Source organism: Bacillus sp. JUb11, assembly GCF_024807925.1.
GTDB lineage: Bacteria > Bacillota > Bacilli > Bacillales > Bacillaceae > Bacillus > Bacillus altitudinis.
Genome location: NZ_JANUEZ010000001.1, coordinates 403701 through 519043 on the forward strand (window position 1 = coordinate 403701; position 115343 = coordinate 519043).

131 protein-coding genes, 1 tRNA gene and 2 riboswitches (2 of these 134 cut by a window edge) are annotated in these 115343 nt (G+C 41.3%); of the genes, 106 read left to right on the forward strand and 26 right to left on the reverse strand.

Annotated elements, in window-relative coordinates; genetic code table 11:
• The 3 genes from M2369_RS02045 to M2369_RS02055 all read left to right on the forward strand — a co-directional run.
• On the forward strand, positions 1–349 hold the final stretch of the coding sequence (locus M2369_RS02045; protein ID WP_007501274.1) for a metal ABC transporter permease. 512 nt of this gene lie to the left of the window's left edge; only the last 349 of its 861 coding nucleotides appear in the window; the start codon falls outside the window, past its left edge; it ends in the stop codon at positions 347–349.
• Positions 327–755 carry a zinc uptake transcriptional repressor Zur gene (zur, locus tag M2369_RS02050; protein WP_003217433.1) on the forward strand — a complete coding sequence of 143 codons (429 nt, stop codon included), beginning with the start codon at positions 327–329 and terminating at the stop codon, positions 753–755. Before M2369_RS02045 ends, zur begins: the two co-directional genes overlap by 23 nt.
• Before the next feature lie 140 nt (positions 756–895).
• Entirely contained in the window at positions 896–1813 is a 918-nt protein-coding gene (locus M2369_RS02055; protein ID WP_259253333.1) for an ROK family protein, read from the forward strand.
• 24 nt (positions 1814–1837) lie between these two features.
• Here the strand turns inward: M2369_RS02055 and M2369_RS02060 are convergent, their stop codons facing one another.
• Positions 1838–2416 carry a 5' nucleotidase, NT5C type gene (locus tag M2369_RS02060; RefSeq protein ID WP_008342361.1) on the reverse strand — a complete coding sequence of 193 codons (579 nt, stop codon included), beginning with the start codon at positions 2414–2416 and terminating at the stop codon, positions 1838–1840.
• Positions 2417–2555: 139 nt separating this feature from the next.
• Here M2369_RS02060 and M2369_RS02065 point away from each other — a divergent pair, with 139 nt between their 5' ends.
• Entirely contained in the window at positions 2556–2918 is a 363-nt protein-coding gene (locus M2369_RS02065; protein WP_008342359.1) for a DUF308 domain-containing protein, read from the forward strand.
• A 48-nt stretch (positions 2919–2966) separates the two neighbouring features.
• Here the strand turns inward: M2369_RS02065 and ispG are convergent, their stop codons facing one another.
• Both ispG and M2369_RS02075 read right to left on the reverse strand, forming a co-directional pair.
• The gene (gene ispG / locus M2369_RS02070; protein ID WP_008342357.1) at positions 2967–4082 is read right to left on the reverse strand and encodes a flavodoxin-dependent (E)-4-hydroxy-3-methylbut-2-enyl-diphosphate synthase; all 1116 of its coding nucleotides are present in this window, start codon (positions 4080–4082) and stop codon (positions 2967–2969) included.
• Between the two features lie 106 nt (positions 4083–4188).
• Positions 4189–4491: a hypothetical protein gene (locus tag M2369_RS02075; RefSeq protein ID WP_259253334.1), complete on the reverse strand. Its 303-nt coding sequence runs from the start codon at positions 4489–4491 to the stop codon at positions 4189–4191.
• Between the two features lie 190 nt (positions 4492–4681).
• Here M2369_RS02075 and M2369_RS02080 point away from each other — a divergent pair, with 190 nt between their 5' ends.
• Positions 4682–5227 carry a GNAT family N-acetyltransferase gene (locus M2369_RS02080; protein ID WP_045034379.1) on the forward strand — a complete coding sequence of 182 codons (546 nt, stop codon included), beginning with the start codon at positions 4682–4684 and terminating at the stop codon, positions 5225–5227.
• Between the two features lie 39 nt (positions 5228–5266).
• Here the strand turns inward: M2369_RS02080 and M2369_RS02085 are convergent, their stop codons facing one another.
• Positions 5267–6019: a DUF1189 domain-containing protein gene (locus tag M2369_RS02085; RefSeq protein WP_310503953.1), complete on the reverse strand. Its 753-nt coding sequence runs from the start codon at positions 6017–6019 to the stop codon at positions 5267–5269.
• Positions 6020–6162: 143 nt separating this feature from the next.
• Between M2369_RS02085 and M2369_RS02090 the strand changes: the two genes are divergently transcribed.
• The 9 genes from M2369_RS02090 to pstB (M2369_RS02130) all read left to right on the forward strand — a co-directional run bounded on the left by M2369_RS02090 (position 6163) and on the right by pstB (M2369_RS02130) (position 15764).
• Positions 6163–6648: a DUF456 domain-containing protein gene (locus tag M2369_RS02090; RefSeq protein WP_259253336.1), complete on the forward strand. Its 486-nt coding sequence runs from the start codon at positions 6163–6165 to the stop codon at positions 6646–6648.
• Positions 6649–6831: 183 nt separating this feature from the next.
• Positions 6832–7440 carry a superoxide dismutase SodA gene (sodA, locus tag M2369_RS02095; protein ID WP_007501264.1) on the forward strand — a complete coding sequence of 203 codons (609 nt, stop codon included), beginning with the start codon at positions 6832–6834 and terminating at the stop codon, positions 7438–7440.
• Between the two features lie 123 nt (positions 7441–7563).
• Entirely contained in the window at positions 7564–8850 is a 1287-nt protein-coding gene (locus tag M2369_RS02100) for an MFS transporter (protein ID WP_008342348.1), read from the forward strand.
• Positions 8851–8972: 122 nt separating this feature from the next.
• A complete protein-coding gene (locus M2369_RS02105; protein WP_017358000.1) occupies positions 8973–11108 on the forward strand; it encodes a peptidoglycan D,D-transpeptidase FtsI family protein in 2136 nt (711 codons plus the stop codon).
• Between the two features lie 214 nt (positions 11109–11322).
• Positions 11323–12240 (forward strand): phosphate ABC transporter substrate-binding protein, encoded by a 918-nt coding sequence (locus M2369_RS02110; RefSeq protein ID WP_017367609.1) that lies wholly within the window; start codon positions 11323–11325, stop codon positions 12238–12240.
• 79 nt (positions 12241–12319) lie between these two features.
• Positions 12320–13246: a phosphate ABC transporter permease subunit PstC gene (gene pstC, locus M2369_RS02115; RefSeq protein WP_017357999.1), complete on the forward strand. Its 927-nt coding sequence runs from the start codon at positions 12320–12322 to the stop codon at positions 13244–13246.
• On the forward strand, positions 13246–14130 hold the full coding sequence (gene pstA / locus M2369_RS02120; protein WP_007501259.1) for a phosphate ABC transporter permease PstA: 885 nt from the start codon (positions 13246–13248) through the stop codon (positions 14128–14130). Before pstC ends, pstA begins: the two co-directional genes overlap by 1 nt.
• 23 nt (positions 14131–14153) lie before the next feature.
• Positions 14154–14966, forward strand: a complete 813-nt coding sequence (pstB, locus tag M2369_RS02125; protein WP_007501258.1) for a phosphate ABC transporter ATP-binding protein PstB — start codon at positions 14154–14156, stop codon at positions 14964–14966.
• A 15-nt stretch (positions 14967–14981) separates the two neighbouring features.
• Positions 14982–15764, forward strand: coding sequence for a phosphate ABC transporter ATP-binding protein PstB (gene pstB / locus M2369_RS02130; RefSeq protein WP_017367606.1), 783 nt, complete (start codon positions 14982–14984; stop codon positions 15762–15764).
• A 45-nt stretch (positions 15765–15809) separates the two neighbouring features.
• On the opposite strand, the gene M2369_RS02135 is transcribed toward pstB (M2369_RS02130), so the two are convergent.
• Positions 15810–16310 (reverse strand): endolytic transglycosylase MltG, encoded by a 501-nt coding sequence (locus tag M2369_RS02135; protein ID WP_008342335.1) that lies wholly within the window; start codon positions 16308–16310, stop codon positions 15810–15812.
• Complete coding sequence (locus tag M2369_RS02140; RefSeq protein WP_003217285.1) at positions 16307–16654, reverse strand: hypothetical protein; 348 nt, start codon at positions 16652–16654, stop codon at positions 16307–16309. The genes M2369_RS02135 and M2369_RS02140 overlap by 4 nt, the downstream gene beginning before the upstream one ends.
• Positions 16655–17105: 451 nt before the next feature.
• Between M2369_RS02140 and rpmG the strand changes: the two genes are divergently transcribed.
• From rpmG to M2369_RS02195, 11 genes are all read left to right on the forward strand, one after another.
• Positions 17106–17255, forward strand: a complete 150-nt coding sequence (gene rpmG, locus M2369_RS02145) for a 50S ribosomal protein L33 (RefSeq protein ID WP_008360061.1) — start codon at positions 17106–17108, stop codon at positions 17253–17255.
• 49 nt (positions 17256–17304) lie between these two features.
• Entirely contained in the window at positions 17305–17865 is a 561-nt protein-coding gene (locus M2369_RS02150) for a 5-formyltetrahydrofolate cyclo-ligase (protein ID WP_259253337.1), read from the forward strand.
• 85 nt (positions 17866–17950) lie between these two features.
• Positions 17951–18157, forward strand: coding sequence for a hypothetical protein (locus tag M2369_RS02155; protein WP_060781192.1), 207 nt, complete (start codon positions 17951–17953; stop codon positions 18155–18157).
• 146 nt (positions 18158–18303) lie between these two features.
• Entirely contained in the window at positions 18304–18477 is a 174-nt protein-coding gene (locus M2369_RS02160) for a hypothetical protein (RefSeq protein WP_017367602.1), read from the forward strand.
• Between the two features lie 86 nt (positions 18478–18563).
• Complete coding sequence (locus M2369_RS02165) at positions 18564–20102, forward strand: rhomboid family intramembrane serine protease (RefSeq protein WP_259253338.1); 1539 nt, start codon at positions 18564–18566, stop codon at positions 20100–20102.
• 70 nt (positions 20103–20172) lie between these two features.
• Positions 20173–20376: a YqgQ family protein gene (locus tag M2369_RS02170; RefSeq protein WP_008342322.1), complete on the forward strand. Its 204-nt coding sequence runs from the start codon at positions 20173–20175 to the stop codon at positions 20374–20376.
• A 13-nt stretch (positions 20377–20389) separates the two neighbouring features.
• Positions 20390–21343 carry an ROK family glucokinase gene (locus tag M2369_RS02175; protein WP_008342319.1) on the forward strand — a complete coding sequence of 318 codons (954 nt, stop codon included), beginning with the start codon at positions 20390–20392 and terminating at the stop codon, positions 21341–21343.
• Between the two features lie 212 nt (positions 21344–21555).
• A complete protein-coding gene (locus M2369_RS02180; RefSeq protein WP_024718835.1) occupies positions 21556–23475 on the forward strand; it encodes an LTA synthase family protein in 1920 nt (639 codons plus the stop codon).
• Between the two features lie 84 nt (positions 23476–23559).
• Positions 23560–24681 (forward strand): M14 family metallopeptidase, encoded by a 1122-nt coding sequence (locus M2369_RS02185; RefSeq protein WP_056705261.1) that lies wholly within the window; start codon positions 23560–23562, stop codon positions 24679–24681.
• A 330-nt stretch (positions 24682–25011) separates the two neighbouring features.
• Positions 25012–26265, forward strand: a complete 1254-nt coding sequence (locus M2369_RS02190) for an MFS transporter (protein ID WP_025207623.1) — start codon at positions 25012–25014, stop codon at positions 26263–26265.
• Between the two features lie 77 nt (positions 26266–26342).
• Positions 26343–26657 (forward strand): MTH1187 family thiamine-binding protein, encoded by a 315-nt coding sequence (locus tag M2369_RS02195; RefSeq protein WP_259253339.1) that lies wholly within the window; start codon positions 26343–26345, stop codon positions 26655–26657.
• 24 nt (positions 26658–26681) lie between these two features.
• Here the strand turns inward: M2369_RS02195 and M2369_RS02200 are convergent, their stop codons facing one another.
• Positions 26682–26855 (reverse strand): DUF2759 domain-containing protein, encoded by a 174-nt coding sequence (locus M2369_RS02200; RefSeq protein WP_003217333.1) that lies wholly within the window; start codon positions 26853–26855, stop codon positions 26682–26684.
• Positions 26856–27015: 160 nt separating this feature from the next.
• Between M2369_RS02200 and M2369_RS02205 the strand changes: the two genes are divergently transcribed.
• Positions 27016–27654, forward strand: a complete 639-nt coding sequence (locus M2369_RS02205) for an MBL fold metallo-hydrolase (RefSeq protein WP_017357989.1) — start codon at positions 27016–27018, stop codon at positions 27652–27654.
• A gap of 48 nt (positions 27655–27702) precedes the next feature.
• On the opposite strand, the gene M2369_RS02210 is transcribed toward M2369_RS02205, so the two are convergent.
• The gene (locus tag M2369_RS02210) at positions 27703–27945 is read right to left on the reverse strand and encodes a DUF2626 domain-containing protein (RefSeq protein ID WP_003217440.1); all 243 of its coding nucleotides are present in this window, start codon (positions 27943–27945) and stop codon (positions 27703–27705) included.
• A 212-nt stretch (positions 27946–28157) separates the two neighbouring features.
• Here M2369_RS02210 and M2369_RS02215 point away from each other — a divergent pair, with 212 nt between their 5' ends.
• Complete coding sequence (locus M2369_RS02215; protein WP_007501232.1) at positions 28158–28538, forward strand: Spx/MgsR family RNA polymerase-binding regulatory protein; 381 nt, start codon at positions 28158–28160, stop codon at positions 28536–28538.
• Between the two features lie 55 nt (positions 28539–28593).
• Here the strand turns inward: M2369_RS02215 and M2369_RS02220 are convergent.
• Positions 28594–28664, reverse strand: a tRNA-Gln gene (locus M2369_RS02220).
• 98 nt (positions 28665–28762) lie between these two features.
• Here M2369_RS02220 and M2369_RS02225 point away from each other — a divergent pair.
• From M2369_RS02225 to M2369_RS02265, 9 genes are all read left to right on the forward strand, one after another.
• Positions 28763–29635 carry an STAS domain-containing protein gene (locus tag M2369_RS02225; RefSeq protein ID WP_041506953.1) on the forward strand — a complete coding sequence of 291 codons (873 nt, stop codon included), beginning with the start codon at positions 28763–28765 and terminating at the stop codon, positions 29633–29635.
• A 458-nt stretch (positions 29636–30093) separates the two neighbouring features.
• On the forward strand, positions 30094–31164 hold the full coding sequence (comGA, locus tag M2369_RS02230) for a competence type IV pilus ATPase ComGA (RefSeq protein ID WP_024718839.1): 1071 nt from the start codon (positions 30094–30096) through the stop codon (positions 31162–31164).
• Positions 31145–32185, forward strand: coding sequence for a competence type IV pilus assembly protein ComGB (gene comGB / locus M2369_RS02235; RefSeq protein ID WP_259253340.1), 1041 nt, complete (start codon positions 31145–31147; stop codon positions 32183–32185). The genes comGA and comGB overlap by 20 nt, the downstream gene beginning before the upstream one ends.
• A 16-nt stretch (positions 32186–32201) precedes the next feature.
• Positions 32202–32495 (forward strand): competence type IV pilus major pilin ComGC, encoded by a 294-nt coding sequence (gene comGC, locus M2369_RS02240; RefSeq protein WP_008342186.1) that lies wholly within the window; start codon positions 32202–32204, stop codon positions 32493–32495.
• Positions 32488–32934, forward strand: a complete 447-nt coding sequence (gene comGD / locus M2369_RS02245) for a competence type IV pilus minor pilin ComGD (RefSeq protein ID WP_096881621.1) — start codon at positions 32488–32490, stop codon at positions 32932–32934. Before comGC ends, comGD begins: the two co-directional genes overlap by 8 nt.
• A complete protein-coding gene (comGE, locus tag M2369_RS02250; protein WP_039166034.1) occupies positions 32918–33232 on the forward strand; it encodes a competence type IV pilus minor pilin ComGE in 315 nt (104 codons plus the stop codon). Before comGD ends, comGE begins: the two co-directional genes overlap by 17 nt.
• On the forward strand, positions 33174–33671 hold the full coding sequence (gene comGF / locus M2369_RS02255) for a competence type IV pilus minor pilin ComGF (protein WP_034647459.1): 498 nt from the start codon (positions 33174–33176) through the stop codon (positions 33669–33671). Before comGE ends, comGF begins: the two co-directional genes overlap by 59 nt.
• Positions 33668–34051, forward strand: a complete 384-nt coding sequence (locus tag M2369_RS02260) for a competence type IV pilus minor pilin ComGG (RefSeq protein WP_259253341.1) — start codon at positions 33668–33670, stop codon at positions 34049–34051. Before comGF ends, M2369_RS02260 begins: the two co-directional genes overlap by 4 nt.
• A gap of 60 nt (positions 34052–34111) precedes the next feature.
• The gene (locus M2369_RS02265; protein WP_008342191.1) at positions 34112–34306 is read left to right on the forward strand and encodes a YqzE family protein; all 195 of its coding nucleotides are present in this window, start codon (positions 34112–34114) and stop codon (positions 34304–34306) included.
• Positions 34307–34340: 34 nt separating this feature from the next.
• Here M2369_RS02265 and M2369_RS02270 read toward each other — a convergent pair whose 3' ends face one another.
• Entirely contained in the window at positions 34341–34667 is a 327-nt protein-coding gene (locus tag M2369_RS02270; protein WP_259253343.1) for a YqzG/YhdC family protein, read from the reverse strand.
• Positions 34668–34919: 252 nt separating this feature from the next.
• On the opposite strand from M2369_RS02270, the gene tapA reads away from it, so the two are divergent.
• From tapA to tasA, 3 genes are read left to right on the forward strand one after another with little or no spacing between them, the layout of a single operon-like run.
• Positions 34920–35447, forward strand: coding sequence for an amyloid fiber anchoring/assembly protein TapA (tapA, locus tag M2369_RS02275; RefSeq protein WP_259253344.1), 528 nt, complete (start codon positions 34920–34922; stop codon positions 35445–35447).
• Positions 35448–35496: 49 nt separating this feature from the next.
• Positions 35497–36069, forward strand: a complete 573-nt coding sequence (sipW, locus tag M2369_RS02280; RefSeq protein WP_058336655.1) for a signal peptidase I SipW — start codon at positions 35497–35499, stop codon at positions 36067–36069.
• A gap of 58 nt (positions 36070–36127) precedes the next feature.
• The gene (tasA, locus tag M2369_RS02285; RefSeq protein ID WP_008342195.1) at positions 36128–36928 is read left to right on the forward strand and encodes a biofilm matrix protein TasA; all 801 of its coding nucleotides are present in this window, start codon (positions 36128–36130) and stop codon (positions 36926–36928) included.
• Positions 36929–36995: 67 nt separating this feature from the next.
• On the opposite strand, the gene sinR is transcribed toward tasA, so the two are convergent.
• From sinR to M2369_RS02305, 4 genes are all read right to left on the reverse strand, one after another.
• On the reverse strand, positions 36996–37331 hold the full coding sequence (gene sinR / locus M2369_RS02290; protein ID WP_017357978.1) for a transcriptional regulator SinR: 336 nt from the start codon (positions 37329–37331) through the stop codon (positions 36996–36998).
• Positions 37332–37364: 33 nt separating this feature from the next.
• Positions 37365–37529 carry an anti-repressor SinI family protein gene (locus tag M2369_RS02295; protein WP_008342197.1) on the reverse strand — a complete coding sequence of 55 codons (165 nt, stop codon included), beginning with the start codon at positions 37527–37529 and terminating at the stop codon, positions 37365–37367.
• Positions 37530–37713: 184 nt separating this feature from the next.
• Positions 37714–38511: a YqhG family protein gene (locus tag M2369_RS02300; protein WP_017367588.1), complete on the reverse strand. Its 798-nt coding sequence runs from the start codon at positions 38509–38511 to the stop codon at positions 37714–37716.
• A gap of 14 nt (positions 38512–38525) precedes the next feature.
• On the reverse strand, positions 38526–40196 hold the full coding sequence (locus M2369_RS02305) for a DEAD/DEAH box helicase (protein ID WP_024718849.1): 1671 nt from the start codon (positions 40194–40196) through the stop codon (positions 38526–38528).
• Positions 40197–40446: 250 nt separating this feature from the next.
• Positions 40447–40554, forward strand: a riboswitch (glycine riboswitch).
• A 3-nt stretch (positions 40555–40557) separates the two neighbouring features.
• Positions 40558–40653, forward strand: a riboswitch (glycine riboswitch).
• A 104-nt stretch (positions 40654–40757) separates the two neighbouring features.
• Here M2369_RS02305 and gcvT point away from each other — a divergent pair.
• The 3 genes from gcvT to gcvPB are packed head-to-tail and all read left to right on the forward strand — an operon-like array spanning position 40758 to position 44671.
• Positions 40758–41855: a glycine cleavage system aminomethyltransferase GcvT gene (gene gcvT, locus M2369_RS02310; RefSeq protein WP_019743009.1), complete on the forward strand. Its 1098-nt coding sequence runs from the start codon at positions 40758–40760 to the stop codon at positions 41853–41855.
• A 16-nt stretch (positions 41856–41871) separates the two neighbouring features.
• Positions 41872–43218: an aminomethyl-transferring glycine dehydrogenase subunit GcvPA gene (gene gcvPA / locus M2369_RS02315; protein WP_160757527.1), complete on the forward strand. Its 1347-nt coding sequence runs from the start codon at positions 41872–41874 to the stop codon at positions 43216–43218.
• Positions 43211–44671 (forward strand): aminomethyl-transferring glycine dehydrogenase subunit GcvPB, encoded by a 1461-nt coding sequence (gene gcvPB / locus M2369_RS02320; protein WP_035390797.1) that lies wholly within the window; start codon positions 43211–43213, stop codon positions 44669–44671. The genes gcvPA and gcvPB overlap by 8 nt, the downstream gene beginning before the upstream one ends.
• 39 nt (positions 44672–44710) lie before the next feature.
• On the opposite strand, the gene M2369_RS02325 is transcribed toward gcvPB, so the two are convergent.
• Positions 44711–45091, reverse strand: coding sequence for a rhodanese-like domain-containing protein (locus M2369_RS02325; protein WP_024718853.1), 381 nt, complete (start codon positions 45089–45091; stop codon positions 44711–44713).
• Between the two features lie 219 nt (positions 45092–45310).
• On the opposite strand from M2369_RS02325, the gene M2369_RS02330 reads away from it, so the two are divergent.
• From M2369_RS02330 to M2369_RS02340, 3 genes are all read left to right on the forward strand, one after another.
• Complete coding sequence (locus M2369_RS02330; protein ID WP_017357972.1) at positions 45311–46147, forward strand: lipoate--protein ligase family protein; 837 nt, start codon at positions 45311–45313, stop codon at positions 46145–46147.
• 85 nt (positions 46148–46232) lie between these two features.
• Positions 46233–46667: a transcriptional regulator MntR gene (gene mntR / locus M2369_RS02335; protein WP_003215946.1), complete on the forward strand. Its 435-nt coding sequence runs from the start codon at positions 46233–46235 to the stop codon at positions 46665–46667.
• A 305-nt stretch (positions 46668–46972) separates the two neighbouring features.
• Positions 46973–47848 carry a patatin-like phospholipase family protein gene (locus M2369_RS02340; protein ID WP_008342205.1) on the forward strand — a complete coding sequence of 292 codons (876 nt, stop codon included), beginning with the start codon at positions 46973–46975 and terminating at the stop codon, positions 47846–47848.
• Here the strand turns inward: M2369_RS02340 and M2369_RS02345 are convergent.
• Positions 47845–48240, reverse strand: a complete 396-nt coding sequence (locus M2369_RS02345; RefSeq protein WP_024422959.1) for an SA1362 family protein — start codon at positions 48238–48240, stop codon at positions 47845–47847. The two genes, M2369_RS02340 and M2369_RS02345, sit on opposite strands and share 4 nt — an antisense overlap.
• Positions 48241–48278: 38 nt before the next feature.
• The gene (locus M2369_RS02350; RefSeq protein WP_039165998.1) at positions 48279–49235 is read right to left on the reverse strand and encodes a DUF1385 domain-containing protein; all 957 of its coding nucleotides are present in this window, start codon (positions 49233–49235) and stop codon (positions 48279–48281) included.
• A 221-nt stretch (positions 49236–49456) separates the two neighbouring features.
• Here M2369_RS02350 and M2369_RS02355 point away from each other — a divergent pair, with 221 nt between their 5' ends.
• The 29 genes from M2369_RS02355 (at position 49457) to M2369_RS02495 (ending at position 74982) form a co-directional block, all read left to right on the forward strand.
• On the forward strand, positions 49457–49984 hold the full coding sequence (locus tag M2369_RS02355) for a YqhR family membrane protein (protein ID WP_057079319.1): 528 nt from the start codon (positions 49457–49459) through the stop codon (positions 49982–49984).
• A 109-nt stretch (positions 49985–50093) separates the two neighbouring features.
• Positions 50094–50537 (forward strand): type II 3-dehydroquinate dehydratase, encoded by a 444-nt coding sequence (gene aroQ / locus M2369_RS02360; protein ID WP_007501195.1) that lies wholly within the window; start codon positions 50094–50096, stop codon positions 50535–50537.
• On the forward strand, positions 50534–51595 hold the full coding sequence (locus M2369_RS02365; protein ID WP_007501193.1) for a M24 family metallopeptidase: 1062 nt from the start codon (positions 50534–50536) through the stop codon (positions 51593–51595). Before aroQ ends, M2369_RS02365 begins: the two co-directional genes overlap by 4 nt.
• 25 nt (positions 51596–51620) lie before the next feature.
• Positions 51621–52178, forward strand: a complete 558-nt coding sequence (gene efp, locus M2369_RS02370) for an elongation factor P (RefSeq protein WP_007501192.1) — start codon at positions 51621–51623, stop codon at positions 52176–52178.
• Positions 52179–52351: 173 nt separating this feature from the next.
• Complete coding sequence (locus M2369_RS02375; RefSeq protein WP_039165991.1) at positions 52352–52633, forward strand: YqhV family protein; 282 nt, start codon at positions 52352–52354, stop codon at positions 52631–52633.
• Between the two features lie 66 nt (positions 52634–52699).
• Positions 52700–53623, forward strand: coding sequence for a stage III sporulation protein AA (gene spoIIIAA, locus M2369_RS02380; RefSeq protein ID WP_019743012.1), 924 nt, complete (start codon positions 52700–52702; stop codon positions 53621–53623).
• Complete coding sequence (spoIIIAB, locus tag M2369_RS02385) at positions 53617–54132, forward strand: stage III sporulation protein SpoIIIAB (protein ID WP_259253350.1); 516 nt, start codon at positions 53617–53619, stop codon at positions 54130–54132. The genes spoIIIAA and spoIIIAB overlap by 7 nt, the downstream gene beginning before the upstream one ends.
• Before the next feature lie 19 nt (positions 54133–54151).
• Positions 54152–54358 carry a stage III sporulation protein AC gene (spoIIIAC, locus tag M2369_RS02390; RefSeq protein WP_003153142.1) on the forward strand — a complete coding sequence of 69 codons (207 nt, stop codon included), beginning with the start codon at positions 54152–54154 and terminating at the stop codon, positions 54356–54358.
• A complete protein-coding gene (gene spoIIIAD, locus M2369_RS02395; RefSeq protein WP_087978339.1) occupies positions 54355–54768 on the forward strand; it encodes a stage III sporulation protein AD in 414 nt (137 codons plus the stop codon). The genes spoIIIAC and spoIIIAD overlap by 4 nt, the downstream gene beginning before the upstream one ends.
• 19 nt (positions 54769–54787) lie before the next feature.
• On the forward strand, positions 54788–55981 hold the full coding sequence (spoIIIAE, locus tag M2369_RS02400; protein ID WP_396126094.1) for a stage III sporulation protein AE: 1194 nt from the start codon (positions 54788–54790) through the stop codon (positions 55979–55981).
• A 14-nt stretch (positions 55982–55995) separates the two neighbouring features.
• The gene (spoIIIAF, locus tag M2369_RS02405; RefSeq protein WP_024718859.1) at positions 55996–56628 is read left to right on the forward strand and encodes a stage III sporulation protein AF; all 633 of its coding nucleotides are present in this window, start codon (positions 55996–55998) and stop codon (positions 56626–56628) included.
• Positions 56629–56656: 28 nt separating this feature from the next.
• A complete protein-coding gene (gene spoIIIAG / locus M2369_RS02410) occupies positions 56657–57292 on the forward strand; it encodes a stage III sporulation protein AG (protein WP_370529232.1) in 636 nt (211 codons plus the stop codon).
• Complete coding sequence (locus M2369_RS02415; RefSeq protein ID WP_024718861.1) at positions 57292–57924, forward strand: SpoIIIAH-like family protein; 633 nt, start codon at positions 57292–57294, stop codon at positions 57922–57924. Before spoIIIAG ends, M2369_RS02415 begins: the two co-directional genes overlap by 1 nt.
• 194 nt (positions 57925–58118) lie before the next feature.
• Positions 58119–58601, forward strand: coding sequence for an acetyl-CoA carboxylase biotin carboxyl carrier protein (gene accB, locus M2369_RS02420; RefSeq protein ID WP_041506969.1), 483 nt, complete (start codon positions 58119–58121; stop codon positions 58599–58601).
• 11 nt (positions 58602–58612) lie between these two features.
• Positions 58613–59962: an acetyl-CoA carboxylase biotin carboxylase subunit gene (gene accC / locus M2369_RS02425; RefSeq protein ID WP_024718863.1), complete on the forward strand. Its 1350-nt coding sequence runs from the start codon at positions 58613–58615 to the stop codon at positions 59960–59962.
• Between the two features lie 25 nt (positions 59963–59987).
• On the forward strand, positions 59988–60395 hold the full coding sequence (locus tag M2369_RS02430; RefSeq protein ID WP_017357965.1) for an Asp23/Gls24 family envelope stress response protein: 408 nt from the start codon (positions 59988–59990) through the stop codon (positions 60393–60395).
• A 209-nt stretch (positions 60396–60604) separates the two neighbouring features.
• Positions 60605–61000 (forward strand): transcription antitermination factor NusB, encoded by a 396-nt coding sequence (nusB, locus tag M2369_RS02435; RefSeq protein ID WP_012010530.1) that lies wholly within the window; start codon positions 60605–60607, stop codon positions 60998–61000.
• An 11-nt stretch (positions 61001–61011) separates the two neighbouring features.
• Complete coding sequence (gene folD / locus M2369_RS02440; protein ID WP_007501171.1) at positions 61012–61863, forward strand: bifunctional methylenetetrahydrofolate dehydrogenase/methenyltetrahydrofolate cyclohydrolase FolD; 852 nt, start codon at positions 61012–61014, stop codon at positions 61861–61863.
• A 70-nt stretch (positions 61864–61933) separates the two neighbouring features.
• Positions 61934–63292, forward strand: coding sequence for an exodeoxyribonuclease VII large subunit (xseA, locus tag M2369_RS02445; RefSeq protein WP_024718864.1), 1359 nt, complete (start codon positions 61934–61936; stop codon positions 63290–63292).
• Positions 63276–63536 (forward strand): exodeoxyribonuclease VII small subunit, encoded by a 261-nt coding sequence (locus M2369_RS02450; RefSeq protein WP_003215880.1) that lies wholly within the window; start codon positions 63276–63278, stop codon positions 63534–63536. The genes xseA and M2369_RS02450 overlap by 17 nt, the downstream gene beginning before the upstream one ends.
• The gene (locus M2369_RS02455) at positions 63520–64416 is read left to right on the forward strand and encodes a polyprenyl synthetase family protein (protein WP_396126096.1); all 897 of its coding nucleotides are present in this window, start codon (positions 63520–63522) and stop codon (positions 64414–64416) included. Before M2369_RS02450 ends, M2369_RS02455 begins: the two co-directional genes overlap by 17 nt.
• Positions 64417–64567: 151 nt before the next feature.
• Positions 64568–66469, forward strand: coding sequence for a 1-deoxy-D-xylulose-5-phosphate synthase (gene dxs, locus M2369_RS02460; RefSeq protein WP_007501165.1), 1902 nt, complete (start codon positions 64568–64570; stop codon positions 66467–66469).
• The gene (locus M2369_RS02465; RefSeq protein ID WP_259253356.1) at positions 66466–67320 is read left to right on the forward strand and encodes a TlyA family RNA methyltransferase; all 855 of its coding nucleotides are present in this window, start codon (positions 66466–66468) and stop codon (positions 67318–67320) included. The genes dxs and M2369_RS02465 overlap by 4 nt, the downstream gene beginning before the upstream one ends.
• A gap of 367 nt (positions 67321–67687) precedes the next feature.
• Positions 67688–68137: a transcriptional regulator AhrC/ArgR gene (gene ahrC / locus M2369_RS02470; protein WP_007501163.1), complete on the forward strand. Its 450-nt coding sequence runs from the start codon at positions 67688–67690 to the stop codon at positions 68135–68137.
• Between the two features lie 34 nt (positions 68138–68171).
• Positions 68172–69905, forward strand: a complete 1734-nt coding sequence (gene recN, locus M2369_RS02475; protein ID WP_008342224.1) for a DNA repair protein RecN — start codon at positions 68172–68174, stop codon at positions 69903–69905.
• Between the two features lie 198 nt (positions 69906–70103).
• Entirely contained in the window at positions 70104–71381 is a 1278-nt protein-coding gene (gene spoIVB, locus M2369_RS02480; protein ID WP_007501161.1) for a SpoIVB peptidase, read from the forward strand.
• Positions 71382–71664: 283 nt separating this feature from the next.
• Positions 71665–72468, forward strand: coding sequence for a sporulation transcription factor Spo0A (gene spo0A / locus M2369_RS02485; RefSeq protein WP_008342226.1), 804 nt, complete (start codon positions 71665–71667; stop codon positions 72466–72468).
• A 449-nt stretch (positions 72469–72917) separates the two neighbouring features.
• Positions 72918–74018 carry a Rap family tetratricopeptide repeat protein gene (locus M2369_RS02490; RefSeq protein ID WP_019743381.1) on the forward strand — a complete coding sequence of 367 codons (1101 nt, stop codon included), beginning with the start codon at positions 72918–72920 and terminating at the stop codon, positions 74016–74018.
• A 226-nt stretch (positions 74019–74244) separates the two neighbouring features.
• Positions 74245–74982, forward strand: coding sequence for a glycerophosphodiester phosphodiesterase (locus tag M2369_RS02495; RefSeq protein ID WP_259253358.1), 738 nt, complete (start codon positions 74245–74247; stop codon positions 74980–74982).
• 33 nt (positions 74983–75015) lie between these two features.
• Here the strand turns inward: M2369_RS02495 and M2369_RS02500 are convergent, their stop codons facing one another.
• Positions 75016–75252, reverse strand: a complete 237-nt coding sequence (locus M2369_RS02500) for a DUF2627 domain-containing protein (RefSeq protein ID WP_017357960.1) — start codon at positions 75250–75252, stop codon at positions 75016–75018.
• A gap of 149 nt (positions 75253–75401) precedes the next feature.
• On the opposite strand from M2369_RS02500, the gene M2369_RS02505 reads away from it, so the two are divergent.
• The 9 genes from M2369_RS02505 (at position 75402) to M2369_RS02545 (ending at position 85826) form a co-directional block, all read left to right on the forward strand.
• Positions 75402–77474, forward strand: coding sequence for a sigma-54 interaction domain-containing protein (locus M2369_RS02505; protein ID WP_113767105.1), 2073 nt, complete (start codon positions 75402–75404; stop codon positions 77472–77474).
• A gap of 125 nt (positions 77475–77599) precedes the next feature.
• On the forward strand, positions 77600–78493 hold the full coding sequence (gene yqiS, locus M2369_RS02510; protein WP_008342231.1) for a phosphate butyryltransferase: 894 nt from the start codon (positions 77600–77602) through the stop codon (positions 78491–78493).
• A 25-nt stretch (positions 78494–78518) separates the two neighbouring features.
• Positions 78519–79613, forward strand: a complete 1095-nt coding sequence (gene bcd / locus M2369_RS02515) for a branched-chain amino acid dehydrogenase (protein ID WP_024718888.1) — start codon at positions 78519–78521, stop codon at positions 79611–79613.
• Positions 79614–79646: 33 nt separating this feature from the next.
• Positions 79647–80768 carry a butyrate kinase gene (buk, locus tag M2369_RS02520; protein ID WP_017357958.1) on the forward strand — a complete coding sequence of 374 codons (1122 nt, stop codon included), beginning with the start codon at positions 79647–79649 and terminating at the stop codon, positions 80766–80768.
• The gene (gene lpdA / locus M2369_RS02525; protein ID WP_113767104.1) at positions 80758–82182 is read left to right on the forward strand and encodes a dihydrolipoyl dehydrogenase; all 1425 of its coding nucleotides are present in this window, start codon (positions 80758–80760) and stop codon (positions 82180–82182) included. The genes buk and lpdA overlap by 11 nt, the downstream gene beginning before the upstream one ends.
• Before the next feature lie 17 nt (positions 82183–82199).
• On the forward strand, positions 82200–83192 hold the full coding sequence (locus M2369_RS02530; protein ID WP_039165916.1) for a thiamine pyrophosphate-dependent dehydrogenase E1 component subunit alpha: 993 nt from the start codon (positions 82200–82202) through the stop codon (positions 83190–83192).
• 12 nt (positions 83193–83204) lie between these two features.
• Complete coding sequence (locus M2369_RS02535; protein ID WP_007501148.1) at positions 83205–84188, forward strand: alpha-ketoacid dehydrogenase subunit beta; 984 nt, start codon at positions 83205–83207, stop codon at positions 84186–84188.
• A 19-nt stretch (positions 84189–84207) separates the two neighbouring features.
• A complete protein-coding gene (locus M2369_RS02540; protein WP_058336665.1) occupies positions 84208–85464 on the forward strand; it encodes a dihydrolipoamide acetyltransferase family protein in 1257 nt (418 codons plus the stop codon).
• A 68-nt stretch (positions 85465–85532) separates the two neighbouring features.
• Positions 85533–85826, forward strand: coding sequence for a YesK family protein (locus tag M2369_RS02545; protein ID WP_259253362.1), 294 nt, complete (start codon positions 85533–85535; stop codon positions 85824–85826).
• Between the two features lie 14 nt (positions 85827–85840).
• Here the strand turns inward: M2369_RS02545 and M2369_RS02550 are convergent, their stop codons facing one another.
• Positions 85841–86734: a YegS/Rv2252/BmrU family lipid kinase gene (locus M2369_RS02550; RefSeq protein ID WP_058336666.1), complete on the reverse strand. Its 894-nt coding sequence runs from the start codon at positions 86732–86734 to the stop codon at positions 85841–85843.
• Positions 86735–86901: 167 nt separating this feature from the next.
• Here M2369_RS02550 and M2369_RS02555 point away from each other — a divergent pair, with 167 nt between their 5' ends.
• The 6 genes from M2369_RS02555 to M2369_RS02580 all read left to right on the forward strand — a co-directional run bounded on the left by M2369_RS02555 (position 86902) and on the right by M2369_RS02580 (position 91422).
• Positions 86902–87339 carry a BrxA/BrxB family bacilliredoxin gene (locus M2369_RS02555; protein WP_007501138.1) on the forward strand — a complete coding sequence of 146 codons (438 nt, stop codon included), beginning with the start codon at positions 86902–86904 and terminating at the stop codon, positions 87337–87339.
• 197 nt (positions 87340–87536) lie between these two features.
• The gene (locus tag M2369_RS02560; RefSeq protein ID WP_008342238.1) at positions 87537–88301 is read left to right on the forward strand and encodes a transporter substrate-binding domain-containing protein; all 765 of its coding nucleotides are present in this window, start codon (positions 87537–87539) and stop codon (positions 88299–88301) included.
• Positions 88302–88426: 125 nt separating this feature from the next.
• Positions 88427–89080 (forward strand): arginine ABC transporter permease ArtQ, encoded by a 654-nt coding sequence (artQ, locus tag M2369_RS02565; protein WP_081105433.1) that lies wholly within the window; start codon positions 88427–88429, stop codon positions 89078–89080.
• On the forward strand, positions 89073–89795 hold the full coding sequence (gene artM, locus M2369_RS02570) for an arginine ABC transporter ATP-binding protein ArtM (protein ID WP_008342240.1): 723 nt from the start codon (positions 89073–89075) through the stop codon (positions 89793–89795). Before artQ ends, artM begins: the two co-directional genes overlap by 8 nt.
• 111 nt (positions 89796–89906) lie before the next feature.
• Complete coding sequence (locus tag M2369_RS02575; protein WP_007501130.1) at positions 89907–90860, forward strand: aromatic acid exporter family protein; 954 nt, start codon at positions 89907–89909, stop codon at positions 90858–90860.
• A gap of 52 nt (positions 90861–90912) precedes the next feature.
• The gene (locus M2369_RS02580) at positions 90913–91422 is read left to right on the forward strand and encodes a L,D-transpeptidase (RefSeq protein ID WP_008342241.1); all 510 of its coding nucleotides are present in this window, start codon (positions 90913–90915) and stop codon (positions 91420–91422) included.
• Between the two features lie 39 nt (positions 91423–91461).
• On the opposite strand, the gene prli42 is transcribed toward M2369_RS02580, so the two are convergent.
• Positions 91462–91554: a stressosome-associated protein Prli42 gene (gene prli42, locus M2369_RS02585; protein ID WP_017357951.1), complete on the reverse strand. Its 93-nt coding sequence runs from the start codon at positions 91552–91554 to the stop codon at positions 91462–91464.
• 101 nt (positions 91555–91655) lie between these two features.
• On the opposite strand from prli42, the gene mce reads away from it, so the two are divergent.
• Genes mce through M2369_RS02605 form a run of 4 tightly spaced genes read left to right on the forward strand, consistent with a single transcriptional unit; the run spans position 91656 to position 95151 of the window.
• A complete protein-coding gene (gene mce / locus M2369_RS02590; protein WP_135009225.1) occupies positions 91656–92078 on the forward strand; it encodes a methylmalonyl-CoA epimerase in 423 nt (140 codons plus the stop codon).
• Positions 92071–93534, forward strand: a complete 1464-nt coding sequence (locus M2369_RS02595; protein ID WP_259253365.1) for an acyl-CoA carboxylase subunit beta — start codon at positions 92071–92073, stop codon at positions 93532–93534. Before mce ends, M2369_RS02595 begins: the two co-directional genes overlap by 8 nt.
• A 16-nt stretch (positions 93535–93550) precedes the next feature.
• A complete protein-coding gene (locus M2369_RS02600) occupies positions 93551–94672 on the forward strand; it encodes a tripeptidase T (protein ID WP_035390776.1) in 1122 nt (373 codons plus the stop codon).
• 14 nt (positions 94673–94686) lie between these two features.
• Complete coding sequence (locus M2369_RS02605; RefSeq protein ID WP_024718901.1) at positions 94687–95151, forward strand: chemotaxis protein CheW; 465 nt, start codon at positions 94687–94689, stop codon at positions 95149–95151.
• Between the two features lie 126 nt (positions 95152–95277).
• On the opposite strand, the gene M2369_RS02610 is transcribed toward M2369_RS02605, so the two are convergent.
• A complete protein-coding gene (locus M2369_RS02610) occupies positions 95278–96096 on the reverse strand; it encodes a membrane protein insertase YidC (protein ID WP_396126098.1) in 819 nt (272 codons plus the stop codon).
• A gap of 25 nt (positions 96097–96121) precedes the next feature.
• On the reverse strand, positions 96122–96403 hold the full coding sequence (locus M2369_RS02615) for a hypothetical protein (RefSeq protein WP_008342247.1): 282 nt from the start codon (positions 96401–96403) through the stop codon (positions 96122–96124).
• A 120-nt stretch (positions 96404–96523) separates the two neighbouring features.
• Between M2369_RS02615 and M2369_RS02620 the strand changes: the two genes are divergently transcribed.
• From M2369_RS02620 to M2369_RS02660, 9 genes are all read left to right on the forward strand, one after another.
• The gene (locus tag M2369_RS02620) at positions 96524–97780 is read left to right on the forward strand and encodes a DNA polymerase IV (RefSeq protein ID WP_159145796.1); all 1257 of its coding nucleotides are present in this window, start codon (positions 96524–96526) and stop codon (positions 97778–97780) included.
• A 98-nt stretch (positions 97781–97878) separates the two neighbouring features.
• Entirely contained in the window at positions 97879–99288 is a 1410-nt protein-coding gene (gene gndA / locus M2369_RS02625; protein WP_025207592.1) for an NADP-dependent phosphogluconate dehydrogenase, read from the forward strand.
• Positions 99289–99603: 315 nt separating this feature from the next.
• A complete protein-coding gene (locus M2369_RS02630; protein ID WP_201297802.1) occupies positions 99604–100449 on the forward strand; it encodes a GRP family sugar transporter in 846 nt (281 codons plus the stop codon).
• Between the two features lie 13 nt (positions 100450–100462).
• Positions 100463–101248, forward strand: coding sequence for a glucose 1-dehydrogenase (locus M2369_RS02635; RefSeq protein ID WP_041091776.1), 786 nt, complete (start codon positions 100463–100465; stop codon positions 101246–101248).
• Positions 101249–101826: 578 nt separating this feature from the next.
• Positions 101827–102138 (forward strand): PTS sugar transporter subunit IIB, encoded by a 312-nt coding sequence (locus tag M2369_RS02640; protein ID WP_017367558.1) that lies wholly within the window; start codon positions 101827–101829, stop codon positions 102136–102138.
• Positions 102139–102141: 3 nt separating this feature from the next.
• Positions 102142–102474: a PTS sugar transporter subunit IIA gene (locus tag M2369_RS02645; RefSeq protein WP_017357943.1), complete on the forward strand. Its 333-nt coding sequence runs from the start codon at positions 102142–102144 to the stop codon at positions 102472–102474.
• A gap of 25 nt (positions 102475–102499) precedes the next feature.
• Entirely contained in the window at positions 102500–103846 is a 1347-nt protein-coding gene (gene celB, locus M2369_RS02650) for a PTS cellobiose transporter subunit IIC (RefSeq protein ID WP_259253368.1), read from the forward strand.
• A complete protein-coding gene (locus tag M2369_RS02655; protein WP_058336670.1) occupies positions 103830–105236 on the forward strand; it encodes a glycoside hydrolase family 1 protein in 1407 nt (468 codons plus the stop codon). The genes celB and M2369_RS02655 overlap by 17 nt, the downstream gene beginning before the upstream one ends.
• A 175-nt stretch (positions 105237–105411) precedes the next feature.
• Positions 105412–106134, forward strand: a complete 723-nt coding sequence (locus M2369_RS02660) for a GntR family transcriptional regulator (RefSeq protein ID WP_039165887.1) — start codon at positions 105412–105414, stop codon at positions 106132–106134.
• Positions 106135–106184: 50 nt separating this feature from the next.
• On the opposite strand, the gene zwf is transcribed toward M2369_RS02660, so the two are convergent.
• Complete coding sequence (gene zwf, locus M2369_RS02665; protein WP_058336671.1) at positions 106185–107660, reverse strand: glucose-6-phosphate dehydrogenase; 1476 nt, start codon at positions 107658–107660, stop codon at positions 106185–106187.
• A 222-nt stretch (positions 107661–107882) separates the two neighbouring features.
• Between zwf and rnz the strand changes: the two genes are divergently transcribed.
• Together rnz and M2369_RS02675 are read left to right on the forward strand one after the other, a co-directional pair.
• Positions 107883–108812: a ribonuclease Z gene (gene rnz / locus M2369_RS02670; RefSeq protein ID WP_039165882.1), complete on the forward strand. Its 930-nt coding sequence runs from the start codon at positions 107883–107885 to the stop codon at positions 108810–108812.
• Between the two features lie 139 nt (positions 108813–108951).
• Positions 108952–110259: an aspartate aminotransferase type Ic gene (locus M2369_RS02675; RefSeq protein WP_039165881.1), complete on the forward strand. Its 1308-nt coding sequence runs from the start codon at positions 108952–108954 to the stop codon at positions 110257–110259.
• A gap of 44 nt (positions 110260–110303) precedes the next feature.
• Here M2369_RS02675 and M2369_RS02680 read toward each other — a convergent pair whose 3' ends face one another.
• Both M2369_RS02680 and namA read right to left on the reverse strand, forming a co-directional pair.
• Positions 110304–111068, reverse strand: coding sequence for an alpha/beta fold hydrolase (locus M2369_RS02680; protein ID WP_058336673.1), 765 nt, complete (start codon positions 111066–111068; stop codon positions 110304–110306).
• Positions 111069–111187: 119 nt separating this feature from the next.
• Positions 111188–112204: an NADPH dehydrogenase NamA gene (gene namA / locus M2369_RS02685; protein ID WP_058336674.1), complete on the reverse strand. Its 1017-nt coding sequence runs from the start codon at positions 112202–112204 to the stop codon at positions 111188–111190.
• A gap of 140 nt (positions 112205–112344) precedes the next feature.
• Between namA and M2369_RS02690 the strand changes: the two genes are divergently transcribed.
• Together M2369_RS02690 and M2369_RS02695 are read left to right on the forward strand one after the other, a co-directional pair.
• A complete protein-coding gene (locus M2369_RS02690) occupies positions 112345–113958 on the forward strand; it encodes a M20/M25/M40 family metallo-hydrolase (protein ID WP_058336675.1) in 1614 nt (537 codons plus the stop codon).
• A 117-nt stretch (positions 113959–114075) separates the two neighbouring features.
• The gene (locus M2369_RS02695) at positions 114076–114567 is read left to right on the forward strand and encodes a DinB family protein (protein ID WP_039165869.1); all 492 of its coding nucleotides are present in this window, start codon (positions 114076–114078) and stop codon (positions 114565–114567) included.
• Positions 114568–114602: 35 nt separating this feature from the next.
• On the opposite strand, the gene proC is transcribed toward M2369_RS02695, so the two are convergent.
• Positions 114603–115343 carry the 3' portion of a pyrroline-5-carboxylate reductase gene (gene proC / locus M2369_RS02700; protein WP_024718913.1) on the reverse strand. Its footprint extends 87 nt past the window's final position, so the window shows 741 of its 828 coding nt (coding positions 88–828); its start codon lies beyond the right edge, outside the window — the gene reads right to left on this strand; the stop codon is at positions 114603–114605.

The window sequence follows — 115343 nt, forward strand, 5'->3', positions numbered from 1 at the left end:
TGCGAAGGCTTCTGGTATTTCAGCTAAGTGGATTCATTTTATTTTTATTTTAGTCGTTGCACTTGTCATCGCAGCATCGATGCGTATTGTCGGTACACTCCTAGTGTCCGCACTCATGACACTGCCAGTTGCGGCAAGTATTCGGATTGCCAAAGGGTTTAAACAGGCGATTTTCCTTTCCATCTTATTTGGGGAATTGTCTGTCATGGTCGGCTTGATTTTAAGTTATTATCTTGATTTAGCGCCGGGTGGAACCATTGTGATGCTGTCTATCTTGATTTTAATCGGGTGTATTAGTATTGGGAAATTCAGAAGGGGGAATCATCATGAACGTACAAGAAGCGCTTGATTTATTAAAGGAAAAAGGCTATAAATATACAAGCAAACGTGAAGATATGCTTCAATTGTTTTCTGATTCTGATAAATACTTGACCGCTAAAAATGTATTAACAGCATTAAGTGAAGATTACCCAGGGCTTAGTTTTGATACGATTTATCGAAACCTGTCTTTATATGAAGATCTTGGGATATTAGAGACAACGGAATTATCAGGGGAGAAACTGTTCCGTTTTAAATGTTCGTTTTCCCACCATCATCATCACTTTATTTGTTTGACGTGTGGTAAAACAAAGGAAATTGACGCTTGCCCTATGGACAAGCTTGATGCTGATCTAGAGGATTATCACATTAGCGGACATAAATTTGAAATTTACGGAACGTGTCCTTCTTGCGAACCGAAAGAAGTTCATTCATGAAAGAAGCCAGCCGATGGGCTGGCTTTTTGTTTTGTGATCTTGAAAACGTTTTACAAAGGATAGCTGTTTCATTAAAATGAGAACAATAGATCATCTATTGAAACATAAATGAGTCTTTTGAAATAGGGGAGTGGTCAAAGGTGGCGTATTATGTTGTTTTCGATGTAGGCGGAACAAAAACAAAGCATGGGGTCATGGATCGAAATGGTGAGCTGATCACGAGCGGCGACTACGAAACAAACTGCCGACAACTTGAGCCGTTTTTAGAGGACATGGAGAACGTGGTGAAAGAGTATCAAAGGACTTGGGATATCAAAGGGATTGCGATGAGTCTTCCGGGTTTTGTTGACAGTCAAACGGGTTATACGGAATTTGCAGGAGCGATTATTGCTTTAAATGGCCAAAATGTCAAAACGCTTTTGGAAGAAAAAACATCACTTCGTGTAGAAGTAGAAAATGATGCGAACTGTGCAGCTCTGGCTGAAAAATTTAGTGGTCATGCGAAAGAGTGTGACAGCTTTATATGTATGACACTTGGGACTGGTGTCGGCGGCGGTATTTTTGCTGGTGGCGAGCTTGTTCGCGGTGCCTCTTTTCGCGGCGGTGAATTTGGTATGATGCTGACAGAAACAGAAAATGGTCAGTTTACCACACTCAACAGCAGTGCTTCGACAGCTGGATTGATACGAAGTTACAAAGAGCAGCAGGGCATTCCACAAAGTCAGCAAATCGACGGTCAAGAAATCTTTGAAAAAGCCAAGCAAGATCCGGCCATTGAGAAGATGATCGATCAGTGGTACAAACGAATCGCAATTGGTATTTACAATGTGGCAACAGTTCTCAATCCAGAGAAAATCCTCATTGGCGGGGGCGTGAGTGCAAGGCCCGATTTGATTCCAAACATTGAGAAACATTTACATACTTTGCATGCATGGAAAAACATACAGGTGACACTGGAAACGTGCTATTACTTCAATCAGGCAGGTATGATGGGTGCACTTTATCATTTTTTAATAAAAGAAGGACATTATCGTACAATCAAAAAGCCGATACATTAAAAACGTATCGGCTTTTGATCTGTTTTAGTAAGCAGTTTGCAGTCGCTTTTCATACTGTTTGATCCATTGGGATGCTTCTTGCCAGTTATTAACGCGAATGATCCGTTCATCAATTGGCATTTGATTATACGGTGAGTTAAACAGAATCACTGGAATGTCAGCTTCTTTTGCAATCATTGTGGCATTGCCATGGTGATCTTCAAAAAACACATCGATCTTATGTTTTTGAACAGCTTCCACCTTATGATGTCCGCCAACAAGCTCGATATCGTCGTAATGGACATGATTCTCCTCAAACCATTTGTAGGTGATGTCTGAGTGATGCTGCCTTCTGGCTGTGATATAAATCAATTGATGATGATGTTTCATTTGATTGAGGATTTCTTTTGCACCCTCGGCAGGCTTTGCCTGTTTATAAATAAGAGGCTCATACTCATTCATCCAGCCCCAAAATTCTTCATTTGAAATCTTTAAAAGCTTCGTCAAATCATATTCCGTCATATCATCTAGTGTGATGTCACATTGAAACGACTCATTTAAGTAGGGGACAAAGGTGTCCTGCGCCGTGACTGTGCCATCGATATCAATTCCTAAACGTAACATGCCCACACTCCTCATATTTATCCTCTTAAAGTGTAACATAATCAATTCACAATTCCAGCAAGTTTTAGCAAACATGAAACAGACATTTTTGCTCATACTAAAAAAGCTCCTTTCTATTAACCAAAAGGGGGAATTGATCATGGAAAGAGACGAAGATTTCAGAAGAAATGATCGTGAAATCGACACACACTTTAGTAATGATGATGGCTATTTAGAGGAAACAGCTGCTGAAATAGCAGAGCCATATCAAGCATCAAGAGATCGTGAAGACAGAAGAGAACGTGACCATGTAGGTGACGATTCAGGCAGTAAGGGGATAGGCTATACAGCACTCGCGATTGCGATTATCTCATTATTTGTCTTGCCGGTGCTATTAGGCGTAGCGGCAATCGTCGTTGGTTATATTGCAAGAAGAAAAGGAGCACATGCGCTTGGCGCGTGGTCAATCGGGATCGGAATCGTTTCCGTCATCCTCGGCATCTTTATCACCCCGTTCTTTTAACAGGACAGGAACAGAAAAACGCCTGACAGTGATGTCAGGCGTTCTTTGTTATGCGTTCGCTTGTTTTGCTTTTTCAGCTTCCATTTTTGCATAATGTTCTTCAGCGATTTTATCGATTTCTTTTTTCAGTTCTTCGACCATTGTTTCTTCTGGCACTTTCCGAACGATTTCACCTTTGCGGAATAAGAGGCCTTCACCTCTAGCGCCAGCGATGCCGATATCAGCTTCACGCGCTTCACCTGGACCGTTTACAGCACATCCGAGAACAGCTACTTTGATCGGTGCTTTAATTTTAGAAATATATTCTTCGACTTCATTTGCAATGCTAATGAGGTCAATTTCAATTCGTCCACAAGTTGGACATGAGATGAGTGTTGCTGCATTTGATGCAAGGCCAAATGATTTTAATAATTCACGTGCCACTTTGACCTCTTCGACCGGGTCAGCACTTAATGAAATACGGAGTGTGTTACCAATCCCCATATTCAAGATTGCGCCAAGACCAGCTGCACTTTTGACCGTACCTGCAAATAACGTACCTGATTCTGTAATCCCAAGATGAAGAGGATAATCAAAGGCCTTTGCTGCTTTTTCGTATGCCTCAATCGCAAGGTTTACATCAGATGCTTTCATACTGACAATGATGTCATGAAAGTCTAGGTCTTCTAAAATTTTAATGTGATGCAGTGCACTTTCAACCATACCATCTGCTGTTGGATAGCCGTATTTATCAAGAATCTTTTTCTCGAGCGAACCAGCGTTTACCCCAATACGAATTGGAATGCCTTTTTCTTTTGCAGCTTTCACAACAGCTTCGACTTTTTCTCGTCTTCCGATGTTTCCTGGGTTGATACGAATTTTGTCTGCACCTGCTTCAATCGCTTTCAGTGCAAGCTTGTAGTCAAAATGAATGTCGACAACAAGGGGGATGTTGATTTGTTTTTTAATGTCCGCAATCGCATTTGCTGCACGCTCATCTGGGCATGCGACACGCACAATTTGACAGCCAGCTTCTTCTAAACGTTTAATTTCAGCTACTGTCGCTTCGACATCATGTGTTTTGGTTGTCGCCATACTTTGAATGACGACTTCATTGTTTCCACCTATAGTTAAAGGTCCCACTTTGACGGGACGCGTTTTTGTACGATGTGTGACTTCACTCACTTGTCAATCGCTCCTTAGTGTACATGCAATTCGTTTGCAGTGTACGACGTGTTTTACATCTCATATTGTAACAGTCTCTTTGTATGAATGACAAGGAATTAACGTTTTATCTCTTATAGACCGGAAACTTGTATGTGTTGCCTGCCCGAATTTCGTTCGCTTTGACGCCTTGATTCAGTGCTTCAAAGTCTTCGATCACTTCATCTAATGGCTTACTTGTATGCACGATAGAGACGACGGTTTGTCCTTGTTTAACAGTGACAGTTTTATATGCCTGTTTTTCAGCTGTTTGAAAGGCGCTGGCGGGAACAGCAGGGCCTTCCTGAACGGGGATCGTTCCATTTTTTAAATCAAAAAAGATAATAAAGAGGACAAACAAACTGACTAGTAAAAAAATAATTCGCCGCATTTTACTCACCGCTTTTAAGAGTTTACTTCAGATTATGCATGTCCCTGAGTTGATAGAACAAAAAAGAGTGGAAAAGCTAGGAAGGGTGGTTCTAGTGAGTTCTAGTATGACTTGTAAGTGAAAAAAGTTTGGAAAAAGCAATCCTAAGCCCTTTCTTTATTATGATAAAATCAAAACAGGGGGAGAGTATATGAAGAAAATCAGTCAGCATATATATGTAAGAACACTAACAGAAAGTGATGCAGAAGCACTATTAACACTTGAACGAGAAAACCGCACCTATTTTCAGCAATTTACACCTTTGGTTCAGGATGATTTTTTTACTGTACCTCGTCAAAAGGAACGGATTAACCGCAGTATGCAAAGGCGTGCAAAAGATGAAGCCTATATGCACGGTATTTTCTTAAATGAAACAGATGCATTAATTGGAACGATCTCACTCAATTCTGTTGAAAGAGGACCGATTCAAGGGGCTTTGCTTGGATATGTACTTGATGAAAAGCAAGGCGGGAAGGGGTATATGACAGAGGCGATTCGTTTGATTATCGATTATGCCTTTTATGAATTGTACCTTCACCGCATTGAGGCTGGCGTAAAACCATCTAACATTGGTTCCATTCGTGTGCTTGAGAAGACAGGATTTGAAAATGAGGGACTTCATCGTAAAAAAGTAAAGATCAATGATAAGTGGGAGGATCACTATTTGTTTGCGATCATCCATCCAGATGAGTCATAGGGTCAAAACAAATAAAAAAGCTCCCCAAAATGAGGGAGCTTATTTTTTTGCAGGTATTTCTTTAACGACAAGATATAAGAAAATAAAGTTAATCACCCAATTTAATAAAAATGAGTTTGCAACCGGCGTGTTTAATGCACTCATGATGGCGAAAAAGACGGTTGTTAATGTGAGTGAATAGGCAGAGAGCTTCCAAAGCATTTGAAAGGACAGCTCTTTTTGCTGCATTCGTATAATAAATGTGCCAAGCATGGCTAGGAATGTTGCGCTGATGAACATGAGAGCAGCAGTAGATAGGTACAGCAAGACACAAATGACAGGGATAATGATCGCTTGATTCTGGTTTGTGACGCTGGCAAGTTCATCTTTTGTGAGTGTTCCGCCAAGCAGCTGGTATGGAATATCTGTCATTTGTCCGTCAATGGCAATCACTGCTTTTTCTTTCAATAACGCAATGGCTGTTTGTTTTGATTCAAGCTCACTTGATTTTATTTTTTCAGCGGGATCAAAGATAATCGTGATGCCGTTTTCTTCTTTTTCGATCGGCGTGCTTTGATCCGCTTGAAGCGTTCCTTTTTCAATGGAAAAGTCGGGTAAATCTTTTTTAATCACATGTTGAAATCCTGACATCGCATTTGAAATCTCTTGGCTCATATGATAGCCCTGGGGGACAGCTGCGATGATCGAAAGGATAAAGATGAATAAAATGGCCTTTCCAATCCCAGTAAAACGTGCTCTGGCAATATCTTTTGGTGAATAAATTCCTTTTAACAATAAACTAAATACGTTCAACCGATTCACTTCCTACATTCTTTTCTATTTCTCACATTGTATCAATGTCTATCCATCCAGTACAAGTACGGCCTTCATTACTGGTTAAGATAGAAGGAATGAGGCATAATGTATACAGCATATAAAAAGGAGGCGGCTGCGGATTGGACGTGCTGTATTGGATTTTGATCGGCTGTGCATTTATCATTGCGTTTGTGGGACTTGTCTATCCAATCATTCCTAGTGTGGTTTTCATGGTTCTTGGGTTTATTTTATATGGGCTCTTTTTTAGCTTTGAGAATTTGACGCTCACTTTTTGGCTCATTCAAGCCATGTTTACAGCTGTGTTATTTGCCGCGGATTATGTCTCCAATTTGATTGGAGTGAAACGCTTTGGCGGCAGCCGGGCGGCCATTTGGGGAAGTACCATTGGGCTTTTAGCCGGTCCTTTTGTGATTCCGATTGCTGGAATTATCATTGGTCCATTTATCGGCAGTGTCATCGCAGAGCTGCTCGTTCATCAAAAAGATCTGAAGACAAGTGTGAAAGTTGGGCTTGGCTCATTAATTGGTTTTGTGTCAGGCGTATTTGCAAAAGGGTTGATTCAAGCACTCATGCTGGGAATCTTTTTGTTTTATGTGCTTCGCTAAATGGAAAATCGGTGTTTAACACTCTTTTTGAAGGGTTAAATACAAAATAAACACTGAAATGTTTCAGATCATGAGCAATAACGTTGAAACAAGCCGTTTCTTTTGATACTCTTTGATTAGGGTGAATTGCTTGCTTACTAAGGAAGCATTTCAGTACATACATTTCTAAGGAGGAATTTAACCATGGCTTTTAAACTTCCAGAATTACCATATGCTTACGATGCATTAGAACCACATATCGACAAGGAAACAATGACGATTCACCACACAAAACACCACAACACTTATGTAACAAACTTAAACAAAGCAATCGAAGGTGTATCAGCTCTTGAAGATCAATCAATTGAAGAGCTAGTGGCTAACTTGAACTCTGTGCCTGAAAACATTCGTACAGCTGTACGTAACAATGGCGGAGGACATGCGAACCACTCATTATTCTGGACGCTTCTTTCACCAAACGGTGGCGGCGCACCAACTGGTGAACTTGCAGATGCGATCGAAAAAGAATTAGGCGGATTTGAAAAATTCAAATCTGATTTCGCTGCAGCAGCTGCAGGACGCTTTGGTTCTGGTTGGGCATGGCTTGTTGTGAACAATGGCAAACTTGAAATCACAAGCACACCAAACCAAGATTCTCCTTTAACTGAAGGAAAAACACCAATCCTAGGACTAGACGTTTGGGAGCATGCTTACTACCTAAACTACCAAAACCGTCGTCCTGATTACATTTCAGCATTCTGGAATGTTGTGAACTGGGATGAAGTGGCTCGCCTTTACAGCGAAGCTAAATAAATGATTTGATTTGAAAAGACCTGCTTCTCTCTGAGAGCGGGTCTTTTTATATTTTCCCTCCTTTTTTTACATATCTGCCTTTTGATGAGACAGACTATTGTGTAGAAAAGGAGAATGAATGATATGAGCAGATTAAAGAAAATGTTCGGGGACATGGATGTCACAAGAGATTTATTGCTCCTCCTCACGATTGGCGGATTATACGCACTTGCGATTGCGCTTTCGAATACGTTTGTGAACGTGTATTTATGGAAACAGTCTGGGCGATTTACAGACCTTGCGATTTATAACTTGGCGATAGTTGTCCTACAGCCCATTACCTTTTTATTTGCTGGTCGGCTCGCTAAAAAAATAGATCGTGCATTTGTCCTTCGTTTCGGTGTCATCTTCTTAGCCGCTTTTTACTTAATTGTTCTCATGGCAGGAGAGCAAGCGGCAGCTCGGCTCGTGTTATTAGGCAGTGTGCTTGGAATCGGCTATGGTTTTTACTGGCTTGCCTTTAACGTGCTCACTTTTGAGATTACTGAACCTGAAACAAGGGATTTCTTTAATGGATTTTTAGGGGTGCTTACCTCTACAGCCGGTATGATTGGGCCGCTCATTGCAGGAATTGTGATTTCTCAATTAACGGATGATACAGGCTATACAGTGATTTTCACTTTATCGCTTTTTTTGTTTTCACTAGCGGTTGTGATGAGTTTTTTCCTCAAGAGGAGACAATCAAAAGGAAAATTTATCATTAAGCAAATTTGGAAAGAGCGCCATGCGGACGAGAATTGGCGTAAGATTACAACTGCTCACTTTTTTCAGGGGCTCCGTGAAGGCGTGTTTGTCTTTTTAATCAGTGTCTTTGTGTTTATTGCAACAAACAGTGAGCTTGCTTTAGGCACATTTGGTCTAGTCAATTCAGGTGTTGCCTTTTTTGCCTATTTTTTTGCTACTCGTTTGATTAAGAAAAAATGGCGTAAAAAAGCGATTATGTTTGGCGGGCTTATTTTATATGGCGCTTTATTTTTAATCGTCTTTCACTTGTCCTATGTATCACTGCTTATGTACGCAGTAGCCATTGCGATCGGCTACCCGCTTCTGCTAGTTCCGTATGTCTCTTTAACTTACGATGTCATCGGTCATGCCAGATATGCAAGAAAAGCCCGAATTGAATATATTGTCGTCAGAGAACTATTTTTAAATGCAGGGCGTATTTGTTCGATTGTCTTTTTTCTTTTATCGGTCACCTTACTGGGCGATCGGCTTGGGATTCCTGCTTCACTTGTCGTACTCGGAGCGGGGCACACCCTTATTTATTATTTTGTAAAGGACATTCATTTAAAAGAAAAAACAGCTGATATAGAAGAGGCTGACGGTCAAAAGCCTGTTTCTCAAACGAACCTTATGAAGGGAGAAAGGTAAAATTTCTTACCAATGGAACATCAAATTTCTAGATAAATGATAGAAAAACCGCTAAAATGATGATGGCACCTTTTATACACAAAAAGGGGTGCCATTTCTTTCTTGATAGAAAAGGTGATGTGATGAGAAACAAGAAAAACAAAAAAGACGCGAAGGAAGGGCGCAAAACACTTCCGATCCGGCTGAATTTATTATTTTTAGCTGCGTTCATTATTTTTACCGGTGTTGTGGTCAGACTCGGTTTTGTGCAGATTGTGAATGGAGAAGATTATAAAAAGCAGGCAGAAAAACAAGAAGACGTAAATGTCAGCTCATCTGCTCCGCGCGGAAAAATTTATGATCGAAATTATAACACGATTGTCAGCAATAAAGCGCTAAATGCCATTACATATACGAGAACCTCGACGACTTCACAAGAAGAGCGGCTCAAAGTGGCAACAAAATTAGCGGATATGATTCACGTAAGTACGAAGAAAATCACAGATCGTGATAAAAAAGATTTCTGGATCTTAACCCATCCGAATGAAGCGAAAAAGCTTGTTCAAAAAGAAGCCGATTTAAAGGGTGACGATAAGGTCTCTGATGATAAACTATACGAGCTCCAGCTGAAACGCATCACAGACAAGGAATTAAATCAACTGACGAAAAAAGATTTGCAAGTGCTTGCGATTAAAAGACAAATGGATGCAGGCTATGCACTTACGCCTCAATTCATTAAAAACGAAGATGTTAAACCAAGTGAAATTGCTTACGTCTCTGAGCATTTGGACGAGCTGCCAGGTGTAGATGTCACAACAGATTGGTCACGCAGCTATCCTTATAAAGGACTGCTCCGCAGTATGCTCGGCAGTGTGTCTTCAAGTGATGAAGGTCTTCCGTCGTCACTGCTTGAACATTATCTATCACTCGGCTACAGCCGAAATGATCGTGTAGGAAAAAGCTATCTTGAATATCAATATGAAGATGTCCTGCAAGGTCAAAAAGAAAAAGAACAAAGTACAACGGATAAAGAAGGCAATGTCACAAGCTCTAAAGTGTTAACAGAAGGAAAGAGCGGGAAAGACCTTGTGCTGACGATTGATATTCAGCTGCAAAAAGCGGTGGAAAAAATCATCGAAAAGAACTTGAAAAGTGCGAAGCAAAGAGGCGGCACAGAACTTCTTGATCGTGCGTTTGTTGTCATGATGGACCCGAGAAATGGGGAAGTGCTCTCGATTGCGGGTAAACAGATTACCAATAAGAATGGGACATACAAATTTGATGACTATGCACTAGGAACGATGACATCATCATATGCGATGGGATCAGCAGTAAAAGGGGCAACTGTACTGACAGGTTATAAAACAGGCGTCCTTCACATTGGAAGCACCCAATACGATGAACCGCTCTATATCGCTCAGTCACCGCCGAAAAAATCCTATCAAAATATGGGACTCATTAATGATTTAACCGCACTAGAACGTTCATCAAACGTGTATATGTTTAAAACAGCGATTGCAATCGGGAAAGGGGAATATCGTAAGAATCAGCCGCTCCCAATTGATACAAAGGCGTTTGATACGTTCCGTTACAATTTTAGTAAATTTGGTCTTGGAGTGGAGACAGGTATTGACCTGCCAAACGAAGCAACTGGCTATCGTGGAACGTCTACACAATCCGGTCTTTTACTTGACTATGCGATTGGACAATATGACACGTTTACACCGCTACAAATGGCGCAATACGTCTCAACGATTGCCAATGGCGGCTATCGTTTACGTCCTCAGCTCGTAAAAGAAGTGAGAGAGCCAGATCCGCAAAGAGGCATTGGGGCTGTAACGGAGTCCGTCAAGCCGGATGTACTGAATAAGCTCGATATGACAAGTGATGAGATCAAACGCGTACAGCAAGGATTCAAGCTTGTGATGCAGAACCCAAGAGGGACAGCATATTCGAACTTTGGCAACAAAAAATACAATCCAGCTGGCAAAACAGGGACCGCTCAATCATTCTATGACGGCCCGATTAAAAGCAAACGAGGCACACCGACGTATAACACAACACTTGTTGCGTATGCGCCTGCTGATAATCCAGAAGTAGCGATTTCAGTTGTCGTGCCTTGGGTGTATCAAGATTACAACCAGCGCTATCCGATTACAAATGATATTGGTGAACAAGTATTAGACAAGTACTTTGAACTGAAATCGAAACAGGAAAGCAATGATACACAAGCGAAGAACAAAAACAAAATTGAAAATGAAGCAGAAACAAATAACTAGACCTATTCTAGGTAAAAACGCTCACTTTTTGTGGGCGTTTTTTTATATTTTCTTCAAACTTTTCGATATAAATTGACAAAAATCATAAAAAACCCCGCAATTTCTCTACAAATCTTCGACATTTACAAAACCTTAACATTCCATTTAAACGAAATTAATAAAGAACCTTTAATGTATTACTCGTAGGACAAATTATTCAGGGGGTATTCTTGAAATGAAAAAGAACAAATTATGGCTGCTTACTTTCCTTACTATCGCATTGTTAGCATTCGTCACAGCATGCGGAAACAGCAGCTCAAGCGGAGATTCAAAAGACAGTAAAGGAAATGCTTCAAACAAAGATGAGGCATCAGGTTCCATTACCATCTCAGGATCATCTGCGATGCAGCCTTTAGTTCTTGCGGCAGCAGAAAAATTCATGGATAAACATCCAAAAGCCGATATTCAAGTACAAGCCGGCGGTTCAGGAACAGGACTTTCTCAAGTATCAGAAGGATCTGTACAAATTGGTAACTCAGATGTATTCGCAGAAGAGAAAGACGGAATCGACGCAAAAGCTTTAAAAGACCACAAAGTAGCAGTTGTTGGAATGGCGGCAGCTGTTAACCCTGAAGTTGGTGTCAAAGACATCACAAAGGACGAATTGAAAAAAATCTTCACTGGTAAAATCAAAAACTGGAAAGAGCTTGGCGGGAAAGACCAAAAAATCACACTTGTGAACAGACCAGACTCATCAGGAACTCGTGCAACATTTGTGAAATATGCACTTGACGGCGCGACTCCTGCAGAAGGAATCACAGAGGACTCTTCAAACACAGTGAAAAAGTTGATTGCAGAAACACCAGGTGCGATTGGGTACCTAGCATTCTCTTATTTAACAGATGACAAAATTACACCGCTTAGCATTGATGGTGTGAAACCAGAAGAAAGCAATGTAGAAAGCGGTAAATATACAATTTGGGCATATGAGCACTCTTATACAAAAGGTGAGCCAGAAGGTTTAGCAAAACAATTTTTAGATTACTTGATGAGTGACGAAGTACAAAAAGAAATTGTTAAAGACCAAGGCTACATCTCAGTCTCTAATATGAAAGTAGAAAGAGACGCAACAGGCAAACAAACAGATAAGTAAGAGGTCTTGAATTGATGATGAAGGAAAAGTGGAGCTTTTCACTTTTCCTTTTATGACATTCATAGGAGTGTAGAAAAAGATGAAACAGATAGAACATACAGAAGCGAGCGATCGACTGATCAGCTCGAAAAAAAATAGGCAAATGGATGAAGTAAGAGGAAGTATTTTGGTGAAATTTTGCGCATTCTTAATGATTGCTGTATCAATTGCCATCACGATCTTCCTTGGTATTAAGGGTTTACAATCTTTCATCGTAAATGGTGTAAGCCCAATTGAGTTCTTAACCAGTATCAATTGGAACCCTACAGCGGAAAATCCGCAATACGGCGCATTTCCATTTATCTTTGGATCAATCGCTGTCACGCTTCTATCAGCACTCATAGCAGCACCGCTAGGCATTGCAGGAGCGATCTTTATGACAGAAATTGCACCTGCATGGGGACGGAAAATTCTCCAGCCAGTGATTGAACTGCTTGTAGGGATTCCATCCGTTGTTTACGGATTCATAGGTCTTACAGTATTGGTGCCGTTTATTGGACACTTCAAGTCAAGCGGTTCAGGGCACAGTGTTTTAGCAGGAACGATTGTCCTGTCTATTATGATTCTGCCAACTGTTACATCCATTGCAACTGACGCAATGGCTTCACTTCCAAAAAGTTTACGTGAAGGATCGTATGCATTAGGCGCAACAAGATGGCAAACGATCAGACGTGTTCTTGTACCGGCAGCGCTTCCGACATTAATGACAGCGGTCGTACTTGGAATGGCAAGAGCATTTGGAGAAGCCCTTGCCGTTCAGATGGTCATTGGAAACACGCGTAATCTACCAGAAAGTATTATGGACACAGCTGGTACATTAACAACCATTATTACGTTAAACATGGGACATACAACGTATGGAAGTGTTGAAAACAATACACTTTGGTCAATGGGACTTGTCCTTCTAGTTGTATCATTTATGTTCATACTCATTATCAGATACTTGTCATCTAGGAGGAAGATTTAATGAATAGCAAAATGACCGATCGTTTTGCCACAATCGTTTTTGGATTATGTGCCGCCATTATTACGGCGATACTTGTTGGCTTGTTTTCTTATATCATCTTCAACGGTGCCAAAGAATTAAATTTTGACTTTTTGACTACCCGCTCAAGTGCGATTGGCTCTGGTGGCGGTATTAGGGATCAGCTGTTTAACTCGTTTTACATTTTATTTATTACAATGCTGTTTACCGTGCCTCTTGGCGTGGGCGGCGGGGTGTACATGGCAGAATATGCACCTCAAAACAAAGTGACTGATTTTATTCGTACATGTATTGAAGTGTTATCGTCTCTGCCTTCAATTGTCATCGGTATGTTTGGTTTGCTGATGTTTGTTAATTTAACAGGATGGGGCTATACGATCATCGGAGGAGCCCTTGCGCTAACTGTCTTTAATCTGCCAGTGATGGTCAGGGTGACAGAAGATGCACTTCGATCTGTACCGAAGGATCAAAAGGAAGCATCGCTTGCGCTCGGTGTGACAAAGTGGCATACAGTGAAGACGGTTCTGATCCCAGGTGCGATTCCATCCATTATTACCGGAGCGATTTTAGCATCGGGAAGAGTTTTCGGTGAGGCGGCTGCTCTTCTTTTCACAGCAGGTCTTTCAACACCGCGTCTTGATTTTACAAACTGGAGTCCTTTCTCCGATACGTCACCACTCAATATTTTTAGACCGGCAGAAACATTAGCCGTTCATATATGGAACGTCAATACACAGGGGATTATTCCAGATGCAGAGGCCATTGCAAATGGTGCATCAGCCGTACTTGTGCTCTCTGTATTAGTATTCAACTTAGCAGCTAGATGGCTTGGTTCATTTATTCATAAGAAGCTTACGTCAAAATAAATAGTGAGAGGTGTGAAGGGGAAATGGTTCAAATGCTAGCAGAAAAAAAAGAGATTGCAGCAAAAAAGGCTCCACTTCAAGCGGAACAGATTCTACAGGTGCAGGATTTAAGTATTTATTATGGTGAAAAAAGAGCAGTCAATCAAATTTCATTTGAAATTGAAAAAAATGCAATCACTGCATTAATCGGCCCATCGGGGTGCGGAAAATCGACTTTTTTACGCAGCATTAACCGCATGAACGACCTAATTCCAGGTGCACGAAGTGAAGGGGCGATCATGTACGAAGGATTAAATATTTTGGATGACCGTATTAATGTGGTGAATTTAAGAAGAGAAATCGGGATGGTCTTCCAAAAGCCAAATCCATTTCCTAAATCCATCTACAACAACATTACGCATGCGTTAAAATATGCGGGTGAAAAAAGGAAATCAGTGCTTGATGATGCGGTAGAAGAAAGTTTAACAAAGGCAGCGCTATGGGATGAGGTCAAAGATCGCTTGCACCGCTCTGCCTTATCATTATCAGGCGGCCAGCAGCAGCGTCTCTGTATTGCACGTACCCTTGCGATGAAACCTAGCGTGCTTTTATTAGATGAACCGGCTTCTGCCTTAGACCCGATCTCAAATGCAAAAATTGAAGAGCTATTATCGGAATTAAAACATGATTATTCGATTGTCATTGTCACACACAATATGCAGCAAGCGTTACGTGTATCTGATCATACAGCCTTTTTCCTGAACGGTGATCTAGTGGAATACGATGCGACTGAACGTATCTTTACACGTCCTGCGCAGCAAAAAACAGAAGACTATATTAATGGTCGATTTGGATAAGGCGGGTGGATTTTGATGAATGCAGTAGCAACTGAAACAGCTAAAAAAGAAGTGTTTCGTGTGAATGATATGAACCTTTGGTACGGACAGCATCACGCACTGAAGCATATTGATTTAGACATTAAAGAGCATGAGGTCACAGCGATTATCGGTCCGTCCGGCTGCGGAAAGTCAACATTTATAAAGACCTTAAATCTCATGGTCAAAACAGTGCCAGGTGTGAAAATCACCGGGGATATGATGTATAACGGTGACAATATTTTAAAAGGCCGTGTCGATCTAGTGGAACTGCGTAAAAACGTCGGGATGGTCTTTCAAAAAGGAAACCCATTCCCTCAATCTATCTTTGATAATGTCGTCTACGGGCCAAGAATTCACGGGGTGAAGAGCAAGCAGCAATTGAAAGAAATCGCTGAAAAAGCGCTTCGTGATGTTGCCCTTTGGGATGAAGTGAAAGATCGATTAAGTGCGCCTGCATTAGGTCTTTCCGGCGGTCAGCAGCAGCGTCTTTGTATCGCAAGAGCCATTGCCACAAGCCCGGATATTCTATTAATGGATGAACCAACATCTGCGCTTGATCCTGTTTCAACATTAAAGATTGAAGAATTAATCATGAAACTGAAAGAGAAATATACGATTGCCATTGTGACGCATAATATGCAGCAAGCGGCAAGGGTATCAGACCGAACAGCGTTCTTTTTGATGGGCGAGCTTGTTGAGGTCAATGATACGAATGTGATGTTCTCAGAGCCAAATGATCAAAGAACAAATGATTATATATCAGGACGATTTGGATAATCAAAAACCCCCTGGAGGTCAATGCCGCCAGGGGGTTTTTTGATGTTATTTTGTTAAGGCTTTGACAATTTGTTTAAATGTCATACCTGTTTTTAAATTGAATTTGCCGGCACGAATTTCTTTATGGTAGCCTGCGTCTATCACGTAATCATTAAAATCTTTAGACGAGTTGATGATTCCGTCCTTTTCAAGCATGTCTGAAACATCACTTGTACTCATACCATTTTTAATCACGAATTTAACCGTTTTGCCTTTTGGCTTGTCCGTTGTTTGTTTATCGTTCTGAGAATCGCCGTCTTCATTTGCTTTCAACGCTTTTTCTTTATAATCAAGAAGTTGTTGATATGTTTCACGGCTGACGGAGACTTCTTTTTTAGAGTCTAAGTAATTTTTCACGTCAGTGTCTGTCACTTTCGCTGCGAGGGTTTCTTTTGTTGTAGAATCAGCCGCCGCTTCATCTTTTCCAGTAAGGAAAAAAACGATCGCCAGAACACCAGTTGCAAGGATCATACCTGCTGCAAACGTTTGGATGCTTTTTTTCGTCATACAAGCACCCTCTCGTTGTCTTTAATGATCATGTTCACATCTTCTACAGATACATGCTCAGCGCGCGCAATCGCCTCAGGAGACATGCCATTTTGATGCTTTGAAATGATTTGTCTTGCAATAGATGGATCAATTTCTGAATGCTTGCGGACAACGATGTTTGTTTCAAGCAATTCTTCTTCAAGAACCTTCATTTTCTTTTTCAGTTTATAGATTTCTTGCATTGCAGATAGTTGAAGTGTTTCAAGTTCCTGTTCGACTTCTTTAATCGGCTCTCTTTGAAAATATGAGAATGCGATCAGTACAATACTGACAACAAGCAATCCGATAATTGCAATTTCCATGTTTCATCACCTTTTATTCATATTTTAATGCTGAAAGCCAAAAAAGGCTCTCATGATTGTTTCAGACAGTTTTCGACCCTTCTTTTTTATACCATAAAAAAGCTAGTTTCAAAAGGAATTGCTGAAAAAATCACCTTTTTTTCATCATTTTTCTTTTTATAGGGAAACCAAGTATGAAAACCTTGCCCGCTGTTAAAATAAAAGAAGACGGATCAGATGAAAAAAAGCTGTGGAACAAAGAGGGGATTCTCATGTATACAGTACGACAAAGAACGTGTTTTTATAGGGGAGAAGGCGATTTTTCATCACATGACCAGACAATATGGATCAGGATGCAGGTGGAATGCATTGAAAAATGAAATTGGTGAAAAAACATTCTAGCATTCCTTAGCTAGAAGTGGTATTATAGTTAGGTCTGAATGTGAATTGATTTTAGTTTGGAGGGAAAAACATGCGCGTAAATATTACTCTAGCTTGCACTGAATGCGGTGAGCGTAACTATATTACTAAAAAGAATAAGCGAAACAATCCAGATCGCGTTGAATTCAAAAAGTATTGCTCACGTGATAAAAAACAAACTTTACATCGTGAAACAAAGTAAGCAGCAGGGAATTTTCCTGCTGTTTTTTTATGATGGGAGATGAACCTGTATGAAAAAGGAGCTCCGCCTTCAAACATTAGCCATGCTTGATCAGATAGGCGCTGAAGAGTTCAATCGCTACGCCGCTCTAATTCATGAACACGTGCTACAGCTGTCAGAATGGAAACAGGCGAAAACGATTGCTTTGACTATGTCTAGGGGAAAAGAAATACCGACAATGCCTCTGATTGAAAAAGCGTGGGAAGAAGGAAAAACAGTTTGTATTCCCACCTGTTTTCCGAAAACAAAAGAGATGGTGTTTTATGAATATACACCTGAAACAAAGATGACATCCAGCTACTTTGGACTATTGGAGCCAGACCCTCTTGAGTCTAAAGCTGTACATAAAGAAGCCATTGATTTGATCATTGTCCCTGGGGTGTGCTTCGATCAACGTGGTTACCGGATTGGGTTTGGTGGCGGCTATTATGATCGCTACTTAGCGGACTACCACGGCCTAACCATTGCCCTTTGTTTGTCTTTACAGCAGACGAGGTATATTCCGGCTGAAGCGCACGACATACCGGTGTCTATGATTGTCAGTGAAAAAGGTACGTTATATCAAAAGTGAAAGCCCGCTCATTGTCCAAAAACGGGCTTTTTGTGTTGAGATCGTTTCATTAGCTCAGGGCATTTTAGCTAGCAGGAGGCATATATTGAAAAAATTTCGAGGAAAGAAAAGATACTTCCGTAATTTGTGGGAGGAAGTGAATACTTTTGACTTACAACTTGATCATGATTCATGGGTTTATTTTTGGCATACGCACCTTGATTTTTTTGTAGTCGGAAAAATAAGAAGAGAGCATATCAAAGCGTTCAAAGATTTAATCGCCCTTCATCAATTTGACGTTTCTTATGATTAATCTGAGTGTGAAGAGGTTTATTATATTCAATCAAAAGAACAAGGGATTAGAGTGTGAAAGTAGATCGCATGGTAAGAGATAAAAATGTTGGTTTATGCATAAACAAATCCTATTTAAGCCACGATACGAACATAGGAGGGAATATGATGAATAAAATGATTTGGAGCATTGTGTTCACACTGTTTGCATTCGTTCTTGTGCAAAATCGTTATCGGCTCATGAATTTGATCTTAGGTCAAAACCAAGTGCGTCACTTTTTTATTAAATGGCTGATGAAAATCCCATATTTTCGGACGAAATTTATTCGCCAAGCATTCTAATCCCGCAAAAGCCGGGATTTTTTTGATGAGAAATGCGTATAAGAGTAATTCTTGCTATAATAATGTAAAAAATGGAGCGCGAATGAATGAATGTCATAGATAGTCTATTTTGGCGAGTGATTGATGAACTCAGACAAAAAGGATACGAGATGATTCAAAGTCCGTACCCAGAAGATGAAATCTTTTTTGAAGCACCACGAAACTCAGGATATGATCTCATCCGTCTCTATAGAAGAGATGTGAATTTTAGACAGGAGATCGTTCGAGATATGGAAGAGCAGGCCTTTCGGATGAATCAGTTGAGAGAAGCCATGCGTAAACGTTCTCTTCATCTCCTGCAGCTACAATTTACAGCTGATCATCCAGTAGATGATTGGGAAGACATAAACGGTCAACCGCAAAAACAACAAAAGGTGACGGTGACACCTGTTTTACTGAATGAAGAAACCCTTCAAAACGATGGACACGAGCTGCAAAAATGGCTGAATACATCACTTTCGATTGATGTAGAAGAGGCGAAGGCAGATACAGCCGAAGATGTGATGCAGCTTAAAATGAACGTGCTTCAGGCATTTCAAGATCAGGAAAAGCAGCGTGAACGAGAACGGGCTGTTTTTCAAAATGGCAGACCGATTTTTACCTACTTGTTAATCGCAGTTCAAGTGGTGATGTTTCTTTTACTCGAATTATCTGGTGGAAGTACCAATACAGCCACTTTAACAGCATTTGGTGCGAAGAATAATGTGCTGATACTAGAGGGTGAATGGTGGCGTTTTGTGACACCTATGTTTTTACACATTGGTTTGACGCATTTACTCTTTAATACATTTGCTCTTTGGTCCGTTGGAGCGGCTGTTGAGAGAATTTATGGTTCAGGAAGATTTTTGCTGATTTATTTAGTTTCCGGCATCTTTGGCTCCATAGCGAGCTTTGTGTTTAATACAGCCATCGCAGCAGGAGCATCAGGTGCGATCTTTGGCTGTTTAGGCGCATTGCTATATTTAGCGATCTCTAACCGGAAGCTCTTCTTTCGTACAATGGGGACAAATATTATTGTGATTATCCTCATCAATTTAGGGATAGGTTTCACTGTATCAGGGATTGATAATGCAGGGCATCTTGGGGGGCTCGCTGGGGGATTTTTAGCCGCTTTAGCGGTCCGTCTTCCTAAACAGTTTCAGCCTGTCAAAATGCTTCTTGCTAGTTTTCTTCTCCTCCTTATTGGCGGCTTTGGATTGTATACAGGGTTTCATTCAGACGATCAAAAAGAAGCGGCGGCAACTAGCGAGGCAGCGAGTTTATTTGATGAAAAGAACTATAGCGAAGCAAGTCAGCGTCTAGAGGAATATGTAAAGCAAAAGGATGCCTCAGCTGAAGCACTTCATATATATGCGCTTTCCGAAGCGCAGCTTGGACATCTTGACGAGGCCATTGAGTATTTGCAAAAGTCGCTTGAAAAAGATCCAAATGAGCCGAATAAATTGTATCACTTATCGTTGTTGTATGTAGAAAAAGGCGAGACAGCGGAAGCAGACGACTTCATCGAAAAAGCATTAAAACAAGATCCGCAAAATGACCAATTTTTAAAGTTGAAACAATATATTGAAAACACTCAAACACGTTGAATGACTTGACTGAAAGCGTATTTATGAATACGCTTATCCTATCTGTTGATTTAGAGAAATGGTGAAAATAATGAAAACGTTATATGATGTACAGCAGCTGCTCATGAGATTTGGAAATTACGTGTATTTCGGAGATCGTGAAGTGGAATTAGAATTTATGGCAGATGAATTGAAGGAAATGTACACATCGGGCATCATCGATCGAACTGAATGGTCAAACGCAATGACCATCCTTCAAATGGAACTAGCCAAATTAAATCGAAAAACAATGTGAAGGTGGAGGACATATGACAGGGGATTGGTTTGTAGGAGTTGATCTTGGCGGTACGACAATTAAGCTTGCGTTTATTAATCTTTATGGTGAAATTCAGCATAAGTGGGAGATTCCTACGGATAAATCTGGGCAGACAATTACAGTCGACATTGCCAAGTCAATTGACCATAAACTAGTTGAGATCAGCATGCCGAAATCAGCCCTAATTGGGATCGGTATGGGGGCACCTGGACCAGTGGATAAAGTATCCGGAATTGTCTATAAAACAACGAATCTGGGCTGGACAAACTATCCCTTGAAAGACCATTTAGAGGCAGAGACAGGACTTCCATCTGTCATCGAAAATGATGCGAACATTGCTGCACTCGGTGAAATGTGGAAGGGTGCAGGTGATGGCGCCAAAAACATCCTGATGGTTACACTGGGCACAGGGGTTGGCGGCGGTATTATTGTCAATGGAGAAGTGGTTCAAGGCGAAACAGGTGCTGGTGGAGAAATTGGTCATATTTGTGCCGTTCCATTTCAAGGAGCACCATGTAACTGCGGGAGAACAGGCTGTATTGAAACCATTGCGTCTGCCACAGGTATCGTCCGAATCGCAAAAGATACATTACAAACAAAGAGCCATACATCATCACTTGGCTCACTTACTTCGCTGTCTGCAAAGGATGTATTTGAGGCAGCAGAAAACGGAGACGAACTTGGGATGCATGTCGTAGATGAAGTAACAACCCATCTTGGTCTTGTCCTTGCGAATCTAGCCAGTGCCTTAAACCCAACAAAAATCGTCATTGGCGGCGGTGTATCTAAAGCGGGCGAGCTTCTTCGCAGTAAAGTAGAGCGTGTCGTCAAACATCATGCCTTCCCGCCATGTGCTGAGGATGTTGAAGTGGTGATTGCCTCACTAGGAAACGATGCAGGCGTGATCGGCGGTGCATGGATGGCAAAAAACAAGTGGCTGTCTTGAACAAAAATGTCATAATGATGTCATTTTTATTAAAATCAGCGATAGATAGGCATGAAATTGAATGTTTAGCATATTCATAAGTTTGTCATGGGGAAAAAGACATTGATTTTCCAGCATAGACAGGATAAGATATACTTTAGTTATTTTTGAAGAAGCACCAATAATTGGGGATGTCCCTAACCTGAGTGCGTTTTTAGCATAAGGAGGTTACAATGCGAAAGAAAAGATTAAAGGCGATTTCATTTTTACTGATTGCGACTTTGTTAATGTGGGTGAAAACCTATGTTATCTATAAATCTAGTTTTAATATCAAAATTGAAAATTTCATGCAGGAATTTATCCTGTTTATTAATCCGCTTAGCTTTCTTTTGTTTATCTTCGGTATCGGTTTATTCTTTAAAGAAAAAAATCGCAATCGATATATCATCGTGACGAGTTTTGTTCTGACATTTATTTTGTTAGCTAACATTGTATTTTATCGATTCTACAGTGATTTTCTAACCATCCCCGTCCTATTTCAAACAAACAATATGGGTGACCTCGGGTCAAGTATTACCTCTTTAATTGAACCAGTTGATTTTCTGATGTTTGTTGATATCATCATTTTAATTTGGCTCTATAAAAAACAGCCTTCCTTTAGAACAGATGTAACGATTTCACGTAAGGGACGTGCAGCTTATTATTTATTTGTGGCAGCCACTTTCTTTTTTAACCTTGGTTTGGCTGAAACAGAAAGACCAGAGCTGTTAACTCGTTCATTTGACCGTGAGATGCTAGTGAAAAACATCAGCTTATATAACTTCCATATTTATGATGGGGTTCTGCAATCGAAGCAATCCGCTCAGCGAGCACTTGCCGACAGCAATAGCTTAACTGAAATTGAAAACTATGTAAGCGCAAATCAAACAGACCGTAATGAAAAGACGTTTGGTCAAGCAAAAGGACGAAATGTCATTCTAGTATCGCTTGAGTCTACCCAGAGCTTTGTGATCAATGAAAAATTGAATGGGAAAGAGATCACGCCGTTCTTAAACAAATTGATCAAGAAAAGCTACAATTTCAGTAATTTCTATCATCAAACGGGTCAAGGGAAAACATCCGACTCCGAGTTTATTGTTGATAATTCACTCTATCCGCTTGGAAGAGGAGCTGTATTTTTCACAAATCCAAGCAACGAGTTCAAAGCCGCACCTGAGTTGTTAAAAGAGGAAGGCTATCATTCTTCTGTTATTCATGCGAATAACAAAAGTTTCTGGAACCGTGACCTGATCTATGACAGCTTTGGCTACGACAAATTTTTTGATATTAAATCATTCGATGTAAATGAAGAAAATTCAGTTGGCTGGGGACTTAAAGATGGTCCGTTTTTTGAGCAGTCAGTAGATTTAATGAAAACGATCCCGCAACCGTTCTATACGAGATTGATTACATTAACGAACCATTTTCCATTTGACTTAGATGAAGAAGATAAGCTCATTGATGAATATGACTCAAAGAGCAAAACGTTGAACAAATACTTCCCTACAGTGCGTTATCAAGATGAGGCACTAAAGCTTTTCTTTAAAAAAATGAAGGAAGCAGGGTTATACGATAATTCCATTTTTGTGTTATATGGGGATCACTACGGGATTTCTGAAAACCATAACGAAGCAATGGGACAATTCTTAAACAAAGACATTACACCTTTTGAAGAAGTTCAGCTTCAAAAAGTACCATTTGTTGTACACATTCCTGGTATCACGGATAAACATCCAAAAGAGATTGATACAGTTGGCGGGCAAGTAGATATCCGTCCAACAGTCATGAACCTTCTAGGAATCGATACAAGCAAGCAAATTCAATTTGGTCATGACCTATTATCAAAAGATACAAATGACTTCACAGTGCTTCGAGATGGAAGTTTTATTACGAAGGACAGTGTTTTCACAGCTGGTGTGTGCTACAACAAAGAAACGGGTGAGCCGAGAGAAGATGAGTCTGTTTGTCAGTCTTATGAAGAAAAGGCAAAACAAGAGCTTCAATTCTCTGATCAAATTATCTATGGAGATCTCCTTAGATTTTATGACCGAAACAACTCGGACCATTCACCATCTAAAAAAGAAGATGACACTGAGCTAAAAAAGGCGTCTTAATTTAAAAGAAAACCTCTGCTATTTACATGCAGAGGTTTTCTTTTTTTACTTACTGGTTCATATAGTGTAAGAGGAGGGATGTAAATGAAAAAGTCGTTTGGCACAATTGAATGGCATCTGGATGAGGCAAGGAAGGAGGATGTGGCAAAGCAGCTTGGTATAGGAAAAGAAGCTTTCCGTTTGTCCAATCAGTCAAATACGGAGCACCTCCTTTTACCGGGGTATAGACTTCCAGAAGGGACCCATTCATTTCAATCGGTAGGTGAGGTGCAAAGCTTCATTGCGCCTTACCGGCTCCAGCAATCAGATGATTGGATCAGCGGAACATTTGAATATGATAGCGCTCACTTAGAACGGGAGCTTCAATATTTGAAAGCTGTTTTTCCTTTTCTTCAGATGAGTGTGATTGGTCAATCAGTGCTTGATACGCCCATTTATGAAATCCGTACGGAGCCTGTACAACATTTACATTCCATACATGTTAATGCCTCTTTTCATGCAAATGAATGGATCACGACCTCTGTTTTATTAAAATGGCTTAAATCACTTTGTTTAGCGGCCTCGGACCCAGTGCAAGCAAGACATCATGAAGCGGTTCGTATATTGCAGACCACTGCTTTGTCTATTGTCCCGATGGTAAATCCAGACGGTGTTGATTTGGTTCGCAATGGTCCAGAATCTTTAGGGTTGTGCCGTGAGGAGTTCGCGCCGCTAAATGGTGGATTTTCCGATTATCGAGAATGGAAGGCGAATATTCGAGGAATTGATTTAAACAATCAATTTCCTGCTTATTGGGAAATCGAATATTATCGTAATAAGCCGAAGGCACCGTCTTATAGGGATTTCCCAGGGCATCAGCCGTTAACAGAACCAGAAGCGAAAGCAATGGCACATCTCGCCTTACGAAAACGCTTTGACCGGCTGATTGCCCTTCATACACAAGGAGAAGAGATATACTGGGGTTTTCTTGGCCACGAACCGGCCATTTCAAAAGAGACGGTCGAACGGTTAGAACGGGTGAGCGGTTACAAAGCGATTCAATATCTTGATAGCTATGCAGGTTATCGTGATTGGTTTATTTATCAATGTAAAAGTGAGGGATATACGGTGGAACTTGGGCGAGGAAAGAACCCGCTTTCTATGAGTCAATTTGATTCGATCTATGAAAAAACAAAGCGGTTATTGTGGGAAGCATGTAAGTATTAAAAGCACCTAATCGGTGCTTTCAGCGTGTAGACAAACCCTCGCATTCTTTGTCAGTCCTGCGTGCCGGTGCTCACGAATGTGAAATTCGCTCCGCGCCAGTACTCGTTCTTCCTAGGGCTGCAAAGGTTTTCTATCACGCTGAAAAGAAGACAAAGGGCTAAAATCAAGTTCATTTTCGCCCTTTGTCAACAATCTTTTAATACGTTCAAACCAATCAATTTCTTATGGTCAATAAAAACCGTGCTGATGTGATTGACGAGAGCATCCCTGTAAGCTATTGTGAAAGAGTGGATGTAAAAAAAAGGATATGAATTAGGGAGATGTCGATGATTGAATGCTCAAAGCCTGTGGAAACGGAATTTTACTTATCTATTTGTTTCTAAAATGTGTAAAATTACTGCTGATAGTTTATCTTTTAACACCATTTTGTGGCTTTTAGTGCTAGGGGGAAAAGGAGCAATTGGAACAGCATTTTTTATTGCCGTTAGTTTTGTCCCTCAAGCCATTATTGGGCCGTTTATTACCCCAATGATGAAGCCGCATCAATTGAAATTTTGGATGTGCTTTGCTGATTTAACTCGGGCGGCGATTATACTTGTGATTGTGGTCAGTTACTTTTATGATTTTTCTCCTTTGGCACTCATCATTGGCGGTATGCTGCTGCATTCAGCGACTGGGGGTTCCTATGAACCAGCTTCGGTGTCCATTATTCCAAAGCTTGTGCATGAAGATGTGATACAAAAGGCGAATGCAACCATTCAATCAGCCAGTCATGTGGTCAGGCTTGTGACTGTGACGATTTGTGGTGTCATGATTGCATTTGTAGGGGTAGGATATACAATGCTTGTGATTATTCCTCTTTACCTCATGTCCGCTTTGCTGGTTTTGCTGATTACATATAAAACGGAAGCGATCATGGATAAAGGAAAAAAAGGATTATCATACGGAAAACGATTAATAAGAGGATTTTCACTTGTGAAAAGTCATCATATTTTGTTTCCATTAGCCATTTTTTGTGTCTGCTCCAATTTTGCTGCGGCACCGTGGGAGGCATTGTCGGTTATTTATTTAACAGAAGATTTACATAGTGGACCAGTAGTATATTCATTCATCAAAGTGACCACGGCATTGGGTGCATTTTTGATGGGATTCGTTTTAACAAAGGTGAAAGTGAATCGATACGGTCTGTTGTTTATCGGGGCAGGGATCGTTGATGGAATTGCATTTTTCATTACAGGGATGAATGCCTTATTACCACTTGTGTTTATATCTGCATTTGCCTTAGGTGCAGCCATCAGTGCAGTCAATGTACCTGAACATACAATGATTCAATTGTCAGTAAAAGCGGAGGATCAGCCACAAGTGTATGCGATTATTAACATGATCTCTTATTTAATGATACCGTTAGGCGCTCTCATTGGTGGTTATATGGCGACGTTATTCGGTTCAGGTTATGTCATTGCAGCAGGAGGACTGATAGAGGCTATTTCAGGTATATGCTTGCTCCTTTTCACAAATATTGGGAAGGTAGAGAGAGCAGATTTGACGATAGAACGGGACAAACCAAGCTTACACGCCACATGATCATGGCATTTTTGAATCACGATGGGTTACAATGAGAACGAGAAAGAAATAGGATGTCATTGAAAGGAGCAAGAACCATGGCAATAGCAGATGTCACCATCATTCCAATAGGCACTGAGACACCAAGCGTGAGTGCATATGTAGCAGACATACAAAGATTGTTAGAGGGCTTTCAACAAGAAGGGAAAATCAAATATCAGCTAACACCAATGAATACTTTAATTGAAGGGGAGCTATCCGTTTTATTTGAGGTCATTCAGCGTATTCATGAAGCTCCGTTTGAAAAGGGTTTACACCGAGTAGCAACCAATATCCGCATAGATGATAGAAGAGATCAAACGACCACCCTTTCAAGCAAATTAGAAAGCGTGAATAAACATTTGAATCAATAGAAAAAGCCTGCTAATTGCAGGCTTTTAATGTGCAGTTGGATAACCGCTATAGATGATGGTCATGACGGTAAACCATCCAAAAACCAAAAATGTGGCGCCAGCGAAAGCAATGGCCAGTACGTTCACTTTTTTGAGTGAGCGATAGATGCCGAGAGCGGCTAAAATCGTGACTAGACCAAAAATAATGACGAGCATCATATGAAAGTCCCCCTTTGTCATCAATCCCCTTGATTTCCTTTCTTTTCATTTTAACCGTTTTCATAAAGCTTGTCGAGTACATTCAAGTTGACGATTGTTTGAATTTTTATTGAATAGCCTTCATAATAAAAAAGAATGAAAAAAGTAGTAGGTGATGAAAATGAATTGGAGAAGAATGCCGCTAGGCTATGTGCAAGCGAACGCATATATTTGGAAAAATGAACAGGGAGAATGTTTAATTTTTGATCCAGGCGGCGAAGCGCAAAAGCTAATTTCTTATGTGAAAGAAAAACAGCTGAAACCACTTGCTGTCTTATTGACACATGCCCATTTTGATCATATTGGTGCAGCAGATGAGGTGCGTCAAGAATGGGGAATTCCGCTTTATGTCCATGAAAAGGAAAAAGAATGGCTGACAAATGCTCAGCTAAACGGTTCAGCTCGACTAATTGGTAACGGAATTACGGTCAAAGAAGCTGAACAATTGATTACGTCAGAAGGACCTCTTCAAATTGGATCGTTTACATTAGAAATGTTCCACACACCAGGTCATTCACCTGGCAGTGTGTCTTACTATTCAGCGGAAGAGGGATTTGTCATTTCTGGTGATACTTTATTCCAAGGCGGTATCGGGAGAACTGATTTAACGGGCGGTAATCAAGACGTGCTGCTTCAATCGATACATGACAAATTGTTGTCATTGCCCGAATCAACTCTTGTGTTAAGTGGACATGGCGAGGAAACAACTGTGCTTACAGAACAGGAGCAAAATCCGTTTATCAATGGGTTTTCTTTATAATAGCACGTACGAAAAAAGCATCTCTTTCAAAGGAGATGCTTTTTTCTATTAATGTCCGGTACCGGGAACCATGATGAAAATCGAATAATATGTAAATCCGGCAAAGAAAATCGTCAAGTACGCTCCGAAAATGTAAATATACATTCTTTCGGATAAATTCAAGTAGGATAAAAATACAAAAAGAACGGTTTGACCGAAGAACAGCAAGGATGCATCTTTCATATGTCCTAAATAGAACATGACAGCAAAAATACCCGTCCAAAACCCAAGAACGCGGAACATGCGATTCATTTCTTTCCCTCCCCTTAAAAAACCCCTTTGATTCATATTATAGCTGATGATCACTTGTTATGTAAACATTTACATTTTTGACAACGTGTGAACATTCATTCTTTCGTTAGAAAAAATTTTTTTGAAAAAGTGATGAAAAAGTGTTTATGCCTAAATGCATGAGGGTACTTAGTCCATAAGATAAAAGGTTAACGACCTAAGGAGGAAGACTAATGAGTGACATTACTTTTTATTCATACCCAAGCTGCACGTCTTGCCGCAAAACAAAACATTGGTTAAAGGCGAATCAAATTGATTTTAAAGAGCGTCACCTTTTCAGAGAAACGCCAACACTAGACGAATTGAAAAAAATCCTTTCCTTAACAACAGAAGGAATGGATGAAATTTTAGCTACTCGAAGCCAAGCTTTTAAAAGCTTAAATTTAAATATTAATGATCTAAAAGTAAATGAGGTACTTCAGCTTCTCATTGAAAAACCAAAGCTGCTCCGGAGACCTATTATCATTGATGGAAATAAATTAGTGGTCGGCTATAATCCAGGAGAACTCATGAAAATTTCAAAAAAGAAAGCGATTCATCAATCGGTTTCCTAATCAAAAACGAAGATCAGCTGAATGATGTTTCAGCCGTCTTCGTTTTTGTGCTGAACTGGGCTAGCTGGGTTCGAACCAACGATCACGGAGTCAAAGTCCATTGCCTTACCACTTGGCTATAGCCCAATATGAAACGTGTAATGCTATTGTTCACCATCTGCGGTCATTTATACATAAAAGTTGGTTGTCACTAGTTGTAAGTGAAAAAGGAGCGAACGACAGAAATGAAAAATGAAAAATCTGAGCAATTATATGAATTTATTCTTAAAGAAGCCCCTGTCATGACCGAAGAATGGCTGAAAACAAGAACAGAAGAAGGCTCATTATATTCCAAACATGCTTCAGAGGAGACAGAAAAGAAGCTGAAAGAACAAAACACAGCATTTATCCAAACGATTGCAGCAACGTTAGTCACGCTATCAGATAAAGTAGAAGACCATCTAAAAAAGTGGTCAGTTGATATTGCCCGCGATCGAGCTGTTCATGAAGTACCTTTATATGAAATCATCGGACAATTTAAGGTGTTCCGCCACATTTTTTGTTCCAGAATTGAGACCTTTACACAACATACGGAGCTTGAAGTGACACTCAAAGATGTGTGCGATTGGAATCAGCATTTTCACGCCACATTTGATGACATGATTGCACGTTTATCAGAAGAGTATGACCGCGTGACAATCAATCAGCTTAATGCACAAAGAGAAATGATTCAAGAGCTTAGTGCGCCTGTTATTCCAGTTTCAAAAGAGATCGGTATTTTGCCGCTGATTGGTGAAATTGATACGTACAGGGCGAAAATCATTTTGGAATCAGTACTAGAACAGGCATCTAGACTGCGTCTAACCCATTTATTTATTGATATATCTGGCGTTCCCGTTGTTGATACGATGGTTGCTTATCAGCTGTTTAAAGTGGTTGATAGTGCGAAGTTGCTAGGAATTGAGACGATTATATCAGGCATTCGCCCAGAAATCGCTCAAACTGTAGTGAAACTCGGCATTGATTTCTCAAAAGTAAATACTGAACACAGCCTTGCAAAAGCTTTAGAAAAAAGAGGCTTTCGTATCTTTGAAGAGCAGCAGCAAGAAGCAACGTGAACCAAAAAATGTTACTAGTAAAAGTAACGGGTCTGTTGACAAGGAGAAACAATATAATGAGCATATGAATGAGATGACCAATTCGCATACAGATTTGGTCTCTTTTTTTATCCATAAATCAGACACGAAAGGATATTCTTTATCTTCAAATCAGTAATCTATTAAGGAGGATTAAATTTGAAGACACCTCCTTGTAACAGATCATCCATAATGAAAGAACCAAATGAAATGATCATCAAAAAAGAGGTGCCAATAGCACTTCTTTTTTATTTTCTCCTCTGAATGGAACCCGCTGTTGTAAAAGTCAAATTTTTTGATATGTCCTTCTGTTATTTATAGATGAAATACACCTCTAATTGAATATTTTCACACCTTTTCAGTCATGAAAATCATGAAATGCGTTTTTGTCAGGCACGTTCCGCCATCATACAATATGGTCACTGAAAGGAGTGAACCACTTGTATGGTATTGAATATTTGGGGCAAGAGCTGCTAGAAGAGGCGTGCCGCATGAGAGCATCTGATGTGCATATTGTTCCGAGAGAAAAGGAAGCTTCAGTCTCTTTTCGTGTAGACGCTGACCTCATTCAGCAGCGGATCATTGACAAAAAGAGCGGAGAGCGGCTCATTGCTCATTTCAAATTTTTATCTTCTATGGATATTGGTGAAAGAAGGAGACCACAAAATGGATCATTGGCTGTGATGTTAAGACGCGGTCAAGTGTTTGTTCGGCTCTCTACACTACCAACTGTCAATGATGAAAGTCTAGTGATTCGGATTTTACCGCAGGATCATGTGCCGAAAACAAAGTATTTGTCACTGTTCCCGAAGGCTTCAGCGAGATTATTATCGTTTCTGAATCATTCGCATGGGCTCATTTTATTTACAGGACCAACAAATTCAGGGAAAACGACAACACTTTATTCATTGATTCAGTTTGCCAAAAAACATTTTAATCGGAATATTATTACCCTTGAAGATCCTGTGGAAACAAGAAATGAAGAAGTGCTGCAGGTTCAAGTAAATGAAAAAGCTGGTATCACGTATGCGGCAGGTTTACGCGCTATTTTAAGGCATGATCCAGATATGATTGTGCTCGGAGAAATAAGAGATGCGGAAACAGCGAGAACAGCTATTAGAGCAGCTTTGACAGGCCATTTAGTCATGAGCACACTGCATGCAAAAAATGCAAAAGGAGCTCTTTATCGAATGCTGGAATTTGGTGTGACGATGAATGAACTCGAACAAACAATGGTTGCTATTGCTGCTCAGCGGTTAATCGAACTCGCATGTCCATTTTGCGGCGAAACGTGTGAGCTTTATTGCAAACTAAATCGGCCAGTCAGACGAACAAATGTATTTGAATTGCTTTACGGAAAGGAGCTTGGTGAGTGTATCAAAGAGGCAAAAGGAGAATACGCTCATTCGTCATACGAAACACTGCAAAGATTAATTCGGAAAGGAGTGGCACTCGGCTATTTATCAAAAAGCACATATCATCGCTGGGTTTATGAAGAAGCGAACCTCTAAACCCTGGTCTAAAAAAGAACAAGCTGAATTCTTATCGAAACTGGCTCAATTGATTCAAGCTGGATATACATTGGTTGAGGCATTAACGATGGTGAATATTCAGTTATCAAAAAAACAGCAACAGCGATTAACGCCAGGCATTCAGTGGCTGCTTGAAGGGGAGCCTTTTTACGTTGTACTTGAGCGACTTCATTTTCAGCGGGAAGCCGTCGCTATTCTTTGTTTTTCAGAGAAACATGGCAGCCTAGCGCGAGCTCTTGAACAAAGCGCCCGTTTTCTAGAGAAAAAAATCATGCAGGTTGACACATTCAAGCGTATGTTACGATATCCGATTTTTCTTATGTTTACGGTTTTTGTTGTGCTCATCATTGTTCAGCAAATGATCGTCCCTCAATTTTCTTTATTATATTCATCTATGAATACAAGCATGACATGGCTGATTCAAGGGATATTTGGCCTCTTCCAATTCCTACACGCTTTGTTGCTTATGATCGGTTGTATATGTATCTGTCTTTTTGGATATTATGAGCTCTTTTTTAAGAAAAAATCGACCCTTGAGAAACTGAAAGTCATCAGCAGGCTGCCGGTGGTATTTAAAGGGGTGCAGCTGATGCATACGTATCTTTTTTCCCTTCAGCTAAGCGGACTTCTTCAAGCTGGGTTATCGATTTACGAAAGTTTGCAAGCTTTTAAACAGCAGACCTATTTACCCTTCCTTCAAGAAATGTCTGAACAAATGATAGGGGAGTTAAGAAAAGGTGAGAGTATGGAACATCAAATAAGCCGGTCTCCTTTTTTCGAAAGGCATTTTGCGGCTGTCATTAAGCATGGGGAAGCAAGTGGGATGCTAGCAAGAGAGATGTACACATATAGTCAATTTCTTTTAGAGAATGCAGAATTGAAAATTGAAAAATGGGTTTCATGGCTGCAGCCTGTCATCTATGGCTTAACAGCATTTCTTATACTCATTGTGTATTTATCTATTCTTTTACCAATGTATCAACTAATGGAACAAGTGTGAAAAGGAGGACTAAGGCATGAATGATAAAGGATTTACACTGTTAGAAATGTTAATTGTCATGCTTGTGATCTCCATTCTTTTATTGATCACCATTCCAAATATCACTCGGCATCATCAAAGCATTCAAGCAAAGGGCTGTGAAGGGCTGAAATCAATGGTGAGTACACAGGTAATGGCATATGAATTAGAGCATGACGGCAAGACGCCATCTTTAGCTGAATTAGAAAAAGAAGGCTATGTCAAAAAAGGATTAACTTGTCCGAATGGAAAGGCAATTTTCATTCAAAACGGCGATGTGAAAAATGAATAAATCGCTTTTCCAGGAGAAAGGATTTACACTCATTGAACAGCTCTTGATCGTCATGATTTTCTCTATCTTATTATCGATAATAGGTGGAAAAGTGCCCAATATATTAGAAAGTGCTGAAGCAAAAAAGCAAGTGAACTTGCTAAAACAAGATCTTCAATTGGCATCTTATACTGCTTTTATTAAAAAAACACGAGTAACTGTTGAGTTTCACCCGCCCAATGTATCTTATCAAGTCATTGAACAGAATAGTGAGCAGATCATTGCTTCTAATCCACACAAAAAAGGCACCATCAAGCAATCCACATTTCAAAAAGGCCTTCACTTTAATAAAAACGGACATCCAAATAGCGGCGGTTCTCTCATTGTTCAATTTGGCAGTCAAATATATAAACTCACGATTTACTTAGGGAGCGGGCGGATTCATGTTCAGCAACAATAAAGGATTTAGTACGTTTGAGATGCTCTTTTCTTGCCACCTCTTTCTATTTGCTGCTCTTGTGCTCGTGCCATCCTTTGAAAAACTGACAATTGGGAAAGAAGAATTAAGGGCTAAACTGGAAGCTTATCAAATCTTACATGAGTATATGAATACAGCTTTTATAGAAGGTCAAAATGAATCAAGTACAAAGAAACGAGGCGAGATCACATATGAATTCATTTGGGGTCAGGAGAAGGGATGTGTTTCATACAAAGTACAAAAAAAGAAGACGATTTGCTTTCGACATTTGGAGCGATGAACAAGGCTTTACACTCGCTCAAGCAATATGGCAATTGCAGCTATTTTTGCTGCTTTCTTTTGGCTGCATGCTGCTTTTATCAATTGCTGAAAAAGCTCATCCGTTTGCAGAAATCAACAAATTTTCGCAAATGGAGTGGAAACAAACGGTCCTGCAATTAGAGGAGGAGCTAAATTGTGCTGTCGCTGTAAGAGCGGTGAAAAATGGAACAGCACTGGAGTATATTTCAAATCAAGGGCGAGTGGTGACGATTGAGCCGTATCAAGAGATGCTTCGTAAACGAACGGATCAGGCAGGTCATCTCCCTTTATTACAAAAGGTGAAACAATTCCATGTAAGAACAAAAGAGCAAACCACCACTCTCCAAGTCACAGATGTATTTGGTCAAGTACATGAAGCTGTTTTTTTCACTTACAAAGGAGTGATTCCTAAAACGTGAAAAGAGAAGACGGGTTTATTTATCCCCACGTACTTGCTGTCATACTTTTATTTTTATTGATTCTAGGCTCGATGACCATTGGGTTTCAAAAAGAGTTGAAAAGTGCAGAGCTCACGATTTCTTTTTATCAAAAACAGCAGTTATTTCGAATGGGACTAAATGAAGCTGCAAACAAATTAAATCGTATTTGTGATCGGCCATTGAGCCCAATTGTCACAGAAGAAGGCCGAGTGACGTTGAAGCGAATTGGGTGCGATGACAGAAAAAAGCTAGTCCGCCTCTTGGTTAACATCGAGACAAAGGGTGGTGTAACTGACGAGCGGGAACTAGAGATGAATAAGGAGACAGGAGAAATCAATCAATGGATCAGCACTTATTAGCGAGTGTATAAAACGATACTCTTCTTGGTAACACTTTAAGGAAGAAGAGGTGAGTGTTCGATGAAGACAAATGATTATGTAAAATATATGACGCAGGAAATTATTAAATACATGAATACACCACGTGATGAGCGGAAAGAACATAAACAGGAAAAAATGGAGACAAAACCACCATTTTCTCAGCGTTTATTCGGTGTTCTGCCTTTTGGCTTCTCAATGATGCTAAAAAAACGTCAACGTCATCGACAAAAGTAAAAAGCCGCCAGCAGGCGGTTTTTTTCATGCCATTTTAGCTGTATTCTTCCACAACAATGACTTTATTGACCTTGTTCGAGTAAGGGTTATAGGAAATGGTGACATATACCCCAAATTCTTTGGCCTGATCTTTCAACGTAATATGATATTGCTTCACGGATTCTTTCTCCCGGTGTCGATCCCACACTTTTTGTTTGAATAAAACATGTGCTAACGGATACCGTTTTTTTGCTTCTTTGACTGCCCTTGTTTCCCATTGATCTGCGGCAGCAGTGATTCCTTTTGCCTCAGCTAGATGGGCACTTTGGAACAAAGAGCTTAACAGTAAACTGAGCATGATCATGATTCTTCCATATTTCAACTAACATCACCTCACCAATTATTATCCTGACCAAATCCTGCACTTTTATGTAAATTTTTAAGAAGTACAAATGTCACAGAAAAAAATATTGAATATGGCGAAAGAATGAGAAAATGGAAGAATTTTCTCGGTAATGTTCTTGTTTAAGAACAAAATGGACTAATTTGACGTTTTGGATTTTATAGGTAATTCCTTATACTGAGTGTAATCGTTCTTTTTAAAGAACAATTGTTCAAGGAGTTGAAAGATTCAATGAAACAGCCGCTCTTTGTACTATTTTGTGCTATTTGTTTGATTTTCATTTCTTTTTTTATTACGTCTACTAACGCTTCTTTTAACGATGTCGAGCATTCGAACTTTGTCATGAAAACATGTGAAAATTTCGAAGAGACAGATCAGCATTGCCAGCCAAAGAAATGGGATAGAAGTCATTTGAAACTGATCGATCAAACGATCATTGAGGGGACAGTCTGTGCGCCTCAAAAGCTGAGCATGTCACTAAAAAATATTGGACAACCCATCGCGCACTCTGAATGGAAGTGGGAACTACTTAAAGTAGAGAGTGTTCAGATGCCATTACAAGATGGCCATGTTATTGAAAAAGGTGCTATACAGTCCCTCTCATCAGAAGAAACGACGACTGTCACGGCAGTTAAAGCAAAAACAAATGGAATCTATGTGTTTAAAATCTATTATCCTAAAGGGTTTGGTGGTTCTGAAAAGCCATTCTTTACGTCTCAACATATGCAGCTTTCGAATTGTCAAGAAAAGGCGTCCTAAATAGGGGTTGCCTGCTGAATGAAACATGATATGTAAAGGGGAGAAAGGTATGAAAAAGTGGATGAAAATGTCTGGGAGTATTCTTTACGCACTGGTCTTCACGATGATGATTGTGTGTATTATTGTCGTGTTGTCATCAAGGACAACAGGCGGAGATCCTCAGATCTTTGGTTATGAGTTCAAGCAAGTATTATCTGGATCAATGGAACCGGAATTTTCGACTGGTTCATTGATTATTGTGAAACATGTCACCTCACCTGAAACACTCAAAAAAGGGGATATTATTACGTTTCAAACGAAGCAAGACCAATCCTTTGTGACTCACCGCATTGTTGGGGTGAAAGGAAAAGGAGTAAATAAAGCCTTTGAGACAAAAGGAGACCACAATATGTATCAAGACGGCACGCTCGTCAAAGCGAATCAAGTGACTGCGCAGTATACGGGCGTGAACATTCCTTATGCAGGAAAGCTTCTTTCGTATGCAGGAACTTCTGCTGGGACCGCTCTTTTGCTCATTATTCCAGGGGTGATGCTGCTTGTTTATTCAACCATTCATTTTGTTGGTGCTGCCAAACATCGAAGACATACGGCTGAGTTACACATGTCAGAGGAACAAGCATAAATTTTCGTTTGTAACCTAAATCAGGTTTCAATAAAACAATTTATTAGGGGGTTCAATCATGGCAATGAAAAAATCAATTCGTTTAGGTGTTTTATCGGGAGCGTTAGGTCTTGCTTTAATTGGCGGGGGAACGTGGGCTGCATTTAATGATGTTGAGACGGCAAACGCGGTCTACTCTACAGGAGAGCTGAATCTATCTGCAAAAGAGAATTCCGGCGCCATCAACCTTGCGAACATAAAACCCGGTGACCGTATAAAGAAGGAATTTAATTTTGAAAATAAAGGGTCTCTTGCAATTAATCAAGTGCTGATGAGTCTTGATTATAGCCAGTTTCAAGATGGAACATCAGCGAAGAATGGCGGGAAGAATACAGCTGAAGAATTCCTCAGCCAATTTCAGGTGAGTGTTCTAACGGTTGGAGCCGAAGGTGGGAATGGATACCCGAAAAATATTATTTTAGACCATGCAAACCTGCTTGATCTGCATCTATTAACGTCAAAGCAGGATCAGACCGCATTTGAAAAGCTTCGTCATGCCGTCGATGAGAAGTTTTTACATGAAAGTGGTAAAATTAATGTTGCCACCGTTGATGGATCAACAGCTCCAGAGTATGACGGCATTCCAAAGAATCCGTTTGATTACGATAAAATGGAAATGATCATTGAATTTGTCAATGACCAGACGAAGGATAAAGCGGGTAACTATATCCAAAATAAATACCAAGGCGATGCGATTCAAGTTGATCTTTCCTTCGAAGCGACTCAGTGGAATGGTTTAACGATCAATCCAAAAAAGCATACGGATGAAAAAGGCTACGTGAAAGAAAACGAAAAAGCACACAGCGAAGATAAAAAATAAAGTCAGTCTTTAGACTGATAACAAGATCTGCATAGCAATTGGAGGAGTATGCGCTAAAATATGCGCATTACTCCTCTTCTTGCTTTTTTTTCCAGATTTGATAATCTAAAAATTCACGAAATTGCTTTTTCGAAACCCCTGATGTCATTGCATCTCGAACTAGTTTTTCCCATTCACTATCTAATTGACCATCGTATTCGGTTTCATCATTTTCGTTTAACAGTGTATGAACCGAGACGTCCAGAACAGCGGAGACTTTTTCAAGAAATTGAATGGAGGGGTTTGTTTGCAAGTTTCTTTCTATTGAACTTAAATAAGACTTCGCTACCCCAGCCTTTTCGGCCAGTTCTGATAGTGAGTAGCCTTTTTCATTGCGGTATTGTTTAATACGCTGGCCAATCAATGTCATCACCTTCCTTTCGATATTATAGCACATTCAGAAAGGTTTGATAGAATGACTTCTTGCCATAGGGGGAGACTCAGAGGACTTTTCGCGTGATTTGAGAAAATGACGGACTTCTTCTACTGTTAGTCCTGCTTTGCGCGCTTCGCGTAATAATTGAACCCATTCACTGTCTAATAACTTCGTTTTCTTTTCCATACAAATACCCTCCTAAAATACTGAATCGTGTATTTCAGGCACTTAACGCATGAAATGGAAAAACACAGGTGATAAGACCTCATAGATTGCTTGCGTCATGTTTCCGCCCAATACAAACAGACAAACGTTGCTTTTGATTGATCGAAAATTTGATATCACATGAAAGGGAGGGAGACTCGCTAAGTCAGCCTCCTCTTTTTTGCTGTAAGTAAAAAAGTCCGCCATTTTCAATCGTAAGACTGATTTTTGGTTCGTATAAAGTTTTAAGTGCTTGTCTTTCTATTTCATATTCTACAGATGTGTCTGAAGTCCCTTCATAAAATTGGTTTAAAAGTTCCGAGTCTTCTTTCCACTTTTGAACAGCTCTTACCGCCCAATCATCCGGCTCTTCATTGGCATAACGTTCCATCAGGCTGTACAGCCGTTTGACGCCGCTCTCTGGCTTAATCATCGTACTCATTGTGAAGCAATAATCAGGAATTTGAGACGATAGCTCACGCGCTTCCAGCTTCTCTTGAAATTGTTCGATGACTTCTCCGCGTATTAGATGAAGTCCAAGAGACAGCAGTTTGTCTTTTTTACGGTCTGCCAGATAGGATATTTTGACATTGAGACCAAGCCACGGCTCCAGTGCGATCTGGCTGTTTGTGAGCGGTCTGACTTTTTCGTACAGCCGAATAAAACGGCCTTGCTGTTTCACAACCTCGAATATTTGGAATAAACGAGGGGAGCCGAAGTGGACAAATTCTCCTTCGACCGAGTCATCAGCTTTTTTTTGATCGGTGATCAAAGTCAATTGCCGCGGCTCAGGTACGCCTCCCGTTTTTTCGAGCCAATGCCAATAAAAAGGACGGTTCATGATCAATTTATCCATTTCGATTGTCAGCTGTACGGTCATGTGTCCTGCACTTTCTTCAAGTATGTCGCATTGATTTGCCTGAAAGAAACGGAGAAGAAATGTGTGAATCTCGCGCTGCTCCATTGGTCAACTCTCCTTTATGAACCTTGCTGTCTTTCTTCTAAAAGCGGTGTTTGTGTTTCTGTTAAATAGGAAGCAAATTGGGTTAATTTCTTTTTCATGTCTACGTCAGACTCGTGTTGGAAGAGAATTTGATGCAATTCTGTTTCAGCATCTTGGATATCAATTCGGGTTAAAATATCATCTAGATTGCCAATGACGTTTTCAAACAGCTGAATTTTTTCATATAAAAGTTTTAAAATATGTTCTTCGACTGTCCCGCTAGTTGCCATATTGTAAATGTGGACATCCCGCTCTTGACCGAGCCGGTGAATACGTCCAATTCTTTGTTCCAAGCGCATTGGGTTCCACGGAAGGTCGTAGTTGATGATTTGGTTGCAAAACTGAAGGTTGATCCCTTCGCCGCCTGCTTCTGTCGCAATGAGCACTTGCGCCCGCTCTCTAAATAAATCTTTCATCCAGTCTTTTTTACTCCGTTTAAACCCGCCTCGAAAAGGAACCGAACTGATGCCGTTTTGCTGGAGAAACCATTGTAAATAAATTTGTGTCGCACGGTATTCAGTGAAGATAATGACTTTTTCATTTAATTGTTGAATGAGTTTAACGACTTCAAGTGCTTTAGAATTTTGTTCTACCTGGTTGATTTTCTCCATGATGTGCATCATCGCAGAAGCACCTAGAATGTGTTTTTCCTCTTCTTGCATTTTTTTAATGGTCATATAGACGGCCTCACGACTCGAACAGCATTCTCGTTCTAAAGTCATAATTGAAAACATGTGCTTCGTATAGGAAGGGTTTTCTTTTAACTTACAAATTTCATCATATAGTGCTTGTTCTGTCGGGGAGAAATCAATAGAAATCGTCTTTACATGCCGCTTTGACCATTCGATGCCAGTGTCTTGTCTCCGGTTCCGAATCATGACTTTATTGACTAACTGTTTTAGCCGGTCATGGTCCTCAAGTTGAAGGTCTTTTTTGGCAAAGAGGTCTTTAAACTGTGTTTCATTACCTAAATGGCCTGGCTTCAACAGAGAAACGAGATTAAAAATTTCTCCTATCCGATTTTGGATAGGTGTGGCTGTGAGCAGTAAGCAGAACTTTTTATTCAAATTTCTCACAAACTCATAGTTTTTCGTTTTATTGTTTTTCAGTTTGTGTGCTTCATCAATAATGACCATATCGTAGGAGATGGATAAGATCGTATCTCGATGTGGCTGTCTTTTGGCTGTATCAATTGAGGAAACCACAACATCGCACTGCTCCCACACATAGCTCTTCTTTTGCTCGACAGCATCTATGTAAAATTTCGTTCGCAGTTCTTGTACCCATTGGGACACAAGGGAGGCGGGTACGAGAATGAGAATCTTCTTGGCAAGTCCGCGAATCATGTATTCTTTGATAATCAGTCCTGCTTCAACGGTTTTTCCAAGACCCACTTCATCTGCTAAAATGGCTTTCCCATTCATCTCTTCTACGACTCTTCTAGCGACTTCGAGCTGGTGTTTTAAAGGAGTAAATGCAGGCAGGTGCGCAGGTGCTTGCAGTCCTTCAAATGAATCAATGGCTGTCACTTTTTGTACTTGTGCTGCTAAACGGTACATATCCCAATTCGCCCAGGGACCGTCTGCTGTAAGCCGCTTTTGAAATTCACTTGCCCATTTTTGATCAAATATCGTTTGAATATTCAATGTGACCGCCTGCCTTTCTGGTAGAGTGATGATAAAATCGTTCTGTTTTTAAACGCTTCATTTTTTCATAGCGATTTAAAAGATGTTATATATCAATAAAAGCGAACGATAATGAATGGTTATTTTAAAAATGTTAATGATTTTTCTGTTGCTCTTCATCCATTTCTAATGGTAGGATGTTGGTAAGTGATCTAGAGAATAAGTCACCCATTTTGATAGTATGTCCAAAAAAGGTGAAGAATATGAGCGGATGATGGTATGGGGAGAGACCTAGCGGTTATTTTGCACTGACAGGCGCCGAAGGAGCAAGCTGAATTGGTTCAGTGAATCTCTCAGGCAAAAGTACTCTTACCGGACGCAACTCTGGAGAGTGTTTGCGCAGCGATTTTTAGCAAACCACCAAAGGGGAAAACGCACAATGATGTTGTGCTGTAAACTTTCAGGTGCAAGGACAGAGACTTCTTTTTGATAAAAGGGAGCGCTCTGTCCTTTTTTGCTGTGATTTTTTTCTGAAAATTCAGCTTGTGATGTGCACTGTAAGAAAAAAGGGGGAAACGATTGATGTTGAAACGAACACCGCTTTTTCATGCGTATGAAACGTTTGGCGCAAAAACCATTGACTTCGGGGGCTGGGAATTACCTGTCCAATTTTCTTCCATTAAAGAAGAACATGAAGCTGTTCGAACAAAAGCAGGGCTGTTTGACGTGTCTCACATGGGTGAGGTGGAAGTCACAGGTCAGGGAGCTCTTCCTTTTTTACAAAGGTTATTAACCAATGATCTGTCAAAGCTGACAGACGGTAAGGCACTATATACAGCCATGTGTTATGAAGATGGCGGAACGGTGGATGATCTGCTTGTCTACCAAAAAGAAAAGAACAACTATTTACTTGTGATCAATGCTTCAAATATTGAAAAAGATGTGGATTGGCTGCTGAAACATCAAGGTGAGGAAGATGTTTCGATTAAAAATGTCTCTGATCAAACCGCCTTGTTAGCCCTTCAAGGGCCTCTTGCTGCTGACATCATCAAAGATGTTGCGGATGAAGAGGTAACATCACTGAAGCCATTTACATTTTTATCAAAAGCGATAATTGCGCAAAAAGAGGTGCTTGTCTCAAGAACCGGCTACACAGGAGAAGATGGCTTTGAAATCTACTGCCAGTCAGAAGATGCTGTTCACCTTTGGACCGCTTTATTAGAAGCCGGACAGCCGAAAGGACTGATCCCATGTGGACTCGGTGCACGTGACACCTTAAGATTTGAAGCAAGACTCCCGCTTTATGGCCAAGAGCTCACGAAGGATATTTCTCCTTTAGAAGGCGGCATTGGTTTTGCTGTAAAAACGGATAAAGAAGCAGATTTTATCGGAAAAGATGCACTTAAAAAACAAAAAGAAGAAGGACCGAAGCGAAAGCTTGTCGGGATTGAAATGATAGATAAGGGGATTCCGCGGACAGACTATCCGGTCTTCTCAGGAGATAAGCAGATTGGTGTAGTCACAACCGGTACACAATCTCCAACATTAAAGAAAAATATTGGGCTTGCCTTGATTGAAACATCAGAGGCGCAGCTTGGGACAGAAGTGGAAGTGCAAGTTCGTAAAAAACGTCTAAAAGCCAAAATCGTCGCCACACCATTTTATAAAAGAGCCAAATAACGAGGAGGAATAGAGGATGAAGCACAGGTATTTGCCGCAAACAGAGCAAGATCAAAAAGAAATGCTGGATGTCATCGGTGTTCAGTCAATTGATGAGCTTTTCTCAGATATCCCAGAGAAAGTCAGATTCAAAGGTGCGTACAACATCAAAGAAGCCGCATCTGAAACAGAGCTAGTGCGGGAATTGTCTCGTCTTGCTGCAAAAAATAAAGATACAGTGGCTTATGCCTCGTTTTTAGGTGCTGGTGTGTATGATCATTACCAGCCTGTGATTGTCGACCATGTGATTTCACGTTCTGAATTTTATACAGCGTACACACCTTATCAGCCTGAAATTTCTCAAGGTGAATTGCAGGCAATCTTTGAATTTCAAACAATGATTGCTGAGCTGACTGGCATGGATCTTGCCAACTCCTCGATGTATGATGGCGGAACGGCATTAGCTGAAGCGGCGATGCTGGCAGCAGGACATACAAAAAAGAAAAAGATTGTGGTCTCTGAGACGGTTCATCCTGAATCAAGAGCGGTGCTGAAAACATATGCGAAAGGACAGCATATTGAAGTCGTCGAGGTACCTGCGCGAAAAGGTCAGACCGATCTAGCTGCATTAGAAGAAGCCGTCTGCGACGAAACAGCAGCGGTCCTTGTACAATACCCAAACTTCTTCGGTGTTGTTGAACCGTTAAAAGACATTGAACCGATTGCACATAAAGGGAAAAGTTTATTCATCGTCTCAAGTAACCCGCTTGCACTTGGTTTACTGACACCACCAGGAAAGCTTGGGGCAGATATTGTCGTTGGTGATGCGCAGCCATTTGGCATTCCAGCTGCATTTGGCGGACCTCATTGTGGATATTTCGCTGTGACGAAAAAATTAATGCGAAAAGTGCCGGGGCGTTTAGTCGGGCAAACAGAAGACGAGAACGGTGTGCGAGGATTTGTGCTGACCCTTCAAGCGCGCGAGCAGCATATCCGAAGAGACAAAGCGACTTCAAATATTTGTTCAAACCAAGCATTAAATGCGTTAGCCGCTTCTGTTGCGATGACGGCGCTTGGGAAAGCAGGTATCAAAGACATTGCCTATCAAAACGTACAAAAGGCCCATTATGCCAAGACGCAGGCAGAAAAACATGGGTTACAGGCTGAAATAGAGGGTGCTCATTTTAATGAATTTGTGTTGAAACTGAATGAACCTGTGAAAGAAGCGAATGAGCGATTGCTTGAAAAAGGAATCATCGGCGGATATGACTTGGGACGGGATTATCCAGAGCTTCAGCAGCATATGCTCGTCGCTGTGACAGAACTAAGAACAAAAGAAGAAATTGATACGTTCATCAAGGAATTGGGGGATCGTCATGAATAAACAAGATCAGCCGCTTATTTTTGAATTATCCAAAGAAGGAAGAATTGGTTACAGCCTGCCTGATTTAGACGTACCTGAGGAGAAGCTCCCAGATTTATTTGATGAAGCGTATATCCGCCATGAAGATGCTAAGCTGCCAGAGGTTTCTGAACTGGATATTATGCGTCACTACACAGCATTATCTAGGCGTAATCACGGGGTCGATTCTGGCTTTTATCCTCTAGGCTCTTGTACGATGAAATATAATCCAAAGATTAACGAAAAGGTGGCACGTCTTGCAGGCTTCTCGCATGTGCATCCACTTCAAGAGGCAGACACTGTGCAAGGTGCATTAGAGTTACTTTATGATTTAGGTGACCATTTAGAAGAAATTACAGGAATGGACGCCGTGACATTACAGCCTGCGGCAGGAGCACATGGCGAATGGACGGGGCTCATGATGATTCGTGCATACCATGAAGCAAGAGGAGATCTTAAACGAACAAAAGTCATCGTGCCTGATTCTGCTCATGGAACAAATCCCGCATCTGCAACAGTAGCAGGATTTGAAACGATTACGGTGGCATCTAATGAACATGGGCTTGTCGATTTAGACGACCTGCGCCGTGTTGTCAATGAAGAAACGGCGGCTCTCATGCTCACAAATCCAAATACACTCGGCCTTTTTGAAGAAAATATTTTAGAAATGGCTGAAATCGTCCACGGAGCAGGCGGGAAGCTTTATTATGATGGAGCGAACTTAAATGCTGTATTAAGCAGAGCAAGACCGGGGGATATGGGATTTGATGTGGTTCACTTAAATCTTCATAAAACCTTTACAGGTCCACACGGAGGAGGAGGCCCTGGTTCAGGTCCAGTTGGCGTGAAAAAGGATTTGATTCCATATTTGCCAAAGCCAGTGCTTGTGAAGAAAGAAGGTCGTTATTTCTTTGATTACGATCGTCCAGAATCTATCGGCCGTGTGAAACCGTTCTATGGGAACTTTGGTATCAATGTCAGAGCGTATGCGTATATCCGCTCTATGGGACCAGACGGCTTAAAGGCTGTAACGGATCATGCGGTGTTGAATGCAAACTATATGATGCGCCGCTTATGTGCTCATTATGATTTGCCATTTGACCGCCACTGTAAGCATGAATTTGTCCTTTCAGGTAAACGTCAAAAGAAACTAGGTGTGCGGACACTTGATATTGCCAAACGATTACTTGATTTTGGCTATCATCCGCCAACGATTTACTTCCCGCTAAATGTAGAGGAATGTATCATGATTGAACCAACTGAAACAGAATCAAAAGAAACCCTTGATGCATTTATTGAAGCGATGATTCAAATTGCAAAAGAAGCGGAAGAGAACCCAGAAATCGTACAGGAAGCACCACATACAACCGTTGTGAAACGAATGGATGAAACAAAGGCTGCACGGAATCCAGTGCTGGTTTTTGAAAGAAAATAAAAAGACTCATGGGGGCATTAGCTCCCAGAGTCTTTTTTGTTAGTTCTTTGTTTTAATGCGGCCGCCCCATTTTTTAAAGCCGCCCTTTAAATTATAAATCTCACGACAGCCATTTTTACGTAACGTTTGAGCAGCTTTTCCGCTTCTCAAATTATTTTGGCAATAGAGATAAACAGGCTTGTCAGGGCGTATTTCATTTTTGCGCTGCTTTAATTGTGAAAGGGGAATGTTTCTTGCGCCTAAAATATGTCCACCTTCAAACTCATTTGGTTCTCTCACATCAATGAGTTGGGCTTTGCGGTAACCTTTGATAAATTCTGCTTCCGTCAGCGTTTTCATTATGCGCTGCTGATAAATGTAACTGCCGATGGAATAAAGAACGAAAAGTCCACAAAGTGAGAGGACGATATAGTTGAATATTGGCAATACGACTCGACTCCTTCTTGAGCATCAGCACAGTCACCTGTCTGATGGTACGTTTTAGACAAATACTATTATAGTAAAGCAAAAGAAACTTGTCATCATAAATGGTAAGAATTATTTTCAATTCCTTCCCTATTTGATAGACTGATGAAGAGAGAAAATCGGTGGTCACCACCATTATCTAACATTGACTACGTAAAAGAGAAGGGATTTTATATGCAAAAAGAGAAATGGTGTTTCATTGATACAGGAAACCAAGACCCAGCCTTTAACATGGCCATGGACGAAGCCTTGCTTTATTGGCATAGCGAGAAGCTGATCCCGCCTGTGATCCGTTTTTATGGTTGGAATCCAGCGACATTATCTGTTGGATATTTTCAACATGTTGAAAAAGAAATCAACATGGAAGCGGTTGAGCGCTATGGTCTTGGATTTGTTCGCAGGCCTACAGGAGGCCGCGGCGTTCTTCATGATCAGGAATTGACCTACAGTGTCATCGTGTCAGAAGAGCACCCAGAGATGCCGGCGACGGTGACAGAGGCATACCGCGTCATTTCAGAAGGGATTTTAGAGGGATTTAAAGAACTGGGACTCGATGCGTATTTTGCCATTCCTCGTACAGAAAAAGAAAAAGAAAGCTTAAAAAATCCAAGATCGTCTGTATGTTTTGATGCGCCTTCATGGTACGAGCTTGTCGTAGAAGGCAGAAAAGTAGCAGGCAGTGCGCAAACAAGACAAAAAGGTGTGATCCTCCAGCATGGCTCGATCTTAATTGATCTTGATGAGGACAAATTGTTTGATTTATTTCTGTATCCAAACGACCGGGTGAGAGAGCGGATGCAGCGCAGCTTTAAAAACAAAGCGGTGGCGATCAATGAAATTTCAGATCGAACATGTACGATAGACGATGCGCGTGTTGCATTTAAACGAGGGTTTGAAAAAGGATTAAATATCGAGCTTGTGCCTTATGAGCTGACAGATGAAGAGTTGGCATTTGTTCATCACCTCGCCAAAACGAAATACGCCACAGATGATTGGAATTACAAGCGTTAAGACGAAGGACTCTTCTTGTTTTTTAATGGGCGATGGTGTAGAATTGTTATGATTATTAAGTAAAGGTGCATTTTGGAGGGGTTTTATGACTACACCTAGTATGGAAGATTATATTGAACAAATTTATATGCTGATAGAAGAAAAAGGATATGCAAGAGTATCTGATATTGCAGAAGCCCTCGCTGTCCATCCCTCCTCTGTAACAAAAATGGTTCAGAAGCTAGATAAAGATGAATACCTCATTTATGAGAAATATCGTGGTCTAATTTTAACCCCGAAAGGCAAAAAAATTGGAAAACGTCTCGTATACAGACATGAACTGCTAGAGCAATTTTTAAGAATCATTGGTGTAGATGAAGAGAAAATTTATGATGATGTAGAAGGTATTGAGCATCATCTCAGCTGGAACAGCATTGACCGCATCGGCGACCTCGTCCAATTCTTTGAAGAAAACGATGAGCGATCCGTTCAGCTGAAAGCGATTCAAAAGAAAAACGAACAAACAAATCAAGAATCTTAAGAAAAAGGACACCTGGCGAAGGGTGTCCTTTTAAATTGTTGACAAAGGGGTAAAATGTACTTTATTTTAGCTCTTTGTCTTCTTTTCAGCGTGAAAGAAAACCTTTGCAGTCTAGGAAGGACGAGCATCGGAGCGGAGCGAATTTGACATTCGTGAGCACCGGAGCGCAGGACTGACACCGAATGCGAGGGTTTGTCTACACGCTGAAAGGACACCTGGCGAAGGGGGTCCTTTTTGAATATAGTTCTAATGAAAGGCAAATGCTCCTACACTATTAATAGTGTGACAGAAAAGGGGGTTCCTTGATGAAGATAGATGGTGTGTTCTCAGGTGGAGGCATTAAGGGTGCAGCACTTGCAGGCGCCTATGAAGCGCTTGAAGCAAGAGGATTTCAATTTGTCCGTCTCGCTGGAACAAGTGCGGGAGCAATCATTGCTTCACTCATCGCAGCGGGTTTTACGAGTCAGGAGATTCGGGAGCTGTTAGACGAAATGGATGAGCATCAATTGCTTGACCGAAGGTGTCAATTCATCCCGTTTAAAATGCTCAGGTGGGTGTCTATTTATTGGCGTCTTGGCCTTTACAAAGGTGACCGTCTAGAAAAATGGCTGACAGACGTGTTAAAACGAAAAGGCGTCACCGTATTCGGTGATCTGAAAAAAGATACGCTCAAAATCGTCGCTTCTGATTTAACAAATGGCAAAATCCTTGTCCTTCCAGATGACCTTCCTTCCTATGGGTTAAATCCAGAACGGTTTTCTGTCGCCAGAGCCATTCGGATGAGCTGCAGTTTGCCTTATTTTTTCGAACCTGTGAAACTAAGGTCTTCAAAAGGAATTTGTACCATCGTGGATGGCGGCGTGCTCAGCAACTTTCCGATTTGGCTTTTTGCTGAAGAGAAAAAAAGACCGTTTGTCGGTGTCACATTAACCCCAAACGAAAAAGAACGCCCTCAACATTCCATCCGCAATGCGTTTGAACTGTTTGGCGCTCTATTTGAAACGATGCGTGGTGCTCATGACGAAAGACATATTGCCACAAAACACGAACGTCATATTATTTTTATCCCTGTAGAACACGTCATTGCCACTGATTTTCAGCTGATGACAGAAAAGAAAAAGGCGCTCGTCGATCTAGGCAGACAGAAGGCCGAGCAATTTTTAAAGAGCTGGACATTTTAAAATAAGGCGCGATTTTTCTTTTTGTTTTTCTTGCCTTCAATGACTGTCAAATGTGTTTGGCTTTTCTTTTTGAGAAGGACGGGCTTAGACTTGTGGTCAGTCGGCACGCTTCGCAAATGAGTGACCCGGTTTTTCATCTGGCTTTTCGTTTTTGGTTTAGGCTGCTGGTAGCGACGTTTTGATTGTTTGACTGCTTTACGATAAAGATTTCCTTCTGTTCCAGTTCTTCGATTCATCAGCCATCTAAATAAGAAAAATAGAACCGCTCCAATGATCACAACTGATAGCAGCATCGTAAAGAGTCTGCCTGGATTCGTTGTGAGTAAATACACAAATCCCAAAACACCTAAAGCGAAAATAATGGTAAAAGCAGGATGTACTCGGCGATTCATAACTGTCCACCTCCGAAAGAATTTACCGGATTTATAAACTAGATCACTTGATGAGCAGAATCTGATGCTTGTTTCGCAGATGCTTCCTCTAAACGAAGAAGTTCATTAAAACTTGCAATGGCTACCTCGACTTGATCATCAGAGGGTTCTTTTGTTGTGAGCAATTGCAGCCAAAGGCCAGGATAGCCAAGCACTTTAAGCACTGGCACGTCACGGAGTTTGTTTGTGAGCTGAAGCACTTCAAATGAAATGCCCAGAACAACCGGAATAAGCGCCAAGCGATTCAGAACTCTCACCCATAAAGGATCTGTCGGTACGAGTAAATAGACGAACATGCCGACAATGACAGTGAATAAAATAAAGCTGCTGCCGCATCGATAATGCAGGCGAGATTGGCTTTGGACATTTTCCACTGTGATGTCAAGGTTCTGTTCATAGCAGTTTATGACTTTATGTTCTGCCCCATGATATTGAAATACCCTTTTAATTAAAGGGGTCATGGAAATAAAGTAAATATAGCCTAATAACAGGATCAATTTAAAGAATGTTTCCACTGCAATTTGTGCGAAGTTTCCAGAAAACACCGGACGCACAAGTTCGGCTAAAAAGACAGGCACTAAAGTAAAGACAAATTTACTAAAAAGAAGAGAGAGAACTCCGATCACAGCAATGCCAAAGATCATTGATAATTTCGAGCTTTTTTGTTCTTTTTCAAGAGAATGATCTTCAGAAGGATCTAAGTCATAGCGCTCGCTGGAGAAGTTTAAGTGCTTACTGCCGTTTGCGCTTGCTTCAACAAGTGCAGCAACACCCCTGACAAAAGGGATTTTCTTAAGAAAGGCGGTTCGTTTATTGGAGGTCCGGGGAAGCTTTAAAAACTCAATCGACTCATCCTTACGCCGAATCGCTGTCACATAGTTCTTTTTACCTCCGAACATGACACCTTCCACAACTGCCTGCCCTCCATATGCTGGAGGTTTTGTTTGATTGGACATATTTCATCAACCTGCCTGTTTCCTGTAATTTACATGCATTTCCTTATACCTTTATTGTACAGGAAAAGAGGGGAAATCACTAGCTCACAGGTCGATTATCTACTAGAATTCTATCTACCTCTTTTTAGCCAGTATACCCTGTTATAAAAATTTTACACTCTCGCACGGAAATCCTTTTTTTTCATGACATTTTGGACATACTACTTGCTGGAGGTGTTCATATGAAACGTGATGAAAAGAAAAACCAAGAAGAAAAAAACCAATCAGTACAAACGTCTTCAATGGTGGCAAGGGCAGCAGCCACAGGTTTTGCCGGCGGAGTTTTTTGGGGCTTTATCGGATTTCTGACCCATATGTTTCATTTTTCAGAGGTGAGTCCAAATATGCTGTTGCAGCCATTTGTGCTTGGTGAATGGAAAAAAGGCGGACTTGGTACATTTATGAGTATTGTACTTTTAGGGATTTTATCTATTGGGGCAGCCTTTATTTATTATGGACTGCTTAAACGGATCAAAGGTTTTTGGATGGGGCTGATCTATGGCGCGATTTTATGGCTGCTTGTTTTTTATGTATTTAATCCTATTTTCCCAGATGTGAAACAAGTGCAAGATTTGCAGCAAAGCACCATTGTGACGACATTTTGCCTATATATTTTATATGGCATGTTTGTCGGATACAGTATTTCATTTGAATACAATGAATTAACGAGTCAGAAGCTTGCAAGGGCACTCGGGAAAAAGACAGAATAAAGTGTAAATCCACCATTCATATGATAAAATTATTTTTGGAAACGAAAGGTTTCTAAGGAAAAAGAAACAGACATCGATATAGAGTGAATTAGGGTGAAGGAGTGGTCATATGCCTCATTTTCTAGTGCTGAATGGGCCCAACTTAAATAGGCTCGGCAAGAGAGAGCCAGGAGTTTATGGAAGTAAAACACTAACAGATTTAGAAACGGATTTGTTTCAGTTTGCAGAAAGAGCAAATATTCAATTAACGTTTTTTCAATCGAATCACGAGGGAGATCTGGTCGATGCGCTCCATGAAGCAGAAGATCAGTACGATGGCGTCGTGTTTAACCCGGGTGCTTTTACCCACTATAGCTATGCACTGAGAGATGCCATTGCAAGTATTACGTTACCTGTCATCGAAGTACATATCACAAATGTTCATAAGAGAGAGGAATTCCGCCATCATTCGGTTCTTGCTCCAGTATGCCAAGGTCAAATCGTTGGACTTGGTTTAGAAGGATATAAATTGGCGATTCGTTATTTAGTCAGTGAAGGGGGAGCAGTATCATGAAACTTGAAAAACTAAGAAAACTTTTAGCCGAATTAGACATAGATGGTTTAGTGATTACAAGCAGCTTTAATTTACATTATATGACGAGTTTTACTGGATCAGCCGGTCTTGCCATCGTTTCAAAGGATCGAGCCGCCTTTATTACGGATTTTCGTTACACGGAGCAAGCCAAGGATCAAGTAAAGGGCTATGACATCATTGAACATAAAGGAAACATTGTGGAAACTGCTGTCCAAACGGCAAACGAATTTGGGGTGAAACGTCTTGGTTTTGAACAAAACCATATGACATTTGCCACCTACCAGCAGTACTCGGGGAAAGCAAGCGGTATTGAGCTTGTTCCAGTCTCAGAATCAGTTGAAAAGTTGCGCTTGATTAAGTCTAATGAAGAGATTAAGATATTAGAGGAAGCTGCGAAGATTGCAGATCATGCCTTTGATCATATTCTCACGTACATCAAGCCGGGCCTGACAGAAATTGCGGTCATGAACGAGCTTGAATTTTTCATGAGAAAAGAAGGGGCAGAAGGATCTTCATTCGATATGATTGTTGCCTCTGGCGTTCGTTCAAGCCTGCCACACGGGAGAGCGAGCGAAAAGGTGATTGAATCTGGCGACTTGGTGACACTGGATTTCGGTGCCTATTATAAAGGCTATTGCTCAGACATGACAAGAACCATTGCTGTAGGAACACCAAGCGACAAATTAAAGGAAATTTATCATATCGTATTAGAAGCAGAAAACGCTGGTGTGGATAAAATCAAGCCAGGCTTAACAGGAAAAGAAGCTGATCGCATCACACGAGACATCATTGAAAAGTATGGCTACGGTCAATACTTCGGGCATTCGACTGGACATGGTCTTGGTATGGAAGTACATGAAGCACCTGGCCTTTCCTCACGCTCAGATGTCGTGTTAGAAGAGGGAATGGTTGTGACAGTTGAACCAGGCATTTACTTGCCGGATGTCGGCGGCGTGAGAATTGAGGATGATATTGTCCTGACAGCTGACGGCAATAAACGATTGACCCACTCACCGAAAGAACTTATCATATTATGACGGTGAAATGTAGGAGGATGACAAAATGATTTCAGTAAACGATTTTCGTACAGGCCTGACAATTGAAGTGGACGGCGGTATTTGGCGTGTAGTGGATTTCCAACACGTAAAACCAGGAAAAGGCGCAGCGTTTGTCCGTTCGAAACTGCGCAACCTGCGTACAGGTGCGATTCAAGAGAAAACATTCCGTGCAGGTGAAAAAGTAGCGAAAGCTCAAATTGAAACAAAAACAATGCAATATTTATATGCAAATGGCGATCAGCATGTATTCATGGATACAAGCTCATATGAACAACTTGAACTAAGCGAAGCGCAAATCAAAGATGAGCTGAAATATTTGCTTGAAAATATGTCGGTTCAAATCGTCATGTACGGTGATGAAACACTTGGAGTAGAACTTCCAAACACTGTAGAACTAGAAGTAGTAGAAACAGAGCCTGGTATTAAAGGTGATACGACATCAGGTGGATCAAAACCTGCAAAAACAGAAACTGGTTTAATCGTGAACGTTCCTTTCTTTGTGAACCAAGGTGATAAACTAGTGATCAATACATCTGACGGTTCATACGTTTCAAGAGCGTAATGAACGGAGAGAGACTGTAAACCTCGTGTTTACAGTCTTTTTTTATTTGAAAAATAGGACGCCTCGTTATCACACCCCTTACTCTATTCTCTCATCCATCTCTCTTCCTTTTGAAAAACAAGACTACTTCTAGCTAGTGAAGCATATAGTGTAAAAAAAGCTGGAGGTTCTATATGAAACAATTTCTTCCGGGTATACACCCATCAGTTGCTGCCATGGCAGGGATGAGGTTTTTATCTGCCACGATTGAACTGACGGCCGCCATCCTCATTTTAGTGACAAATGATGTGCGTAAAGCGGTTGTCATCAATAGTATATTAGCGATCATCGGACCGCTCATTTTTATTATTACGATGACGATTGGAATCTACCAAATTGCAGGGCAGTTATCCTATGCGAAGCTTGTGTTTATTTTCATTGGTGTCGTATTTATTCTTGTTGGAATTTATAAGTGAAATGGCTTGGCATAATTAACGGCATGCATCATACATTTTAGAGAAGAAAAAAAGGAGGGGAATTCGTTGCGGAGTTTGTTGGATATTCTCCCGCACTCAATTGGACAAGAACTCAGCATGTTAAAAGAAGCAGAGTGGGCGCAAATAGAAGAAATCCGCATTCGCACCGATCGCCCAATTGAGCTGATGCAAGGAGGAAAACCCCGCTTTCTTTCCTATCATACAACAGGTGAAGATGCGGCTCAGCTATTAGGCAGGCTCAGTAATTACAGCATGTACACACTTGAGGAAGAGTTAAAACAGGGCTATATCACCATATCTGGCGGACATCGGGTTGGGCTTGCTGGAAAGGTCATCGTCGAAAATGGATTCGTCAAAGGCTTAAGAGATATTTCTTCATTTAATATTCGCATCGCAAAAGAGAAGATCGGAATTGCTCTGCCGTTTCTCCCTTATTTATATGAAAAACATTGGTGTAACACACTGATTATAGGTCCGCCGCAAACCGGGAAAACGACTTTGCTGCGTGATCTAGCACGTCTTGTCAGTACAGGAACAACAGCCATTTCTCCTAGAAAAACAGGGATTGTAGATGAACGCTCTGAAATCGCAGGTTGTATAAGAGGAGTGCCGCAGCATTCTTTTGGGCACCGGATTGATGTACTTGATGCGTGCCCAAAGGCTGAAGGGTTAATGATGATGATCAGATCCATGAGCCCAGAAGTCATCATTGTCGATGAAATCGGAAAAAGTGAAGATGTACAGGCACTGTTAGAAGCAATCCATGCGGGAGTCACCATTATCGTCTCAGCTCATGGGTATTCTCTTGAAGACTTATCTAAACGGCCATCATTTGAACCGTTATGGCAGCTTCGTGTGTTTGATCGATATGTGGAATTAAATAGAGAAAAAGGGCCTGGCACGATCGGACGGATATTTGACCAAGAGGGACAAGAGCTGAAGCGGAGGCGGGGAGTGGACGTATGTTAAAGCTTATTGGTGCTATTTTCATTGTTGCGGCTACGACATGGGGAGGATTCGAGTTTGCGAAGCGGTACAGTGATCGGCCAAAGCAAATCCGCCAGCTCCGGTTTGCACTCCAATCTCTTGAAGCTGAAATTATGTATGGTCAAACACCTTTAGCTAGAGCCGCTGACCAAATTGCGTCCCAAGTAGGACCGCCTGTGAATCGGCTATTTGAACAATTTGCAGAAAAACTCAGCGTCGGAACCTTTTCTGCGAGGCATGCATGGAGTGAAAGTCTAGAGGATGTATGGAAAAAAACCGTATTAAAAAAAGGCGAATATGAGGCGCTGAAGCACTTTGGAGAAACCCTTGGTCAGCATGATGTGACGGCTCAGCAAAAATATATCAAGCTAGCTTTAGGCCATTTGGAATCAGAGGAAAAAGAAGCTGAAGTTGCCCAAGCGAAAAATGAAAAAATGGTGAGAAGTCTTGGTTTTTTAAGTGGGTTACTACTGATTCTGTTATTGATGTGAGAGGAAGGGAGTCGAGAGCATGGGCGTTGATGTAAACGTCATTTTCCAAATTGCGGGAGTGGGTATCGTCGTGGCTTTTCTCCATACGATTTTAGATCAAATGGGGAAAAAAGAGTACGCACAGTGGGTCACACTGCTTGGATTTATCTACATTTTATTTATGGTTGCTACCATTGTGGATGATTTGTTTAAGAAGATTAAAGCCGTATTTCTATTTCAAGGATAGGGGAGGGCTTACAAATCGAAATTATTCAAATTGTTGGACTTGGTTTAATCGCTACTTTTCTAGCATTAATCGTCAAAGAACAAAAGCCAACCTTCGCCTTTATGCTTGTTGTGTTTACTGGGTGTGTCATTTTCCTTTATTTAATCGATCAAATCTATGCCATTATCTCCATGATTGAAAAAATTGCAGCAAGTGCAGGCGTCAATATGAAATACGTTGAAACCATTTTGAAAATCATTGGCATTGCCTATATTGCAGAATTTGGTGCCCAGCTCACAAAGGATGCTGGACAAGGCGCCATCGCTTCAAAAATAGAGCTTGGCGGCAAGATTCTTATTTTGGTCATGGCGGTACCGATTTTAACGGTCATCATTGAGACGATCCTAGGTATGATCCCATCCATGACTTGATGGAAAAGAGGTGATGATGATGAAACGGGTGACAGCTGTGCTGGGGTTTATGATGTTCTTGTGGATGATCGTTCCGTATGCAGGTGCAGAAGAAAGTGTGCCTTTATCAAGTGAAGAACCGGTCGCAGAAGAAGTTGCGGGTGGACAGTCTGATGCCTTAGAGCTTCATTCTATCAGTGATTTTTGGGAAACGATATTGGACGAGTATGGCGGCTTTCTGCCTGAAAGTCAAAAAGGTACAGTGAAGGAAATGATCGATGGCGATAAAGAGCTGTCTCCCCAAACGTGGCTGAAGGCTTTTGTTCATTATCTGTTTCATGAGCTGATTGCCAATGGAAAGCTCTTAGGCACACTTATATTACTCACCATCTTTTGTTCGCTTTTACAGCTTTTGCAAAATGCGTTTGAACAAAGCACTGTTAGTAAAGTTGCATACGCTCTTGTTTATATGGTGCTTATTATTATTGCATTAAACAGTTTTCATGTTGCGATCTCTTATGCAACAGAAGCCATTCAAACGATGACTAGTTTTATTCTTGCTCTTATTCCTCTTTTATTAGCACTTATTGCCTCATCAGGCGGGCTTGTCTCAGCCGGATTCTTTCATCCTGTGATTTTGTTTTTAATGAACACGAGCGGTGTTTTTATTCAATATGTCGTTCTTCCGCTCATCTTTTTATCAGCGATCTTGAGCATAGTCAGTACATTGACCGAACAATACAAAGTGACCCAGCTTGCCCAGCTGTTAAGAAATGTGGCCATTGGCGGGCTCGCTGTTTTTTTAACTGTATTCCTCGGCGTCATTTCTGTACAGGGGGCATCTGCTGCTATCACTGATGGAATCGCTCTTCGCACAGCCAAGTTTATTACCGGAAATTTCATCCCTGTCCTTGGCAGAATGTTTACTGATGCGACAGATACCGTTATCAGCGCCTCTGTGCTGCTGAAAAATACGGTTGGCCTTGTAGGCGTCGCCATTTTGATTTCAATTGCGGCTTTCCCAGCGATTAAAGTGCTGTCGCTCGCTCTGATTTATAAACTGGCCGCTGCGATTCTTCAGCCCTTAGGGGGCGGGCCGATTATTAGCTGCCTTGATGTCATTTCAAAAAGTGTTCTTTATATATTTGCTGCATTAGCTGTTGTATCGCTTATGTTCTTTTTAAGCATGACCGTTATCATCACAGCTGGCAACCTCACCATGATGATGAAGTAAGGAGGGGAGACCATTTGAGTTTTCTCACAGAATGGATCACAAGTATTATCCTATTTATTTTATTTGCGATTGTGATTGATCTTTTGCTTCCCAATTCAAGCATGCAGAAGTATGCAAAAATGGTCGTGAGCTTATTGTTAATTGTCGTGATGCTCAATCCGATCTTTGCGTTATTCCGGGCAGATCCGGACCAAATTTTCTCAGAAATCATGAAAGGGAAGGACCAAGCGCAATCAGAAGAAATAAAAAATCAGATGAATTTAGAAAAAAAAGAAATACAAGCTTCACAGCGTGCATATATTTTAAAGCAAATGGCTGTCCAACTAGAAAAAAGCGCAAAGGAGCCACTGGAGAAGGAGAGCTATGAAATGAAACACGTAGAAGTGTTGGCAGATGAGGAGCACCTTGATCAGAATATGGAGGCAGATCAATTTCGCATCAAAGCAGTCCTTGTCCCGCTCACAGGTGATGCTGTAGAAACGGTGGCAAAGGTCGACATTGATCTCTCCAGGCAAAAGGAGGAAAGCGCCGAGACGTCAGCAAAAGAGATGGCGAGGGTGAAAGAGACGCTTGCAGATGTATGGAATACACGGCCTGAACACATTGCGCTCAACATTGAGGGAGGTGACGCAGCAGATCATGAATAACAAGGACTGGAGACAAAAACTGAAATCAATGTTCCAAGCACCTGAAAAAGGTGAAGGGAAACCAAAATTAACGAAGCACCATTACTTACTGCTTGTCTTCATCATCGGCGTGTCATTCATGTTAGTCAGTCAAATTCTGTCACCGCCATCAAGCAAACAAGAGGCTGCTGTTCCTGCGTCTAAAAAAACATCCTCAGAAGAGCAGGCGGTGTTCAAACCATCCTCTTCAGGTAAGTCAAACAACTCGATAGAGGATGTTGAACAAGAATACGAAAATCAGCTGAAAGAGATTTTAGAAACGATCATTGGTGTTGAGGATGTTTCCATCGTGGTAAATGTAGACGCAACTTCTTTAAAAGTGTTTGAAAAAAACAAATCCAATAAAAGCACTACGACCGAGGAAACAGACAAAGAAGGCGGCGTGCGAAGTGTCACGGATCAAACAAAAGAAGAAGAGGTTGTCATTATTAAAAATGGCAATGAAGAAACACCTGTTGTTGTCCAAACGAAAAAGCCAGACATTCGAGGTGTCCTCGTTGTTGCTCAAGGAGTAGACAACGTTCAAATAAAGAAAACCATCATTGAAGCGGTTACACGAGTGCTTGATGTACCGAGCCATAGAGTGGCTGTTGCCCCTAAAAAAATCAAGGAGGATTCGGAATGATGTTAAAAAAACAAACGGTTTGGCTATTAACGATGCTAAGTTTAGTTGTCGTATTAAGTGTGTACTATATCATGTCCCCACAAGGTGAGAATGCTGTGACAGTAGAAGATACAAAATCAAAAGGAATGGAAGAGAAAAAGGCTGAGCCAGAAAAAGGGACTGATAAAGGAACCGAAAAGAACGCAGAAGAGAAATCAACTGACAAAGAAACCAATGCGAAACAAGAAGATGTTGAAACAAGTGGAGAAGAAGGAAAGGCTGTTTCAGAGCAGACCGACGATGAACTTTTCACAACCTACAGACTTGAACTTGAAGATAAGCGCAGCAAGCAGCGTGAAGAGTATAACGAAATCGTGTCTAGCGATGATGCAACAGCGCAAGAAAAAAGTGAAGCTTATGATCAAATGACAGCGCTTAGTGAGGCCGAAGGAACAGAGCGTCAGCTGGAGACATTAATCAAAACAAAAGGGTATAAAGATGCGCTCGTCAGTGCAGAAGGAGATAAAGTGAACATCACGGTTCGTTCTGATAAAAAATCAAAGTCCCAAGCAGCAGATATTATTGATTTGGTCACAAAAGAAATGAGAGGGCTTGATAACGTAGCCGTCACTTTTGAGCCATCGAATCAATAAAAAATGCACAAGCGCCCTTTTCTGAAAAGGGCGTTTTTTCATGCGGGTTGACGCCCTTTTTCAGGTGCTTGCGCGAGGTGTCTCATCACATTAATAGTTGAATTCAACGAAATCCTCCTGTAAGATGGTTATAGTATGTACTTTTAGTACTAGCCTATAAAAAAAGATAAATCCATACATAGGGGTGCAAATCCATGTTAAAAATTGAAGAGATTCATGAACTAATTAAATTAATTGACGAATCAACAATTGATGAATTTACGTACGAAAATGAAGGTGCAAAAATCAAGTTAAAGAAAAATAAAGAAGTCGTTCAGCAAGTTGCGGCACAAGCACCAGTGGCTCCTGTCCAAGCAGCTCCAGCTCAACAAGCTCCTAAAGCACAAGCTCCAGCTCAGACCGAAGCCCCTGCACAAGAGGAAACTGCGTCTGAAAACCTGCATAAAATCACATCCCCAATGGTTGGCACATTTTACGCTTCTTCTTCACCAGAAGCAGATCCATATGTGACAACAGGTTCTAAAGTGAAGGAAAACTCAGTTGTATGTATCGTTGAAGCGATGAAACTGTTTAATGAAATCGAAGCAGAAGTAAAAGGCGAAATCGTCGAAGTATTAGCTGAAAACGGTCAGCTTGTAGAATTCGGACAACCCCTCTTTCTAGTGAAAGCAGAGTAAGGAGTACGATCATGATTAAAAAGCTATTAATTGCAAACAGAGGAGAAATCGCAGTTAGAATCATCCGTGCTTGTAAAGAGCTTGGAATTGAAACAGTTGCGGTATTTTCTGAAGCAGATCGTGATGCGCTGCATGTTCAAATGGCTGATGAAGCATATTGCATCGGACCGACTGCTTCAAAAGATAGTTATTTAAATGTGACAAATATTGTCAGTGTGGCAAAGCTAACAGGTACAGATGCCATCCATCCAGGATATGGTTTCCTTGCTGAAAATGCAGACTTTGCAGAGCTTTGCGAGGAATGTAATGTCATCTTTGTTGGACCAACTGCGTCAGCAATTTCCAAAATGGGAACGAAAGATGTGGCAAGAGAAACAATGAAGCAAGCTGGAGTTCCAATTGTCCCTGGTTCTCAAGGAATTGTAAAAGATCTTGATGATGCTGTTTCAACAGCAGCTAGTATTGGGTATCCTGTCATTATTAAAGCAACTGCAGGCGGCGGTGGTAAAGGTATCCGTGTGGCTCGCACAGAAGAAGAGCTCATTAACGGTGTCACCATTACGCAGCAGGAAGCAGCACAAAACTTCGGGAACCCAGGTGTCTATTTGGAGAAATTCATTGAAGACTTTAGACACGTTGAAATTCAAGTCCTTGCTGATCAGCATGGGAATACCATTCACTTAGGTGAACGTGATTGTTCTATCCAAAGAAGAATGCAAAAGCTTCTGGAAGAAACGCCATCACCTGCACTAAATGCAGATATTCGTGAGCAAATGGGTGAAGCTGCCGTAAAAGCAGCCGAAGCTGTTGAATACACAGGTGCTGGAACGGTTGAATTCATTTACGATTATAATGAAGAGAAGTTTTACTTCATGGAAATGAATACACGTATCCAAGTAGAGCATCCTGTAACGGAAATGGTCACTGGTGTTGATTTGATCAAAGAACAGATCAAAGTAGCTTCAGGTGAAAAGCTTTCCCTTACGCAAGAGGATGTCGTATACGAAGGCTGGGCGATTGAATGTCGTATTAATGCAGAGAACCCTGAGAAAAACTTCATGCCTTCTGCTGGTGAAATTAAAATGTACCTCCCGCCAGGCGGTTTAGGAGTACGTATTGATTCTGCCGCTTATCCTGGTTATGTGATTCCGCCATATTACGATAGTATGATTGCGAAAGTGATCACATATGGTAAAACGAGAGAAGAAGCAATTGCAAGAATGAAACGTGCGCTTCAAGAATTCGTCATTGAAGGAGTCTACACAACGATTCCATTCCACCTCAGATTACTAGAGCACGAAACATTTGTGAGCGGTAATTTTAATACGAAGTTTTTAGAAACGTATCAAATTATGAAATAATAACAGCTTTCGGAGGTGAATGATCGTGTCAGAAAACAATTTGCTTGAAATGAACCTTGATGAAGATCAATTGGGAAAAGTGCAAATTGCGCCAGAAGTGATTGAAGTCATTGCTGGGATCGCTGCATCAGAGGTCGAAGGAATTGCGGAAATGCGCGGCAACTTCGCTGCTGATGTGGCAGAACGCTTTGGGAAGAAAAATCACCGTAAAGGTGTGAAAGTAGATGTCTCTGATGAAGGCATCACAATTGATGTGTATTGTGTGGTTGAATTTGGCCTATCCATTCCAAAGGTATCCACTGCTGTTCAAGAAAATATCCGTCAAACCCTTTTAAACATGACGGCCTTAACGATTAATGAAATCAACATTCATGTCGTTGGCATTCAATTTGATACAAAAACAGCTGAAGCTGAAGTTGATCAAGAAATGTAAAAAGGGTTGAAGTGAAACCAAGGAGGCATTGCCTCTTTGGTTTTTTAAAGCCCATTTTTGGGAAAATTCCACATGATGATTACGTCACGCATGGAGTGATTCGTTTTTCGTCACAGCTCGCATGGATCTTGGTGCGACTGCGGTCAAAATATGTTATGATCTCTGTATGGCTTAACGACAAGCGGATAAAGTGGTTAAAGGAGTAAATAATGAAAAGAAGAACTGCAAGAGAAAAGGCGCTACAAACATTATTTCAAATTGATGTCAGCAATATTGATCCGAAAGAGGCCATTACACATGCGCTGGATGAACAAGAATCAGATCCTTTTTTCGAGGAACTGGTTTTCGGTGTGCTCGAACAAAAGGACAAGCTCGATGACATGATTTCACAGCATCTTGTGAATTGGAAACTTGATCGTATTGCGAACGTAGACAGAGCCATTTTAAGGCTGTCTGTGTACGAAATGGTATATCAAGAAGATATCCCGGTGAGTGTTTCAATGAATGAAGCCATTGAACTGGCTAAATTGTTCGGTGACGATAAGGCGCCGAAATTTGTAAATGGTGTACTTTCAAACATTAAAAACGACCTAAAGCAGCAATAGGAGGATTCGACATGACAGCAACAATCATCGATGGGAAAGAAACAGCAAAAGAAAAGCGTGAACAATTAGCAAAAGAAGTAGAAGAGCTAAAACAAAAAGGAGTCACACCTGGTCTTGCCGTTATTCTAATCGGTGATGATCCGGCTTCACTTTCTTACGTACGCGGGAAGAAAAAAGCAGCAGAAGCCATGGGCATGCATTTCCAGCTTGATCATTTAGATGCTTCTTTAACAGAAGAGGAATTGCTAAAGATGATTGATCAGTACAATGCGAATGATCAATTCCACGGAATTCTTGTTCAGCTTCCACTGCCAAAACATATTTCTGAAAAAGCCGTCATTGAACGAATTTCACCAGAGAAAGACGTAGATGGTTTTCATCCGCTGAATATCGGGAAAATGCTACTTGGGGAAGACACATTCCTCCCTTGCACACCAGCAGGTATTGTTGAATTATTGAACAAAACAGGTGTGGATCTCTCTGGCAAAGAAGTGGTCGTTGTAGGACGAAGCAATATCGTCGGCAAACCAGTTGGACAATTGCTATTAAACGAAAATGCAACCGTCACCTACTGTCATTCAAGAACGGCGAACATTTCAGAACATACGTTAAAAGCGGACATTTTAGTTGTTGCCGTCGGTCGAGCAAACTTTATTAAAGCTGACCAAATTAAAGAAGGCGCTATTGTCATCGATGTAGGAGTCAATCGTCTAGAAACAGGGAAACTTGTAGGGGACGTTGACTTTGAAGCAGCAAAAGAAAAAGCTTCTTACATCACACCAGTCCCTGGCGGAGTGGGTCCAATGACAATTACGATGCTTGCACACAATACGGTTAAATCAGCAAAACGTACATTATCATAAGCTTGATCCATTCATCCACCTGCGTGCTGCCGGTGGATGAATGTGCGTTTTTGAAGAGGAGGAATACGTCATGAGTGAAAAAGCCTTTGTGACGGTCACAGCCCTTACAAAATACATAAAAAGAAAATTTGATGTTGACCCTCATTTAGAAGATATTTGGATCAAAGGTGAGTTATCAAATGTGAAGATTCATTCAAGAGGTCATGTTTATTTCACCTTAAAGGACGAAAATGCACGTATGCAAGCTGTCATGTTCCAGCGCTCCGCGTCCAAGCTGCCTTTTTCACCAAAGAGCGGAATGAAAGTGTTCGTACGTGGCGGAATTCAAGTCTACGAACCGAGCGGAAGCTATCAATTATATGCAAAAGAAATGCAGCCTGATGGTGTTGGTGCTCTTCATCTTGCCTATGAAGAGCTGAAGAAGAAACTAGCAAGTGAAGGCTTATTTGATGAGCGCTATAAAAAAACAATTCCTGAATATCCAGAGGTTGTTGGTGTCATTACATCCCCAACAGGAGCAGCTGTTCGAGATGTCATTACCACGATCAATCGGCGCTATCAGCAGGCCAAGATCATTGTGCTTCCGGCATTAGTCCAAGGAGAAAATGCTCCGCGTTCGATTGTGGAACGGATTAAAGAAGCCAATGAAAAACAGCTTTGTGATGTCTTGATTGTCGGGAGAGGCGGAGGATCGATTGAAGAACTTTGGGCCTTTAATGAAGAAGCAGTCGCAAGAGCGATCTTCGCATCAGACATTCCAATCATTTCTGCAGTTGGGCACGAAACAGACTTTACCATTAGTGATTTCACTGCAGACATGAGAGCACCCACACCAACAGGAGCAGCAGAACTAGCTGTTCCAAGCACCGCTGATTTAATTGAACGAATCAAATCAATCGACATTCGGTTAACAAGAGCAGTAAAAAATCGAACGTCACAAGCAAAAGACCGTCTTGTGGCACTTCAATCCTCTTATGCTTTCCGATTTCCAAAACGATTACAAGAGCAAAAAGAGCAGCAATTCGATATGGTATTTGATCGTTTTCAAAAACAGCTGACAAGACAAATGGAACAAAAACGCAGTCAACTTGACCGCCAAACATATAGACTGAAGCCGCTTCATCCAAAAGAGCAGCTGCTTCAAGCGAAAAAACGTCACGCCAATGAAACAGAACAGCTCGTTCGGAGCATGAATGTGCAAATGAAAACAATTCATTCGCAGTTCCAATCGGTTCTTGGTAAACTAAATGCATTAAATCCGCTTCAAGTCATGGAAAGAGGCTATAGTTTAGCTTATAAAGAAGATGAGCTCATTAAAAGTGTGAATCAAGTAGAAACGAAGGATCAACTGACGATTACAATGAAGGATGGACGTCTGATTTGTGAGGTTATTGAGAAGGAGGGCAATCATCATGACAGAATCAAATAAACAAAAAGAAGAACAAATGACATTTGAAGAGGCCATGAAAGGACTTGAAGAGATTGTGGGAAAGCTCGAAGAAGGCGATGTACCGCTAGAACAAGCTATCCACTATTTCCAAGAGGGTATGACGCTCTCAAAACTTTGCCATGAAAAATTACAGCATGTTGAAAAGCAAATGGATTTCATTTTAAAAGAGGACGGTGAACTGGCTCCTTTTTCTGTGAAGGAGGCAGATGCTGGTGACAAGTAACTTAAACGAATTTTTAACAACACGAAAACAAGCAATTGAAGACTATTTATTTACATATGTGCAGGAATTGTCTATTCCAGAAGACCTGAAATCTTCTATGCTTTATTCTCTGAAAGCTGGTGGAAAAAGACTACGTCCTGTGCTTGTTCTTGCTCTTTTAAATGCGTATGGAAAAGGGGAAGAAGACGGTATACCAGTAGGCTGTGCAGTGGAAATGATTCATACGTATTCCTTGATACATGATGATCTTCCTTGTATGGATGATGATGATCTGCGCCGAGGAAAACCGACCAACCATAAAGTATACGGCGAGGCAACAGCCGTTCTTGCAGGTGATGCGCTGCTCACTGAAAGCTTCCGTCTGATCACATCGCAATTATCTGACGATGTACCTGCTGATCAAAAGCTTCGAATCATCGATGAACTTGTTACATCAGCAGGTGCATTCGGAATGGTTGGCGGGCAATTTGATGATATGGAAGCAGAACAGAAACAAATCTCTCTTTCTGAATTAGAATCGATTCATGCCCGCAAAACAGGAAAGCTACTCACCTTTAGTGTGGTTGCTGGTGCGATACTGGCAGGTGCATCTGATGATGAGATCGAAAAGCTGAGAGAATTCAGCTATCATATTGGCATTGCTTTTCAAATCCGTGATGATATTTTAGATCTTGAAGGCAGCGAAGAGAAAATAGGAAAGCGGATCGGCTCCGATACAGCAAATGAAAAGTCGACATATCCTTCTTTATTAACGCTTTCAGGAGCAAAAGAAAAGCTGGATGAACATATCACTCGTGCGAAAGAAATTGTCTCAAATCTTGAGTTGGAGCAAAACTTGCTGCATGATTTATGCGATCTGATTGCCTCACGAGATCACTAAAAACAGCCTAGATTTGAGGGTCCTCGAGCAATTGTGGTAAACTGTAAACAGTTTATCATGATGAGACAACTCTTATTCCTGAATTGGTTTTCATAGGAATAAGGCATTATATATGTAGATAGAAATTTTGTTGAAAGCGAGTTGATCCTGATTGGATCTTTTATCAATAAAAAATCCAACGTTTCTAAAAGGAATGTCAAATGCAGAATTAGAGGAGCTGAGTGCGGACATTCGCACGTTTTTAATTGAGTCGTTAGCGAACTCTGGTGGGCACATTGGTCCAAACCTTGGTGTCGTTGAACTTACTGTTGCACTTCACAAAGTATTTGACAGCCCGAAAGACAAATTTCTTTGGGATGTTGGACATCAGTCTTACGTTCACAAGCTGTTAACTGGAAGAGGCGCCGAGTTTGATACGCTTCGTCAATATAAAGGGCTCTGCGGTTTCCCTAAACGAAATGAAAGTGAACATGATGTTTGGGAGACTGGACACAGTTCAACCTCATTATCTGGTGCAATGGGAATGGCGGCAGCGCGTGACATTAAAGGAACAGATGAATACATTCTCCCGATTATCGGCGATGGTGCACTAACCGGCGGTATGGCGTTAGAAGCACTGAACCATATCGGGGATGAAAAAAAAGACATGATTGTGATCTTAAACGACAATGAAATGAGTATTGCGCCAAACGTTGGTGCGATCCATACAATGCTTGGCAGACTACGTACAGCTGGTAAATACCAATGGGTAAAGGACGAGCTTGAATACTTATTCAAGCGTATCCCAGCAGTAGGCGGGAAGCTTGCTGCAACAGCAGAACGTATCAAGGACAGTCTGAAATATTTGCTTGTCTCTGGTATGTTCTTTGAGGAAATGGGCTTTACTTACTTAGGACCAGTAGATGGACATTCCTATGAAGATTTGTTTGAGAATCTTGAATACGCAAAGAAAACAAAAGGCCCGGTTCTCCTTCATGTCATCACGAAAAAAGGAAAAGGCTATAAGCCGGCCGAATCTGATAAGATCGGCACATGGCACGGAACAGGCCCATACAAAATCGACACAGGTGACTTTGTAAAGCCGACAGCAGCTGCACCGTCGTGGAGTGGTCTCGTCAGTGAAACCGTCAGAAAGCTGGCACGGGAAGATGAGCGGATTGTCGCGATTACACCTGCAATGCCCGTTGGCTCAAAGCTTGAAGGATTTGCAAAAGAATTCCCTGAGCGAATGTTTGATGTTGGAATTGCAGAGCAGCACGCTGCAACAATGGCAGCTGGACTTGCTACACAGGACATGAAGCCATTTTTAGCGATTTATTCAACGTTCCTTCAAAGAGCCTATGATCAAGTGCTGCATGATATTTGCCGTCAAAATCTCAATGTGTTCATTGGAATTGACCGTGCAGGTCTTGTCGGTGCAGATGGAGAAACACATCAAGGTGTGTTTGACATTGCTTTCATGCGTCATATGCCGAATATGGTTCTCATGATGCCAAAGGATGAAAATGAGGGACAGCATATGGTCAACACAGCCATTCAATATGATGATGGTCCAATCGCCATGCGCTTCCCGCGTGGAAATGGACTAGGCGTCAAAATGGATGAACAGCTGAAAACCATTCCAATTGGTTCTTGGGAAGTTCTTCGTCCCGGGAAAGATGCTGTCATTTTAACATTCGGTACAACCATTAAAATGGCGCTGCAGGCAGCAGAAGAACTGCAAAAAGAAGGTAAATCAATCCGTGTTGTCAATGCACGTTTCATTAAGCCTCTTGATGAAGGCATGTTAAATGAGATACTGTCTGAAGGTTTGCCAATTTTAACAATAGAAGAAGCGGTGCTTCAGGGTGGATTTGGCAGCAGCGTTTTAGAATATATACACGATAAGAAAGCATCTCATATCAAAGTAGAACGTATGGGCATTCCAGATGAATTTATTGAGCATGGAAGTGTCGATGCGCTACTTGAGGAAATTGGACTGACGAAAACACAGGTTGCTGAAACATTGCGTGACCTGCTTCCCGCAGCACCAAGAAAAGGAATTGGATCATGACATCAAAGAAAGAACGACTTGACGTTTTATTAGTCGAACAAGGACTAATGGAAACGAGAGAGAAAGCAAAACGCGCCATTATGGCAGGGATCGTTTACTCAAATGAAAACCGTTTGGATAAGCCAGGAGAAAAAATCGCTCGTGATACCCCGCTGACTGTGAAGGGGAATCCGCTGAAATATGTCAGCCGAGGTGGGCTAAAGCTCGAAAAGGCACTTCAGGAATTTGATTTAACCGTTGAAGGAAAGCTTTTAATTGATATCGGCTCATCAACAGGGGGATTTATAGATTGCGCACTCCAAAATGGAGCAGTCAAATCCTATGCTGTGGATGTTGGTTACAATCAGCTTGCGTGGAAATTACGACAGGATGATCGGGTGATCGTCATGGAACGCACCAACTTCCGCCATTCTGTTCCGGCAGATTTCACCGAAGGATTACCAGAGGTTGCATCTATTGATGTATCATTTATCTCGCTCAAACTCATTCTTCCCGCACTAAAGCATATTCTTATCCCAGGCGGCGACTGTATTGCGCTAGTGAAGCCGCAGTTTGAAGCGGGCAGAGAGCTTGTTGGAAAAAAAGGCATTGTGCGAGAACCTTCTGTACATCTTGGTGTGCTAGAAGAAATGAATCAATTTGCTGCAAAAGAAGGCTATGATGTAAAGGATGTTTCGTTTTCACCGATTACAGGCGGAGATGGAAATATCGAATTTCTCCTCCACTTGGTCCTGCATCCCGATCAAGAAGAGAATACGGCACTTCCAGTATCTGAACTTGAAAAAGTCGTCAAAGAAGCCCATGCCATATTGAAAGAAAAGAAAAACAGTCCTGAGCCGGCTGACACATGAATTATTGAAACAAAAGGAATAATAGCTCGCTATTATTCCTTTTAGATTGTTGACAAAGGGCTAAAATGAACTTGATTTTAGCCCTTTGTCTTCTTTTCAGCGTGATAGAAAACCTTTGCAGCCCTAGGAAGGACGAGTACTGGCGCGGAGCGAATTTGGGATTCGTGAGCACCAGAGCGCAGGACTGACAAAGAATGCGAGGGTTTGTCTACATGCTGAACGGAATAATCGCTCGCTATTATTCCTTTTTACATGGTCAAAAGATCAGAATTGACCGTTTCTCACGTAATGCTTGTTTTTTGAAGTGTGCATCATATAACATAGAACGTAAAGACAAACTGAGATTCTAACGCCTAGGGGGGTCAAAATGAACAAAGGTCAAAGACATATTAAGATTAGAGAAATTATCGCAAGCCAAGAAATCGAAACACAAGACGAATTAGTCGATATTTTGAAAGCGGATGGATATAACATCACACAGGCGACCGTATCAAGAGATATCAAAGAACTGCATTTAGTCAAAGTGCCAACAAATAACGGAACATATAAATACAGCCTTCCTGCAGATCAGCGGTTTAACCCGCTATCGAAATTAAAGCGTTCCTTAATGGACGCATTTATTAAAATGGATGCTGCCAGTCATTTAATCGTTTTAAAAACAATGCCTGGGAACGCTCAAGCCATCGGTGCTTTAATGGATAATTTAGATTGGGAAGAAATTATGGGAACCATTTGTGGGGATGATACCATCTTAATCATTTGCCGCACGCCAGATGATACGGATACCGTTTCGTCCAAAATTTTAGAGCTTCTATAAAGAGATCAGGTTTACAAAAAGAGGTGTCAAATGAGTGTTAGCAGAACTAACCATTAAAAACTTTGCAATCATTGAGGAGTTAACGGTTTCGTTTGAAAAAGGACTCACAGTTCTAACAGGGGAAACAGGTGCCGGAAAATCAATCATGATTGACGCTGTCTCACTTCTCGTAGGGGGAAGAGGATCATCCGAATTTGTCCGTTATGGCGAAAAAAAAGCAGAGCTGGAAGGTCTTTTTCTTGTACCAGCAGATCATCCTGTATTTGCCCTTTGTGAGGAGCAAGGCATTGATGCATCTGATGAAATGATGATTCTTCGCCGTGATATCAATCAAAGCGGGAAAAGCATTTGCCGCATTAATGGTAAGCTTGTCACCATCTCGCTTTTAAGAGAAGTTGGCCGGCTTTTGCTTGATATACATGGACAGCACGATAATCAGCTGTTAATGGAGGATGAAAATCATTTGCATTTGCTTGATCAATTTGGAGCAGAAGAAATTGCACCTGCTCTCTCGCAGTATCAAGAAGCGTATGATCAATATATGAAGACGGCGCAAAAACTCAAACAGCTGTCTGAAAATGAACAAGAAATGGTTCACCGGTTAGACTTATTGCAATTTCAGCTGGAAGAGATTGAAGCGGCACAATTAGAGCCTGGGGAAGATGAGAAGCTTCAAGAGGAACGTCATCAAATCAGCAATTTTGAAAAAATCTTTTCCTCGCTTCAAAACGCGTATAATGCTCTGCGTAATGAGCAGGGAGGACTTGATTGGGTTGGGATGGCTTCAAGCGAGCTTGAGCAAGTTTCTGAGATCAATGACGATCTGAAAAAGCTCTCTGAGCAAGTGTCAAACTCCTATTATTTATTAGAAGATTCTACTTTTCAAATGCGCAGCATGCTTGATCAATTAGAATTTGACCCAGCCCGTCTTGATTTTATTGAGTCTAGGCTAAATGAGATGAAGCAGCTGAAGCGAAAGTACGGCACAACCGTTGAGGAAATTTTAGAATATGCGGCTAAGATTGAAGAGGAGATAGACCAAATCCAAAATCGAGACAGCCATTTGCAGACACTTAAAAACAAACTTGATGCGATAAGCCGGGATGCATTGCTTGAAGCGCTTAACGTGTCAGAGCTCCGTAAAAAATGGGCGAAAAAACTGGCGAAGCACATTCAAGCTGAATTGAAGGATTTATATATGGAGAAGTCTTCTTTTGATACCGCTTTTACGATTCGATATGCACCTTTTGGCAGTACGGACTGCCCGCTTTTAGATGGAAAACCCGTACAGCTCGGGAAAAATGGCATAGATCAAGCGCAATTTGTCATTTCTACAAATCCGGGTGAACCGATGAAATCTTTGTCAAAAGTAGCATCTGGAGGAGAAATTTCACGTGTCATGCTGGCAGTGAAAAGTATTTTCTCAGCGAAACAAGAAGTGACGTCCATTATATTTGATGAAGTGGATACGGGTGTTAGCGGCAGAGTCGCACAAGCCATTGCTGAAAAAATTTATAAAGTAGCAGCAGGCTCACAAGTACTCTGTATTACCCATCTGCCGCAAGTTGCAGCAATGGCTGATACACATCTTTTTATTTCTAAACGCGCTAAAGCTGGTAGAACAATGACGAACGTCAAACCACTCAGTGATGATGAAAAAGTGAGTGAAATTGGCCGAATGATTGCTGGTGTAGAAGTCACTGAGCTCACAAAACAGCATGCAAAAGAATTACTGCACCAAGCAAATGATGTCAAAACGACAGGGTAGCTGAAACAACAGCTGCCTTTTTTATATTGTCTCATAATCACTGTATATACGCATGAAATCGTCTTTTTCTTTTATCAATTTATCCAATCATTTTCTAAAGGTGTCGGTTATAAATCCTCGCTAAGAAGGCAAAAGTAAAGATGTAGCCAAAACATTAATGTTCTGGTGTGGGTAAGGAGCGAGGAGAGTGAAAAATGAATGCCCGAAAAGATGAGAAAAGCCATTGGTGTGATTCTCCTTGTTTCTTTAATAAGTACAGGGTTTATGAGCATAGTGAAGGAATATATCAGCATTCCAACAACTGTCGCAGTATTTGAACACGAGAAGCATTCGATTGATACATCCATTGAAGCGTCAGCCAATGCTTCTTCACCAGCCTTTAGTCTTTCAGAGAAAAAGAATCAACTTGAAGTAACGGGACAAAAGGCGGGAAAAGCCGAAATTGTTTATGATTTTAAAGGATTTCCTATTAAGAAAACAAAAGTCGATGTTCTTCCCGAATTAAAAGTCATTCCTGGAGGACAATCCATTGGCGTCAAACTCCATTCTGTCGGAGTTCTCGTTGTCGGTTTTCATCAAATCACAACAGCAGACGGCAAAAAATCACCAGGTGAAGCTGCAGGCATTCAATCAGGGGATATGATCATTGAGATCAATGGTCAGAAAATGGAGAAGATGAACGACCTCACCCCATTTATTCAGAAAGCAGGAAAAACGGGGGAAACCCTTCATTTACTCATAAAAAGAGACCATAAAACCTTTCAAACGACATTAACACCCGCTAAAGATGCAAGTGAAGGTACTTATCGAATCGGTCTTTATATTCGTGATTCCGCAGCAGGGATCGGGACGATGACCTTCTTTGAACCATCTTCTAAAAAATATGGCGCCCTTGGGCATGTGATTTCTGACATGGATACAAAAAAACCAATCGTGGTCGACAATGGTGAAATTGTCAGATCAACTGTCACATCCATTGAAAAAGGGACAGGAGGCAACCCTGGAGAAAAATTGGCCAGGTTTTCTTCCGAAAGAAAAACGATAGGTGATATTTCACGTAACAGTCCATTCGGTATATTTGGTACGTTAACCGAAAAACTTGAAAATCATGTAGCAGACAAACCACTTCCAGTCGCATTATCAAATGAAGTAAAAGAAGGTCCAGCCGAAATATTAACGGTTGTGGACCATGATAAAGTAGAGAAATTTGATATTAAAATCGTCAGCACAACACCACAAAAATTCCCGGCAACAAAAGGAATGGTGCTTAAAGTAACAGATGAACGCTTATTAAGCAAAACGGGTGGGATCGTTCAAGGAATGAGCGGAAGTCCGATCATCCAAAATGGCAAAGTCATTGGAGCGGTCACTCACGTGTTCGTCAATGACCCGACAAGCGGATACGGCGTACACATTGAATGGATGCTGTCAGAAGCAGGAATTGATCTTTATCAAAAAAACAAAAAAGCAAGCTGATGAAAAACTGCCGCGAATCTTCCGGCAGTTTTTTTCTACCCTTTCTTTCTCTTCCATCATGTTATAAAATAAGGAAAAAGAGATTTTTCGACAAAATGGAAAACAGTTTGTTGTCAAATTGCAATAATCGTCGATTCATTAAGAAAAACGTAGAAAAAGCTAGATAATGCTCTATTATTCGGAAAATTAAACTTTTTTAAAGGGGATAGCATGGTTTTGTCGAATTGAACACTCAGAAGAGAAATGCAAAAGACTAAGGAATCGACATTGGGGAGGAAAGAACGTGGAGAAAATTAAAGTGTGTGTAGCTGATGACAATCGAGAACTTGTTGGCCTTTTGACAGAGTATATTGAGGGACAGGAAGATATGGAAGTACTTGGCGTGGCGTATAATGGTCAGGAATGTCTGACATTATTTAAAGATAAAGAGCCCGACGTTCTCCTCTTAGATATTATCATGCCTCATTTAGACGGTCTTGCTGTACTGGAACGCCTCCGTGAAAACAATGAAATGACGAAACAGCCAAGTGTCATAATGCTGACGGCTTTCGGACAAGAAGACGTAACGAAAAAAGCAGTCGATTTGGGCGCATCCTATTTCATTTTGAAACCATTCGATATGGAAAACCTCGTAGGTCATATTCGTCAAGTCAGTGGAAACGGCACACAAGTCAGCCATCGATCTTCATCTATCCAAAACAGTGTCCTTCGCAGCAAACCTGAACCGAAACGTAAGAACTTAGATGCGAGCATTACGACGATTATTCATGAGATTGGCGTGCCAGCTCATATTAAAGGCTATTTATACTTAAGAGAAGCCATTTCAATGGTGTACAATGATATTGAACTACTCGGCAGTATTACAAAAGTATTGTACCCAGACATTGCAAAGAAATTTAACACGACAGCCAGCAGGGTAGAACGAGCGATTCGTCATGCCATTGAAGTGGCTTGGAGCAGAGGGAATATTGACTCCATTTCCTCACTCTTTGGTTACACAGTCAGCATGTCAAAAGCCAAACCGACCAATTCCGAATTTATTGCCATGGTGGCTGATCGTCTGCGTTTAGAGCATAGAGCAAGCTAAGTCACTTTCCATAAAAAAACGTTTCTTCAATGAGGCGTTTTTTTATTTTCGTAAAATATTGCTAAAAAATGGTTATGTTGATAAAATCATCTTTAATGTTTAAATTGGACAAACGGGTCGCTTTATTTTCAGAATAAAATGAAAAATAAAGCATGAAAGAAATGATTAGGTCATAAAATAGTGGTAATCAGCTACGCTAATCAATTGGCTTATAGAAGAAGAAAACGCTCATTCGTAAGAAAAAGGATGAGAGGAAAAGGTCTTATGTAATTAGTAAATAAAGTAAATGAGATCGAAAGTTCTATTTCTATTGACCTGATTGGTTGGCGTTTTAAAGTCACTGGCTTCTTAGAGATTGTGCCATTTGAACTGAATATTCCCATTGTCGAATTTAATAATTTTCACATTCTTTTACTATGCTATAATAATGAAAAGAAGAGGGTGAGGTTATGGGAAAGCTGAAAATCCACTCTGCTGAGGTTGCGAACGAAATTAGCAAGTGGACGAGGGTCATTTCTCAGAATGACCTAGAAAAATCTGCTGTCTATAAAGAGAAAATTCAGAATTTGCTAAAAAATACAGATGAGGATCGAGAAGTTCTTCTTTATTATCAGCTAGTCGACGGCAGACATGAAATGTTACTTGGAAATATTGAAAAAGCCAATCAGATTATGAAAAGTGTCGGAACGCTGGATGAAAAAGCAGATGACATTATTAATTTTTATTTTTACTTTTATAAAGGCCAATATGCTGCCTATGTCAAAAAATATGACGAGGCGATTAGTTTTTATAAGATTGCTGAGCAGCGGCTAAAACGTGTGAATGAAGATCTTGAAGTCGGAACTTTTCATCATAAAGTCGCTTCCATTTATTACGAACTGAAGCAAAATTTCATTTCCATTAATCATATTAAAAAAGCCATTGATACGTTTAAAGCGCATGAAGAATATACCGCACAGGCGATTGACAGCTTGATTTTGCATGCGAGCAACTGTATTGATTTACTACAATTTGATGAAGCTGAGGAAAAGTACCAAGAGGCACTTGAGAAAAGTAAGCGCATTAACAATGAAGTGCTGATTGGGAAGTGCTATCACAATTTAGCGGTTCTTTATTACGCAAAACCTGATTATGAAAAAAGTGCGCAATACGCCAAAAAAGGGATGAGCATTCAAATTCATCGCGACAATAGCCATTATTTCATCCAATCTTTATATGTTCTCGCAAATGCCTTAGTTCATTTAGGAGATCATGAGGCGAAAGAATATATTAAAGAGGGGATTCAATATAGCTGTGATATCCAAAATAATGAATATATAGTAAAATTTGAAATTTTAGATTTAATGTGCGAAAATAGTGGAGCAGCAGACGTATTCTCTGAAAAATTAGACTACATAGAAAAAAATAGATTATATGTGGAGCTTGAGGATTTGTCTGAACAAATATCGAAATACTTCAAGGAACGAAATGATTATCAAAATGCCATTCGTTTTCTTGAAAAGAAATTCGATGCACAAATACTTCAAAAGAAAGTGGAGGTTATCTTATGAAAAAGTTGTTGTTAGGTGTAACAATCGTTACAGCAGTCGCAGTTGTTTCTTCCCTTTTTGCTCTTGACGCAGAGACGACAGAGCAAGCCATCAGAGCGATTACGTGATCGAATTTGCCTGTCAACCTCTTCTCTCTTATTAGAAGAGGTTTTTTTATGTGCTCAAACTGGAAAAACGAAAAAAGACACGTCATAATATAGGTAATCATCATATTTAGAGGTGGCATATGACGAAAATTTTTGCACATAGAGGCTTTAAAGGAAACTATCCAGAGAACACCATGATTGCCTTTGAGCACGCACTCCATTCTGGAGCGGATGGGATTGAGCTTGATGTTCAGCTCACCAAAGACGGCAGACTAGCTGTCATTCACGATGAAAAGCTGAACCGAACGACCAATATGAAAGGGTTAGTGAAAGACTATACATATGAAGAGTTAAAAAGAGGAGATGCCAGTCATTCTTTCTATGAAGAAACGGGTGCGGTCTCCATTCCTCTTTTAGAAGAAGTATTAAAGCTAGTGACGCAGAGATCATCCTTTATGATCAACATTGAATTAAAAAACTCTATTTATCGATATCCAGGGATTGAAGAAAAAGTAAAAGAGCAAATTGAGCACTTTCAAATAGAGGATCGAGTGATTGTCTCATCATTTCATCACGGCAGCTTAGCTCTTTTTCACAAGCTGATGCCGCACATTGAACTGGCGGTCCTCACGATGGATGTGATTCATCAGCCGGACATGTATTTAAAAACAATCCCGGCAAAGGGCTACCATCCGAATATAAAGGGCGCTGGGGTGACAAAAGAAGTAGTAGCCGCTCTCCATGCGGACCAACAAGTGATTAGACCGTTTACTGTAAACAGTGAGAAGCAAATAAAAAATATGTTGAGATTGGGTGTTGATGGAATCTTTACTGATTTTCCTGATCGAGCCGTCAAAATAAGAGAAGAAATGAAATAAAGACCCGCTATCAACAGCGGGTCTTTTTCATGATTACCTTTGCTTAAAACGAGTTGTTACTTTATTTCGTTTACGGTCCCTATATAAAATAAATCCTGCAACAACGTAAAGACCTCCCCCTAAAAATAACAACCCTGCAATTCCTTGCAGCCATAAATATGGAAATGGTGCAATGATGATGCCGAAAACAGTGTCACGCAGCAGCTTAATGCCAAGTGCTGCAAAGGCTCCAGGTATTAAAATAATCACTAATGCCAGTATTCTCCCCATCAAATGTCCCCTTAAACGTCATTTACTTCCATTGTCTAATTCAAAAAATATTTTGTCAAGAAAGGAAAACGTGGTAATATAGGTGTTGTGCAATTTTTTGCAACGGAAAAATATGGTGTGCAAAATTTTTCATATAAAGGGGTAACGGGATGCAGAGAGTCTTGATTGTCGGTGCAGGACAAGGTGGATCAGCACTGCTTGAAACATTGCTGAAAACAAATACGGTTCAAATCATTGCGATCGCCGACCTTGATCTCGAGGCACCGGGGATGGATGAAGCGAAAAAGAATGGAATTGAGACGACGACGGATTGGAAAGAATACATAAAAGATGACATTGATATCATCATTGAAACCACAGGCAGTTCTGCTGTACTGAAAGAATTAATTGAACAAAAACCAGAGCATGCTGTGATTGTGCCAAGCTCGATGGCATACGTCATTTCAGAATTAATGGCAGAGAAACAACAGCTCATTCAAATATTGAAGGAACAAACCTATAAACATGACCGCATTTTTAATGCAACGAACGATGGCATGATTTTTATTAATATGGATGAAGAAGTGGTCCTGTTTAATCGATCGGCTGCCAAAATGGTGGGGTGTTCGCAAAAGGATGCGATTGGCCGTCACATTCGAGAAGTGATTCCGAACACGAAACTTCCCGATATATTAAGGTCAAGGGAGCCGGAATTTAACCAAAAGCAATTTTTGAATCAGCAAATTCAAATTGTGACCACCCGTCTGCCGATTATTGATGACGCGGGGAGAATGTTAGGTGCATTATCTATCTTTAAAGACATTACAGATGCGGTGGAGCTTGCGGAGGAAGTAACGAACCTCAAAGAAGTAAGAACGATGCTTGAGGCTATTATTCAATCATCAGATGAAGCCATATCGGTTGTCGATGAGCAGGGGAAAGGTATTTTGATCAACCGTGCTTATACGAAAATGACTGGTTTAACGGATAAAGAGGTCGTGGGTAAACCAGCAGGAGCTGATATTTCCGAAGGGGAAAGCATGCACTTAAAGGTGCTTGAAACAAGAAGACCAGTTCGAGGCGTCAGAATGAAGGTTGGTCCAAATAAAAAAGATGTCATCGTCAATGTAGCACCTGTTATTGTTGACGGCATTTTAAAAGGCAGTGTCGGGGTCATTCACGATGTATCCGAAATTCAATCATTGACGAATGAATTAAATAAAGCAAGGCAGCTCATCCGAACACTTGAAGCAAAGTACACATTTGAAGACATTATTGGAGAAAGTGAACAAATGCTTGTCGCACTTGAGCAGGCAAAGCTGGGTGCAAAAACGCCGGCAACCATTTTACTCCGCGGAGAATCAGGTACTGGGAAAGAGCTGTTTGCGCATGCCATTCACAATGAAAGTGATCGCAAGTACAACCGCTTTGTCCGTGTCAACTGTGCTGCCTTATCAGAAACTCTTTTAGAGTCAGAACTGTTTGGCTACGAGGAAGGAGCGTTTTCTGGTGCGAGGCGCGGAGGGAGAAAAGGGCTGTTTGAAGAAGCCAATCACGGCAGCATCTTTTTAGATGAAATTGGTGAAATGACGCCAAGTACACAAGCGAAATTGCTGCGTGTCATGCAGGAAAAAGAAATTGTTCGGGTAGGCGGAACGAAAGCGATACCGGTCGATGTGCGTGTGATCACAGCGACAAATGTCAATATTGAAAAGGCGATGGCAGAAGGGAAGTTCAGAGAGGATTTATATTATCGAATGAACAGATACCCGATATCGATCCCACCGCTCAGACAGCGTCTTGAAGATATTGAATCATTAAGTAAACGCCTCATCCAGAAGATCAATTTAGACTATGGGCGAAACGTCAGCGGCTTAACAGATCGTGCGCTTAATAGACTTCGATCATATAGCTGGCCAGGCAACGTGAGAGAGCTTGAAAATGTGCTTGGACGAGCGATGATCTTTTTGAATCCGCAAGAAGAATGGATCGATGAAGCGCATATCGCCTTCATGGAGTCAGACGAGCATGAGGAAAAAGAGCAGCAGGAACTGGCTGTTAGTCAGTTTGAGGGGGAGACGCTCTCAGATGCAGTAGAAGCATTTGAAGCGCAGCTGATCAAACAAACCCTTGAAAAACATCAATTCAATCGCACAAAAACAGCGAAAACGTTAGGGATCAGCATTCGAAATCTTTACTATAAAATGGATAAGTATCAGCTTGCAAAAGATAGCATGCAGTAACATGCACGTAAACTGCAAAGAATTGCATGATTTCTTTGCGAAAAGGCTAATTTTTCACACATTTCAAGCTGGCACGGAACTTGCATATAAAAAGAGGAACCGAGCACAAGGAAAGGTGGGCAAGTATGAAGCTTGACGATCTGATTATCAAAGCCTCGCAGCTGCAGAATAAAACAGCGGCTGTGGCTCATGCAGAAGACGAAGAAGTGCTTCATGCCATCAAAATGGCAATCGAACGAAAAGTCGCTCGCTTCCTGCTGGTTGGAAACAAACGCAACCTAAAGGAGCTAGTCAAACAGCATGAGATTAATGAAGACTGGATAGATATTATTCATTCAGATTCACCCGAAGAATCTGCCAAAATTGCCGTTCAGGCAGTAAGTGAAAATCATGCAGATATTCTCATGAAGGGTCATGTCCCGACAGCCGTACTGTTAAAAGCTGTCCTAAATAAAGAATATGGACTTCGGACAGCGAGTGTCCTTTCACATGTTGCTGCCTTCGAAGTACCGGGCTTTGACCGTTTTATCTATGTGACGGACTCTGCGATGAACATTGCGCCTGATTTAAATATGCTGAAAGAAATTACGGTGAATTCCGTTCAAGTCGCACAAGCTGTCGGAAATGATATGCCCAAAGTGGCGGTATTATCAGCGGTAGAAGTCGTAAACCCAGCGATGGATTCGACGCTCACAGCTGCAAGCCTTGCGCAAATGAATCGAAGAGGTCAAATTTCTGGCTGTCTGATTGATGGGCCGCTTGCTTTAGATAATGCCATTTCTCAAACGGCAGCTTCTCATAAAAATATTACGAGTGATGTGGCTGGTCATGCAGATATTTTGCTTGTGCCAACCATTGAAGCAGGCAACATTCTTTATAAATCTCTCATCTACTTTGCTCATGCAAAAGTGGGAGCTGTGGTGGCAGGAGCGAAAGCACCGATTGCTTTAACAAGCCGGTCTGATTCAGCTGAAAGCAAGCTCTATTCAATTGCACTTGCCATCTGTACATCTAATTAAGCGAAAGTATTAGGAGGAATAGAAAATGGAACTTTTTAAATATATGGAACGATACGATTATGAACAGCTTGTATTTTGTCAGGATGAACAGTCTGGTTTAAAAGCCATCATTGCCATTCATGATACAACACTTGGGCCGGCACTCGGCGGAACAAGAATGTGGACATATGAAAATGAAGAAGCAGCTATCGAAGATGCCTTGCGTCTTGCGAGAGGTATGACTTATAAAAATGCGGCGGCAGGGCTTAACCTTGGCGGCGGTAAAACGGTCATCATTGGTGATCCGAGAAAAGAAAAGAATGAAGAAATGTTCCGTGCTTTTGGCCGTTACATTCAAGGATTAAATGGCCGTTATATCACCGCTGAAGATGTCGGTACAACGGTAGAAGATATGGATCTTATCCATGAAGAAACAGACTTTGTCACAGGCATCTCTCCTGCATTTGGTTCTTCAGGAAATCCATCTCCAGTGACTGCTTACGGTGTATATAAAGGGATGAAAGCAGCTGCAAAAGCAGCATTCGGTACAGATTCATTAGAAGGAAAAACAATTGCCGTTCAAGGTGTTGGAAACGTGGCTTACAACCTATGTAAACACCTGCATGAAGAAGGCGCACAGCTCATCGTCACTGATATCAACAAAGACTCAGTTCAGCGAGCTGTAGAAGACTTCGGTGCAAAAGCGGTAGACCCTGATGATATTTATGATCAAGAATGTGATATTTACGCACCATGTGCACTCGGTGCAACCATTAACGATGTGACAATTCCTAAATTAAAGGCAAAAGTCATCGCAGGTGCAGCGAATAACCAGCTGAGAGAAACACATCATGGAGATCTTATTCATGAAATGGGCATTGTGTATGCACCGGATTATGTGATCAATGCAGGCGGTGTGATTAACGTTGCAGATGAGCTTTATGGCTATAATGCAGATCGTGCAATGAAAAAAGTAGAAGGCATTTACCAAAACATTGAGCGAGTGATTGAAATCTCTAACCGTGATGCCATTCCAACTTATAAAGCGGCAGACCGATTGGCTGAAGAGCGAATTGAAAGAATGCGCAAATCAAGAAGCCAATTCCTGCAAAATGGTCAACATATTTTAAGTCGTCGCTAAATGGATGAATGAGTTGAAACGGAGGTTTTGTTTTTGCTGACAAAAGAATGGCGTATTCTCACTATTAATCCTGGCTCTACTTCAACAAAAATCGGTGTGTTTCATAATGAACGATCTATTTTTGAAACGACATTAAGACATACAGATGAGGAAATCAAGCAGTTTCCTCATATCATTGATCAATTTTCATTCCGCAAAGAAACCATTTTGAAAACACTGCATGAACAGGGGATGAACATCTCAAAGTTTGATGCAGTTTGCGCACGCGGTGGTCTTCTTCGTCCGATTGAAGGTGGCACATATGAAGTAAATGAGCAAATGGTTGAAGATCTAAAAGAAGGGTATGCTGGCCAGCACGCCTCTAATCTAGGCGGAATTATTGCCCGAGAAATTGCACTTGGCCTTAACATTCCAGCTTTTATTGTTGATCCCGTAGTCGTAGATGAACTACAGCCGATTGCTCGTATTTCAGGACTGCCAACAATTGAGCGGAAAAGCATTTTTCATGCGTTAAATCAAAAAGCAGTCGCAAGAAAAACGGCTGCTTCGTTTGGAAAGCGTTACGAAGATTTGAACATGATCATTACCCATATGGGCGGCGGAATTACGATTGGTGTACATCAAAAAGGAAAAGTCATTGATGTGAATAACGGTCTTCATGGCGAGGGTCCTTTCAGCCCAGAGCGGGCAGGTACTCTTCCAACAGGTGACCTTGTTAATTTATGCTTTTCTGGTGAATATTCACAAGAGGAAATGCTCAAACGCATTATTGGCGAAGGCGGTCTTGCGGGCTATCTTGGTACGACAGATGCAGTAAAAGTAGAGCGCATGATTGAAGCAGGCGATGAGCGTGCGGCGCTTATTTATGAAGCGATGTGCTATCAAATTGCCAAAGAAATCGGTGCGGCTAGTGCGGTTTTAAAAGGAGCTGTTGACGTCATTGTGTTAACAGGTGGCCTTGCGTACAGCAAACAAATTACGTCAAGCATTAGAGGATACATTGACTGGATTTCAGATGTTGTTGTGTACCCAGGTGAAAATGAATTGCAATCCTTAGCAGAAGGGGCGCTTCGCATTTTAAAAGAAGAAGAATCACCAAAAGAATACCCAAATGATCAAAAGGCGGAGAAAGGAGTGACAAGTCATGGCAACTGAATATGACCTCGTCATTCTTGGTGGAGGCACAGGCGGCTATGTAGCGGCCATTCGTGCCTCTCAACTTGGATTGAAAACAGCAGTCGTAGAAAAATCAAAGCTCGGTGGAACATGTCTTCATAAAGGCTGTATCCCATCTAAAGCGCTTCTTAGAAGTGCAGAAGTCTATCAAACGGTCAAACGTGCCGCTGATTTTGGCGTTGAAGCAAGCGGAATTGCCTTACAATTTGCCAACGTACAAAAAAGAAAAACAGAGATTGTCGACAAATTAGCAGGCGGCGTCAAACACTTAATGAAACAAGGGAAAATTGATGTATACGAAGGAATAGGCCGTATCCTAGGCCCTTCGATCTTTTCGCCAATGCCAGGCACCATCTCGGTAGAAATGGCGAATGGTGATGAAAATGAAATGCTGATTCCAAAGCAGGTCATCATTGCGACTGGGTCAAGACCGCGCGTCCTGCCTGGGCTTGAAGCGGATGGAACACACATCCTTACATCAGACGAAGCACTTGAACTGCAAGAACTCCCTCAGTCCATGCTGATTGTCGGCGGAGGCGTGATTGGGATCGAATGGGCTTCCATGCTTAACGATTTTGGCGTAAAAGTCACAGTGATCGAATTTGCAGATCGCATTTTACCAACAGAGGATCAAGATATTTCTAAAGAAATGGAAAAGCTTTTAACGAAAAAGGGCATCACCTTAGTGACAAATGCGAAGGTTCTGCCAGATACTGCCGAAAAGCACGAGAATCTCGTCAAGATCCAAGTCGAACAAGGTGGAGACACTCAGTCGTTTGAAGCAGAGAAACTGCTTCTTTCAGTTGGCCGAGTGCCAAACGTGGAAGGCATAGGACTTGAAAACACAGACATCCAGACAGAAAAGCAAGGCATTGTCGTGAATGAGCATTATCAAACGAAAGAGTCGCATATTTACGCAATAGGTGATGTCATTGGCGGTCTTCAGCTGGCACATGTCGCATCACATGAAGGCATGATTGCAGTGGAACATATGGCTGGTCAAGATCCAAAGCCACTTGATGAAACGCTCGTGTCTAAATGTGTTTACTCTCACCCAGAAACCGCTAGTGTTGGACTGACTGAACAGGCGGCAAAAGAGCAAGGCTACGAAGTCAAGATTGGGAAGTTTCCCTTCATGGCCATCGGAAAAGCGCTTGTATTTGGAGAGTCTGATGGATTTGTCAAAATCATTGCTGACCAAAAGACAGATGATATCTTAGGGATTCATATGATTGGTCCTCATGTAACAGATATGATATCTGAAGCTGGATTAGCCAAAGTACTAGATGCAACTCCGTGGGAAGTGGGACAGACGATCCACCCGCACCCAACCTTGTCAGAAGCAATTGGCGAGGCAGCACTGGCTGTTGACGGAAAGGCGATCCATTTTTAATCAAGGAGGGAAACATGATGAGTAACATGCGTCATCAGGAATTAGGATTATCAGATGAACAAGCGATTGACATATATAGAACCATGCTTTTAGCAAGAAAAATTGATGAACGGATGTGGCTTTTAAACCGTTCTGGAAAAATTCCATTCGTCATCTCTTGTCAAGGACAGGAAGCGCAGCAAGTCGGTGCCGCTTTTGCCCTCAATAGGGAAGAGGATTACGTTTTACCTTATTACCGTGATATGGGGGTTGTCCTTGCATTCGGGATGACGGCGAAAGATTTAATGATGTCTGGTTTTGCGAAAAAAGACGATCCAAGCTCAGGGGGGAGACAGATGCCAGGTCATTTTGGGCAAAGATCAAACCGAATTGTGACTGGATCATCACCTGTGACAACACAGGTTCCTCATGCGGTTGGCATCGCACTTGCCGGGCGTCTAGAGCAAAAGAATTTTGTTAGCTTTGTCACGTTCGGTGAAGGCTCTTCAAACCAAGGAGACTTCCACGAAGGCGCCAACTTTGCTGCGGTGCATAAGCTGCCTGTTATTTTCATGTGTGAAAACAATAAGTATGCGATTTCTGTCCCGTATGACAAACAAGTGGCATGTGAGCGTATTTCAGATCGTGCAATAGGGTACGGAATGCCTGGTGTGACGGTTGATGGAAATGATCCGCTTGAAGTGTATGCAGCGGTCAAAGAAGCGAGAGACCGTGCGGCAAGAGGCGAAGGCCCAACATTGATCGAAACCATTTCTTACCGGTTAACTGCGCATTCAAGTGATGACGATGATTCTAGCTATCGAGAAAAAGAAGAAGTGCTCGAAGCAAGAAAGAAAGATCCGCTCATTCAATATGAAACGTACTTAATCGAAGGAAATGTCATGACTTCTGAAATGAAAGAAGAGATGACAAAAGAAATCATGCAAATCGTAAACGAAGCCACTGATGAAGCGGAAAACGCAGCTTATGCCGATGCAGAAAGCGCACTTCGTTACGTGTATGCGGAGTAAGGGGGAAGAAAAATGCCTGTAATGTCATATATAGACGCTATTACACTAGCGATGAAAGAAGAAATGGAGCGAGATCCGAAAGTGTTTGTGCTCGGAGAGGATGTCGGGAAAAAAGGCGGCGTATTTAAAGCGACAGCGGGTCTTTACGAGCAATTTGGAGAAGCGCGCGTCATGGATACACCTCTTGCCGAATCAGCGATTGCAGGTGTAGGTATTGGGGCTGCTATGTATGGAATGCGTCCGATCGCGGAGATGCAATTTGCGGATTTTATTATGCCAGCCATCAACCAAATCATTTCAGAGGCTGCAAAAATTAGATATCGTTCCAATAATGATTGGAGCTGCCCAATGGTCATTCGTGCTCCTTACGGGGGCGGCGTACACGGGGCGCTTTATCATTCACAATCGGTCGAAGCCATTTTTGCCAATCAGCCAGGCTTAAAGATTGTGATGCCTTCTACACCTTATGATGTCAAAGGGTTGTTAAAAGCCGCAGTGCGTGATCCAGATCCTGTATTGTTCTTTGAACACAAACGTGCATACCGTCTCATTAAAGGAGAAGTGCCTGAAGAGGATTATACGCTCCCTATTGGAAAAGCGGATGTGAAACGAGAAGGCGATGACATTACGGTCATTACATATGGCCTTTGTGTTCATTTTGCCCTCCAAGCAGCAGAGCGCCTTGCGAAGGACGGAATTTCTGCTCATATTCTCGATTTACGTACAGTGTACCCGCTTGATCAAGAAGCGATTATTGAAGCGGCATCAAAAACAGGGAAAGTACTCTTGTTAACAGAAGATACAAAAGAAGGAAGCATCATGAGTGAAGTAGCTGCCATCATTTCAGAGCACTGCTTGTTTGATTTAGATGCGCCAATTAAACGTCTAGCAGGACCTGATATCCCTGCAATGCCTTATGCACCGACAATGGAGAAATTCTTCATGGTTAATCCGGATAAGGTAGAAGCTGAAATGAGAGAACTAGCGGCGTTTTAAGAAAGAGGAGGGTTTCAAAGTGGCAACTGAACAAATGAAAATGCCTCAGCTTGGTGAAAGTGTAACAGAAGGAACCATTAGCAAATGGCTCGTTTCACCTGGCGATCATGTGAATAAATACGATCCGATTGCGGAAGTCATGACAGATAAAGTAAATGCAGAGGTTCCGTCATCCTTTACAGGAACAATCACTAAACTAGCGGCTGCAGAGGGTGATACACTTCAAGTAGGAGAAGTGTTTTGTGAAATTGAAGTAGAAGGCAGTGCGCAGCAGAGTGCGAAAGCCGAAGAGGCGCCTGCGCAAGATGAAGCACCAGAACCTGACCAAACAAATGTGGATCAGAGTCAAAAGAAACGATACTCTCCGGCAGTCCTGCGTTTAGCAGATGAACACGGAATTGATTTAACGGCTGTTCAAGGAACGGGAGCTGGCGGCAGAATCACAAGGAAAGATTTGCTGAAGCTTATCGAAAGTGGAGGCGTAAAAGAAACGGCAGCACCTGTGAGTGAAGGTACGGGTCAAACAGAACCTGCGCAACCGTCACAAGCAAAAGCGGCTCCTTCCATCTCTTCAATGCCTGGAGATGTTGAACTGCCGGTCACGCCGATTAGACAGGCGATTGCCGCAAACATGCTAAGAAGCAAGCATGAAATTCCACATGCCTGGACGATGATGGAAGTGGATGTGACAAACCTTGTGACAAGAAGAAATCAGCTAAAAGATCAATTCAAAGCAAAAGAAGGCTTTAATTTGACGTTCTTTGCATTCTTTGTCAAAGCAGTGGCTCAGGCCTTAAAGGAATTCCCTGAAATGAACAGCATGTGGGCTGGTGATAAAATTGTTCAAAAGAAAGCGATCAATGTCTCCATTGCTGTTGCGACAGATGACGCTCTTTTTGTCCCAGTGATCAAAGATGCGGATGAGAAAACGATTAAGGGAATTGCTAAAGAAATACATGAACTTGCTTTCAAGGTCAGACAAGGCAAACTGAAGCAAAGTGACATGGAAGGCGGCACTTTCACTGTGAACAACACAGGATCATTTGGTTCGGTTCAATCAATGGGGATTATTAACTATCCGCAAGCAGCCATTTTACAAGTAGAATCTATTGTAAAGCGCCCGATGATTGTAAATGGAATGATTGCCGCAAGAGATATGGTGAATCTTTGTCTTTCATTAGATCATAGAGTACTCGATGGTCTTGTATGCGGTAGATTCCTGCAAAGAATCAAACAAATTCTTGAAGGCATTGACGAAGAGACGTCCGTCTATTAAGCTCATTTATATGTCCCCTTCTCACAATGAGAGGGGGATTTCCATATCAATCAGAAAGGAGCGATGAGATGTCTGGACTAGATTTTTTTGCTTTTCTTACGATCGGTCTGATGTTTATCACAGCCATTGCGTTCGCTTTTCTTCGGTATATTTCCAAATCACGCAATCATCCTGAACGCTTACTGCTCATCATATCGATCGTTTCAATCATTCAAATCGCCTATTGCTTGTTGATAATAGGAGGATTTAAAGGAGTCGCCAATAGTTTATTAGGCATTTCCCTTCTGATAGGTACACTGCTAGGGTATGCACTTGAATATTTATACAGACGCTATATCAAAAAAACGCCCGCATCGAAATGATGCAGGCGTTTTCTTTATTCTGCCGGAACGATAAAGGTCAAATGCTGTTTTAATACTTCAAGGGAAGAAGGAGCGGTCATGTATACTTCACCATCTGTATCTGCATCCATTTCCTCTTTAGTATGAATATGAATGCGGGATGCTTGTATAAGAGACAGGTCACCTTTAAAATCCTCTAGCTCTTCGCGGTTCATTGAAAAAATCTCTTTTAAAGCAGAGAAACTCGTATTTCTGCAAATTAAAATTTCGGCTTTTCCATCATCAATTGAAGCATTTGGAAGATCTAATTTATTTGTACCGATAAAGTGCCCATTCATGACAAGGACAATCACAGCTTCTTCTTCCCAGTTTTCCTCTTCGGTTTCAATGCGTACGTAGAAAGGTTCTGTCTGCTGAAGGGTTCGAAGAGCGCTCGTGAAGTAGCTGATTTTTCCGAGGACAGCTTTTTCTTTATCATTAATATTGTTTGAGGTATCTGCGATGAGACCAATCCCCCAAAAATTTAAAAGGTATCGATCCTCTGCTTTGATTAAATCGACCTTTTTTTCAGTGCCATCTATCACCATTTGAGCGGCCTTTGGCATCTGCTGAGGGATGCCCAGCGTTCTAGAAAAGTCATTGCACGTCCCGCCAGGTAAGATCGCTACAGTCGGCCTTTTTTCTAAACCGCCAATTCCATTCATACATTCATGGACGGTTCCGTCTCCGCCTAGTATAATCAGCAATTCAACCGACTCATCCATTTCACGGCAGAAATGATAGGCATCATTCGGCTGTTTTGTAGGCTTAAGGATGAGTTCATCAATATGTAAAGAAAGAAGAGGTACTGTTTGACCTAGTGTTTTTTCCATGTTTTTTTGTCCAGCATTTCCGTTATAAATGAGTATCGCTTTTTTGAATTGTGCCATCACGCAGTTCTCCCTTTCATCACTTTACTATCACTTTTCCCCAATTCCACAGGTCATAAACGACGTTTGAAAAAAGTGAAGGGGGCGAAACAAGACATTTGCCCGCCGGCGTTTTCCTTGATATGATGTAGTTAAAATGGTTTGGTACGTAGAAGGAGTGGACGGTTATGAATATTGATTTTAATTTATTTATGAATGATATTGTGAAACAAGCACGAGAAGAGATTAAACAGGCAGGTTATACGGAACTGACAACAGCTGAAGAAGTCGATGAAGCGCTGACGAAAAAAGGAACGACACTTGTCATGGTGAATTCAGTGTGCGGCTGTGCAGGCGGTATTGCTAGACCAGCGGCTGGTTATTCTGTTCATTACGATAAGCGTCCAGATCAATTGCTCACAGTGTTTGCTGGACAGGACAAAGAAGCAACCGCAAGAGCACGTGAATACTTTGAAGGTTTCCCGCCATCTTCACCATCATTTGCTCTATTAAAAGACGGGAAAATCATTAAAATGGTCGAACGTCACGAAATCGAAGGACATGAACCGATGGAGGTGGTGTCAAAACTTCAAGCCGCTTTCGATGAGTATTGCGAAGAAGTGTAACATGTTACTTTTGAATGAATCATTTAGAGGCAGTCCGGTCTTTTGATCGGTCTGTTTTTTTTGTTTTATATGACATACGAATCAAAATAATTTTAGCAAAATACTATTGCATATCAAAAAGAAAGTGTTTAAAATACATTATAGTGAATAAATATTCAAATCTACTCATGATTTTAAATACTAGGAGGCATTATCATATGAAAAAGTGGTTATTATTACTTATGACAGCTGGTCTTGCAGCTGCATTAGCAGCATGCGGAACTTCTTCTAATAATTCAAACGCATCAGGAGACGACAAAACACTCATTATGGCGACTTCAGCAGATTATCCGCCATTTGAATCAAAAGACGGTGATAAAATTATCGGTTTTGATGTCGACCTTGCTACAGCTCTAGCGAAAAAGAACGGCTATAAGCTAGAAATTCAAGATATGGACTTTGCAAGCCTCGTGTCAGCTCTTAAAACAAATAAAGCTGATATTGTGCTTGCAGGCATGACACCTACTGAAAAGCGTAAAAAACAAGTTGATTTCTCAGATGTTTACTACAATGCTGAAAACTTGGTTGTATCAAAAAAATCTAGCGGTATAAAAACAGAGAAAGATTTAAAAGACAAAACGGTTGGCGTTCAATTAGGTTCTATCCAGCAAGATGAAGCAAACGGATTGCAAAAGAAATATAACTTAACGGTTGAAGATCGTAATAAAATCTCTGATATCATTCAAGAAATTAAAGCAGGCCGTTTTGATGCAGCCATTATTGAAGATAAAGTAGCGGCTGGCTACTTGAAAAAGGAAAAAGATTTCCAAGCATTTGGATTGAATAGCTCAAACGAAGGTTCAGCCATTGCATTCAAAAAAAATAGCGACTTAACAGCGAAATTCAATAAATCATTAAAAGAAATGAAGGATAATGGCGAACTTGATAAACTCATTAAAAAATGGTTTGCTGATGAAAAGTAAGTCAGGAAAAGGATCAGCGTCATTCATGAAAATCAAGTAGAAAGCGCTGAAAAGTTCAACATGTGTTGAACTTTTTTCCTGTTTATTCTTTGATTTTATCTGAAGGAAAAAAGGAGAATATCATGATGGATTTTAAAGAAGTAATACCTCAGATGCCCTTTATTTTAGAAGGTCTTAAAGTAACGCTTTCTATTGTTGTGGTATCACTGTTCCTTGGTTTTATTTTAGGGATCTTATTAACGCTCTGTAAAATTAGTGTATTTAAGCCGCTTATCTGGCTAGCCGATTTTTATACGTCAATCTTCCGAGGCACACCGCTTGTGCTTCAGCTTTTGATTATTTATTTTGGTCTTCCGCAGCTGCTCGGCTTTCAAATTGATCAATACTGGGCAGCTGTAGCCGCCTTTTCACTAAACTCGGCGGCGTACGTTTCTGAGATCATTCGTGCGGGAATCAATGCCATTGATAAAGGGCAAAAAGAAGCAGCCGTTGCTTTAGGTATCCCGTATGCTAAAATGATGAAGGACTTATTGCTTCCGCAAGCATTCAAAAATATTTCCCCAGCACTAGTGAACGAAACGATTACACTGACAAAAGAATCCGCGATTGTCACAGTCATTGGACTGGGCGATGTCATGAGACGAGCCTATCAAGCAGGTGCCGTCACCTATAACTATCTTGAACCGCTTATTTTTGCGGGTCTCATCTATTATGTCATCGTGCTTATTCTTACCTTCGTCGGCAAATCGGTGGAAAGGAAGTTAAAATCAAATGATTAAAATAGAGAAACTCACAAAATCTTTCGGTAAAAATGAAGTGTTGAAAGGGATTGATACCACGATTAAAGAAGGCGAAGTGGTAGCTGTCATCGGGCCGTCTGGTTCAGGAAAATCAACATTTCTTCGCTGTATTAACTTACTTGAAAAACCGACTTCTGGAGTGATTACGATTCAGGGGACGGAAATTACCAATCCAAAAACAAATGCACTAAAAGTGCGCGAAAATATTGGTATGGTGTTTCAACATTTTCACTTATTCCCGCACAAAACAGTGCTAGAAAATATTACGTATGCGCCAATGAATGTGAAGAACCAATCGAAGGAAGACAGCATCAAGCAGGCAGAGGATCTTTTAAAAAAGGTCGGACTTTTAGAGAAAAAAGATGATTATCCGAACCGGCTGTCAGGTGGTCAAAAGCAGCGTGTCGCCATTGCACGTGCCCTTGCGATGACACCAGACATCATGCTTTTTGACGAGCCGACGTCTGCTCTTGATCCAGAAATGGTAAAGGAAGTATTAGAGGTCATGAAAGAGCTCGCTCAATCTGGGATGACGCTGATGATCGTCACACATGAAATGGGCTTTGCAAAAGAAGTGGCAGACCGTGTGATTTTTATGGATGATGGGAAAATTGTAGAGGATGCAAATCCTGTAGAATTCTTTGAATCTCCGTCTTCACAGCGTGCTCAAGATTTCTTGCAAAAAATATTATAATGAAAAAAACGAGGGGGAGACTTAACATCTCCTTCTTTTTTTGATTATAATGGGGAAAGTAAAAAAAGTTCATCATTTCACAAAAGTAGACAGAAAAGAGTGAATCACATCATGTTTAAAATCGGCTACCGAACGCTGAAAACAGCATTAGGAACAGCTCTAGCCATTTACATTGCACAAATGCTCGGTCTGCAAAACTATTCAGCTGCCGGCATTATTACGATCCTTTGTATTCAGGTGACGAAAAAAAGGTCACTCCTCGCATCTGGGGCCCGCTTTGCTGCATGCAGTCTTGCCATCTTATTTTCTTATTTGTTTTTTGATCTGATTGGGTATCATCCTTTCGTCATTGGACTGATGCTGCTCGTCTTTATTCCAACAACGGTCTTACTTCGGATTAAAGAAGGGATTGTCACAAGTTCAGTGATTATCCTTCATTTGTATATGTCTGGAGGCATTACGCTTCATCTCATCTGGAATGAGCTTTTACTCATCACCATTGGTGTAGGGGTCGCACTCATTATGAACCTGTATATGCCTAGCGTTGATAAAAAGCTGAAACAATACAGTGAACAAATTGAAGCGAATTTTGCGAAAATCTTTGAAGAAATCGAGCAATATTTAATGACCGGAAAACAAGACTGGACAGGAAAAGAAATTCCAGAGACGCATCAATTGATTAAAGAAGCGAAAGCTCTTGCATACCGTGATGTTGAAAATCATGTCTTAAGACATGAAAATCTCTATTATCATTATTTCAACATGAGACAAAAGCAATTTGAAATCATTGAGCGTGTGCTTCCGAAAATTACGTCCATATCTGTTACAACGGAGCATGGGCAAATCATTGCAGAATATATTAGAGATTTACGAGAACATATTCACCCAGGGAACACGGCGCATAAGTTCTTAAGACGCCTGATTGATATGAAAGAAGAGTTTGATGCACTGCCGCTTCCGCAAACACGTGAAGAATTTGAAGCTAGAGCCGCACTCTTTCATTTCCTCGGGGAAATGGAACAATATTTGGTGTTGAAAAGTTATTTTAAAGGGATGAAAGAATAAAGACGCATGAGTTCCTCCTTCATTGGTCAATCTAATGAAAAAGGAGGAGCCTATGCGTCTTTTATTTTATACTGTGCTGACCATGTCCCTTTCACCCATCTGGCCGCTCGGGCAAAACCCGCTTCCAGGAGATCCGTATGTCATTATTAATAAACAAACGAACGAGCTTGCGTATATTGATCATGGGAAAATTCAAAAAGTCTACCCGGCTTCTACTGGCAAAACAGCTGATTTAACGCCGGAAGGTGAATTTACGATTATGATCAAAGCGAAAGATCCTTATTACAGAAGAAAAAATATTGAAGGTGGCGCGAAGAATAACCCACTCGGCCGAAGGTGGATTGGATTTGATGCTCGAGGAACCGACGGGAGAACCTATGGCATTCATGGAACAAGTGATGAGACATCGATAGGGAAATTTATTACGGCAGGCTGTGTACGTCTTCATAATCAAGATGTAGAACGGCTATTTGATCAGCTTCCAGTTGGTACAAAGGTATGGATCACGACATCAAGCGATGCATTTGAAAAGCTGGCCAAAGACAAACAGGCCATTCGTTAAATAAACGAATCACCTACTTGTCTGCTTTTTTTCAACACTTTATAAAAAGGCTGCCGCTCCTGCTAAAAGTGAAGAAATCAACAGTAAGCTAATCATGAGCAATACCATAAATTTCATGAATTTCTGAGACATATCGCACCCCTATAATCAAATGTTTTTGCGACGAGCGCACCTTTCTTTATTCTAGCTCGTTTTTACGCAGGCGACAAGTGATGTACAAAGGAAGTGAACGGATGAATCAAATCGATCATATTGCTATTGCCGTTTTTTCTATTCAAAAAACAGCACGTACGTTCTTTAAGCTGTTTAACTGGGAATTTTCAGACATAGAAGTACTTCCGAATCAAGGGGTCAAGGTATCTTTTGCTTCCCTAGGTGATCTGCACATTGAGTTGATTGAACCGATGTCGGATCACAGCACATTACATACCTTTTTAATAAAAAGAGGAGAGGGGCTTCATCATATTGCATTAAAGTCAGGTGACATTCAGGCTGATCTCAGTCAACTTGACGAGCTCGGTGTACAGCTCATTCAAAAGGACGCACAAAATGGTGCGAACGGAAAGCGCATTGCGTTTATTTCACCCAAAGAAACGTCAGGTGTGCTAATTGAATTGTGTGAACCTTTGAAAGGAGAGAAACAGGAAGATGCATGAATCGTTCAATGACTTGTCTGAATGGCGCGAGAAAGCTTTAAGGGGAGGCGGTGAAAAACGAGCAGCGGCTCACCGAAACAAAGGAAAGCTGACTGTTCGTCAGCGGCTTCATGAACTTCTTGATGAAGGCAGCTTTATGGAAATCCAGTCATTTGCTAAAGGCTCCCGTTCAGAACATTTAGGGGATGGCGTTGTCACTGGGACGGGACTGATTCATGGGAGACAAGTAGGCGTTTATGCACAAGATGCGACCGTGTACGGGGGTTCGCTAGGGGACATGCATGCGAAAAAAATAGCGGCTTTAATGGATTTGGCTGCTAAAAATCAAATGCCTGTTATCGGTCTAAAAGACTCAGGTGGTGCGAGAATTCAAGAGGGTGTGGTATCATTAGAGGGATACGGTCAGATTTTTAAACGGAATGTGCTGTACTCTGGTCAAATTCCGCAAATATCCGTTATTTTAGGCTCCTGTGCGGGAGGTGCAGTATATTCACCTGCATTGACGGATTTTGTATTCATGACGGAGCAAACAGCTCATATGTTTTTAACTGGTCCGAAAGTGATAGAAAAAGCAACAGGAGAGACGGTCTGTCCTGACCGACTTGGAGGTGCAGCGGTTCAGCATCAAACAAGCGGGAATGTGCACTATACAGGGAAAGATGAGAGAGACGTGTTAAAAGCAGTTCGAACGCTTTTAACGTACATACCAACGAAACGACGGCCTGTCATTCATCGTAAGGTGCAAAAGCATGATGCGAGCGATCTTGGGGACATCTTGCCAAAGGAGCCATCACGTACTTATGATGTCAAACAAGTGGTGACAGCGATCACCGACCACGGCTCATTTTTTGAAACGCAGCGTTGTTTCTCCAAAAATATCGTCACAGGTTTTGCCAGATTACAAGGGTCTTCCATTGGTCTTGTAGCCAATCAGCCTAAGGTGCTGGCAGGAAGCCTTGACCTCAATGCTGCTGATAAAGCGGCTCGGTTTATTCGATTTTGCGATGCATTTCATATTCCCATTTTAACCCTTGTGGACGTTCCTGGTTTTTTGCCAGGTGAGAAAGCTGAGCATGCAGGCATTATCCGCCACGGCGCAAAGCTTCTGTATGCGTACGCTGAGGCGACCGTTCCAAAGATCACTGTGATTTTGCGAAAGGCATTTGGCGGTGCATACGTTGCGATGAATAGTAAGGGCTTAGGTGCTGACTTTGTGTATGCATGGCCAGAGGCAGAAATTGATGTCATGGGAAAATCGTTTGCAGACGAAATTGTTCATCCTGCTTTGCGTGAGGTGGACAATGAACCTAGTGTCATGAAGGCAGCACAATTAGGATTAATCGACGATATTTTAATGCCAGATGAAACGAGAGAGCGGCTCATTCGCTCATTTGACCTGCTTCGCAGTAAGGAAGAAGATAGACCGTTAAAAAAGCATGGAAACATGCCGCTATAAGAGGAGGAACATCATCATGATCAATGAGAAACGCTTATTAGACGAATTTTTAGAACTTGTTCAAATCGATTCAGAAACGAAACATGAAGAAAAAATTGTTGAAGTCCTAAAAGAGAAATTTACTGGTTTAGGGCTTAATGTAGTCGAAGATGATTCAAAAGAGACAACCGGTCATGGAGCAGGCAATCTTATTTGCACACTTGAAGGGAATCAAGAGGCAGATACGATTTATTTTACTTCTCATATGGATACAGTTGTACCAGGTAATGGTGTCAAGCCAGTCATTGAAGACGGTTATGTCAAGACAGATGGCACAACCATTCTTGGTGCTGACGATAAAACAGGGCTTGCTGCAATGTTTGAAGCGATCCGTGTCCTAAAAGAGAAAAATGTACCGCATGGCAAGATTGAATTTGTCATTACAGCTGGTGAAGAATCAGGACTTGTAGGAGCAAAAGCGTTAGATCCGAAACTGATGACAGCAAAATATGGTTATGCGCTTGATTCAGATGGCAAGGTCGGTACCATCATCGTGGCTGCGCCAACACAGGCGAAAGTACGTGCAACCATTTACGGAAAAACAGCTCACGCAGGTGTGGCACCTGAAAAAGGCGTCTCTGCGATTACGATTGCATCAAAAGCGATCGCGAGCATGCCGCTTGGCCGTATTGATGAAGAAACAACGGCGAATATCGGCCGCTTTGAAGGCGGAACACAAACGAATATTGTCTGTGATCAAGTGGATATTTTGGCAGAGGCACGTTCTTTAGAACCGGCAAAAATGGAAGCGCAAGTAGCGAAAATGAAAGAAGCCTTTGAAAAAACCGCTAAAGAAATGGGCGGAAGTGCCGATGTACAAATTGACATCATGTATCCAGGCTTTAAATTCTCACACGGCGATCAAGTCGTTGAAGTGGCGAAAAAAGCGGCTGCGAAAATTGGCCGTCCTTCAGAACTACAGACAAGCGGGGGAGGCAGTGATGCAAACGTCATTGCTGGAAACGGCATCCCGACCGTCAACCTAGCTGTTGGATATGAAGATATTCATACGAAAAATGAAAAAATGCCGATTGAAGAATTAGTCAAGACAGCTGAAATGGTTCTCGCCATTATCGAAGAAACGACAAATCCATCGTAAAGGCAGGAGACTCTGTGAGCACGCAAAAGATCATTATTTTCCAAGTGGGACAAGAGGATTTTGGTATCAGCGTAGAACATATACGCTCAATTGAGAAGGTCCCTTATTTACAAGAAGTATCGAACCTTCCAAAAGAGATTAAAGGACTCATGTCGTTAAGAGGAGAGGTCATTCCAGTCAGTGACACAGGTGTCATGCTGCACGGAAAACCTCTGGATGTAACCGAACAGTCTAAGGTTCTACTATTTGAATTAAACGATCAAATGATTGGCTGCCTTGTTTCTGATGCAAAAGATATCATTGATATCGAGCTAAGTGAGATCAAGCCATTTCATATGAACACAAAAGCATCTGAATATTTCTTCGGCGTCGTTGAGAGAGAGAGCAAGATGATTTTACAAGTGGACCCTAATAAGTTTCTAGGGAAAATTGAGGATCTTGATCAATTGCCTGAGCGATTGAAAGAGGAATTAGCATAAACAAAGGCCCCTTATCCATGGATAAGGGGTCATTTTGCGTGCCGGAGCTCACGCATCTTTTATTTGTTGCGCTCTACAGAAGACAAATAAAGCCCCCTTATCATGTTCGGGTAAGGGGGCTATAATTTATTCAGCAGCTGGGTTAATTGGATCGTTTGCCGCAGCTTTTGTTTTTGATTTTTGGTACATCACATTTAAAATAATTGTTTGAATGGTGAGTAAAAGTCCACTTGTCATCCAATATAAAGGAAGAGCAGCGGGAGCATTAATTGATAGAAACAGCATCATGACTGGGAAAATCATGCCCATGATTTTTGCTTGTTTCAGTGCGGCTTCTGTTTGGGTGCCTGATTGCTTTGCGAATTTTTGTGTGACATAAAATTGCAAGAAATACATGGCCCCTGCAAAGATCGCCACCAAAAGATCAGTTTGTCCTAAGTTAAACCATAAGAACGAATGTGTTGCGATCTCAGGTGTTGAGCGGATTGCTGAGTAAAAGCCAAGAACAATTGGGATTTGAATCAGCATCGGCAGACAGCCCATTGCCAGCGGGTTCACATTGTTGTCTTTATATACTTTCATCATTTCCATTTGCAGTTCTTTTTGTTTTTCAGGTTCTTTCGTTTTTTTCAATTTGCTTTGTATTTGGTCAATCTGAGGTTTAACGAGTGCCATTTTCTCTTGCATCACTCTCTGCTTTTTAAATTGGTTTGCAAAAAGTGGGAAAATAAGCAGCCGGACAATCAATGTCACGAACATAATAGATAAACCGTAGTCATCATGAAAAAAGTTCGCAAGCCAAATAATCAACTCAGAAAAAGGCTGAACAAAATAATGATGGAAAAACCCATCAGAGCTTGTATTTGTTTGCGCACTTGCAGCAAATGCCGGTGACGCTACCATCATAAAAAATAAAGTCGTACAAATAGTTAATAAACGTTTCAATTCGTTTCCTCCTCAATAATAAAATCTAATAAGAGAGAGGAAGCGAATGGTCTTCATCATCATTTGATGATCTTTTCATTCGAATGACTTTACTAATCCAAGTTGTAATGCGATCATATATGATAAACAGAAAGTCTGTTCGATTCAAACAAGATGCATCCAACTCTTCTAAACGATGTCCTCCGAGGTGCTCGTTCATTCGGCAGTCTTTTAATAAGAAGGCAATACCGATGGCGGTCAGCGCTGGAAGAATAATCGTAAAGAATTCAACAAGGAAAAAGACTTCATTGAATGTATCAATAATCATGATTATCACATCCATTTCATTACTCACAGTGTACTATACACCATATGAAATGTCTAATGGAACAAACAGGTGAAATCACGGTGAAGTGAAGGAAAGTAGATCACCTAAGGAGGCAAGCGAATGGCTGATTCTCAAAAGAAGGGGCGAATCATTTTTCATATTGATATGAATAGTTTTTATGCATCGGTAGAAATGGCGTATGATCCTTCTTTGAGAGGGAAACCTTTAGCCATTAGCGGAAATGCAAAAGAGCGCAAAGGGATAGTTGTGACCTGCAGCTACGAGGCAAGAGCACTCGGGGTGAAGCCGCCGATGCCACTCTGGGAAGCGAAGCGGCTATGTCCGGGACTGATTGTGCGTACACCCAACTTCGACCGGTACCGCAGCTCCTCACAAGAAATGTTTACCATACTAAGAGAATATAGTGACTTAGTTGAACCCGTTTCAATTGATGAAGGCTATATTGATTTAACCGATACACCTTATGCTGAGCATGCCGTGAAAACCGCTCATGATATTCAAACGAGGCTCGTAGAAGAGCTCATGCTTCCTTCGAGTATTGGCATTGCACCAAATAAATTTCTAGCGAAGATGGCATCTAATTGGAAAAAGCCAATGGGCATTACCATTTTGCGTAAACGAGATGTCCCGACAATGCTCTGGCCGCTCGCTGCAGGTGACATGCATGGGGTTGGACAGAAAACGGCAGATAAGCTGAAAACCATCGGAATTCATACAATTGAAGATTTAGCGAAAGCGAATGAATATGCGCTGAAAGAGTTATTAGGCATCAATGGACCGAGATTAAAGCAAAAGGCAAACGGAGAGCATGACGGCATTGTCGATCCAGAAAGAATATACGAATTTAAATCTGTCGGCAATTCTTCCACTCTTCCTCACGATTCTGATGATACAGATGAACTCGTCTCATTAATAGAGAAACTGTCGCAATCGGTGAGTGCCAGATTACGAAGAAAAGAAGTGATGGCAAACCGGCTACTCATTATGATTCGGTATGCAAGCTGGAAAAATATCACACGGAGCGTCACACTCACGAATCCAACTGATCGAAAGGAAGATCTATTTGAGGCGGCAAAGCAGCTATTCCTAAAGCATTGGAATGACCAGCCAGTAAGACTTTTAGGCGTGACGGGGACCGATCTTGTGGAACGAAAATCAGCCGTCAAGCAACTTGATTTATTCTCTTATACAGAAGATGCAAAAGACGAACCGCTCCAATCTCTTTTAGACGGACTGAAAGAAAAATACGGTAAACCACTCATTCAAAGAGGAGTGACCATTAAGGAAAAAGAGAGCAAAACAAGTGGTACAAGTTTTAATAAAGACTTTTTTCAGGACGAAAGAGGAAATGACTAGCCTGAAAACTTGATAAAAGAGGTGATGTTGTGGTAATTTCAAAGGGTACATCATTTCAGCAGTAATCAATATAGTGTGTTAGAAGGGACGTCAGAATTATGTCAAAACAACAAATCGGTGTCGTTGGACTAGCCGTTATGGGGAAAAACCTTGCCCTAAATATTGAAAGCCGCGGTTTCTCCGTGTCCGTTTATAACAGATCTAGCAGCAAAACAGAAGAGTTTCTTCAAGAATCACAAGGGAAAAACGTTGTAGGCACATACAGCATTGAAGAATTTGTTCAATCGCTTGAAACGCCGCGTAAAATTCTTTTAATGGTAAAAGCAGGTGCAGCAACAGATGCAACCATTCAATCATTACTGCCTCACCTAGAGAAAGGTGACATTTTAATTGATGGTGGAAATACATATTACAAGGATACACAAAGACGTAACCAAGAGCTTGCGGAAAGTGGTATTCACTTCATTGGTACAGGTGTTTCTGGCGGTGAAGAAGGCGCACTTAAAGGTCCTTCTATCATGCCTGGCGGTCAAAAAGAAGCGCACGAGCTAGTGAAACCAATTTTAGAAGCCATCTCTGCGAAAGTAGATGGTGAGCCTTGTACAACGTATATCGGTCCAGATGGAGCAGGACATTATGTCAAAATGGTTCATAACGGTATCGAGTACGGAGACATGCAATTGATCTCTGAATCATACTTTATCTTGAAGCATGTCGCTGGTTTATCAGCAGGGGAGCTTCATGAAGTATTCTCAGAGTGGAATAAAGGAGAACTTGACAGCTACTTAATCGAAATCACAGCTGACATTTTCACAAAAGTGGACGAAGAAACGAACCAGCCGCTAGTAGATGTCATCTTAGATAAAGCTGGCCAAAAAGGAACTGGAAAATGGACAAGCCAAAGCTCACTTGATTTAGGTGTCCCGCTTCCAATCATTACGGAGTCTGTTTTCGCTCGTTTTATTTCTGCGATGAAAGATGAGCGTGTGGAAGCAAGTCAATTAATTCAGGGGCCTGAGCCAACTCAATCAGCTGAAGATAAACAAGCATTAATCGAAGCTGTTAGAAAAGCTCTCTTCATGAGTAAAATCTGCTCATATGCACAAGGTTTTGCGCAAATGAAAGCAGCGTCTGATGAGTATAACTGGGATTTGAAATACGGTGAAATTGCGATGATCTTCCGTGGTGGATGTATCATTCGTGCAGCCTTCCTGCAGCAAATCAAAGAAGCATATGACCGTAACCCTGAATTGAAAAACCTATTGCTTGATCCTTACTTCAAGGATATCGTAGAAAGCTATCAATCATCACTTCGTAAAGTGATTTCACTTGCAGTAGAACAAGGTGTTCCTGTTCCTTCATTCTCAAGTGCACTAGCTTACTTTGATAGCTATCGTACAGCTGTCCTTCCAGCTAACTTAATTCAAGCACAGCGTGACTACTTCGGCGCACATACGTATGAGCGCACAGATAAAGAAGGCGTCTTCCATACTGAATGGATGAAATAAGTATAAAACCTCAAAAGACCTTACCTTGGTAAGGTCTTAGATTGTTGACAAAGGGCTAAAATGAACTTGATTTTAGCCCTTTGACTTCTTTTTAGCGTGATAGAAAACCTTTGCAGGCTAGGAAGGCCGAGTACTGGAGCGGAGCGAATTTGACATTCGTGAGCACCAGCACGCAGGACTGACACCGAATGCGAGGGTTTGTCTACACGCTGTGACCTTACCTTTGGTAAGGTCTTTTTTGTGTTTACATCTATTCGGCTAAAAATCCGAAAAAGAGGGATGCTAAGTAAAAAAGAACAGAAAGTAGGGATAGAAGTGGGCATTTTATATGCACTTCTCCCAGCGATATTTTGGGGAAGTATTGTTCTCATCAGTGTCAAACTTGGCGGGAACGCCTATCAGCAAACACTCGGCATTACCCTCGGCGCTTTTTTGTTTTCAATCGGCGCCTATTTGATCAAAATGCCGGAACTGACACCGCTTATTTTTGCGGTTTCCGTTATCTCTGGGATCTTTTGGAGTATTGGGCAAATGAATCAGCTATCAAGTGTCGCCTTTCTAGGGGTGTCAAAGGCTGTTCCTTTATCAACGGGTATGCAGCTTGTGAGCACGACATTATTTGGTGTCATCGTTTTCAAAGAATGGCAGACCATGACGGTCATACTTATTGGTTCTTGTGCCATTTTATTTATTATTGCTGGCGTTGTCATGACATCCCTCGGTCAAAGAAAGAGTGGCGGGAACGAAGGCGGCAATTTTAAAAAGGGAATCATCATTTTGCTCATCTCAACCGTAGGCTACGTCGGATATGTCGTCATTTTAAGATGGTTTCATATAGATGGCTGGTCTGCGCTCGTTCCGCAATCTGTCGGCATGCTGCTTTCATCGTTAGCGATTAGTCTAAAGCAAGACCCGTTTAGCAAATATACGTTCAGAAATATCATTGCTGGTCTTGTGTGGTCGACAGGAAATCTAGGGCTTCTTTTGGCGATTCCACTCATTGGCGTAGCAGTAAGTTTTTCCATGTCTCAAACAGGAATTGTCATCTCGACTTTAGGCGGTATTTATTTATTAAAAGAGAAAGCATCTAAAACAAGCTTTGTCATTGCAGGCTGCTTGATGATTATCGCAGGCGGTGTGCTGCTAGGTTTTACAAAATAGGAGGTTTAAGCGAATGTATCCAGATTTGGAAGGGAAAACAGTTCTCATCACAGGAGCAGGTACAGGGATAGGTCAGGCGATGGCGCGCCGGTTTGGACAAGAAAAAGCCAATGTAGTGATCAATTATTTCTCAGATAAAGAAAACCCGGACGACACGATTGCTGAGATTCAAAAAAGTGGCGGACAGGCTGTCAAAATTCAAGGGGATGTATCAAAAGAAGAGGATATGAAGGCGATGATTGATCAAGCTGTCAATACATATGGCAGTCTTGATGTCATGATCAATAATGCAGGAATTGAAAATGAAGTTCCTTCAACTGAAATGACGCTAGATAACTGGAACAAAGTGATGTCCACCAATTTAACAGGTATGTTTTTAGGGTGCCGTGATGCACTGAAGTATATGACAGAACACGGGATCGAGGGGTCGATTATTAATATGTCGTCGGTCCATCAGCAAATTCCGTGGCCTCATTTTGTCCATTATGCAGCAAGTAAAGGAGGCGCCAAGCTTTTGACGGAAACGCTGGCACTAGAATATGCCCCTAAAAAAATTCGCGTAAACAGCATTGCACCAGGCGCAATTGATACCCCGATCAATGCCGAAAAATTTGATGATCCAGCATTGAAAAAGGGAGTCATTGAGCTGATACCGATTGGTTATATCGGAAAACCGGAAGAAGTGGCAGCATGTGCTGTCTGGCTTGCATCAAAAGAGGCGAGCTATGTGACAGGGTTGACGTTATATGTAGACGGCGGTATGACCAAGTACCCTGGATTCCAAGCAGGAAAAGGATAATCGTGATGATCACGGGCTGGGCTCAGAGGATAACACAACACCAAATTATGATCTAGTATGTGCATGTGAAGACTAGTGAAAAGCGTGTGTATAAACATTCACACGCTTTTATCCGTTTATACGCCCTATTCAAATATGCTCGTTTCTTTTACAGGCTTTACACAAATTTTGATTGCAAAGATATGAATAGATTCGAAAAGTAGCAGCAAAAGACGTTTACCTATCCATCAAATTGAGTGGGAATAGCATCTGTTTCCATCTCGGGGCAGTTACTTCTCATGATTTATGGGTTTTTGAATGAGCTAAGTCATTAGCACTTATTTTAACAAAGTTCTCAAAGACTGTCTTCTGAAGAAGAAGCTACTTTATGGTTCATTCGGAGAGTATTTTTTAAAAGAAAAGGGGTCTCGTTCATATCTGGATGAGATCTCTTTTGTTCTGAAAGCTTGATGTGAGTATTGATACGGTCATTTTTAAAATAAAATACATACATATAAAATTAAATGTCTAGACATTTAAAAATAAAAATATATAATATTAACTGGAAGCGCTTTTATTACAACAATGGGGTGAGAGAAATGAAACGTATTTTATTAGCATGCAGTTCAGGTATGTCTACGAGTTTACTAGTCACAAAGATGAAGGCACATGCTGAGTCTATAGGGGAGGAAGCAGAGATTTGGGCAGTCGGACAAGACCAAGCGAAAAAAGAAATGGCACATGCCGATGTTGTATTAATTGGACCGCAAATGAGCTTTTTAAAAGGGGATCTTCAAAAAGAAGCTCAAAAATATGGGATTGAAGTAGAGGTCATCGATATGCAGGCGTATGGGCTAGCAGATGGACAAAAAGCGTATGAACAAGCGGTTTCATTGATGGGGGAATCTTAAAGGATGGAAAAGAAAACACTCGAAGGACTCACGGAAGAACAAATCAGTTTTCAATTGATCTTACACAGCGGAAATGCACGAAGCAAATTGCTTCAATCTCTTAAACAATTTAGAGAAGGTCATGAAACAGTAGCATCTGACCTTCTCAAAGAAGCGGAAGATGACTTGCGGAATGCACATGATATCCATTTTCAGATGGTACAGCAAGAGGCAAGCGGAGAAACGATTTCATTCTCCTTGCTGCTCATGCATGCCGAAGATCATTTCATGTCAACGATGACAATAAAAGAGCTTGTGGGAGAGCTCTTACCGATATTGCAATCACTGAAACAATAAAGGGTGTAAACAAGGGGGGAAACCAATGTTTGATAAAATAAGTGCGATTTTGGTTCCGATTGCTGGGAGATTGAACAATAATCGCTATCTAGGGGTATTAAGGGATGCCTTTATGCTTGCGTTCCCATTAACAATTTTTGGTTCCATCATGGTCGTATTAATGAATTTGCCATTTTTAGATAAGATCATGAGTCAAACAGCACTGGAAGGTGTTCAGTCTGCACTGAATATTGCACCTAGTGCGACCATCAGCATTATGAGTGTGTTTGTTGTATTTGGGATTGGCTACTATTTATCGAAAAGCTATGATGTGGAAGCTGTCTTTGGCGGTGTGATCGCTTTAGCCTCTTTTCTGCTCCTTACGCCATTTTTACTAGAACAAGAGGGCGGTGCATCCATTGCAGGCGTCATCCCAGTCGATCGTTTAGGCGCAAAGGGAATGTTCCTTGGAATGATCACAGGCTTTTTGTCAGCTGAAATTTATCGCTATTTTGTCCAAAAGAAATTTGTCATCAATATGCCGCAAGGGGTTCCGCCAGCTGTTTCTAAGTCTTTTGCTGCACTTATCCCGGCTACTTTGACACTCACAACCTTTTTACTGATCAATATCATCATTACACAAGGGTTCAAAACCAACATGCATGACTTGATTTACAATGCGATTCAGGCGCCGCTTGTCGGACTTGGAAGCGGTATCATTCCGACCTTGATCGCTATTTTCTTTATACAAATTCTTTGGTTCTTTGGGCTCCACGGCCAAATTATTATTAACTCTGTCATGGACCCGATTTGGAATACATTGTCCATTCAAAATCTAGAAAGCTACACAAAAACAGGTGAGGTTCCGAACATCATCAGCAAGCAGTTTATCGAAATCTATACAGTGGGTATGGGTGGAACCGGTATGACGCTAGCTGTTGTGTTTACGATTTTAATTTTTCTTAAAAGTAAGCAATTGAAACAAGTAGCAAAGCTCGGCTTAGGACCAGGTTTATTTAACGTCAATGAACCCATTATCTTCGGTTTACCGATTGTGATGAACCCACTTATTCTCATTCCATGGATTTTGGCGCCAATGGTGATTACTTGTATTTCTTATTTTGCGATGGCCACAGGTATTGTGCCGCCTCCGACAGGCGTGAATATTCCTTGGACAGTCCCGATCTTTATTAGCGGAGTCATGGCAACAAATTCATTAGCGGGCGGTCTGCTTCAGCTGTTTAATTTAATGATTGTGTTTGTCATTTGGTTCCCGTTCCTAAAATTTATTGATCGTATGAATGTGAAAAATGAAAAAATAGTCACGACAGAAAAAACGAAACAAACAAACATCAAAGGTGAAGGAGACTCAATACATGTCGATGGAAACTAACAGTCAATCATATACATTTCCAGAAGGTTTCTGGTGGGGATCTTCTGCCTCTGCTACGCAAACAGAAGGCAGTTATCCAGGAGATGGAAAGGGACCGAACATTTGGGATCACTGGTTTGAAAAAGAGCCGAATCGTTTTTTTCAGGGCGTCGGTCCAGGTGTCACCTCGCAATTTTATCGTAAATACAAAGAGGATATCCGCCTCATGAAGGAGATTGGGCACAACTCGTTTCGTCTATCTATTTCATGGTCACGCCTTTTACCTGAGGGAAAAGGGGCTGTTAATGAAGAAGCTGTGGCTTTTTACAATGATGTGATCAATGAACTGATAGCGAATGACATTGAACCGTTTGTGAACTTGTATCATTTTGATATGCCAATGGCGTTGCAGGAGACGGGAGGATGGGTAAACAGGCAGGTCGTAGACGATTATGTCAGCTATGCGACATTGTGTTTTCAGCTATTTGGCGACCGGGTGAAAAAATGGTTTACCCATAATGAGCCGATTGTCCCTGTAGAGGGTGGATATATGTATAGCTTCCATTATCCAAACGAAGTTGATTTCCAAAAGGCAGTGCAAGTTGGATTTCATGAGATTTTATCAAATGCTAAGGCCATTGCGGCTTATAAAGAGATGAAGCAGGATGGGAAAATAGGCATTATCCTGAACCTTACTCCTTCGTATCCGCGAAGCCAGAATCCGCGGGATGTCGAAGCAGCTGAGATGGCTGACGCCTTCTTTAACCGGTCCTTCCTAGATCCAGCAGTGAAAGGACATTTCCCTGAAAAGCTGGTGGACGTGTTAAAGAAAGAAGGATTGATGCCGGCTATGGAGGAAGGAGACCTTGAACTCATTCAAGAGAACACGATCGACCTTCTCGGCATCAACTATTATCAGCCAAGAAGAGTGAAAGCAAAGGAACATATGCCTCACCCTGATGCACCATTTATGCCAGATCATTATTTCGATTCTTTTGAAATGCCGGGTAGAAAAATGAATGTGTACCGCGGCTGGGAAATCTATGAAAAGGGTATTTACGATATATTGAAAAAAGTCCAGACAGACTATGGGAATATTGAATGCTTTATTTCTGAAAATGGAATGGGTGTTGAAGGAGAAGAGCGGTTTCAGGATGAAGAAGGAATGATTCATGACGATTACCGCATTGATTTTATTTCTGAGCATCTTAAATGGGTGCATCAAGCCATTCAAGAAGGAAGTCATGTAAAAGGCTATCATCTGTGGACGTTTATGGATAATTGGTCATGGTCGAATGCCTATAAAAATCGCTATGGATTTGTCTCAGTGGACCTTGAGGAAGACGGGAAACGTACCATCAAAAAAAGTGGCTACTGGTTTCAATCGGTTTCAGAGAATAATGGTTTCTAATCAAGATACTTGCTCTTTCCTTGAAAAGGGCAAGTATTTTTCTTATGTAAAGATGAAAGGGGTGAAATGAAAGTGGCTCGAACCTTTTAAGCGCACTAGGCTTAGTGTAGAATGAGAGGAAGGCTAGAAAGCACTATAATAGGATATGAAAAAACAAGTCAGTTGGTGGTGTGAGATGACAAAGTACGAACTCATTTCAGAAGAAATTAGAAAAAGAATAGGAACAGCATATTATCCAGAAGATCAACCCATTCCAGATGAAAACTCGCTTGCCGCTGAATTTAAATGCAGCAGAATGACGATGAAGCGTGCGCTCGATCTTTTAGTGGCGGAAGGTCTGCTCTTTAGAAAAAGAGGTCATGGCACATTTATTGTGAAGGCAGCACTAAATCAAGGTGCGATCAACGTATCAGGTCATGAAAATAAAGGGTTCACGAAAGTGATGGCAGATAAAAACGTGACGAGCCAAATCATTCGCTTTGATGTGCATTTTCCAAGTGAAGAGGTGGCAGCTCATTTATCCATTGACTCAAGCACACCCGTCTATGACATTATTCGGCTCCGTTTGGTAGAAGAAGAGCCATATGTATTAGAAAAAACCTTTATGCCTGTCAATGTCATTAAGGGAATAGATGAACAGGTTTTATTGGGTTCCATCTATAGCTACATTACAAACACACTGCAATTAAAAGTAGCAGGAGCGCACAAAAAAATTAGAGCGGCTAAATCAGATCAGCTTGATCAGCAATATTTAGGCTGTGACCCTACGGATCCGGTGCTAGAAGTGGAGCAGGTGGCTTATTTAAACACAGGCCGGCCGTTTGAATATTCCTTTAGCCATCATCGCTATGATAAATTTGATTTTTCAACGGTTGAAATTACGAAAACACGACTTTAAAAAAAGAGCAGAACCCCCTCAATCGGGAGACTGCTCTTTTTTTGTTGATTTTATATATTCCACCAGTGATATCCATCTTTTTCAAGAAGCTGATCTGCTTCTTTTGGTCCCATAGAACCAGCAGGATAATTTGGTTTTAACGTTTTGGTTTCAGCCCATTTTTCTGAAATTGGATCAACAAAGTTCCAAGACAGTGCTACTTCATCCCAGTGGGCAAAGTTTGTTGCATCACCTAGCAAACAGTCATGAATTAGCTTTTCATACGCTTCTGGTGTATTCATGATGTCGTTGTAATTTGTTTGATAGTCAAGCTTAATTGGTTTAGCATACGTTCCGCCATCAAGCTTGCGAGCATTCAGGTGAAGGGTGATGCCTTCGTCTGGCTGAATGTGAATCACAAGTAAGTTTGGATGCATGGAATTCCCGTTTCCGTAGTACAGGTTCATCGGAATGTCTTTAAATTGCACCACGATTTGAGTGGATTTCTTTTCTAGACGTTTTCCTGTACGAATGTAAAATGGTACCCCGGCCCATCTGAAGTTATCGATGAGAAGTTTTCCTGCAACAAATGTTTCTGTGTTGGAGTTTGGGTCCACATTATGCTCTTCAAGATAGGAAGGAACCATATTGCCATCAATCGTTCCTGCATCATACTGTCCGCGGACAAAGAATTGATCCACTTCATCTTTCGAGAATGGACGAAGCGCACGCAATGCTTTCCGTTTTTCGCTACGGATTTCCTCTGTATTGAGCTTAATCGGTGGCTCCATGGCTAGTAGTGCAACCATTTGAAGCATATGGTTTTGTACCATATCTCTCAGTGCACCAGAACTCTCGTAATATCTAGCACGGTCTTCGACACCTAATGATTCACTCGATGTGATTTGAATGTTTGAAATATAGCGGTTTGTCCAAAGCGGTTCAAAGATCGCATTCGCAAAACGAATTACCTCAATGTTTTGCACCATCTGTTTACCAAGATAGTGGTCAATACGATAAATTTGATCCTCTGTAAATGCATCTCGGATCTCTTCATTTAATGTTTTGGCACTAGGCAGGTCATGACCAAACGGTTTTTCAATGACAAGTCGAGACCATCCAGTCGTTTCTGATACGCCTTCACTTTTTAAAAACTTCGCAATGGTTCCGAAGAATTCTGGTGCCATCGCTAAATAGAACATCCGGTTATTCGGGATACTGTATGTATCTTCAAGACCAGAAAGAAGCGTGTTCAGTGCTTGATAGGAAGCAGGGCTTGAGACATCAAAATCATGGTAATAGAAATGAGAAATAAATTCCTCTGCTTTTGCTTCTGCATCATCAGAAGAGACCGACTCTTTTACCACAGCTCTTAGGTCTTCATGAGACCAAGGACGACGTCCAACACCTACAACGGCGAATTGATCTCCAAGCTTTCCGCTATGATAAAGTCTATGTATAGAAGGGTAGAGCTTGCGTTTTGCAAGGTCTCCTGTTGCGCCAAAAATGACAATGACTGCTTTTGGATAGTTAGTTTCTGTATTCACGAAAAGTACCTCACTTTATTCGTAGCATTGTTGTAAAAACCGAGAATGTATGTACATTTTCTTTATTTTAAAGGTTCATTGTTCGTAAAGCAAACATTTGATTCGACTTTTTCTGCCCGAGTTTGACTTTTTTCAAAAATTCCGCTGAATTCACATTTATCCTGTCTTCATGTATTCTATATGAATGAAGAGATTGTATACCGGCTGTAGGAGGAAATCGTAATGGAACTGCTCTTTTTAGGAACAGGTGCAGGCATTCCTGCAAAAACAAGAAACGTCACTTGCACTGCGCTGAAGCTTTTAGAAGAGAGAAAAGCCGTGTGGCTTTTTGATTGCGGAGAAGCGACGCAGCATCAAATATTACATACAACGATTAAACCAAGAAAAATTGAGAAGATCTTTATCACGCATATGCACGGTGATCATGTATATGGTCTCCCGGGTCTGCTTGGCAGCAGGTCCTTTCAAGGCGGAGAGGATGAATTGACGATATATGGTCCAAGCGGCATTAAAGCTTTTGTAAACGCGGCACTTTCAGCGACACAAACGCATTTGACTTATCCGCTGCATATCATAGAAATAGAGGAAGGGATCGTTTTTGAAGATGAGACCTTTCAAGTAGAAGCAAGACGAGTGTCTCATGGGATCCCAGCTTACGGTTATCGGGTCGTGGAAAAAGATGTACCCGGCGCACTAAAAGCCGAAGACCTAAAAAAAATCGGTGTAAAACCTGGACCTTTGTATCAGAAGTTGAAAAATGGGGAAACCGTTACACTCGAAGATGGAAGAATGATTGATGGAACCGATTATTTGGAACCCCCTAAAAAAGGGAGAATCGTTGCATTTTCAGGAGATACCCGTTTGTGCGAGAATATAACAAGGCTTGCCAAGAATGCGGATGTGTTAGTCCATGAAGCAACATTTGGGAAAGAAGATGCAGAACTAGCCTATAATTATTATCACAGTACGACAGAACAGGCAGCAAAAACAGCGCAGGAAGCAGGCGCAAAAAGACTGATTTTGACCCATATTAGTGCACGGTACCAAGGGGAAGAGTCACTGAAACAATTACTCAAAGAAGCCCGCGATATATTCCCGCTGACTGAAGCTGCACATGATTTCTTTTCTTTTCCTATTGACCGTACCCTGTAAAAATTGGATGAATCGTCAAAAAAAGTTGTGTGATTTTTTTGATATTTATGATGACGCTCTTTTTCAGGTAGTGGTAAAATGGTGAAGAAAAAACAAATGACGAATTACACTATGAAGAATACGGGAGGCACAATCAAAGATGAGCGGTTTTACAGCGTTAAGTGAAGCAGAATTAAATGACCTATATGCAGCACGACAAAAAGAATATGAAACGTACAAAAGTAAAAACTTACACTTAGACATGTCTAGAGGGAAACCTTCACCAAAACAGCTCGATTTATCTATGGGCATGCTCGATGTCGTGACATCAAAGGATGCAATGACAGCTGAGGATGGTACAGATGTGCGAAACTATGGCGGCTTGACAGGCCTTCCTGAAACAAAGAAATTTTTTGCAAGTGTGCTCAATCTGAAGCCAGAACAAATCATCATTGGCGGTAATTCTAGTCTGAATATGATGCATGACACAATTGCACGTGCTATGACTCACGGCGTATATGGCAGCAAAACACCTTGGGGAGAGCTTCCAAAGGTAAAATTCCTTGCACCAAGCCCAGGATATGATCGTCATTTTGCCATTTGTGAGCATTTTAACATAGAGATGATTACGGTAGATATGAAGTCGGATGGACCTGACATGGATCAGGTGGAAAAATTGGTTGCAGAAGATGAAGCCATCAAAGGGATTTGGTGTGTACCGAAATATAGTAACCCTGACGGCATTACGTATTCAGATGAGGTTGTTGACCGTCTTGCTTCTATGCAGACAAAAGCAGACGACTTCCGTATTTTTTGGGATGATGCCTATGCAGTCCACCATCTAACAGATACGCCTGATACGTTAAAAGATATTTTTCAAGCAGTAGACAAAGCAGGACATGCAAACCGTGTGTTTATGTTCGCCTCTACTTCTAAAATTACGTTCCCAGGCTCAGGTGTTGCACTAATGGCATCTAGTCAGGACAACGTCAGCTTTATTCAAAAACAGCTATCAGTTCAAACCATTGGGCCAGATAAAATCAATCAATTAAGACACCTTCGTTTCTTCAAGAATCCAGAAGGATTGAAGGAACATATGAAAAAGCATGCAGCGATTATTAAGCCGAAATTTGACCTCGTTCTTTCGATCCTTGATGAAAAGCTTGGTGGAACAGGCATCGCTGAGTGGCACAAACCAAATGGCGGATATTTTATTAGCTTAAATACACTCGATCATTGTGCAAAAGCTGTTGTGCAAAAAGCGAAAGAAGCCGGTGTGACACTAACAGGTGCAGGGGCGACATATCCTTATGGAAACGATCCGCTTGATCGTAACATCCGTATTGCGCCAACGTTCCCAACACTTGAAGAACTAGAGCAGGCGATTGACATCTTTACGTTATGTGTTCAGCTTGTCAGCATTGAAAAGTTGCTGTCTGAGAAAAGTCAATCAGCACCAACGGTATAATGAAAAAACTCCTTGACTGATGTCCGGTCAAGGAGTTTTTGTTTTTAGTTAGCTGTTTGATAATAAGAGACAGGCTGTTTTGCTGCACACCACACATCATAAATCGCAAGCTGCACAATATGTGGTTCATCGTGATGAATATAGTGCGAGCTGTTCTGCGCCTGAATCCATCCGCTTTGGGATGACAATGTGAGCATTCGTTTATGAAGCCTGAGCCAAGCTTCATGTGCTGGATGAAACAAGCGGCTTTTGCCTGATGAAATGACAAGAAGGGGCATCATCCCATAATGCGTTTGCTCCTCTTTGATCGTACGCAGCATTTGCTCAAAGTCCTCATGTGTACATTCTGCTGTGAACTGCGCCATATATGAAGTGCGTTCTTCCTTTGATAAGAGCGGCAGAATGACCTGTTCTTGCTCCTCACTTGCTGGGTCTAGAAGGACCATACCGATAACATCTTCTTTTCTGCGGCTTGCCCATAAGCGGCTGACAAGAGAGCCAAATGAGTGCGCCACAATGAGAAATGGCGGCTGAATATTGGCTTGATGCAAGAGTGTATCTAAATCATCCGCAAGATCATGCAAAGTTCTTCCTTCTTTGCTTTTACTGCTTTTTCCATTACCTAAACGGTCATATAAGAAAACACCAAGCTCTGGGTCAATATCACGAGCGATATTCGCCCACGTATCGCCTGAAATTCCATATCCTGCTTCAAAAATAATGGTGGCTTGCTTTTTTCCTTGACGATGCCTTGTATAAAAGTGATGTCCATCTATATGATACGTTCTTTCAATCAATGCCGAGTTCATTCTTCCATCTCCTCTAAGTGGTTCTTTAGCTAAAAGACGGCACAAAAGGCAAAGATGTTTCTCTTAAAAACAAAAAAGATGCCTATTTCAAAAAATAGACACCTTTTTGCTTAAAGATGTTACCAAGCGCGATCGTATTGGCGCGGGCTTTCGATGGATGTACGAAGCTCTTTAGCGGCTGTTTTTGGGAAATACGGATCCCGTAAAAATTCTCTGCCGATAAAGATCAAGTCAGCACGCTGATTTTGTAAAATTTCTTCGGCCTGTACACCAGATGTGATCATACCAACAGCGGCTGTTTGGATGCCGGCACCTTCTCTTATTTTCTCAGCAAAGGTGACTTGGTAGCCGGGGAATGTTTTAATACTGGCTTGCACCACAGCGCCTGAGCTCACATCAATTAGATCGACTCCTTGCTCTTTCAGCCATGCGGCAATGCCAATATAATCTGCAATATCTAGTCCTTTTGTTGTGTAATCAGAAGCGGATACACGGACAAATAATGGTCCATCCCACACTTCATTGACTGCATCAACAACTTCTCTCAAGAAGCGATAACGATTTTCTGGTGAACCGCCATATTCATCTGTCCGGTGATTGGCAAGCGGTGAGAGAAATTCGTTAATCAAATAGCCATGCGCACCATGAATCTCAATGATGTCAAATCCAGCTTTCTTGGCGCGGACAGCGGCATCTTGAAACGCCTGAACGGTGTCTTTTATTTGATCGATAGACATCTCAAGAGGTGTTTTAGATTGTTCGTTAAATGGAATGCTGGATGGAGCAAGAATGTCACCATCTAGCTCAGCCTTGCGTCCTGCATGGGCTAGCTGGATGGCCGTTTTTGTTCCGTACGCTTTGATTTGTTCGTTTAATGAGGCAAATCCTTCAATGTGCTCATCACTCCAAATTCCGAGGTCCTGATCACTAATTCTTCCCTCAGGTGAAACAGCACTTGCCTCGACCATAATTAATCCGGCCTGACCTTGCGCACGGGAAATATAATGTGCAAAGTGGAAAGGCTGTAATTTTCCATCACGGTCATAGGATGAATACATACACATCGGGGACATGACGATGCGGTTTTTGAGTGTGACACCTTTTAATGTCCAAGGTGAAAAAAGCTTTGTTTCCAATTACCTTCGCCTCCTCATAGAATGGTATAGCCGATTATAACAGTCATTCAAACATTCGTCATAAAAGGTGCTCAAATCATATAGCTTTTGAACATGATTTTGTATAATGAAAGATATGGACATCAAAGGGGGATAAACGGATGAAATGGCAAACGGAAAGTGAACTAAAGGAGCTACTCACAGCTCTGATGCAGTATGAAAGCATATCTGGTACAACGGGAGAAGTCGCATTAGCGGAATATTTATATTACTTGCTGAGGGAGCGGCCATATTTTGAGCAGCATCCTGATCACTTGGCTTTGCATCCAATGAAAGATGGCCGGTATTTTTTAACGGCACTTGTCAAACGAAGTACGCTGCCACGTACTGTTTTACTCCTCAGCCATTTTGATGTCGTCGATACAGAGGATTACGGAGAATTTCAAAATATGGCGTGTAAGCCCGAAGAGTTAATGGCGTCCTTTTCTCAAAAAAGTGCACTTCTTCCAAAAAGGGCAAGAGAGGATTTAGCTTCAGGTGACTGGCTGTTTGGACGAGGGTCTATGGATATGAAAGCAGGCCTGACCGTCCAGCTTTCCATGCTGGAAAGAGCGATGGCGGGGAGGTTTGAAGGAAATATTCTGCTCGTCACAGTGCCAGATGAAGAAGTGAATTCACAGGGGATGCTGGAGGCTGTTCCGAAACTAAAGGAGCTCAAGCAGAAGTATGACCTTGAGTATACCGCTTGTTTAAACAGTGAGCCGATGTTTGAAAAGTATCCCGGGGATGCGCACCAATACATCTATACAGGTAGTATAGGGAAGGTACTTGCGGGATTTTTCTGCAAAGGAATTGAAACACATGTAGGTGAGCCCTTCTCAGGATTAAATGCAAATTTTATGGTATCTGAATTAAACAGGCTGTTAGAACTGAATAGTGATTATTGTGAGGAAGTAGATGGTGAAGTGACACCGCCTCCGACCAATTTGATGCAAAAGGATTTGAAAGAAGCTTACTCTGTTCAAACGCCTCATACGGCTGTTTCTTTATTTAATGTGCTGATGATGAACCGCTCTAGTGAAGAGCTTCACGGGCTCCTCTATGAAACTGCGAAACAAGCAGCAGCCCAAATCGAAGCCAATCTCAAACAGAAAACCGCTGCATTTCAACGCTTTAAACATTTTACACCCATCGATACAAACATCACGGTGTTAACGTATCATGAGCTGTACGAAAAAGCTGCTGAACGATCCGGCAAGCAGGAGGTCGAGCGAATTGTCAACTACGCCTTTGCCAACCGGGGTGAGCTTGGGGATCGTGATTTTTCAACCAAAATTGTATCGGAACTGACGACCCTTTGTAAGGAAGATGGAGCACTGATTGTGTTGTTTTATAGTCCGCCATTTTACCCATCAGTTTCTTCAACAAACGATCTGCATATTCAAACGACCTTAAAGAAGATTCAAAGAGAAGCAAAAGAGATCTATGGAATCGAAGTAGAAGAAGTCAAATATTTTCCTGGTTTATCTGATTTAAGCTACTTACAGCTTGAAAATCAAGATATAGCCGATTATACAGCCAACATGCCGCTATACCAAAAAGGCTACTCGTTACCACAAGGAGAAAAAGAAGCTCTTAACGTTCCTGTCATCAACGTTGGTCCATTAGGAAAGGATGCGCACAAATGGACAGAACGGCTGCATGTCCCATTCTCTTTTGGCGTTTTGCCATCGCTCTTACAATCAACAATTCATGCTTTACTAGAAAAGAATTAAGTGAAAGCTCTATCGTCATGATAGGGCTTTTCTTTTTGATTTTAATCACCTTCTGTCTAAAGAAATAGAGTATGATATAGAATGATACTTACATATATTTGAAGGGGGATTGTGAGAGTGAAAACAGGAGTACTAACAAAAACAGAGATCATGACATCACTTCAAGAGAGTTTGCGTAAGCTTGAGGAGTTATTATGGACATGTGATGAGGCTACATTAGATGAATCTTTTGGGGAAGGCAAGTGGTCGATTAAACAAATTGTTGGACATTTGTATGATACAGAAGAAGTCTGGTCAGAGCGGATAGAGCAGGCAATATCAAATGAGCACACGCTTTTCGCATCATATGATCCAGAGATATATGTGAAGGGAAGAGCTTATGAAACGTATACAGCACAAGAGGTCAGTGCATTGATCGAGCGCTTAAAAGAGAGCAGAAACAAAACACTACAACTATTAGAAAAGGATACATGGGATTTTTCTGGCCTCCATCCTGAAGAAGGGGTGATGACAGTCCAAATATTAGCTGAAACCATTGCTTTACATGAAATTCATCACCTCGATCAAATCAAAGCCATTATGTCCATGAGAGCATCGAGTGATAGATGAAAAGCACCTGTCATCAAGGCAGGTGCTTTGCTCTCTTACTTATACGTACTCGCTGAAAACATGTCGTTTAATTCTGCTGCGCGTTTTGTCGCTGTTTTCACACAATCGACAATCGCTTCTTCAAATTGATAGGAAGCAAGGGTATTCAGTCCTGCTTCTGTCGTTCCGCCTTCGCTCGTAATTTCTTTGCGCAGTTCAGCAGGTTCCTTTCCGCTATCCTGCAGCATGTTAGCAGCCCCTGCAATCATTTGACAAATGAGCAATTTCGCTGTCTCTTGGTCCATCCCAAGTTCCGATGCACCTCGCTCCATTCCTTCAATCAAATGATAAATAAAGGCAGGACCGCTGCCTGCAATGGCTGTGACCGCATTCAGCTGTGATTCATCTAAAACCGTCACATGACCGATCGTTTCAAACAGCTGAACTGCTTTTTCCTTTTGCGCCTCTGTGACTTCATCACTGACAGCAATGCCAGTAGCTGATTGTTGTATGGCTGCTGATGTATTTGGCATCGCACGAACCACCGCCGTTTTTGCGCCAGCATAATGCTGAATGGTTTCAATAGAAATGCCCGCTAAAATAGAAATAATCAGCTGTCCATTTAAATGGGGCCTTACTTCAGAAATGCCACTTTCCGCATCTTTTGGTTTTAAAGCAAACACCAGCATATCGGCTTCTTCATAAATAAAGGAACGAGCGAAATCTGTTTTGACTCCATAACGTGCATTTAATTCTTCTAATCGTTTTTCATTTGTTTTATTTGTGACAATGATATC

Excerpts from the sequence above, each read along its gene's own strand:
- M2369_RS02175 (WP_008342319.1), top strand. The coding sequence starts at position 20,390 with ATGACAGGGGATTGGTTTGTAGGAGTTGATCTTGGCGGTACGACAATT.
- M2369_RS02555 (WP_007501138.1), top strand. The coding sequence starts at position 86,902 with ATGAATATTGATTTTAATTTATTTATGAATGATATTGTGAAACAAGCA.
- M2369_RS02660 (WP_039165887.1), top strand. The coding sequence starts at position 105,412 with ATGACAAAGTACGAACTCATTTCAGAAGAAATTAGAAAAAGAATAGGA.
- mntR (WP_003215946.1), top strand. The coding sequence starts at position 46,233 with ATGACTACACCTAGTATGGAAGATTATATTGAACAAATTTATATGCTG.
- efp (WP_007501192.1), top strand. The coding sequence starts at position 51,621 with ATGATTTCAGTAAACGATTTTCGTACAGGCCTGACAATTGAAGTGGAC.
- M2369_RS02160 (WP_017367602.1), top strand. The coding sequence starts at position 18,304 with ATGAATAAAATGATTTGGAGCATTGTGTTCACACTGTTTGCATTCGTT.
- aroQ (WP_007501195.1), top strand. The coding sequence starts at position 50,094 with ATGCCTCATTTTCTAGTGCTGAATGGGCCCAACTTAAATAGGCTCGGC.
- M2369_RS02215 (WP_007501232.1), top strand. The coding sequence starts at position 28,158 with ATGAGTGACATTACTTTTTATTCATACCCAAGCTGCACGTCTTGCCGC.
- M2369_RS02675 (WP_039165881.1), top strand. The coding sequence starts at position 108,952 with ATGAGCGGTTTTACAGCGTTAAGTGAAGCAGAATTAAATGACCTATAT.
- M2369_RS02450 (WP_003215880.1), top strand. The coding sequence starts at position 63,276 with ATGACAGAATCAAATAAACAAAAAGAAGAACAAATGACATTTGAAGAG.
- M2369_RS02210 (WP_003217440.1), bottom strand. The coding sequence starts at position 27,945 with ATGAATCGCATGTTCCGCGTTCTTGGGTTTTGGACGGGTATTTTTGCT.
- M2369_RS02065 (WP_008342359.1), top strand. The coding sequence starts at position 2,556 with ATGGAAAGAGACGAAGATTTCAGAAGAAATGATCGTGAAATCGACACA.
- M2369_RS02600 (WP_035390776.1), top strand. The coding sequence starts at position 93,551 with ATGATCAATGAGAAACGCTTATTAGACGAATTTTTAGAACTTGTTCAA.
- gndA (WP_025207592.1), top strand. The coding sequence starts at position 97,879 with ATGTCAAAACAACAAATCGGTGTCGTTGGACTAGCCGTTATGGGGAAA.
- accC (WP_024718863.1), top strand. The coding sequence starts at position 58,613 with ATGATTAAAAAGCTATTAATTGCAAACAGAGGAGAAATCGCAGTTAGA.
- M2369_RS02355 (WP_057079319.1), top strand. The coding sequence starts at position 49,457 with ATGAAACGTGATGAAAAGAAAAACCAAGAAGAAAAAAACCAATCAGTA.
- M2369_RS02180 (WP_024718835.1), top strand. The coding sequence starts at position 21,556 with ATGCGAAAGAAAAGATTAAAGGCGATTTCATTTTTACTGATTGCGACT.
- M2369_RS02640 (WP_017367558.1), top strand. The coding sequence starts at position 101,827 with ATGAAACGTATTTTATTAGCATGCAGTTCAGGTATGTCTACGAGTTTA.
- pstB (WP_007501258.1), top strand. The coding sequence starts at position 14,154 with ATGGTTCAAATGCTAGCAGAAAAAAAAGAGATTGCAGCAAAAAAGGCT.
- bcd (WP_024718888.1), top strand. The coding sequence starts at position 78,519 with ATGGAACTTTTTAAATATATGGAACGATACGATTATGAACAGCTTGTA.
- M2369_RS02595 (WP_259253365.1), top strand. The coding sequence starts at position 92,071 with ATGCATGAATCGTTCAATGACTTGTCTGAATGGCGCGAGAAAGCTTTA.
- M2369_RS02185 (WP_056705261.1), top strand. The coding sequence starts at position 23,560 with ATGAAAAAGTCGTTTGGCACAATTGAATGGCATCTGGATGAGGCAAGG.
- M2369_RS02200 (WP_003217333.1), bottom strand. The coding sequence starts at position 26,855 with ATGATGCTCGTCATTATTTTTGGTCTAGTCACGATTTTAGCCGCTCTC.
- M2369_RS02345 (WP_024422959.1), bottom strand. The coding sequence starts at position 48,240 with ATGAATCGCCGAGTACATCCTGCTTTTACCATTATTTTCGCTTTAGGT.
- comGB (WP_259253340.1), top strand. The coding sequence starts at position 31,145 with ATGAAGAAGCGAACCTCTAAACCCTGGTCTAAAAAAGAACAAGCTGAA.
- M2369_RS02060 (WP_008342361.1), bottom strand. The coding sequence starts at position 2,416 with ATGTTACGTTTAGGAATTGATATCGATGGCACAGTCACGGCGCAGGAC.
- M2369_RS02680 (WP_058336673.1), bottom strand. The coding sequence starts at position 111,068 with ATGAACTCGGCATTGATTGAAAGAACGTATCATATAGATGGACATCAC.
- zur (WP_003217433.1), top strand. The coding sequence starts at position 327 with ATGAACGTACAAGAAGCGCTTGATTTATTAAAGGAAAAAGGCTATAAA.
- rnz (WP_039165882.1), top strand. The coding sequence starts at position 107,883 with ATGGAACTGCTCTTTTTAGGAACAGGTGCAGGCATTCCTGCAAAAACA.
- M2369_RS02340 (WP_008342205.1), top strand. The coding sequence starts at position 46,973 with ATGAAGATAGATGGTGTGTTCTCAGGTGGAGGCATTAAGGGTGCAGCA.
- accB (WP_041506969.1), top strand. The coding sequence starts at position 58,119 with ATGTTAAAAATTGAAGAGATTCATGAACTAATTAAATTAATTGACGAA.
- lpdA (WP_113767104.1), top strand. The coding sequence starts at position 80,758 with ATGGCAACTGAATATGACCTCGTCATTCTTGGTGGAGGCACAGGCGGC.
- M2369_RS02655 (WP_058336670.1), top strand. The coding sequence starts at position 103,830 with ATGTCGATGGAAACTAACAGTCAATCATATACATTTCCAGAAGGTTTC.
- M2369_RS02645 (WP_017357943.1), top strand. The coding sequence starts at position 102,142 with ATGGAAAAGAAAACACTCGAAGGACTCACGGAAGAACAAATCAGTTTT.
- M2369_RS02265 (WP_008342191.1), top strand. The coding sequence starts at position 34,112 with ATGAAGACAAATGATTATGTAAAATATATGACGCAGGAAATTATTAAA.
- ahrC (WP_007501163.1), top strand. The coding sequence starts at position 67,688 with ATGAACAAAGGTCAAAGACATATTAAGATTAGAGAAATTATCGCAAGC.
- M2369_RS02535 (WP_007501148.1), top strand. The coding sequence starts at position 83,205 with ATGCCTGTAATGTCATATATAGACGCTATTACACTAGCGATGAAAGAA.
- M2369_RS02110 (WP_017367609.1), top strand. The coding sequence starts at position 11,323 with ATGAAAAAGAACAAATTATGGCTGCTTACTTTCCTTACTATCGCATTG.
- sodA (WP_007501264.1), top strand. The coding sequence starts at position 6,832 with ATGGCTTTTAAACTTCCAGAATTACCATATGCTTACGATGCATTAGAA.
- gcvT (WP_019743009.1), top strand. The coding sequence starts at position 40,758 with ATGTTGAAACGAACACCGCTTTTTCATGCGTATGAAACGTTTGGCGCA.
- M2369_RS02690 (WP_058336675.1), top strand. The coding sequence starts at position 112,345 with ATGAAATGGCAAACGGAAAGTGAACTAAAGGAGCTACTCACAGCTCTG.
- prli42 (WP_017357951.1), bottom strand. The coding sequence starts at position 91,554 with ATGTCTCAGAAATTCATGAAATTTATGGTATTGCTCATGATTAGCTTA.
- M2369_RS02550 (WP_058336666.1), bottom strand. The coding sequence starts at position 86,734 with ATGGCACAATTCAAAAAAGCGATACTCATTTATAACGGAAATGCTGGA.
- M2369_RS02635 (WP_041091776.1), top strand. The coding sequence starts at position 100,463 with ATGTATCCAGATTTGGAAGGGAAAACAGTTCTCATCACAGGAGCAGGT.
- comGD (WP_096881621.1), top strand. The coding sequence starts at position 32,488 with ATGAATAAATCGCTTTTCCAGGAGAAAGGATTTACACTCATTGAACAG.
- artM (WP_008342240.1), top strand. The coding sequence starts at position 89,073 with ATGATTAAAATAGAGAAACTCACAAAATCTTTCGGTAAAAATGAAGTG.
- M2369_RS02455 (WP_396126096.1), top strand. The coding sequence starts at position 63,520 with ATGCTGGTGACAAGTAACTTAAACGAATTTTTAACAACACGAAAACAA.
- M2369_RS02545 (WP_259253362.1), top strand. The coding sequence starts at position 85,533 with ATGTCTGGACTAGATTTTTTTGCTTTTCTTACGATCGGTCTGATGTTT.
- celB (WP_259253368.1), top strand. The coding sequence starts at position 102,500 with ATGTTTGATAAAATAAGTGCGATTTTGGTTCCGATTGCTGGGAGATTG.
- M2369_RS02150 (WP_259253337.1), top strand. The coding sequence starts at position 17,305 with ATGAAAAAGGAGCTCCGCCTTCAAACATTAGCCATGCTTGATCAGATA.
- M2369_RS02530 (WP_039165916.1), top strand. The coding sequence starts at position 82,200 with ATGAGTAACATGCGTCATCAGGAATTAGGATTATCAGATGAACAAGCG.
- M2369_RS02365 (WP_007501193.1), top strand. The coding sequence starts at position 50,534 with ATGAAACTTGAAAAACTAAGAAAACTTTTAGCCGAATTAGACATAGAT.
- folD (WP_007501171.1), top strand. The coding sequence starts at position 61,012 with ATGACAGCAACAATCATCGATGGGAAAGAAACAGCAAAAGAAAAGCGT.
- M2369_RS02505 (WP_113767105.1), top strand. The coding sequence starts at position 75,402 with ATGCAGAGAGTCTTGATTGTCGGTGCAGGACAAGGTGGATCAGCACTG.
- artQ (WP_081105433.1), top strand. The coding sequence starts at position 88,427 with ATGGATTTTAAAGAAGTAATACCTCAGATGCCCTTTATTTTAGAAGGT.
- pstB (WP_017367606.1), top strand. The coding sequence starts at position 14,982 with ATGAATGCAGTAGCAACTGAAACAGCTAAAAAAGAAGTGTTTCGTGTG.
- M2369_RS02135 (WP_008342335.1), bottom strand. The coding sequence starts at position 16,310 with ATGACGAAAAAAAGCATCCAAACGTTTGCAGCAGGTATGATCCTTGCA.
- M2369_RS02295 (WP_008342197.1), bottom strand. The coding sequence starts at position 37,529 with ATGGAAAAGAAAACGAAGTTATTAGACAGTGAATGGGTTCAATTATTA.
- tapA (WP_259253344.1), top strand. The coding sequence starts at position 34,920 with ATGAAACAGCCGCTCTTTGTACTATTTTGTGCTATTTGTTTGATTTTC.
- yqiS (WP_008342231.1), top strand. The coding sequence starts at position 77,600 with ATGAAGCTTGACGATCTGATTATCAAAGCCTCGCAGCTGCAGAATAAA.
- gcvPA (WP_160757527.1), top strand. The coding sequence starts at position 41,872 with ATGAAGCACAGGTATTTGCCGCAAACAGAGCAAGATCAAAAAGAAATG.
- nusB (WP_012010530.1), top strand. The coding sequence starts at position 60,605 with ATGAAAAGAAGAACTGCAAGAGAAAAGGCGCTACAAACATTATTTCAA.
- M2369_RS02560 (WP_008342238.1), top strand. The coding sequence starts at position 87,537 with ATGAAAAAGTGGTTATTATTACTTATGACAGCTGGTCTTGCAGCTGCA.
- M2369_RS02500 (WP_017357960.1), bottom strand. The coding sequence starts at position 75,252 with ATGGGGAGAATACTGGCATTAGTGATTATTTTAATACCTGGAGCCTTT.
- M2369_RS02465 (WP_259253356.1), top strand. The coding sequence starts at position 66,466 with ATGACATCAAAGAAAGAACGACTTGACGTTTTATTAGTCGAACAAGGA.
- spoIIIAE (WP_396126094.1), top strand. The coding sequence starts at position 54,788 with ATGAAACGGGTGACAGCTGTGCTGGGGTTTATGATGTTCTTGTGGATG.
- M2369_RS02330 (WP_017357972.1), top strand. The coding sequence starts at position 45,311 with ATGCAAAAAGAGAAATGGTGTTTCATTGATACAGGAAACCAAGACCCA.
- M2369_RS02165 (WP_259253338.1), top strand. The coding sequence starts at position 18,564 with ATGAATGTCATAGATAGTCTATTTTGGCGAGTGATTGATGAACTCAGA.
- M2369_RS02350 (WP_039165998.1), bottom strand. The coding sequence starts at position 49,235 with ATGTCCAATCAAACAAAACCTCCAGCATATGGAGGGCAGGCAGTTGTG.
- tasA (WP_008342195.1), top strand. The coding sequence starts at position 36,128 with ATGGCAATGAAAAAATCAATTCGTTTAGGTGTTTTATCGGGAGCGTTA.
- M2369_RS02615 (WP_008342247.1), bottom strand. The coding sequence starts at position 96,403 with ATGATTATTGATACATTCAATGAAGTCTTTTTCCTTGTTGAATTCTTT.
- M2369_RS02620 (WP_159145796.1), top strand. The coding sequence starts at position 96,524 with ATGGCTGATTCTCAAAAGAAGGGGCGAATCATTTTTCATATTGATATG.
- pstC (WP_017357999.1), top strand. The coding sequence starts at position 12,320 with ATGAAACAGATAGAACATACAGAAGCGAGCGATCGACTGATCAGCTCG.
- gcvPB (WP_035390797.1), top strand. The coding sequence starts at position 43,211 with ATGAATAAACAAGATCAGCCGCTTATTTTTGAATTATCCAAAGAAGGA.
- M2369_RS02195 (WP_259253339.1), top strand. The coding sequence starts at position 26,343 with ATGGCAATAGCAGATGTCACCATCATTCCAATAGGCACTGAGACACCA.
- spoIIIAG (WP_370529232.1), top strand. The coding sequence starts at position 56,657 with ATGTTCCAAGCACCTGAAAAAGGTGAAGGGAAACCAAAATTAACGAAG.
- M2369_RS02495 (WP_259253358.1), top strand. The coding sequence starts at position 74,245 with ATGACGAAAATTTTTGCACATAGAGGCTTTAAAGGAAACTATCCAGAG.
- M2369_RS02105 (WP_017358000.1), top strand. The coding sequence starts at position 8,973 with ATGAGAAACAAGAAAAACAAAAAAGACGCGAAGGAAGGGCGCAAAACA.
- M2369_RS02080 (WP_045034379.1), top strand. The coding sequence starts at position 4,682 with ATGAAGAAAATCAGTCAGCATATATATGTAAGAACACTAACAGAAAGT.
- M2369_RS02075 (WP_259253334.1), bottom strand. The coding sequence starts at position 4,491 with ATGCGGCGAATTATTTTTTTACTAGTCAGTTTGTTTGTCCTCTTTATT.
- comGC (WP_008342186.1), top strand. The coding sequence starts at position 32,202 with ATGAATGATAAAGGATTTACACTGTTAGAAATGTTAATTGTCATGCTT.
- M2369_RS02225 (WP_041506953.1), top strand. The coding sequence starts at position 28,763 with ATGAAAAATGAAAAATCTGAGCAATTATATGAATTTATTCTTAAAGAA.
- sipW (WP_058336655.1), top strand. The coding sequence starts at position 35,497 with ATGAAAAAGTGGATGAAAATGTCTGGGAGTATTCTTTACGCACTGGTC.
- spoIIIAB (WP_259253350.1), top strand. The coding sequence starts at position 53,617 with ATGTTAAAGCTTATTGGTGCTATTTTCATTGTTGCGGCTACGACATGG.
- xseA (WP_024718864.1), top strand. The coding sequence starts at position 61,934 with ATGAGTGAAAAAGCCTTTGTGACGGTCACAGCCCTTACAAAATACATA.
- rpmG (WP_008360061.1), top strand. The coding sequence starts at position 17,106 with ATGCGCGTAAATATTACTCTAGCTTGCACTGAATGCGGTGAGCGTAAC.
- pstA (WP_007501259.1), top strand. The coding sequence starts at position 13,246 with ATGAATAGCAAAATGACCGATCGTTTTGCCACAATCGTTTTTGGATTA.
- M2369_RS02300 (WP_017367588.1), bottom strand. The coding sequence starts at position 38,511 with ATGGAGCAGCGCGAGATTCACACATTTCTTCTCCGTTTCTTTCAGGCA.
- M2369_RS02490 (WP_019743381.1), top strand. The coding sequence starts at position 72,918 with ATGGGAAAGCTGAAAATCCACTCTGCTGAGGTTGCGAACGAAATTAGC.
- M2369_RS02415 (WP_024718861.1), top strand. The coding sequence starts at position 57,292 with ATGTTAAAAAAACAAACGGTTTGGCTATTAACGATGCTAAGTTTAGTT.
- M2369_RS02170 (WP_008342322.1), top strand. The coding sequence starts at position 20,173 with ATGAAAACGTTATATGATGTACAGCAGCTGCTCATGAGATTTGGAAAT.
- comGE (WP_039166034.1), top strand. The coding sequence starts at position 32,918 with ATGTTCAGCAACAATAAAGGATTTAGTACGTTTGAGATGCTCTTTTCT.
- M2369_RS02375 (WP_039165991.1), top strand. The coding sequence starts at position 52,352 with ATGAAACAATTTCTTCCGGGTATACACCCATCAGTTGCTGCCATGGCA.
- M2369_RS02100 (WP_008342348.1), top strand. The coding sequence starts at position 7,564 with ATGAGCAGATTAAAGAAAATGTTCGGGGACATGGATGTCACAAGAGAT.
- spoIIIAC (WP_003153142.1), top strand. The coding sequence starts at position 54,152 with ATGGGCGTTGATGTAAACGTCATTTTCCAAATTGCGGGAGTGGGTATC.
- spoIVB (WP_007501161.1), top strand. The coding sequence starts at position 70,104 with ATGCCCGAAAAGATGAGAAAAGCCATTGGTGTGATTCTCCTTGTTTCT.
- M2369_RS02140 (WP_003217285.1), bottom strand. The coding sequence starts at position 16,654 with ATGGAAATTGCAATTATCGGATTGCTTGTTGTCAGTATTGTACTGATC.
- mce (WP_135009225.1), top strand. The coding sequence starts at position 91,656 with ATGAATCAAATCGATCATATTGCTATTGCCGTTTTTTCTATTCAAAAA.
- M2369_RS02580 (WP_008342241.1), top strand. The coding sequence starts at position 90,913 with ATGCGTCTTTTATTTTATACTGTGCTGACCATGTCCCTTTCACCCATC.
- M2369_RS02205 (WP_017357989.1), top strand. The coding sequence starts at position 27,016 with ATGAATTGGAGAAGAATGCCGCTAGGCTATGTGCAAGCGAACGCATAT.
- M2369_RS02575 (WP_007501130.1), top strand. The coding sequence starts at position 89,907 with ATGTTTAAAATCGGCTACCGAACGCTGAAAACAGCATTAGGAACAGCT.